General features: G+C 34.2%; 93 protein-coding genes, 4 tRNA genes, 1 pseudogene and 1 riboswitch (1 of these 99 running past the window's edge). Of the genes and pseudogenes, 74 read left to right on the top strand and 24 right to left on the bottom strand.

All coding sequences use genetic code 11. From position 1 onward, the window contains the following. Positions 1–289: 289 nt before the first annotated feature. From gyrA to dnaA, 6 genes are all read right to left on the bottom strand, one after another. A complete protein-coding gene (gyrA, locus tag COE53_RS01680) occupies positions 290–2,803 on the bottom strand; it encodes a DNA gyrase subunit A (protein WP_175403483.1) in 2,514 nt (837 codons plus the stop codon). A 67-nt stretch (positions 2,804–2,870) separates the two neighbouring features. Continuing rightward, entirely contained in the window at positions 2,871–4,790 is a 1,920-nt protein-coding gene (gene gyrB, locus COE53_RS01685; RefSeq protein ID WP_069033824.1) for a DNA topoisomerase (ATP-hydrolyzing) subunit B, read from the bottom strand. Between the two features lie 98 nt (positions 4,791–4,888). Next, complete coding sequence (gene recF / locus COE53_RS01690; protein ID WP_069033634.1) at positions 4,889–6,010, bottom strand: DNA replication/repair protein RecF; 1,122 nt, start codon at positions 6,008–6,010, stop codon at positions 4,889–4,891. A gap of 17 nt (positions 6,011–6,027) precedes the next feature. Next, entirely contained in the window at positions 6,028–6,246 is a 219-nt protein-coding gene (yaaA, locus tag COE53_RS01695; protein WP_069033635.1) for a S4 domain-containing protein YaaA, read from the bottom strand. Between the two features lie 218 nt (positions 6,247–6,464). Further along, on the bottom strand, positions 6,465–7,610 hold the full coding sequence (gene dnaN, locus COE53_RS01700) for a DNA polymerase III subunit beta (protein ID WP_069033636.1): 1,146 nt from the start codon (positions 7,608–7,610) through the stop codon (positions 6,465–6,467). 156 nt (positions 7,611–7,766) lie between these two features. Then, positions 7,767–9,113, bottom strand: a complete 1,347-nt coding sequence (gene dnaA, locus COE53_RS01705) for a chromosomal replication initiator protein DnaA (RefSeq protein ID WP_069033637.1) — start codon at positions 9,111–9,113, stop codon at positions 7,767–7,769. Positions 9,114–9,859: 746 nt separating this feature from the next. On the opposite strand from dnaA, the gene rpmH reads away from it, so the two are divergent. The 10 genes from rpmH to COE53_RS01755 all read left to right on the top strand — a co-directional run bounded on the left by rpmH (position 9,860) and on the right by COE53_RS01755 (position 18,811). Further along, positions 9,860–9,994, top strand: a complete 135-nt coding sequence (gene rpmH / locus COE53_RS01710; RefSeq protein ID WP_056467137.1) for a 50S ribosomal protein L34 — start codon at positions 9,860–9,862, stop codon at positions 9,992–9,994. Positions 9,995–10,135: 141 nt separating this feature from the next. Beyond that, positions 10,136–10,516 (top strand): ribonuclease P protein component, encoded by a 381-nt coding sequence (gene rnpA, locus COE53_RS01715; protein ID WP_069033638.1) that lies wholly within the window; start codon positions 10,136–10,138, stop codon positions 10,514–10,516. A 39-nt stretch (positions 10,517–10,555) separates the two neighbouring features. Continuing rightward, positions 10,556–11,341, top strand: coding sequence for a YidC family membrane integrase SpoIIIJ (gene spoIIIJ / locus COE53_RS01720; RefSeq protein WP_069033639.1), 786 nt, complete (start codon positions 10,556–10,558; stop codon positions 11,339–11,341). Beyond that, the gene (gene jag / locus COE53_RS01725) at positions 11,338–11,976 is read left to right on the top strand and encodes an RNA-binding cell elongation regulator Jag/EloR (protein WP_069033640.1); all 639 of its coding nucleotides are present in this window, start codon (positions 11,338–11,340) and stop codon (positions 11,974–11,976) included. Before spoIIIJ ends, jag begins: the two co-directional genes overlap by 4 nt. Positions 11,977–12,142: 166 nt before the next feature. Then, a complete protein-coding gene (gene mnmE, locus COE53_RS01730) occupies positions 12,143–13,519 on the top strand; it encodes a tRNA uridine-5-carboxymethylaminomethyl(34) synthesis GTPase MnmE (RefSeq protein ID WP_069033641.1) in 1,377 nt (458 codons plus the stop codon). Positions 13,520–13,537: 18 nt separating this feature from the next. Further along, complete coding sequence (mnmG, locus tag COE53_RS01735) at positions 13,538–15,424, top strand: tRNA uridine-5-carboxymethylaminomethyl(34) synthesis enzyme MnmG (protein WP_069033642.1); 1,887 nt, start codon at positions 13,538–13,540, stop codon at positions 15,422–15,424. Between the two features lie 21 nt (positions 15,425–15,445). After that, entirely contained in the window at positions 15,446–16,165 is a 720-nt protein-coding gene (gene rsmG, locus COE53_RS01740; RefSeq protein ID WP_069033643.1) for a 16S rRNA (guanine(527)-N(7))-methyltransferase RsmG, read from the top strand. Positions 16,166–16,250: 85 nt separating this feature from the next. After that, positions 16,251–17,093: a nucleoid occlusion protein gene (gene noc, locus COE53_RS01745; RefSeq protein WP_025568950.1), complete on the top strand. Its 843-nt coding sequence runs from the start codon at positions 16,251–16,253 to the stop codon at positions 17,091–17,093. A 127-nt stretch (positions 17,094–17,220) separates the two neighbouring features. Continuing rightward, positions 17,221–17,982 carry a ParA family protein gene (locus tag COE53_RS01750; protein ID WP_025568951.1) on the top strand — a complete coding sequence of 254 codons (762 nt, stop codon included), beginning with the start codon at positions 17,221–17,223 and terminating at the stop codon, positions 17,980–17,982. Further along, the gene (locus COE53_RS01755; RefSeq protein WP_025568953.1) at positions 17,975–18,811 is read left to right on the top strand and encodes a ParB/RepB/Spo0J family partition protein; all 837 of its coding nucleotides are present in this window, start codon (positions 17,975–17,977) and stop codon (positions 18,809–18,811) included. The genes COE53_RS01750 and COE53_RS01755 overlap by 8 nt, the downstream gene beginning before the upstream one ends. A gap of 103 nt (positions 18,812–18,914) precedes the next feature. On the opposite strand, the gene yyaC is transcribed toward COE53_RS01755, so the two are convergent. Further along, positions 18,915–19,502, bottom strand: coding sequence for a spore protease YyaC (gene yyaC, locus COE53_RS01760; RefSeq protein ID WP_049813552.1), 588 nt, complete (start codon positions 19,500–19,502; stop codon positions 18,915–18,917). Positions 19,503–19,696: 194 nt separating this feature from the next. On the opposite strand from yyaC, the gene COE53_RS01765 reads away from it, so the two are divergent. From COE53_RS01765 to rlmH, 22 genes are all read left to right on the top strand, one after another. After that, the gene (locus COE53_RS01765) at positions 19,697–20,593 is read left to right on the top strand and encodes a mechanosensitive ion channel family protein (protein WP_049813553.1); all 897 of its coding nucleotides are present in this window, start codon (positions 19,697–19,699) and stop codon (positions 20,591–20,593) included. A 37-nt stretch (positions 20,594–20,630) separates the two neighbouring features. Next, positions 20,631–20,828 (top strand): DUF951 domain-containing protein, encoded by a 198-nt coding sequence (locus COE53_RS01770; RefSeq protein WP_025568956.1) that lies wholly within the window; start codon positions 20,631–20,633, stop codon positions 20,826–20,828. Between the two features lie 163 nt (positions 20,829–20,991). Beyond that, complete coding sequence (gene ychF, locus COE53_RS01775) at positions 20,992–22,092, top strand: redox-regulated ATPase YchF (protein WP_025568957.1); 1,101 nt, start codon at positions 20,992–20,994, stop codon at positions 22,090–22,092. Positions 22,093–22,222: 130 nt separating this feature from the next. Continuing rightward, complete coding sequence (rpsF, locus tag COE53_RS01780) at positions 22,223–22,513, top strand: 30S ribosomal protein S6 (RefSeq protein ID WP_025568958.1); 291 nt, start codon at positions 22,223–22,225, stop codon at positions 22,511–22,513. A 34-nt stretch (positions 22,514–22,547) separates the two neighbouring features. Next, positions 22,548–23,033, top strand: coding sequence for a single-stranded DNA-binding protein (ssb, locus tag COE53_RS01785; RefSeq protein ID WP_025568959.1), 486 nt, complete (start codon positions 22,548–22,550; stop codon positions 23,031–23,033). Between the two features lie 80 nt (positions 23,034–23,113). After that, positions 23,114–23,347 carry a 30S ribosomal protein S18 gene (gene rpsR / locus COE53_RS01790; RefSeq protein WP_025568960.1) on the top strand — a complete coding sequence of 78 codons (234 nt, stop codon included), beginning with the start codon at positions 23,114–23,116 and terminating at the stop codon, positions 23,345–23,347. Between the two features lie 132 nt (positions 23,348–23,479). Next, a complete protein-coding gene (locus COE53_RS01795; RefSeq protein WP_069033644.1) occupies positions 23,480–24,406 on the top strand; it encodes a YybS family protein in 927 nt (308 codons plus the stop codon). Between the two features lie 91 nt (positions 24,407–24,497). Then, positions 24,498–26,474 carry a DHH family phosphoesterase gene (locus tag COE53_RS01800; RefSeq protein ID WP_025568962.1) on the top strand — a complete coding sequence of 659 codons (1,977 nt, stop codon included), beginning with the start codon at positions 24,498–24,500 and terminating at the stop codon, positions 26,472–26,474. Next, a complete protein-coding gene (gene rplI, locus COE53_RS01805) occupies positions 26,471–26,914 on the top strand; it encodes a 50S ribosomal protein L9 (protein WP_025568963.1) in 444 nt (147 codons plus the stop codon). Before COE53_RS01800 ends, rplI begins: the two co-directional genes overlap by 4 nt. 27 nt (positions 26,915–26,941) lie before the next feature. Then, positions 26,942–28,300 carry a replicative DNA helicase gene (dnaB, locus tag COE53_RS01810; RefSeq protein ID WP_025568964.1) on the top strand — a complete coding sequence of 453 codons (1,359 nt, stop codon included), beginning with the start codon at positions 26,942–26,944 and terminating at the stop codon, positions 28,298–28,300. A gap of 251 nt (positions 28,301–28,551) precedes the next feature. After that, positions 28,552–29,841 carry an adenylosuccinate synthase gene (locus COE53_RS01815; protein ID WP_069033645.1) on the top strand — a complete coding sequence of 430 codons (1,290 nt, stop codon included), beginning with the start codon at positions 28,552–28,554 and terminating at the stop codon, positions 29,839–29,841. A 151-nt stretch (positions 29,842–29,992) separates the two neighbouring features. Further along, positions 29,993–30,065 (top strand) — tRNA-Lys (locus COE53_RS01820). A 19-nt stretch (positions 30,066–30,084) separates the two neighbouring features. After that, positions 30,085–30,156: transfer RNA gene (locus tag COE53_RS01825), tRNA-Glu, on the top strand. A gap of 24 nt (positions 30,157–30,180) precedes the next feature. Continuing rightward, a tRNA-Asp gene (locus COE53_RS01830) sits at positions 30,181–30,256 on the top strand. A 6-nt stretch (positions 30,257–30,262) separates the two neighbouring features. Further along, positions 30,263–30,335: transfer RNA gene (locus tag COE53_RS01835), tRNA-Phe, on the top strand. Positions 30,336–30,672: 337 nt separating this feature from the next. Continuing rightward, a complete protein-coding gene (yycF, locus tag COE53_RS01840) occupies positions 30,673–31,377 on the top strand; it encodes a response regulator YycF (protein ID WP_025569158.1) in 705 nt (234 codons plus the stop codon). Beyond that, a complete protein-coding gene (walK, locus tag COE53_RS01845) occupies positions 31,377–33,212 on the top strand; it encodes a cell wall metabolism sensor histidine kinase WalK (RefSeq protein WP_029715380.1) in 1,836 nt (611 codons plus the stop codon). The genes yycF and walK overlap by 1 nt, the downstream gene beginning before the upstream one ends. Next, on the top strand, positions 33,209–34,561 hold the full coding sequence (locus tag COE53_RS01850) for a YycH family regulatory protein (protein WP_025569161.1): 1,353 nt from the start codon (positions 33,209–33,211) through the stop codon (positions 34,559–34,561). Before walK ends, COE53_RS01850 begins: the two co-directional genes overlap by 4 nt. Next, positions 34,548–35,345: a two-component system regulatory protein YycI gene (locus COE53_RS01855; protein WP_069033646.1), complete on the top strand. Its 798-nt coding sequence runs from the start codon at positions 34,548–34,550 to the stop codon at positions 35,343–35,345. Before COE53_RS01850 ends, COE53_RS01855 begins: the two co-directional genes overlap by 14 nt. A gap of 2 nt (positions 35,346–35,347) precedes the next feature. Continuing rightward, positions 35,348–36,142, top strand: coding sequence for an MBL fold metallo-hydrolase (locus COE53_RS01860; RefSeq protein ID WP_069033647.1), 795 nt, complete (start codon positions 35,348–35,350; stop codon positions 36,140–36,142). A 74-nt stretch (positions 36,143–36,216) separates the two neighbouring features. Then, on the top strand, positions 36,217–36,408 hold the full coding sequence (locus COE53_RS01865) for a CxxH/CxxC protein (RefSeq protein ID WP_387325021.1): 192 nt from the start codon (positions 36,217–36,219) through the stop codon (positions 36,406–36,408). A gap of 59 nt (positions 36,409–36,467) precedes the next feature. Beyond that, positions 36,468–36,947 (top strand): 23S rRNA (pseudouridine(1915)-N(3))-methyltransferase RlmH, encoded by a 480-nt coding sequence (gene rlmH / locus COE53_RS01870; protein ID WP_069033648.1) that lies wholly within the window; start codon positions 36,468–36,470, stop codon positions 36,945–36,947. A gap of 248 nt (positions 36,948–37,195) precedes the next feature. Here rlmH and COE53_RS01875 read toward each other — a convergent pair whose 3' ends face one another. Then, positions 37,196–38,683 carry a DNA/RNA non-specific endonuclease gene (locus COE53_RS01875; RefSeq protein ID WP_084006860.1) on the bottom strand — a complete coding sequence of 496 codons (1,488 nt, stop codon included), beginning with the start codon at positions 38,681–38,683 and terminating at the stop codon, positions 37,196–37,198. 757 nt (positions 38,684–39,440) lie between these two features. Here COE53_RS01875 and COE53_RS01880 point away from each other — a divergent pair. From COE53_RS01880 to COE53_RS01970, 19 genes are all read left to right on the top strand, one after another. Next, on the top strand, positions 39,441–40,127 hold the full coding sequence (locus COE53_RS01880; protein WP_069033649.1) for a response regulator transcription factor: 687 nt from the start codon (positions 39,441–39,443) through the stop codon (positions 40,125–40,127). Continuing rightward, positions 40,102–42,183 carry a HAMP domain-containing sensor histidine kinase gene (locus COE53_RS01885; protein WP_069033650.1) on the top strand — a complete coding sequence of 694 codons (2,082 nt, stop codon included), beginning with the start codon at positions 40,102–40,104 and terminating at the stop codon, positions 42,181–42,183. Before COE53_RS01880 ends, COE53_RS01885 begins: the two co-directional genes overlap by 26 nt. A 136-nt stretch (positions 42,184–42,319) precedes the next feature. Beyond that, positions 42,320–43,807 carry a WD40/YVTN/BNR-like repeat-containing protein gene (locus tag COE53_RS01890; RefSeq protein WP_069033651.1) on the top strand — a complete coding sequence of 496 codons (1,488 nt, stop codon included), beginning with the start codon at positions 42,320–42,322 and terminating at the stop codon, positions 43,805–43,807. Between the two features lie 444 nt (positions 43,808–44,251). Then, the gene (locus tag COE53_RS01895; protein WP_098947350.1) at positions 44,252–52,273 is read left to right on the top strand and encodes a S8 family serine peptidase; all 8,022 of its coding nucleotides are present in this window, start codon (positions 44,252–44,254) and stop codon (positions 52,271–52,273) included. 623 nt (positions 52,274–52,896) lie between these two features. Then, on the top strand, positions 52,897–54,396 hold the full coding sequence (locus tag COE53_RS01900; RefSeq protein WP_091024925.1) for a malate:quinone oxidoreductase: 1,500 nt from the start codon (positions 52,897–52,899) through the stop codon (positions 54,394–54,396). A 417-nt stretch (positions 54,397–54,813) separates the two neighbouring features. After that, positions 54,814–56,064, top strand: a complete 1,251-nt coding sequence (locus COE53_RS01905) for an ABC transporter substrate-binding protein (protein WP_091024927.1) — start codon at positions 54,814–54,816, stop codon at positions 56,062–56,064. Positions 56,065–56,148: 84 nt separating this feature from the next. Further along, the gene (locus COE53_RS01910; protein WP_069033827.1) at positions 56,149–57,087 is read left to right on the top strand and encodes a carbohydrate ABC transporter permease; all 939 of its coding nucleotides are present in this window, start codon (positions 56,149–56,151) and stop codon (positions 57,085–57,087) included. A gap of 89 nt (positions 57,088–57,176) precedes the next feature. After that, the gene (locus COE53_RS01915) at positions 57,177–57,935 is read left to right on the top strand and encodes a carbohydrate ABC transporter permease (protein ID WP_098231300.1); all 759 of its coding nucleotides are present in this window, start codon (positions 57,177–57,179) and stop codon (positions 57,933–57,935) included. Positions 57,936–57,962: 27 nt separating this feature from the next. Then, the gene (locus tag COE53_RS01920) at positions 57,963–59,228 is read left to right on the top strand and encodes a Gfo/Idh/MocA family protein (RefSeq protein ID WP_069033656.1); all 1,266 of its coding nucleotides are present in this window, start codon (positions 57,963–57,965) and stop codon (positions 59,226–59,228) included. Between the two features lie 100 nt (positions 59,229–59,328). Then, positions 59,329–60,048, top strand: coding sequence for a GntR family transcriptional regulator (locus tag COE53_RS01925; protein ID WP_025568632.1), 720 nt, complete (start codon positions 59,329–59,331; stop codon positions 60,046–60,048). Positions 60,049–60,199: 151 nt separating this feature from the next. Further along, the gene (locus tag COE53_RS01930) at positions 60,200–61,411 is read left to right on the top strand and encodes an SIS domain-containing protein (RefSeq protein WP_069033658.1); all 1,212 of its coding nucleotides are present in this window, start codon (positions 60,200–60,202) and stop codon (positions 61,409–61,411) included. Beyond that, positions 61,408–62,259, top strand: a complete 852-nt coding sequence (locus COE53_RS01935) for a tagatose-bisphosphate aldolase subunit GatY (protein ID WP_025568629.1) — start codon at positions 61,408–61,410, stop codon at positions 62,257–62,259. The genes COE53_RS01930 and COE53_RS01935 overlap by 4 nt, the downstream gene beginning before the upstream one ends. 4 nt (positions 62,260–62,263) lie before the next feature. Continuing rightward, entirely contained in the window at positions 62,264–63,223 is a 960-nt protein-coding gene (gene pfkB, locus COE53_RS01940; protein ID WP_091024931.1) for a 1-phosphofructokinase, read from the top strand. Next, complete coding sequence (locus COE53_RS01945; RefSeq protein ID WP_091024933.1) at positions 63,198–64,133, top strand: ROK family protein; 936 nt, start codon at positions 63,198–63,200, stop codon at positions 64,131–64,133. Before pfkB ends, COE53_RS01945 begins: the two co-directional genes overlap by 26 nt. A 90-nt stretch (positions 64,134–64,223) precedes the next feature. Then, a complete protein-coding gene (gene nagA / locus COE53_RS01950; RefSeq protein ID WP_098947352.1) occupies positions 64,224–65,375 on the top strand; it encodes an N-acetylglucosamine-6-phosphate deacetylase in 1,152 nt (383 codons plus the stop codon). Between the two features lie 339 nt (positions 65,376–65,714). Then, positions 65,715–68,066, top strand: coding sequence for an RNA polymerase recycling motor HelD (helD, locus tag COE53_RS01955; protein WP_025568625.1), 2,352 nt, complete (start codon positions 65,715–65,717; stop codon positions 68,064–68,066). A 161-nt stretch (positions 68,067–68,227) separates the two neighbouring features. Next, positions 68,228–69,259: a daunorubicin resistance protein DrrA family ABC transporter ATP-binding protein gene (locus tag COE53_RS01960; RefSeq protein ID WP_025568624.1), complete on the top strand. Its 1,032-nt coding sequence runs from the start codon at positions 68,228–68,230 to the stop codon at positions 69,257–69,259. Then, a complete protein-coding gene (locus tag COE53_RS01965; RefSeq protein WP_069033663.1) occupies positions 69,256–70,068 on the top strand; it encodes an ABC transporter permease in 813 nt (270 codons plus the stop codon). The genes COE53_RS01960 and COE53_RS01965 overlap by 4 nt, the downstream gene beginning before the upstream one ends. A gap of 92 nt (positions 70,069–70,160) precedes the next feature. Next, positions 70,161–70,264: riboswitch (purine riboswitch) on the top strand. 210 nt (positions 70,265–70,474) lie between these two features. Next, a complete protein-coding gene (locus tag COE53_RS01970) occupies positions 70,475–71,770 on the top strand; it encodes a nucleobase:cation symporter-2 family protein (RefSeq protein ID WP_069033664.1) in 1,296 nt (431 codons plus the stop codon). Positions 71,771–71,809: 39 nt separating this feature from the next. On the opposite strand, the gene COE53_RS01975 is transcribed toward COE53_RS01970, so the two are convergent. After that, positions 71,810–73,111, bottom strand: coding sequence for an O-antigen ligase family protein (locus tag COE53_RS01975; protein WP_069033665.1), 1,302 nt, complete (start codon positions 73,109–73,111; stop codon positions 71,810–71,812). A gap of 414 nt (positions 73,112–73,525) precedes the next feature. On the opposite strand from COE53_RS01975, the gene murQ reads away from it, so the two are divergent. Next, positions 73,526–74,416 carry an N-acetylmuramic acid 6-phosphate etherase gene (gene murQ, locus COE53_RS01980; RefSeq protein ID WP_069033666.1) on the top strand — a complete coding sequence of 297 codons (891 nt, stop codon included), beginning with the start codon at positions 73,526–73,528 and terminating at the stop codon, positions 74,414–74,416. Positions 74,417–74,437: 21 nt separating this feature from the next. Continuing rightward, positions 74,438–75,850, top strand: a complete 1,413-nt coding sequence (locus tag COE53_RS01985; RefSeq protein ID WP_025568619.1) for a PTS transporter subunit EIIC — start codon at positions 74,438–74,440, stop codon at positions 75,848–75,850. A gap of 57 nt (positions 75,851–75,907) precedes the next feature. Here COE53_RS01985 and COE53_RS01990 read toward each other — a convergent pair whose 3' ends face one another. Together COE53_RS01990 and COE53_RS24235 are read right to left on the bottom strand one after the other, a co-directional pair. After that, entirely contained in the window at positions 75,908–76,534 is a 627-nt protein-coding gene (locus tag COE53_RS01990) for a Gfo/Idh/MocA family oxidoreductase (protein ID WP_254664586.1), read from the bottom strand. After that, a pseudogene (locus COE53_RS24235) lies at positions 76,523–76,818 on the bottom strand (Gfo/Idh/MocA family protein); the annotation flags it as partial. The pseudogene COE53_RS24235 and the gene COE53_RS01990, both read right to left, overlap by 12 nt. Before the next feature lie 456 nt (positions 76,819–77,274). Here COE53_RS24235 and COE53_RS01995 point away from each other — a divergent pair. From COE53_RS01995 to COE53_RS02050, 12 genes are all read left to right on the top strand, one after another. Next, on the top strand, positions 77,275–78,957 hold the full coding sequence (locus COE53_RS01995) for a long-chain fatty acid--CoA ligase (RefSeq protein ID WP_098947354.1): 1,683 nt from the start codon (positions 77,275–77,277) through the stop codon (positions 78,955–78,957). A 284-nt stretch (positions 78,958–79,241) separates the two neighbouring features. Beyond that, positions 79,242–80,963, top strand: coding sequence for a cache domain-containing sensor histidine kinase (locus COE53_RS02000; protein ID WP_286162530.1), 1,722 nt, complete (start codon positions 79,242–79,244; stop codon positions 80,961–80,963). Between the two features lies 1 nt (position 80,964). Beyond that, a complete protein-coding gene (locus tag COE53_RS02005) occupies positions 80,965–81,759 on the top strand; it encodes a response regulator transcription factor (protein ID WP_025568614.1) in 795 nt (264 codons plus the stop codon). 93 nt (positions 81,760–81,852) lie between these two features. Continuing rightward, the gene (locus COE53_RS02010; protein WP_069033669.1) at positions 81,853–83,160 is read left to right on the top strand and encodes an extracellular solute-binding protein; all 1,308 of its coding nucleotides are present in this window, start codon (positions 81,853–81,855) and stop codon (positions 83,158–83,160) included. A gap of 85 nt (positions 83,161–83,245) precedes the next feature. Continuing rightward, positions 83,246–84,121, top strand: coding sequence for a carbohydrate ABC transporter permease (locus COE53_RS02015; protein ID WP_098947356.1), 876 nt, complete (start codon positions 83,246–83,248; stop codon positions 84,119–84,121). Between the two features lie 51 nt (positions 84,122–84,172). Further along, on the top strand, positions 84,173–85,039 hold the full coding sequence (locus COE53_RS02020; protein WP_091024682.1) for a carbohydrate ABC transporter permease: 867 nt from the start codon (positions 84,173–84,175) through the stop codon (positions 85,037–85,039). A gap of 46 nt (positions 85,040–85,085) precedes the next feature. Beyond that, entirely contained in the window at positions 85,086–85,721 is a 636-nt protein-coding gene (locus COE53_RS02025) for a YesL family protein (RefSeq protein WP_069033671.1), read from the top strand. Positions 85,722–85,753: 32 nt separating this feature from the next. Beyond that, on the top strand, positions 85,754–86,725 hold the full coding sequence (locus COE53_RS02030) for an aldose 1-epimerase (protein WP_098947358.1): 972 nt from the start codon (positions 85,754–85,756) through the stop codon (positions 86,723–86,725). A gap of 33 nt (positions 86,726–86,758) precedes the next feature. Beyond that, complete coding sequence (gene xylA / locus COE53_RS02035) at positions 86,759–88,093, top strand: xylose isomerase (protein ID WP_069033673.1); 1,335 nt, start codon at positions 86,759–86,761, stop codon at positions 88,091–88,093. A 96-nt stretch (positions 88,094–88,189) separates the two neighbouring features. Next, positions 88,190–89,689 (top strand): xylulokinase, encoded by a 1,500-nt coding sequence (xylB, locus tag COE53_RS02040; protein WP_098947360.1) that lies wholly within the window; start codon positions 88,190–88,192, stop codon positions 89,687–89,689. 40 nt (positions 89,690–89,729) lie between these two features. After that, complete coding sequence (locus tag COE53_RS02045; protein ID WP_069033675.1) at positions 89,730–90,713, top strand: aldo/keto reductase; 984 nt, start codon at positions 89,730–89,732, stop codon at positions 90,711–90,713. Between the two features lie 45 nt (positions 90,714–90,758). Then, positions 90,759–92,363 carry a glycoside hydrolase family 43 protein gene (locus COE53_RS02050; protein WP_069033676.1) on the top strand — a complete coding sequence of 535 codons (1,605 nt, stop codon included), beginning with the start codon at positions 90,759–90,761 and terminating at the stop codon, positions 92,361–92,363. A 52-nt stretch (positions 92,364–92,415) separates the two neighbouring features. Here the strand turns inward: COE53_RS02050 and COE53_RS02055 are convergent, their stop codons facing one another. Next, the gene (locus COE53_RS02055) at positions 92,416–93,951 is read right to left on the bottom strand and encodes a DHA2 family efflux MFS transporter permease subunit (RefSeq protein WP_069033677.1); all 1,536 of its coding nucleotides are present in this window, start codon (positions 93,949–93,951) and stop codon (positions 92,416–92,418) included. Positions 93,952–94,162: 211 nt separating this feature from the next. On the opposite strand from COE53_RS02055, the gene COE53_RS02060 reads away from it, so the two are divergent. The 3 genes from COE53_RS02060 to COE53_RS02070 all read left to right on the top strand — a co-directional run bounded on the left by COE53_RS02060 (position 94,163) and on the right by COE53_RS02070 (position 97,608). Beyond that, complete coding sequence (locus COE53_RS02060; RefSeq protein WP_069033678.1) at positions 94,163–95,053, top strand: TetR/AcrR family transcriptional regulator; 891 nt, start codon at positions 94,163–94,165, stop codon at positions 95,051–95,053. Positions 95,054–95,336: 283 nt separating this feature from the next. Continuing rightward, positions 95,337–97,415 carry a carbon starvation CstA family protein gene (locus tag COE53_RS02065; RefSeq protein WP_098947362.1) on the top strand — a complete coding sequence of 693 codons (2,079 nt, stop codon included), beginning with the start codon at positions 95,337–95,339 and terminating at the stop codon, positions 97,413–97,415. Further along, a complete protein-coding gene (locus tag COE53_RS02070) occupies positions 97,405–97,608 on the top strand; it encodes a YbdD/YjiX family protein (RefSeq protein WP_069033680.1) in 204 nt (67 codons plus the stop codon). The genes COE53_RS02065 and COE53_RS02070 overlap by 11 nt, the downstream gene beginning before the upstream one ends. 66 nt (positions 97,609–97,674) lie before the next feature. On the opposite strand, the gene COE53_RS02075 is transcribed toward COE53_RS02070, so the two are convergent. The 9 genes from COE53_RS02075 to queC all read right to left on the bottom strand — a co-directional run bounded on the left by COE53_RS02075 (position 97,675) and on the right by queC (position 105,497). Then, entirely contained in the window at positions 97,675–98,346 is a 672-nt protein-coding gene (locus COE53_RS02075) for a YdeI/OmpD-associated family protein (RefSeq protein WP_091024640.1), read from the bottom strand. Between the two features lie 111 nt (positions 98,347–98,457). Beyond that, positions 98,458–100,401 (bottom strand): FtsX-like permease family protein, encoded by a 1,944-nt coding sequence (locus COE53_RS02080; RefSeq protein ID WP_098947364.1) that lies wholly within the window; start codon positions 100,399–100,401, stop codon positions 98,458–98,460. Further along, positions 100,391–101,152 (bottom strand): ABC transporter ATP-binding protein, encoded by a 762-nt coding sequence (locus COE53_RS02085; RefSeq protein WP_025568323.1) that lies wholly within the window; start codon positions 101,150–101,152, stop codon positions 100,391–100,393. Before COE53_RS02085 ends, COE53_RS02080 begins: the two co-directional genes overlap by 11 nt. 104 nt (positions 101,153–101,256) lie before the next feature. Continuing rightward, positions 101,257–102,261, bottom strand: a complete 1,005-nt coding sequence (locus COE53_RS02090) for a sensor histidine kinase (RefSeq protein WP_025568324.1) — start codon at positions 102,259–102,261, stop codon at positions 101,257–101,259. Next, entirely contained in the window at positions 102,261–102,947 is a 687-nt protein-coding gene (locus tag COE53_RS02095) for a response regulator transcription factor (RefSeq protein ID WP_025568325.1), read from the bottom strand. Before COE53_RS02095 ends, COE53_RS02090 begins: the two co-directional genes overlap by 1 nt. A gap of 131 nt (positions 102,948–103,078) precedes the next feature. After that, a complete protein-coding gene (gene queF / locus COE53_RS02100; protein ID WP_025568326.1) occupies positions 103,079–103,576 on the bottom strand; it encodes a preQ(1) synthase in 498 nt (165 codons plus the stop codon). A 5-nt stretch (positions 103,577–103,581) separates the two neighbouring features. Further along, positions 103,582–104,298 carry a 7-carboxy-7-deazaguanine synthase QueE gene (queE, locus tag COE53_RS02105; RefSeq protein WP_025568327.1) on the bottom strand — a complete coding sequence of 239 codons (717 nt, stop codon included), beginning with the start codon at positions 104,296–104,298 and terminating at the stop codon, positions 103,582–103,584. Beyond that, positions 104,291–104,767, bottom strand: a complete 477-nt coding sequence (gene queD, locus COE53_RS02110; RefSeq protein WP_025568328.1) for a 6-carboxytetrahydropterin synthase QueD — start codon at positions 104,765–104,767, stop codon at positions 104,291–104,293. The genes queE and queD overlap by 8 nt, the downstream gene beginning before the upstream one ends. Further along, positions 104,760–105,497, bottom strand: coding sequence for a 7-cyano-7-deazaguanine synthase QueC (gene queC / locus COE53_RS02115; RefSeq protein ID WP_353615549.1), 738 nt, complete (start codon positions 105,495–105,497; stop codon positions 104,760–104,762). Before queC ends, queD begins: the two co-directional genes overlap by 8 nt. Before the next feature lie 289 nt (positions 105,498–105,786). On the opposite strand from queC, the gene pgaC reads away from it, so the two are divergent. The 4 genes from pgaC to COE53_RS02135 all read left to right on the top strand — a co-directional run bounded on the left by pgaC (position 105,787) and on the right by COE53_RS02135 (position 110,409). Further along, positions 105,787–107,022 carry a poly-beta-1,6-N-acetyl-D-glucosamine synthase gene (pgaC, locus tag COE53_RS02120; protein WP_098947366.1) on the top strand — a complete coding sequence of 412 codons (1,236 nt, stop codon included), beginning with the start codon at positions 105,787–105,789 and terminating at the stop codon, positions 107,020–107,022. Further along, positions 106,983–107,447 (top strand): hypothetical protein, encoded by a 465-nt coding sequence (locus COE53_RS02125; protein WP_098947368.1) that lies wholly within the window; start codon positions 106,983–106,985, stop codon positions 107,445–107,447. The genes pgaC and COE53_RS02125 overlap by 40 nt, the downstream gene beginning before the upstream one ends. Before the next feature lie 1,120 nt (positions 107,448–108,567). Next, positions 108,568–109,797 (top strand): ParM/StbA family protein, encoded by a 1,230-nt coding sequence (locus tag COE53_RS02130; protein ID WP_025568332.1) that lies wholly within the window; start codon positions 108,568–108,570, stop codon positions 109,795–109,797. A 9-nt stretch (positions 109,798–109,806) separates the two neighbouring features. Continuing rightward, positions 109,807–110,409, top strand: coding sequence for a hypothetical protein (locus tag COE53_RS02135; RefSeq protein WP_025568333.1), 603 nt, complete (start codon positions 109,807–109,809; stop codon positions 110,407–110,409). A gap of 49 nt (positions 110,410–110,458) precedes the next feature. Here the strand turns inward: COE53_RS02135 and COE53_RS02140 are convergent, their stop codons facing one another. From COE53_RS02140 to COE53_RS02150, 3 genes are all read right to left on the bottom strand, one after another. Beyond that, positions 110,459–110,872: a CBS domain-containing protein gene (locus tag COE53_RS02140; RefSeq protein WP_025568334.1), complete on the bottom strand. Its 414-nt coding sequence runs from the start codon at positions 110,870–110,872 to the stop codon at positions 110,459–110,461. A gap of 200 nt (positions 110,873–111,072) precedes the next feature. Next, positions 111,073–111,981, bottom strand: coding sequence for an EamA family transporter (locus tag COE53_RS02145; protein ID WP_025568335.1), 909 nt, complete (start codon positions 111,979–111,981; stop codon positions 111,073–111,075). Between the two features lie 149 nt (positions 111,982–112,130). Next, the gene (locus COE53_RS02150) at positions 112,131–112,949 is read right to left on the bottom strand and encodes a purine-nucleoside phosphorylase (protein ID WP_025568336.1); all 819 of its coding nucleotides are present in this window, start codon (positions 112,947–112,949) and stop codon (positions 112,131–112,133) included. A gap of 242 nt (positions 112,950–113,191) precedes the next feature. On the opposite strand from COE53_RS02150, the gene COE53_RS02155 reads away from it, so the two are divergent. Next, a complete protein-coding gene (locus COE53_RS02155; RefSeq protein WP_098947370.1) occupies positions 113,192–114,406 on the top strand; it encodes an ROK family transcriptional regulator in 1,215 nt (404 codons plus the stop codon). A gap of 291 nt (positions 114,407–114,697) precedes the next feature. After that, positions 114,698–115,343, top strand: the 5' end (the start) of a protein-coding gene (gene treP / locus COE53_RS02160) for a PTS system trehalose-specific EIIBC component (RefSeq protein ID WP_025568338.1). Its footprint extends 773 nt past the window's final position; 646 of the gene's 1,419 nt are visible here — the first part of the coding sequence; its start codon is at positions 114,698–114,700; its stop codon lies beyond the right edge, outside the window.

Below are 115,343 nucleotides of genomic sequence, written 5' to 3' on the forward strand. Positions count from 1 at the left end.
TTTCAAAGTTCACTTTGTCGTCCGTATCTCTTGGCGACTTCTATATAATAACAAATCTGATAACCTTGGTCAATAGTTTTTATAATATAATTTCAAAAAAAATACAAAACCTTATTCTTCATTAATATCCCCTTCATCTCAAGCATTTTAACCCTTGTCTAAAGTAGTACAAATAATAGAGATATACTAATCAAAATAGAACTAGTAAGTTCTTAATCAAAAATAGTTCACTAATATACAGTCAAAAAAAGAGAGAACCTAATTGTTCTCTCTACTAGTCACAGCTCAATTACTCTTCTGTTGTTTCAATCTCATCTTCGTTTTCAAGAGTCACTGCTTCATCAGCTTCATTTTCAGCTTCTTCATCAATTTCCTCTTCTTCTTTCGCAGCAATTGCTACAGTCGCAACATGACCTTCTTGATCAAGTTTAATTAATTTAACACCTTGAGTAACTCGACCTAAACGTGAAATTTGGTCAATTGGCATACGAATCATTACACCAGACTCAGTAATTAACATTAAATCCTCTTCGTCACTTACACATTTTAACGAAATCATTTTACCGTTTTTATCTGTAACATTAAGCGTTTTTAGACCTTTACCACCACGACTTTGAATTCGGTATTCTTCCTGTGCAGTTCGCTTACCATAACCTAGTTCCGTGACAACAAGAATATCTAAATGCTCTTCAACAACTTCCATTCCAACAACATAATCATCATCAGAAAGTGTAATTGCTTTAACACCTGTTGCCGTTCTTCCCATCGATCTAACATCATCTTCATTAAAACGGATCATCATACCTTTTGAAGTACCGACAACAATATCTTTTGTTCCGTCAGTTAAACGTACCGATATTACGTCATCATCTTCTTTTAAATTAATTGCAATTAACCCGTTAGTACGAATGTTTGCAAAGGCAGATAAAGGTACACGTTTTGCTATTCCTTGTTTTGTTGTAAAGAATAGGTACCAATTCTCTAAAAATTCACTTACTGGAATAATAGCGTTAATATTTTCATCGCGATCGATTTCAAGTAAGTTTACGATAGGTAATCCTTTAGCTGTACGGCTATACTCTGGAATCTCATAACCTTTTGAACGGTATACTTTTCCCTTATTCGTAAAGAATAAAATAGTATCATGTGTTGAAGTTGTTAGTAAGTGCTCTAAGAAGTCATCATTATTAGTACCCATTCCTTGAATACCACGTCCACCTCTACGTTGAGATCGGTAAGTAGAAACTGGAAGACGTTTAATATATCCATTATGAGTTAAACTTAAAATGATATTCTCCACTGGTATTAAGTCTTCATCTTCAATGATTTCTAATCCACCAGGAACTATTGCTGTTCTTCGTTTATCATTATACTGCTCTTTTAGCTGAGTTAATTCTTCTCGAATAATTTCAAGAACTCTTTCCTCATTTGCAAGAATTTCTCTTAATTCTGCAATTAACTTGATTAGCTCTTGATATTCTTCTTCAATTTTCTCGCGCTCTAAACCAGTTAAACGTTGTAACCTCATATCTAAGATTGCTTGAGCTTGCTTTTCAGATAAATTAAAAGTTTCCATTAAGCCATGTTTAGCGATTTCTCCTGTTTGAGAAGCTCTAATTAAGCTAATTACCGCATCTAAATGGTCTAAAGCAACTTTTAAACCTTCTAAAATATGTGCACGCGCTTCTGCTTTTTCCAACTCAAACTGTGTTCTACGTTTAATAACAACAATTTGATGGTCTAAATAGTGTTTTAAACAGCTCTTTAGAGATAGAACTTTTGGTTCACCATTAACAAGTGCTAATAAATTAATACCAAAACTTGTTTGAAGAGCAGTTTGTTTATAAAGATTATTTAAAAGTACATTTGCGTTCGCGTCTCTTCTAACTTCAATGACAATACGCATACCATTTCTGTCAGATTCATCACGTAAATCAGTAATACCTTCAATTTTCTTATCTCGAACTAGTTCAGCAATTCGTTCAACAAGCTTGGCTTTATTTACCTGATATGGTAATTCTGTAACAATAATCGTTTGTCTGCCATTTGCTTTTTCTTCAATTTCAACTTTCCCTCGAATGATGATCGAACCTTTACCAGTTTCATAGGCCTTACGGATTCCGCTTTTACCTAAAATCATACCTGATGTAGGAAAATCAGGACCTTGAATATATTCCATTAATTCTTGTGTAGTGATTTCGGGGTCTTTACTTAATGCAAGTACACCATCAATTACTTCACCTAATTGGTGAGGAGGAATATTCGTAGCCATACCAACCGCTATACCCGTTGCTCCGTTTACCAACAAGTTAGGGAATCGTGCAGGAAGAACGATTGGCTCTCTTTCTGAACCATCATAGTTATCTTGATAATCAATCGTGTTTTTATTAATATCACGAATCAATTCCATCGAAATTTTAGACATTCTAGCTTCTGTATAACGCATCGCCGCCGCCGCGTCTCCATCAACTGATCCAAAATTCCCATGGCCATCTACTAACATATATCTGAAGTTAAAGTCCTGAGCCATACGTACCATTGTTTCATATACAGCAGAATCACCATGCGGGTGATACTTACCAATTACTTCACCAACGATACGCGCTGACTTTTTATAGGCTTTATCAGCTGTCATACCTAAATCATTCATTGCATATAAAATTCTTCTATGCACAGGCTTAAGGCCGTCTCGTACATCTGGTAACGCTCGAGAAACAATTACACTCATTGCATAATCTAGGAAGGAATTACGCATTTCATGACTAATATTTATTTCTTTAATTTGTTGATTTTCACTCAACATCGGCACCTCCCTTTAGTTTCCGTATCTACCTGAGAAAAGGAGCATAAAAGCTCCTTACAAATACATATTAAATATCTAAATTCTTTACATACTTAGCGTTATCTTGAATAAAGTTACGTCTTGGCTCCACTTTTTCGCCCATTAACGTTTCAAACGTTTCATCCGCTTCGATAGCATCTTGAAGGTTAACTTGTAGTAACGTTCTAGTTTCTGGATTCATTGTAGTTTCCCATAACTGATCAGGGTTCATTTCACCTAGACCTTTATATCGTTGAATAACAGGTTTTGGTACTGCATTTAAAGTCGACATAATCTCATTCATTTGTCGATCATTATAAGCATATTGTATTTTTTTCCCTTGCTGGATCTTATATAAAGGTGGTTGAGCAATATAAATATAACCACTTTCAATGATTTGACGCATATAACGATATAAGAACGTTAACAATAAAGTACGGATGTGGGCACCATCTACATCAGCATCCGTCATCAATATAATTTTATGATATCGTGCTTTCTCGATATCGAAATCATCACCGATTCCGGTACCAAAAGCAGTAATCATTGAACGCACCTCGTTATTTGATAAAATTTTATCAAGTCGAGCTTTTTCTACATTAATAATTTTTCCACGTAAAGGAAGAATTGCTTGGAAGTGACGGTCTCGTCCTTGTTTTGCACTTCCACCCGCTGAATCACCCTCAACGATATAAATTTCGCTAATAGAAGAATCTTTTGAAGAACAATCTGCTAATTTCCCAGGTAAACTTGATACTTCTAAAGCACTTTTTCTTCTTGTTAACTCACGAGCCTTCTTAGCAGCAACACGCGCTCTAGCCGCCATTAAACCTTTTTCAACTATTTTTTTAGCTTCTGTTGGATTCTCTAATAAAAACTTTTCAAGTTTTTCTCCAAAAACTTGCTCAGTAATCGTACGAACTTCACTATTACCTAATTTAGTTTTTGTTTGTCCCTCAAACTGTGGATCTGGATGTTTAATAGAAACGATTGCTGTTAATCCTTCACGTACATCCTCACCAGATAAGTTGCTATCTTGATCCTTAATTAAACCATTCTTACGACCATAATCATTAATTACACGAGTTAAAGCTGTTTTAAACCCAACCTCGTGCGTACCACCTTCGTGTGTATTAATATTATTCGTGAATGAGTAAATATTACTTGTATAGCTTTCGTTATATTGAAGTGCAATTTCTACACTAATTCCATCTTTTTCACCAATAACAAAAATTGGTTCGTCATGTATTACTTCTTTAGAACGGTTTAAATGTTCAACGTAAGATTTAATTCCACCTTCATAATGGAATTCTTTCTTTTGTTTATTTTCTCTACGGTCTTCAATTGTTAAGCGAATACCTCTATTAAGGAATGCTAGTTCTCTTAAACGGTTTGCTAATGTATCAAAGTCATAAACTGTCGTTTCAGTGAAAATTTCTACATCAGGTTTAAAATGAGTAATCGTACCTGTAACATCAGTTTCACCAACGATACTCATATCTTCAACAGGTATACCTTTAGAAAATTGTTGATAATAAATAGTACCTTCACGATGAACGTGAACTTCTAGCAAAGTAGACAGTGCATTTACTACTGAAGCACCAACCCCGTGTAATCCACCAGATACTTTGTATCCACCACCGCCAAATTTTCCACCCGCATGAAGTACCGTCATAATTACTTCTAGTGCAGGTCTACCCATTTTTTCATGGATACCTACTGGAATCCCACGGCCATTATCTTTAACAGTAATACTATTATCTTCTTCAATCGTTAAATTAATCTCATCACAGTATCCAGCCAATGCCTCATCTATACTATTATCAACGATTTCCCATACTAAGTGATGTAATCCTTTTCCGCTCGTAGAACCGATATACATACCCGGTCTTTTACGTACGGCTTCTAAACCTTCAAGAACTTGTATCTGATTTTCATCATAATTATGTTCTTGCATCTTTTGATCCATTGTCATGAACACTCACCTACTTTTTTTATTTTACATAAAAGAATTAGTAAATTTCAGCTATGCTTTTTAGGCGGCGTAGTAGAAATTTCATAAATTATTTATCGAGAAGTACTTATAATTGTTCCATGTGAAACATTTATAATATTAGCTTGTTTTATCGTTTCGTGCTGAATCCCGTCGACACTTGTTGTTGTGACAAAAGTCTGTACTTTATTTTGAATTGCATTTAATAAGTGTGTTTGACGATAGTCATCTAGCTCTGAAAGGACATCATCTAATAAAAGTATGGGATATTCTCCAACTTCCTCTTTAATCAGTTCAATTTCTGCTAGTTTTAATGAAAGAGCTGTTGTCCGCTGCTGTCCTTGCGATCCAAAAGTTTGAACGTTTTTATCATTTACCATAAAAACCAAATCATCTCTATGCGGACCAAGCAATGTAGTACCTCTTGATACTTCACGCTCTTTTTCAGCTTCGAATAGTTTTATGTACTCATCTTCCATTTTCGTCAAATCTGTTAAATCTGATACATTAATGCTTGGTTTATATATAATTTCTAGCTTTTCGGTCTCTCTAGAAATTTGACTATGAATAGGCGATGCCCAATCCTGTAGTAATTTGATGAACGAAATTCGTTTTTCAATTATTTTTACGGCATGTTTTACAAGCTGAGATGTTAGGACTTCAAGCATTAAATAGTTCCGATCTCGGCTAGTTTGTAATGTTTTTAGTAGTGAATTTCGCTGTTGGAGGATTCTCTGGTACTGACTTAGTTCATGTAGGTAAACAGGCGAAACTTGTCCTAGTTCCATATCTAGGAATTTACGACGCACTTGCGGACTACCTTTTACTAAATGTAAATCTTCCGGTGCAAACATAACGACATTCATCACGCCTATATATTGACTTAACTTCATCTGCTCAAGATGGTTCAGCTTTGCTTTCTTACCTTTCTTTGAGAGGATTAGCTGTAGTGTTACTTGCTGATTTTTTTTCTGTAACGTACCCTTTATTGTACCATATTCTTCATCCCACCGTATCATTTCTTTGTCGTTGCTTGTTCGATGGGACTTTGTTAAAGCTAGCACATAAATGGATTCCATTAAATTTGTTTTACCTTGAGCATTCTCACCAATAATGACATTAACATTATTTTGAAAATTCAACTCAAGTTTTTCATAATTACGATATTGTTTTAGCTGTAAATCTTTAATATACAATGGGATTCCCCCAAAACTTATGAAGTTATAATATACGAACCTTTTCCAGTTATAGAAATTGTATCATTTAAAACTAATTTTTTTCCTCTTCTATTCTCAGGTTCATTGTTTACAAAGATTTCATGCTCCGATAGAAACCATTTAGCCATTCCACCTGTATCAATTACACCCGCAAGCTTTAAAAATTGGCCTAATGTAATATATTCTGTATTTATTTTAACTTTTTCTGTTTTCATTTTTTATCACCCTCATTTATCCATTCCTTAATTGTACTAAACTTCTATAAGAAAAAAAACACTTAACCCTTATTTTGTCTATTAAGTACAAAAAGACTGACCTAAATGTACTATGCACTCCCCAAACAAATTTGTAGAATAAATTCTTTATTTATTCTGCCCTTTGGAGATTGCTAGTACATTCTATTAGGCCAGCCCCTTTCGATAGAAATTACTAACTAGTATGTGCGAACTGGTAAAATTAATTGCAATGTTCTTGAATCATTTACAGTACGAATTAAAAATGGTCTCATTGCCCCCGTAAATTGAATATAAATTTCTGGGCTTTCTATTGCTTTTAATGCATCCATAACATACTTCGCACTAAAAGAGATTTTTAACTCTTCACCTTTAATATCCTCGCAAACAATTTCGTCTACTACTTTACCGATTTCAGGAGAATAAGAGGAAATATTGACCACTGAGCTGCCAACTGTTTCTAAGTGAACAACATTATTTCTACCTTCTCTTGCTAATAAAGAAGCACGATCAATTGCTTGTAAGAATTCTTTCGTCATTACAGTTAGTTCCGTTTTACTTTCACTTGGAATTAACTTTGATGTGTCAGGATAATTACCTTCTAATAGTCGAGTAAAGAACAATAGATGTTTTGTCTTAAATAAAGCTTGATGTTCTGTTAAGACGATTTCTACTTTTTCATTATTGTCATCTAGAATTTTACTTAATTCATTTAGACTTTTCCCAGGAATTACTACGCTAGCTTTAAATTCACTTGTTATAGAACTTCCGTCAATTTTAGCTTGTCTTAAAGCTAATCGATGGCTATCTGTCGCTATACACGTTAGATCACCATTTTCAATCTTCCAGTTTACACCAGTTAAAATTGGTCTAGTTTCTGAAGTTGATACTGCAAATACAGTTTGACGAATCATAAATTTTAATAAATCTGCAGAAATAGAAATTGTTTCATGTTCTTCAATCTGAGGAAGTAGTGGATATTCCTCAGAGTCAAAGCCATTTAAGCTAAATTCAGTTTTTCCGGCTCTTATTGTTGTTACATAATTATTATCAGACTCTAATTCGACAAAATCTGAAGGTAATTTTTTTACAATATCACTAAAATATCGAGCATTTAATACAATGCTTCCAGTTCGTTTTACATCAACTAGTTGCTGATCATCTAATACTATTGGTAAATAAGATTCTATAGATATATCTGAATCACTACCTGTGAAAGTTAGTCCTTCATTTGTAACGACTAATTTAATACCAGTTAAGATTGGAATAGTTGTTCTTGATGAAACAGCTCTCATAACTTCTTGTACAGCTTTAACAAGATGATCTTTTTGTACAGTAAATTTCATTGTTTGTACTCCTTATATAATTTATAAAATAATATAGTAATAGTAGTAGGGCCTGTGAATTTGTGGATAACTATAATTTATTAAAGAAAAATAAGTCTATCAACATGTGGATAGACTGTGTAAAAAAGAGAGAAAGTTATGCACAGGTAAATAACTCTACTGATTTAATTTTTCATTGATTTCTTTAATTTGAGATTGCAGCTGTGAGTCAGTTTCGACTAATTTTGAGATTTTTTCATGCGCATGAATAACAGTTGTATGATCTCGTCCTCCAAACTCTTCTCCTATTTTAGGTAAAGAATGGTCTGTCAGCTCTCTTGAAAGATACATTGCAATCTGTCTTGGGAAGGCTACGGATTTTGTACGTTTCTTTGCTTTAAAATCCTCTAATTTAATACTAAAAACTTCTCCAACTGTTCGTTGAATGTCATGTATTGATACTGTTTTAGGCCTCGTCGCTGTAATTAAATTCTTTAAGGCTTCAGCGGCCACGCTAGCATTTATATCCTTATTAATTAACGATGAATAAGCAACTACACGAATAAGTGCTCCTTCTAATTCACGGATATTTGTATCAATTTGATTTGCAATATATAACATTACCTCATTTGGAATATCTAACCCCTCAGCCTTAGCCTTTTTACGTAAAATCGCAATCCTAGTTTCTAAATCTGGTGGTGTGATATCTGTAATAAGGCCCCATTCAAATCGTGAGCGAAGTCGATCTTCTAATGTAGGAATTTCTTTAGGTGGTCGGTCACTTGAGATAATGATTTGTTTACTTTCTTCATGAAGTGTATTAAAAGTATGGAAAAATTCTTCCTGTGTTTGTTCTTTTCCAGCTAAGAACTGAATATCGTCTATAAGTAACACGTCTACATTACGGTACTTATTTCTAAATTCAATTGCTTTATTATCACGAATTGAATTAATGAACTCATTTGTAAATTTTTCTGATGATAAATAAACGACTTTGGCATTTGGATTATGCTCGAGTACATAATGTCCAATTGCGTGCATTAAGTGGGTTTTCCCTAACCCAACGCCCCCATATATAAATAATGGGTTATAGGCTTTTGCAGGTGCCTCGGCAACCGCTAATGATGCTGCGTGGGCAAAACGGTTACCTGAACCAATTACGAAAGTATCAAAAGTATATTTAGGGTTCAACATACTTTGGTTGAACTCTACTGGTTCTTCAAATTTTACTTTGGCTTTAACGGCCGGTATATTCATCTCTATTTCTTCTACATGATTTTGAGGAAGGATAAATTTGATTTCTAATTCCGCTCCAGTTATTTCTAAAACTGTATCCATTATTAAAGATGAATACTTAGACTCAAGCCAATCACGAGCGAATTCATTTGGGGCAATAATTGTTAAAGTATCATTCTTTAAAGAAAATGCCTTTGTTGATTTTAGCCATGTTTCAAAGCTTGGTTTACTTATTTTTTTTTCTATTTCTGCTAGAACCCTGGACCACAGATCCCCTATATTTTCCAAACAGTAATCCCTCCTTACAAAGCTTGTTCAACTTTTGTACAAGCACATAAATTAAGTATTTATTTTTATTCATGTCTTTGAATATGCGTTATTTTATAAAACTGCAAAAATCCACTTTATTTGACAGTATTCACCCATGTGGATAACTTAAAAATGGTACAAGTGTAAAACCTGTCCACAAGTTATTAACATCTGTGGACAAATAAAAATAAAAAACAACTTGTCCAAAGTGGAAAACAAATTAATAATATCAAAAATCTTTAGCTATTTCAATGAGTAGTTAATGTTATCCACATGCTAATCCACTTGTTTAAAAAAATTGTCCACAGAAAACGGACTTGTGTAAAAGTTGTCAGTAACTGCTGTGGGTAAAAAATGTGTAGAAAAATATTATCCACAGAGCACTTAACAATTTTAAGAAAAGGGAAAGAAGTAGTTTTATGTAGATTTTTTTATTCACTGAAAAGTGCGTTTCAAAAAATCTTTCGACACCATATTTTTCTGCTCTGATTAATCGTTTATAAATTTATTGGAGGGAAATGATAGGAGTAAATCGCATTTCTTTTATAAAATAAGTGACTTTTTTTTATTTTTTTCTTATTAAAACTCACTGGATCAACCATTCTTCACAAATTGGAAATAATTATTAATCATGATTTAACATCTTACATTGACATTAATAGTAGTTATTCTTTATAATTTATAGGACTGTCTATTACAGTAATTCCTCAGGGAGGTGTCATATAATGAAAAGAACATTTCAACCAAACAAACGTAAACGCAGCAAAGTACATGGTTTCCGTAGCCGTATGAGCACTGCAAATGGACGTAAAGTTCTAGCAGCTCGTCGTCGTAAAGGAAGAAAAGTATTATCTGCGTAGGCCACTGTCAACAGTGGTCTTTTTCACTAATAAGAAGGCCTTTTTTGCTTTTATGTCACAATTTGTAAGTAAAAAGGGCCTCATTTTTTATAAAAAAATTGTTATGATAATTGAAGGAATCATTTGAGGTGTCAGTAGAACATGAACAAGAAAAACAGAATAAAAAAGAATGCAGATTTTAGTCGCGTTTTTCAAAAGGGATCGTCAACTGCAAATCGACAATTTGTAATCTATACATTAAAAAAGGAAGATCAAAAGCAATTTCGTATAGGATTATCTGTTAGTAAGAAGTTAGGTAATGCTGTAGAAAGAAATCATATTAAGCGGTATATAAGACAAGCTCTTACTGAATTAAGTGATGATCTTCGTGTAAATATGGATTATGTTGTAATCGCAAGAAAGCCCTGTACTGAACTACCTTTTAATGAATTTAAAAAAAGTTTAATTCATGTGTTGAAAAGGGCGGAAGCGCTTAAAATACGTGATTCAAAACATAAATTAGATAAAAATCAAATTAAGTAATTACATATTTAAATGTAACTTCTTAAAGGAGGAACTAGTTTGAAGACTAAGAAGTACCAATTGCTAGTTACAGTTCTTTTATTAGTAGTCGTGTTAGCTGGGTGTTCGCAAACAAACCAACCGATTACGTCTGAAAGTACGGGGATTTGGAATGAGTATTTCGTTTATCCACTATCATGGTTAATCACAGCTGTATCTAAAATTTTTGGTGGAAGTTATGGAATGTCGATTATCGTCGTAACACTTTTAATCCGTTTAGCATTACTACCGTTAATGATTAAACAAATTAAAAGTACAAAAGCGATGCAATCAATCCAGCCTGAAATGGCCAAACTTAAAGAAAAATATTCTTCAAAGGACCAAAAAACTGTCCAAAAATTAAATGAAGAAACAATGAAGTTGTATCAACAACATGGTGTAAATCCGCTATCTGGTTGTTTACCTATTTTTATTCAAATGCCAATCTTAATTGCTTTCTATCATGCAATTATGAGAACAATGGAAATTAAAGCGCATGACTTCTTATGGTTCCAATTAGGACATCCGGATCCAATTTATGCTTTACCAATCATCGCTGGTATTACAACTTTCATTCAACAAAAAGTATCAATGAGTACTGGTTCAATGACAGGACCTGCTGCTCAACAAATGAAAATCATGCTTTATGTTATGCCAATCATGATTTTAATATTTGCTGTTAGACTACCATCTGCTTTAGCTTTATATTGGGTAGTTGGTAACACATTTATGATTCTTCAAACATTATTTGTTAATAGAGGTAACACTACCGTTAAAAATAACAATGTAGGAGGGGCTAGTAAGTGAGAGAAGTAACTGCTACTGGTCAAACAATCGAACAAGCAGTTCAATTAGCACTTCAGCAACTTAGTTCAACAGAAGAAGACGTAGAAATTACAGTAATCGAAGACGGCAAAAAAGGATTTTTAGGATTTGGTGCTAAACCTGCTAAAGTATTAGTTGTTAAAAAGAAGACTTTAATCGAAAAAGCATATGACTACCTTTTAAATATTGTTAAGAGTCTTGATGAAACTGCAGATGTAAATTTCGAATTGCAAGGTACTAAAGAACAAACCTTCTTATTTACAGTAAAGGGTGATAAGGTTGCCCTTATTATTGGAAAAAGAGGTAATACTTTAAATGCTCTTCAATTCTTAGTTCAAACATTTGTTAATCGTCATTCAAAACAATTGATTCATGTTGTCGTTGATGCAGAAAATTATCGATTAAAACGTAAGGAATCGCTAGAAATTCTTGCAAAAAAGACTGCTCAAACAGTTTTAAAAACAAGAAAAGCGATCTCTTTAGAGCCAATGCCTTCTTTCGAAAGAAAAATTATACATCATATACTAACAGATATGCCGAATATCTCTACAAAGTCTGTAGGACAAGATCCACATCGTCAATTAATTATAGATTTAAAGAAACCAATTAAGGGCTAAGCCTTAATTGGTTTTTTAATATTGTTCATTCAAGTCATTTAAGTTTACTTGTACTTTGGTACGGTTATAATATAAAAACATTCAATTATAAAATTCTTTATGCTATGCTATAGATTTAGAAGTAACATGTTAACTTTTGTTTAACATGCTCCGAGGTGATTTTTTGATGGAATTCGATACAATTACAGCCATATCGACACCAAAAGGCGAAGGTGCAATTGCCATCGTTCGATTAAGTGGCGATGAAGCTGTTCAAATAGCGAATAAATTATTTAAAGAAAAAGATTTAAATAGAGTAGATTCACACACAATCCATTACGGACATTTAGTCGATCCAAGTTCGGGTAATACTGTTGAGGAAGTTATGGTCTCGATTTTAAGGGCACCGAAAACGTTTACACGTGAAGATGTTGTCGAAATAAATTGTCATGGTGGAATTTTTTCGGTTAACAAAGTACTTGAATTAGTACTATCACAAGGTGCTAGATTAGCGGAGCCTGGTGAATTTACAAAAAGAGCATTTCTTAATGGACGAATCGACCTATCTCAGGCAGAAGCAGTAATGGATTTAATTCGTTCAAAGACTGACAGGGCAATGGCGATCGCAATGAATCAAGTGGAAGGTCGATTGTCAAAGTTAGTTAATGGCTTAAGACAAACATTACTTGAAATTTTAGCTCATATTGAAGTAAATATTGACTACCCTGAATATGATGATGTTGAAGAAATGACCAATACTGTTTTAATTGAAAAAGCGAAAACAGTTCGTGTTGAAATACAAAAACTGCTAGAAACATCAAAACAAGGTAAAATTTTACGTGAAGGACTATCTACTGTCATTATTGGTAGACCTAATGTTGGGAAATCGTCTCTTTTAAATACACTTGTCCAGGAAAGCAAAGCAATTGTTACTGATATTCCAGGTACAACACGTGATGTAATTGAAGAATACGTTAATGTAAAAGGTGTGCCATTACGCCTAATTGATACAGCCGGTATTCGTGAAACTAAGGATGTTGTAGAAGCAATTGGTGTAGAAAGATCTAAAAAAGTATTGAACTTAGCTGATTTAGTTTTATTTGTTTTAAATAATAATGAGCAATTAAGTGAAGAAGATCGTAAATTGTTTGTCGAAATGAGCGGTAAAGACGTAATTGTGATCATTAACAAAACAGATTTGCCACAAAAGCTCGATCTGAATGAAGTAAAGGCGTTAGTTGGTAATGCTAAAGTTGTTACAACTTCCTTAAAAGAAGAAAAAGGAATTGATGATTTAGAAAAAGCAATAGCCGACTTATATTTTGAAGGGCAAATTGAGGCACAAGATTTAACTTATTTATCTAATGCTAGACATATTGCGCTATTAAAGCAATCAGAACAGACAATCAATGACGCGATTGAGGCCATGAAAAATGGTATGCCGATTGACTTAGTACAGATTGACTTAACAAGAGCATGGGAATTGTTAGGTGAAATCGTTGGAGATACAGTTCAGGAAAGTTTAATCAACCAGCTATTTTCTCAATTCTGTTTAGGGAAATAATGGTTAGGAGGAGAAAAGATGAGTTTTGAAGCAGGCAATTATGATGTAATCGTTATTGGAGCTGGTCATGCTGGATGTGAAGCCGGTTTGTCATCTGCTCGAATGGGTGCAAAAACACTAATGCTGACAATAAATCTTGATATGGTCGCATTTATGCCTTGTAACCCGTCAGTAGGTGGTCCTGCCAAGGGGATTGTTGTACGTGAAATTGATGCACTTGGCGGTGAAATGGGTCGAAATATCGATAAAACACATATTCAAATGAGAATGTTAAATACGGGTAAAGGTCCGGCAGTACGCGCATTGCGTGCTCAAGCGGATAAATTTGCTTATCAACACGAATTAAAGAAAACCATTGAAAATACGGAGAATCTAACACTAAAGCAAGGATTAGTAGAAAGATTAATTGTAGAAGATGGACAATGTACAGGTGTAATTACACAAACTGGTGCTATTTATCGTTCAAAAACAGTTGTCATTACAACAGGTACTTTTTTACGCGGAGAAATTATTGTAGGAGAATTAAAATACTCAAGTGGTCCTAATAACCAACAGCCAGCAATTAAGCTTTCTGAGCACTTAGAGGAATTAGGGATTGAACTTGTTCGTTTTAAAACAGGTACGCCTCCTCGTGTAAATAGTCATAGTATTGATTATTCAAAAACAGAAATACAACCTGGCGATGATGTACCTCGTGCATTTTCATTTGAAACAGAACCAGTTGAAACAGAACAAATTCCTTGTTGGTTAACTTATACAAGTGAAACTACACATCAAATCATCGACGATAACTTACACCGTTCGCCGATGTACTCTGGTATGATTAAAGGTACTGGGCCACGTTATTGTCCTTCTATTGAGGATAAAGTTGTCCGATTTAATGATAAACCGAGACATCAAATTTTCTTAGAGCCAGAAGGAAGAAATACTCAAGAAGTTTATGTGCAAGGATTATCAACTAGTTTACCTGAAGATGTACAGGAAAAGATGCTGCGTTCAATTGCAGGTCTTGAAAATGTTCAAATGATGAGAACTGGATATGCAATTGAATATGACGCGATAGTACCTACTCAATTATGGCCAACATTGGAACTTAAGCAAATTAAGAATCTGTATACTGCTGGTCAAATTAACGGAACTTCGGGTTATGAAGAAGCAGCCGGTCAAGGTTTAATCGCAGGAATTAACGCTGCATGTCGTTCACTAGATAAAGAAGAGTTAATTTTAGATCGCTCTGAAGCTTACATTGGTGTTTTAATAGATGATCTAGTAACGAAAGGGACAAATGAACCATACCGTCTTCTTACTTCTAGAGCAGAATATCGATTATTATTACGTCACGATAATGCCGATTTACGTTTAACTAAAATCGGTCAAAGACTTGGTTTAATAAACGATGAAAGATATGCAGAGTTTGAACAAAAGAAAATGTTAATTGAAGAAGAAATAGAGCGCTTAAAAACAACACAATTAAGACCAACAAAAGAAGTACAGGAATTAATCGCAAAAAATGGTGGTAGTGAACTGAAAGATGGCATTCGTGCAGCAGATCTTTTACGTCGTCCTGAAATGCTTTATGAGCATATCCATCTTCTTTCTCCATCTGAAAAAGACTTACATTCGGATGTTAAAGAGCAAGTTGAAATACAAATTAAGTATGAAGGTTATATTGAAAAATCATTAAATCAAGTAGAACGTATGAAAAGAATGGATTTAAAGAAAATCCCTGAAAATATCGATTATCAAGCTATTCATGGCCTTGCTACTGAGGCAAGACAAAAGCTTGAGCAAGTGCGTCCTCTATCAGTAGGTCAAGCTTCTCGTATATCTGGTGTTAATCCAGCAGATATTTCAATTCTACTTGTTTATTTAGAACAAGGAAAAATTGCAAGAATATCGAACTAATAATAGATAGGGGTATTACTAGTGAATAAAGAACAATTTATCGCTGCTCTTAAAGATAAAGGAATCCATTTGTCTGATTTTCAATTAAAACAATTTGATATATATTTCCACACATTAGTTGAGTGGAATAATAAAATGAACTTAACTGCTATTACAGAAGAAGAAGAAGTATATTTAAAGCATTTTTATGATTCAATTAGCGCTGCCTTTTATTTTGACTTCGCTGATGAAATTACTTTATGTGATATTGGTGCAGGAGCGGGCTTCCCTTCTATCCCAATTAAAATATGTTTCCCATCTATCAAATTAACGATCGTAGACTCCCTTCAAAAAAGGATTACATTTCTAAACCATTTAGCGAAGGAATTACAATTAGAGAATGTATCATTTATTCATGATCGAGCAGAAACTTTTGCTAAAAGAACTGGTATGAGAGAATCTTTCGATGTTGTAACTGCTAGAGCAGTTGCTAGAATGTCTGTGTTAACTGAATTATGCTTACCACTTGTTAGACCGAATGGCCATTTTGTTGCACTTAAAGGCGCAGCTGGTCAAGAAGAGTTGGATAAAGCAAATTATGCTATAAAAACACTTGGTGGAGAAGTTAAATCAATTAATCACTTTACTCTCCCAAGCGAAGACAGTGATCGAAATATTGTTATAGTAGAAAAGAAACGCAAAACGCCAACTAAGTACCCTCGCAAACCGGGTACCCCTGGTAAAGAACCATTAGAGGTTTAATATGATAAACTAACAAATGTTTCACGTGAAACATTTGTTATGTTTATTCTATTGTGAACGAAATTCTAAAAGGGTGGGAATCACATTGAAAAGCACATTATCTAGGTTATTTGGCTTATCAGAAAAAGAAATTAATGAAAATTCGGTTTCGAGTAATGAAGTTATTCGCCAAATTCCAGTATCGGACATTGTACCGAATCAGTATCAGCCTAGAACATTCTTTGATGATGAAAAAATTAAAGAACTAGCGCTAACGATTCGAACTCATGGTATTATTCAACCAATTGTTGTTAGGGAAATTAGACCAAACTTTTATGAAATAATTGCCGGGGAAAGAAGATTCAGAGCCGTTTCATCTTTAGGTTGGGATACAATTCCTGCAATAGTGAAAACATTTAACGATACAGAGACTGCCTCCGTCGCTCTGATTGAAAACTTACAACGTGAAGAACTATCTCCTTTTGAAGAAGCCGTAGCTTACCAAAAACTAATTGATTTACATAACTTAACTCAAGAGGCTTTAGCTCAGCGATTAGGTAAAGGTCAATCGACTGTTGCAAATAAACTGAGATTGTTGAAACTTCCAGGAGAAATACAACAAGCATTATTGGATAAGTCGATTACGGAACGTCATGCAAGAGCACTTATTCCATTAAAGTTGCCTCAACTACAAATTACTCTTCTTCAAGAAATAATTGAAAAACAGTTAAATGTTAAACAAACTGAAGAACGAGTCGTTACATTACTTACTGAGAAAAAGCCAAAAGCTAAACGTAAATTTAAGGCCATTAGTAAAGACATTAGAATTGCGATGAATACGATCCGTGAATCTTTACAAATGGTTACTAAAACAGGCATGAATATTGATAGTCAAGAAGAAGAACATGATGACTATTATCAAATTACAATTAAAATACCAAAAAAATAAACATTAAATTCACCTCTTTTAAGTGGTGAATTTTTTTATTCATTTTTAAATCTAGACACAACGATGAATCTATTCATGGTAAAATAGAAAATAAGAATTGTTTGTTGTGGAAGGAGTAGATTACATAGTGGTTAAAGTAATCTCTATAGCTAATCAAAAAGGTGGTGTTGGTAAGACTACAACATCAGTAAATTTAAGTGCTTGTTTAGCTCACTTAGGAAAAAAAGTATTACTAGTCGATATAGATCCCCAAGGTAATGCAACTAGTGGTATTGGAATTGAAAAAGCTGATGTAAATCAGTGTGTTTACAATGTATTAGTTGATGACGTTGAGGCGAAAAATGTCATTTTAAACACTGCTATTCCAAATTTTGATATTATTCCAGCAACAATTCAACTTGCTGGAGCAGAAATTGAATTAGTACCTACTATTTCTAGAGAAGTACGATTAAAGCGTGCTTTAGATACTGTAAAAGGTAACTATGATTATATTTTAATAGATTGTCCTCCATCACTAGGGTTATTAACTTTAAACTCACTAACTGCATCTGATTCAATTATTATTCCAGTTCAGTGTGAGTATTACGCACTTGAAGGTTTAAGTCAGTTATTAAGTACTGTACGTTTAGTACAAAAACATTTAAATAAAAATTTAGCAATTGAAGGCGTTTTGCTAACAATGCTAGATGCTCGTACAAATTTAGGGCTCCAAGTTATAGAAGAAGTAAAAAAATATTTCCAAGATCGCGTCTATAAATCAATTATTCCAAGAAATGTACGCTTAAGTGAAGCACCAAGTCATGGTAAACCGATCATTACTTATGATCCAAAGTCAAGAGGTGCAGAAGTATATCTCGATCTAGCAAAGGAAGTGATTGATAATGGCTAAAGGTTTAGGTAAAGGTATTGGAGCATTTTTTCAAGATATAAACCAGCAAGAAGAGTTAGTTCAGGAAATTGATTTAAAAGAACTTAGACCTAACCCATACCAACCTCGCAAAGTATTTGATGAAACTGCAATGTTAGAATTAACTCAGTCAGTGATTGAACATGGTATTCTTCAACCAATCATTGCTAGAAAAAGCATAAAGGGCTTCCAAATCGTTGCTGGAGAAAGACGATATCGCGCTGCAAAAAATGCGGGTTTAAATACAGTACCAGTTATTGTAAGAGACCTTACTGAAGAGCAAATGATGGAGCTAGCTGTATTAGAAAATTTACAGCGAGATGATTTAAATCCTCTTGAAGAGGCTGAAGCATATCAAACTTTAATTGAACAATTACACTTAACACAAGAACAATTAGCAAAGAAACTTGGAAAAAGTCGTCCACATATTGCTAACTATTTAAGAATTTTAACCTTACCTAACTCTGTTCAAAAAATGGTTGAAGAAGGCACGCTCTCAATGGGTCATGGAAGAGCACTTTTAGGATTAAAACGAAAAGGATTAATTGAAGGTACCGCACTAAAAGTAATTGAAAAAAACCTAAGTGTTCGTGAGGTTGAAACGTTAGTCAATGAGCTAAATGAAAATGTTTCACGTGAAACATCAAAGAAAACCCCGACTAAAAACATATTTTTTAGTGAATATGAGGATCTTTTACAGGAAAAGTTCGGAACGTCAGTTAAAATTAAATCGGCTAAAGATAAAGGGAAAATAGAAATCCAATTCTTTAACAAAGAGGATTTGGAGAGAATTCTTTCAATTATAAAATGAGTTATTCATAGGGAATATTAAATGTGTTGGCTTCCAATGCAGTTAATACTCCCTTTTTGTTTTTATCTGACCTTTTTTAATTGAAAGTTAGGAAACTATTATGTTAAAAATCTAATTGACAGGTAAATTTTCTTTCAGTTTCTTTAATTGAATTCGCAATAAACTTAGCCATTTTCATTACAAGGCTTAATCTAGTATTTTGTAGAACGTAGAATTCCATAAATCCACTAACATTTACAACTCCGGTTAAATTAATTTCGCCAACTAAAGGTAATTCTTTTTTCATTGCTGCACCAGGTTTTAACGGACCATTGGATAAACGTACGCTACCAATACTTTTTACTCTGCCTAAACATGCATCTACAGCAATGATAAATGGATTGTTATACTTGCCTTTAATTCTTTCAAGTTGTTCTGAAAGATTTAACGCATGAATTGGCTCATCAAGAGTACCATAATAATGAAACCTACTTAAGTTTAATTCTCCTAACATGGTTCCAACTAAAGGACCTAAAGAGTCTCCCGTAGAACGGTCAGTTCCAATACATACAAAAACGATTTCTTTAGTGTGTACACTTGGAAGCGACTTACATAAACGATCTGCAAATCTGTTAATAGCGTTTTCGTCATCTAGAAATACAGAATAATCATCCTTGAATAGGTTACGCAAAGGATTTGCTGAAAATTGCATAATATCGCCTACTTTTCATTTAAGAGAGTAGTATTAGTTTATGCAAAATTTAAACAATTTATACTTTCGTCAAGCAATGTTCGATATTAAATTAAACTATTATTACATTTGTTCATATTTGTAGTTTTAAGGTGTTAATTCGTTTAGTATTACGTTTAAAGTCATTTGAAAATAGATAGGGGGAAAAATACAGTATGAATAATGCAGCTGATAAAATAGAAAATGCTGAGAAAGTAATAAAAAAAAGCATGCTAACTCCAGAACAATGGGACACAATTTTAAATTCATCAATAAAAATAGCTTTAATTATTATCGTTTCAGTCTTGGCTGTAAAACTTGGAAGAAAGTTAATCCGTAATCTTTTAAAGGTTAATGCTAGAGGACCGTTACAAGTATCAGAAAGAAGATCAGTAACGCTTATTAAACTGATGGAAAATGTACTTGCATATGTAATATTCTTTATTGCTGCTTTGACGATTCTCCCGATATTTGGTGTGGAAATAAAAGGACTTTTAGTTGGAGCAGGAATAGGTGGCGTAGCAATTGGTTTTGGTGCACAAAGCTTAGTAAAAGATATCATTTCTGGATTTTTTATTTTGTTTGAAGATCAATTTTCAGTTGGTGACTACATTAGAGTTCAAACTTTCGAAGGAACAGTATTATCAATCGGTTTAAAAACAACTAAAATTAGAAGTGGAACTGGTGAGCTTCATATTATCCAGAACGGAATGATTACTGAAGTAACCAATTTTTCATTACATAATGCTGTGGCAATGGTAGATGTTAGTATTTCATATGAGGGTGACATTGAACATGCACAAAATGTAATTGAACAGCATTTAGAAACTATGCCAGCTAGATATGAAGAAATGGTAAAACCTCCAGAGTTTCTTGGAATCCAAAACTTAGGACCTTCTGAAGTAACATTGAGAATCTCTTCGGAAGTTAGAGCGATGACACAGTTTAAAATTTCTAGAGCAATTCGAAAAGAAATTAAGGAAGTACTTGAAAGAAATAACATAGAAATTTCGTATCCAAAGATGGTATTATATAAACAACCAGAAACTAAAAATGAAAATGCGAATGTATAGTTTGTATGCTACTATTTTAAGGAAGTGAAGTTTTTACATGGAAGAAAAAGAATTTAACCTAAATGATGTAGTAGAAATGAAAAAACCTCATCCTTGTGGAGTAAACAGATGGAAAATTATTCGAATGGGTATGGACATTCGATTAAAATGTGAGGGATGTGAGCATAGCGTATTAATTCCACGCAGAGAGTTCACACGAAAATTAAAAAAGGTTTTAGTTCGATCTGAAGAGTAGAACGATTGTTAAATCAATGGGTATCTAGTAGAGCAATTTGAAGGATCGCTCGTATTAGATACCTTTCGTATGTTTAGAATTAATATTCAGATTTTCTTGTTATTTTTTTTTGAAATCAATATAATTGTGAAAGATTAACTAAGTTCGTATAGGAGTGGAAAATATGCCATTAACAGCAGGAATCGTAGGATTACCAAACGTAGGAAAGTCGACATTATTTAATGCAATTACACAAGCAGGTGCTGAATCAGCAAACTATCCGTTTTGTACAATTGATCCAAACGTAGGTGTGGTAGAAGTACCAGATTACCGTTTAGTAAAATTAACTGAATTAGTTCAACCTAAAAAAACTGTTCCAACAACTTTTGAATTTACTGATATCGCAGGGATCGTTAAAGGTGCAAGTAAAGGTGAAGGTTTAGGAAATAAGTTTTTATCTCATATTCGTGAAGTAGACGCAATTTGCCAAGTAGTACGTTGCTTTGTAGATGATAATATTACTCACGTATCTGGAAAAGTAGATCCAATAGCAGATATTGAAACAATTAACTTAGAACTAATTCTTGCAGACTTAGAATCTGTTGAAAAACGTATTGATCGTGTAGCTAAATTAGCGAAGCAAAAAGATAAAGATGCATCTTATGAACATGAAATTTTAGTGAAATTAAGAGATGCATTTGAAAATGATAAGCCGGCTCGTTCAGTAGAGTTTACGGAAGAGCAAATGAAAGTAGTAAAAGGTTTACACTTATTAACGACTAAGCCAATGCTTTATATCACTAATGTTGGCGAGGATGAAATCGCAGATGCTTCATCAAACGAATACGTTGAAAAGGTAAGAGAATTTGCAGCTAAAGAAGGTTCTCAAGTAATTGTAATTAGTGCAAAAATTGAAGAAGAAATAGCTGAGCTAGATGATGAAGAGAAACGTACATTCCTTCAAGAACTTGGAATAGAAGAATCAGGTTTAGATCAATTAATTCGTGCAGCTTATTCTTTATTAGGATTGGCAACTTATTTCACTGCAGGTGTACAAGAAGTAAGAGCTTGGACATTTAAAAAAGGTATGAAAGCACCACAATGTGCTGGCGTAATTCATAGCGACTTCGAACGTGGCTTTATCCGCGCAGAAACAGTTTCTTTTGAAGATTTAGCGACTTATGGTAACATGACAGCATCAAAAGAAGCAGGTAAAGTACGTCTTGAAGGGAAAGAGTATATCGTACAAGATGGAGATGTAATGCATTTCAGATTTAATGTTTAATGAAAATAGCAAGTCAATTAATGATTTGCTATCTTAAAAAAACTATGCTATAATTCTAACTCGTGAGTGATTAATTAAATTGCTCCTTGCCCTTAGTTGGGCCGTTAGACCAAAAGGAGGTGACATTGTGATGAATAAATACGAAATCATGTACATCGTTCGTCCAAACATGGAAGACGAAGCACAAAAAGCATTAGTTGAGCGTTTCAACGGCGTTTTAACTGAACAAGGTGCTGAAATCACAAACGTTAAAGAGTGGGGTAAACGTCGTTTAGCTTATGAAATTAACGATTTCCGTGATGGACACTACATGCTTGTAAACGTTTCTGCTAAACCAGAAGCAGTACAAGAATTCGATCGTTTAGCGAAAATCAGCGAAGATATCATCCGCCACATCGTTATCCGTGAAGAAGAAAAATAATATTTTTTAAATGCTTTAGGGAGGTAGGAATCAGATGATCAATCGTGTAGTACTTGTAGGTCGCTTAACAAAGGATCCGGACTTACGTTATACGCCAAGTGGGGTTGCCGTTGCAACATTTACTCTAGCAGTGAATCGTACCTACTCAAATCAGCAAGGTGAAAGAGAAGCAGATTTTATTAACTGCGTTATCTGGAGAAAGCCCGCTGAAAACGTAGCAAACTTCTTGAAAAAAGGAAGCTTAGCTGGCGTTGAGGGACGTATTCAAACTAGAAGTTTTGATGGTCAAGATGGTAAGAGAGTATATGTAACTGAAGTTGTAGCCGACTCTGTTCAATTCTTAGAACCAAGAAATGCATCAGGTAACCAAGGTGGTTCATTCGGTATGAACCAACAAAATCAAGGTTTTAACGCTGGAAATCCTTTCGAAGCACCATCTCAGAAGCCTAGCTTTAATGATGATCCATTTGGTGGGACAAGCAAAACGATTGATATTACTGATGACGATCTTCCTTTCTAATAATAAAAACAGTGTAATGCTGAACGGTTAGCATTACTAAAAAATTAATTTTTAAGTAGAGGAGGGAAATAACAATGGCAATGGGTGGACGCAAAGGTGGACGTGCTAAACGTCGTAAAGTTTGTTACTTTACTTCAAACGGCATCACTACAATCGACTTCAAAGATACTGAGTTATTAAAACGTTTCGTTTCTGAGCGTGGTAAAATTTTACCTCGTCGTGTAACTGGTACTTCTGCAAAATACCAACGTAAATTAACGATCGCAATCAAACGCGCTCGTCAAATGGCGTTATTACCATACGTAGCTGAATAAGCTAAGTAATAAAAAGTACAGCATTCTAGTGCTGTACTTTTTTTGTATTTATGAAAAAATAAGTTTTATGGTAAAATAAGAAATAGTATGCTTATCGTGAAATAAGTAGGGGTAGTTGAAAGGAGCTTTATTTTGAAATCGACTCGATTTATTACCGAGGGTGCAGTACTATTAGCTATTTACTCAGTACTACTGTTAATATTTAGATTTGTACCGTTTCTCTCAATTTTTATGGCATTCCTTATGCCACTGCCGTTTATTATTCTAAGTATTAAATACTCAATTAAAGAATCACTTTTACTTTGCTGTGTGGCACTAGGATTAACAATTGTGATTACCTCATTTAATTTACTTCCAGTTACTTTAATGTACTCAACAGTTGGTATAGCATTTGGGTATCTATTGAAAAATGAGCGAAGTAAAGGAGAGATATTACTTACTAGTACTTTCTTATATTTAATACATACAGTACTATCGTACATACTATTCAAAGCTGTTTTTCATATTGATTTCGTTAAAGAGAATATAAACTTGGCAACGGAAGCTATCGAAAAAAGTAAGGAACTTAGTGCCAGTCTTGGTACTAACGCCAATGAAAAAGCATTAGATAGTCTTACAAATGCTATTAAATTAATCCCTACATTAATTCCTTCAATACTGTTAATGGTTAGTTTTATACTTGCTTTTTTAACTCAACTTGTAACTTTTCCATTAATAAGAAGATTAGGTTATAAAACTCCGAAATTTAAGCCATTTAGAGAGTTTAGACTCCCAGTAGGATTCATGTGGTTCTTTTTAATTGTAATGATTTTTTCATTCTTCAATTTGAAACAAAGTAGTTTCCTCAGTACAGCAGTGATTAATTTAACATATGTACTTCAAATTTTACTGCTCGTTCAAGGTTACGCTTCAATATTTTATTTTAGTTATTTAAAACATTTTTCTAAAGCGGTACCAATTATTATATTGATCGCAAGTTTTATCATTCAACCATTAATTTATATTGTTTTACTAATTGGAATTGTCTCAATTGGAATATTTAATAGAAGAAAAATTTAAACTTAAAACATATTTGTTACTAATTTGTTGTGAGAAAGTGAATAAACTTTAATATGTAAGTTAGATTTTATTTGGCTTAGGGGTTGAACATATGCAAGATTTTCATAAGAAACAGATGTTTCTTATACCCGTCTATCTTTTAACTGCTCTTTCAGTGTTTCTGATCGGAACTGTAGTCTATATTCAACCTAAAATAGGGATAATTTTTATCGTTATCTTTTTATGCGTTATTTTTCTAGTTGTAAAGTTAGAAATTAAGTACCGCTACGTTTTAGATATGTATATAGAATCAGTTATGTCGAGAGTGAAAAATTTAAGTAACGAAGCAATTACAGAAATGCCAATTGGAGTATTACTTTATGATAGAGAGTACCATATTGAATGGGGCAATCAATATATTTTAAATATTTTAGATGATCGTTCATTAATTGGTAAACACATATATGATCTATCTGAAGGATTAATGGCTTTAATTTCGAAAAAAGAGAAAAAAGAAGATGTATTGAATATAAGTAAAAGAACATATCGGGTAGTTATTAAAAGGGAAGAGCGATATATTTACTTATTTGATGTGACAGAACAAGCACAACTAGAGAAGTTATACGAAGATCAAAGAACAGTAATCGGAATTATTTTACTAGATAATTACGATGAAATGACACAGGGCTTAGATGATCAGGAGCGTTCTAGTGTAAATGGTGCAGTAACAACAATGTTAAATAGTTGGGCTAATAGCAATGGTATGTTCTTGAAACGTGTTTCATCCGATCGATATAGTGTAGTTTTAAACGAAGGTATTCTAGCAGCATTAGAAAATAATAAATTCTCTATATTAGACCAAGTAAGGGAAGAAACGACAAAGCGTAATTTACCTCTTACTCTAAGCGTCGGTGTAGGAGTAGGTAGCTTGAATTTAACCGAACTTGGCCAACTAGCTCAATCTGGTTTAGATTTAGCACTAGGGCGCGGGGGAGATCAAGTAACTGTAAAAAATATTAACGGTAAAGTAAAGTTTTTTGGTGGGAAAACTAACCCTGTAGAAAAGAGAACGAGGGTTAGAGCGAGGGTAATCTCGCATGCATTAAGAGATTTAATGAAGAGTAGCACCAATGTTATGATAATGGGTCATAAGTTACCTGACATGGATGCTCTTGGTTCAGCAGTTGGGATCTTAAAAATGGTAATGCATAATGAAGTGGATGGTTATGTAGTAATTGATAAAGATGAAGTAGATAAAAGTGTTAATCGTTTGATGAGGGAAATGTCTAAAAATGAACAATTTATGTCTTGTTTTATTTCACCCGAAAAAGCAAAAGAACTTATTTCTGAAGATACATTAATAATCGTAGTAGATACTCATAGACCGACAATGGTTGAAGAAGAATCACTTTTAAATGAGACAGATAAAATTGTTGTTATAGACCATCATCGAAGAGGAGAGGACTTCATTAAGGATGCAATTCTAGTTTATATGGAGCCGTACGCTTCCTCTACTGCAGAATTAGTAACTGAGTTGTTGGAGTACCAGCCTAAGAAAATAAAATTAAGCATGCTTGAGGCAACAGCCTTGCTTGCAGGTATTATTGTTGATACAAAGAGTTTTACTTTCCGAACAGGGGCACGAACTTTTGATGCAGCGTCTTACTTACGTTCGAATGGGGCGGATACGATCCTCGTTCAAAATTTACTAAAACAAGATATGAATGAATATATTCGCAAAGCAGAATTGATAGAGGAAGCCTATATGTACAAAGAGGGCTTTGCGATTAGTTTTGGAAAAGACAAAGTAAACTATGATCAAGTATTAATCGCTAAGGCTGCAGATACATTATTAACGATGACTGATGTCATTGCATCTTTTGTTATTGCGAAAAGGTCAGATAATGTTGTTAGCATCAGCAGTCGATCATTAGGGAATATAAATGTTCAATTAATAATGGAAGAGCTTGGCGGTGGCGGTCACTTAACAAATGCTGCTGCACAAATTGAATCTTCTTCAATCAGAGAAGTTGAACAACGTTTATTGAGAATAATCGATGAATATATTGAAGGGAGAACAAACAAATGAAAGTAATTTTCTTAAAAGATGTAAAAGGAAAAGGTAAAAAAGGAGAAACTAAAAATATCGCAGATGGCTATGCAAGCTTCTTAATCAAAAATGGAGATGCTATTGAAGCTACTGCAGGTAATATGAAAACTCTTGAAGCGAAAAAGAATAAAGAATTAAAAGATGCACAAGCCGAATTAGAAAATTGTAAGAAGCTAAAAGAAACAATTGAAACTTTAACAGTAGAACTAAAAGCTAAATCAGGTGAGGGTGGCCGTCTTTTCGGATCAATCACAAGTAAGCAAATTGCAGATGAGCTTAATAAAGTACATGGTATTAAACTAGATAAGCGTAAATTCGAAATGAATGACGCGATTAGAGGACTAGGTGTAACAAATATTAAAGTAAAATTACATCCTGAAGTAAGTGCAACTTTAAAAGTACACGTTAAAGAACAATAAGAAAAACAAGCATCTGGAGGACTAGAAATGAGTGATTTGCTAAATGATCGTACTCCACCACAGAATATAGAAGCTGAACAGGCTGTATTAGGGGCCATACTGTTAGACTCAGAGGCGCTAATATCAACTTCAGAACGGCTTTTACCAGATGACTTTTATCGAGCTGCCCATCAAAAAATATTTGAAGCGATGCTTAAGATTGCTTCAAGGAATGAGCCTCTAGATGTTATCACGCTAACTTCTGAACTAGCTAATCAAGGAGTATTAGAAGAAGTAGGAGGAGTATCATATTTAAATGATTTGCTGGCTTCAGTACCAACGGCATCTAACGTTGAATACTATGCAAAAAGCGTTGAAGAAAAATCTACTTTAAGAAGATTAATAAGAACCGCTACAAATATTGTAACGGAAAGCTATGCGCCAGATATTCCAGTGGATGTTGTACTAAACGAGGCTGAAAAAAGTATTTTAAAAGTAGCTCAGCGCACAAATGTTTCTGGTTTCCAAAGTATCAAAGATGTAGTATTTACTACATTTAGTAAAATTGAGACTTTATTTAATCAACGTGGCGAAATCACCGGTGTACCGACAGGGTTTACTGATTTAGATCGTATGACAGCGGGATTTCAACCGAATGACTTAATTATAGTAGCTGCCCGTCCTTCTGTAGGTAAAACAGCTTTTGCATTGAATATCGCTCAAAACGTAGCGACTAAAACAGATGAAAACGTAGCAATTTTCAGTCTCGAGATGGGAGCGGATCAGCTTGTAATGCGTATGCTTTGTGCGGAAGGGAATATTAATGCACAGGCATTGCGTACAGGTAATCTTGAACAAGAGGACTGGAATAAGCTTACTATGGCTGCTAGTAGCCTAGCTGGTACGGGTATATATATCGATGACACACCTGGTATTAGGGTAAATGACATACGTGCTAAGTGTAGAAGACTGAAGCAAGAGCATGGCTTAGGAATGATCCTAATAGATTATCTTCAGCTTATTCAAGGTAACGGTAAAAGTGGAGAGAATCGTCAGCAAGAGGTATCTGAAATTTCACGATCTCTTAAAGGACTGGCGAGGGAATTAAAAGTACCTCTAATAGCCTTATCTCAGCTATCACGAAGCGTTGAGTCAAGACAGGATAAACGTCCAATGATGTCCGATATCCGTGAATCAGGAAGTATTGAGCAAGATGCGGATATTGTTGCGTTCCTATACCGAGACGATTACTATGATAAAGAATCAGAGAATAAAAATATCATTGAAATCATTATTGCTAAACAAAGGAATGGTCCAGTAGGTACTGTTTCGTTAGCATTCGTAAAAGAATATAACAAGTTCGTAAACTTAGAACGAAGGTTTGATGAGCAAGCACCAGGTGCCTAAAAAATATTGTCATCTATCTGATTTCTACTACTTCGAATCTTATCTAAAAAATAATCACATAGTGAATCTATGTGATTATTTTTTTTTGTTAGGGCAAACTATTTTTATCAAATTCTTTAGTTTGTATTTACGAACAAATAAAACTTAGAACAGAATTATTCAAAGAGATTTATTGACAAATTCCGTAAGTTTGATATACTAGTTTTGGTTTTAGTTCGGAAATAGCGTATTTTAATCGGAGGTGCAGTACATTGTCATCAGTAGTAGTAGTTGGTTCTCAATGGGGAGACGAAGGAAAAGGAAAAATTACTGACTTTTTATCACAACAGGCAGAAGTAGTTGCTAGATATCAAGGTGGTAACAATGCAGGTCATACAATCGTATTTAATGGTGAAAAGTACAAACTTCATTTAATTCCATCAGGTATTTTCTTCTCAGATAAAATTTGTGTTATTGGAAATGGTATGGTTGTAGATCCTAAAGCTTTAGTTCAAGAGCTAGCATACCTACATGATAAAGGTGTTTCAACTGACAACTTACGTATTAGTAACCGTGCTCATGTTATCTTACCTTATCATTTAAAACAAGATGAGTTAGAAGAAGAGCGTAAAGGCGATAATAAAATTGGTACTACTAAAAAAGGTATTGGACCAGCTTATATGGACAAAGCTGCTCGTGTGGGAATCCGTATGGCAGACCTTTTAGATAAAGAAGAGTTTTACGAAAAATTAAAACGTAATCTTGAAGAGAAAAATAATTTATTTGAAAAAATGTATGATTCAAATGCATTAAATATCGATGATATTTTTGAAGAATATTATGAGTTCGGACAACAAATTAAAAAATATGTGTGTGATACTTCTGTTGTATTAAATGATGCAATTGATGGTGGAAAGCGCGTATTATTTGAAGGCGCACAAGGTGTAATGTTAGATATCGACCAAGGTACATACCCATTCGTTACTTCTTCTAACCCAGTTGCAGGTGGAGTAACAATTGGATCTGGCGTTGGTCCGACAAAAATTAATCACGTTGTTGGTGTTTGTAAAGCTTACACTACTCGTGTTGGTGAAGGTGCATTCCCAACTGAACTATTTGACGAAATTGGAAATACAATTCGTGAAGTAGGTCGTGAGTACGGTACAACTACTGGAAGACCAAGACGTGTAGGTTGGTTTGATAGTGTAGTAGTTCGCCACGCTCGTCGCGTTAGTGGTATTACTGATTTATCACTTAACTCAATTGACGTATTAACAGGTCTAGAGACTGTAAAAATTTGCGTTGCTTATAAATTCCGTGGAGAAACAATTACTGAGTTCCCTGCTAGCTTAAAACAACTTGCAGAGTGTGAGCCGGTTTATGAAGAACTTCCAGGTTGGACAGAAGATATTACTGGAGTAAAAACTCTTAATGAATTACCAGTTAATGCAAGACATTATGTAGAACGTGTGTCTCAATTAGTAGGTATTCCATTATCTGTATTCTCAGTTGGTCCTGACCGTAACCAAACAAATATCGTACGTAACGTTTACGGAGCTTAATATAATACAAAGCCCTTAAATAAAAATTTAGGGGCTTTTATTATTTTTTTAAAAAAACTATTGCAAATTTATTAGAAAGTATGATAAGATAAATCTTGTCGTCATAACTAGTACTTAGTTTATGAAGTTAAAGTAATATATTTTAAATTGTGAGCCATTAGCTCAGTAGGTAGAGCATCTGACTTTTAATCAGAGGGTCGAAGGTTCGAATCCTTCATGGCTCATCTTTTCTTAAATGAATGTGGCCCGTTGGTCAAGCGGTTAAGACACCGCCCTTTCACGGCGGTAACACGGGTTCGAGTCCCGTACGGGTCATCCTTTTTTAAATAAAATTATCTTGGTCCCGTGGTGTAGCGGTTAACATGCCTGCCTGTCACGCAGGAGATCGCCGGTTCGATCCCGGTCGGGACCGCCATATAATGGCTCGGTAGCTCAGTCGGTAGAGCAGAGGACTGAAAATCCTCGTGTCGGCGGTTCGATTCCGTCCCGAGCCATCATAAAAACTACTGTATATACAGTAGTTTTTTATTTTATATCGACCTTATGAAAATAGAATAAATCAGTTCGATTTTACAAAAAAACCTACTTAATTTAAAATAGAAGTACGTGGAGTAGACCTCTAGCAACAAGCTAGAGGTTTTTTTCGAAAATCTAGTGTTTATATACAAAAAGAATAACACGTAAGATGGTAGTCGTATTATATTTAGAGAGATAGTCCACAAAACGAAATTGCTATGATAAGTTTATTTGTTGCCTAATTTAATATTAAATTGCAAAAGATATGTATAGAATTGATGGTAGCAAAAACTGACTAGAAAAGGAGTGCGGGGAATGAATAAAAAAATATTAATAGTCGATGATGAAAAACCAATTGCTGATATATTGAAGTTTAATTTAGAAAAAGAAGGTTTTGAAATTGTTTGCGCGTATGATGGAGAGGAAGCATTACAAAAAGTAGATGAGTTTCTTCCTGACCTAGTTTTATTAGATATTATGTTACCAATTAGAGATGGTTTAGAAGTTTGTAGAGAAATAAGAAAGAACCATGAAATGCCGATCATTATGATTACAGCAAAGGACTCAGAATTAGATAAAGTACTAGGTTTAGAAATGGGAGCAGATGACTACGTAACAAAACCATTTAGCACACGCGAGTTGCTTGCCAGAGTAAAAGCAAATTTACGTAGACACCAAACAGGAGCTCCATCTGAAAAAGAGGAGTCAGTTGAAGTTATTATTGGCTCGCTTGTTATCAATCCAAATGCTTATATCGTAACTAAACGTGGCGAGAAGATTGAATTAACTCACCGCGAATTTGAATTACTATATTACTTAGCGAAGCATATTGGACAGGTTATGACGAGAGAACATTTACTTCAAACTGTTTGGGGTTATGATTATTTTGGAGATGTACGAACTGTCGATGTAACAATTCGAAGACTTCGTGAAAAAATTGAGGACAATCCAAGTTATCCACTTTTCATTGTAACTAGAAGAGGAGTAGGATATTACCTGCGTGATCCGGAGCAAGATTAATGGCAGCTTATAATAAAGTTGGTTTATTTAAATCAATTGTATTTAAATTTGTACTTGTTTATATTTTACTCATCTTAGTAGCTATGCAAATTATTAGCGTTTATTTTTCAAGAGAGCTTGAAAAGCAACTCGTAAACAGTTTTACAGTTGCGATAAACGAACGTGCTAAGCTACTGGCTTATAATATAAAAATAGAGTATGAAAAAAAGAAAACTCTTGATGACCCAGAAGTAAAAGCTAATATCCAAAAAATAGTTTCCGACTTTGGAAAGAATATCGGAATATCAGACGTAAGAGTTATTAACCAAAATAGTGAAGTCATTGCAACTTCAGATTCTAGTAATCGGTCTATTGTTGGTAAAAGGACTACTGATATTTTAGTAAAGAGAGCTCTATTAGTAGGCACTAGAACTGAGAAAGTATTAATTGATCCTAAAAATGGTCATCGAATGAAAACAATTGTTACCCCAGTAATGGAAGGTGACGAAATTGTTTCAGCCATTTACACGAGTGCTTCGATGGAAAGTACTTATGAAAGAATGGAATTAATTAACCGTATTTTTTCAACTGGTACACTTATAGCAGTAGCGATTACATCCATATTAGGGATACTATTGGCTAAAGCAATTACAAAGCCAATCTCTGAAATAAGAAGACAGGCCCAAGAAATGGCGAAAGGAAACTTCTCTCGCAAATTAAAGGCCTATAGTGAAGATGAGATTGGTGAATTAACGATATCATTTAATAATCTATCTCGTAATTTACAGCAAGCCAGAGCTTCGACGGATGGAGAAAGAAGAAAGCTTCAATCAGTACTAGAGCATATGTCAGATGGGGTTATCGCAACTGATCGTAGAGGGAAAATTATTCTCTTAAACGATCCAGCTGAAACGATGCTTAATGTTTCACGTGAAACAGTATTAAATAAATCAATCTTAGAAGTATTGGGAATCGAAAAGATTAATACTTTAGATGATTTATACGATGAGCCAGATTCAATCATGTTAGATTATAGTAATAATAAGAGACCAATGATTATCCGAGCGAGTCTTTCAACTATTCAAAAAGAATCCGGTAAAGTTAATGGTCTAATCGCTGTACTTTATGATGTAACTGAACAAGAAAAAATAGAGCAAGAACGAAGAGATTTTGTTTCCAATGTGTCACATGAATTAAGAACACCGTTAACAACGATGAGAAGCTATTTAGAAGCATTGTCAGATGGAGCTTGGGAGAATAAAGAAATTGCACCTAAGTTTTTACAAGTAACTCAAGATGAAACAGAACGAATGATTCGATTAGTAAATGACTTATTACAATTATCTAAGTTAGATAGTACTGAATATCGTTTAATGAAAGATTGGGTTAACTTCACGGAATTATTTAATCGGATAATTGATCGACATGAAATGAGTAAGTCTCAAGAAGTATCGTTCAAACGTGAGTTTATAAGTAAGACAAGATTTGTATTTATAGATGAAGATAGAATTACACAAGTGTTAGATAATATTATTTCAAATGCATTAAAGTATTCACCAGAAGGTGGGACTGTAACTTATCGTATTAAAGAGTCTAGAGATCAAATATTAGTTAGTATAACTGACGAAGGTATGGGAATTCCAAAAGAAAATCTATCAAAGATATTTGATCGTTTCTATCGAGTAGATAAAGCTAGATCGAGACAAGTTGGGGGCTCTGGACTAGGGCTTGCTTTGGCAAAAGAAATGATTTATGCGCACGATGGTCATATATGGGCTAAAAGTGAAGAAGGAAAGGGTACAACAGTCTATTTCACACTTCCAGTGGCTGATGACCAAGAGGATGAGTGGGAATGAGAAGAGAACATATAAAATCAGTTGTATTAACTACTCTTGTTATCGTAAGCTTAGTTCTTTCATATAGCTTATGGTCATATCAACCAACATACGATGTACTTCAAAATCAAGACTATGTCCAAAAAGTTTCGATTGGTGCAAAAAGAGACTTTAAGGACATAGTAATTCCGAATTTATTAGTTGTTCATGAATCAAATAAGAATTATGAAACAACTAAACAGGGGAATATATCACCAATTTATAGATCATTGCAGAAATCCGAAATCACGAATTTTGAAAACCTGACAAATAAAACATCTGAAGTTGCCTACCAGTCAATTACAAAAGGAAAAAATAAATTAGAAATTATTTTTCCAACTGTAGTGCCAGTAGAGACATTAGGTAAAGTTCTTAATCTAGATGCAAAACGATTACAAAATGTTTTATTTGACCGAATCATCATCAATTTATCTACTAAACAGGATTCTTCAGCAAGGATTTATTTTTCAAATGAAGCACAAAGTATTCTCTATGGAGCAACCTTTGATAACTCTTCAATTATTGCTTCTGTTGAAAAGATTCGAGACAATTACGAAAGCTTTACTGAAAGCTTAAGATATAAGTTAGATTCAGGTAAAATAATTTATTTACCTAAAAAACCAATCAAACTAACTACGATGGAGTATCTTACAACGGATATTGATGTTGATAAATTAAAAGATGCTATATTTAGTGATCCATCAAATGTCCGAAAAGAAAGTACCGATTCAGGAGATACATTCACAGATGGTACTAGACTAATGTCAGTTTCACCATTAAATCGAGCGATTTCATTTGTTAACCCGACAACACCTGAAAACAATAATAATCAAAGTCCTAATTTATTAGTCCAAAGAAGTGTTGATTTTATTAATGCTCATGGTGGCTGGACTGATGGATATATTTTGTCTGGTGTTAAACCTGAGAATAATGAAGTTTCATTTAGACTTTTTGTAAATAATTTACCTGTGTATAATAATTCAACAATTACGACGAGTTGGGGAGTAGACGATATAGAAACCTTTAAGCGTCCATTGTATAAATTTAGAATCCAGGTGGACAAGAAGGATAGTGAAATGGAGTTAATGTCAGGTTCACAAATTATGGACATCATATCTAATAATAAGTCTATTAATAAATCCCTTATAAAGGATATTAGCTTAGGGTACGAGACGATATTTGATGAAGATAAATCAACAATCAATCAACCGTACTATAACAGAGCAATCCTGTTAAAACCTGTTTGGATCATAAATTATGATGATACCTATAAGAAGATTGATCAAGATATGCTAAGTAGAACTGGGGTGAATATTGTTGGATTGGAGTAGAATCAAAACAATATTTATTTTAACTTTCTTAGTATTAGATTTATTTTTAGCGATTCAATATTATCAAAAGCGAAGTAGTGATCAGTTTGATACGATGGCGGAATCGAGTATTGAGGACCAATTAAAGGAAAATGATATCACATATGTGACATTACCTAAAAATTCTTTAAAGGAATCTTATATATCAGGTAATAGTAAGGATTTCTCGAAGAAAAATTTTGCTGATCGAAAAGGACAGAATATACAAATCTATAAAGATGTATTACAAAGTCAATTAAAAAAACCAGTTCCAATTGCAGAGACAAATAAAATACTCTTCTTAGAGAACTTCGTGAAGGAGTATGTTTGGAATGGTGGTAACTATCATTATTGTCAAATAGATCCAACGTCAAAAACGATATACTTCTGTCAAACCTATAAAGATCGCGTAATTTATAATATCGAAAGCTCAGTAGTTGAAATAAAGTATAACGATAATAATGAGATTTATGGGTATCGCCAAAGATATTTAGAAAACTTAAAAGAAATGATCGATAAAAAGAATGTCCAAGAAGCTTTACCAGCAATTAAAGCCATTGAAAATTTATTCGTTAAAGATGAATTAAAACCGAGTGATCGAATTACAAAAGTTGATTTTGGCTATTATACAGTAATCCCGTTATCGAATGGAGTTAAATTCATAGCACCAGCATGGCATATCGTTGTCAATGAAAAGCAGGATTACTTTGTAAATGCTATTGAGGGACAAATAATTAAGATAGATAAAGAACAATGGAGTGAATAGCGATGAGTCTGCATTTTAGTGTACTTGCAAGTGGAAGTACCGGAAATGCGTTATACGTTGGGACGGAGAAAACTAAGCTTTTAGTTGATACAGGACTAAGCGGTAAAGCGATGGAGTCTTTATTTAAAGAAATCAACAGGGATATAAAAGAAGTTTCCGGCATTCTAGTCACGCATGAGCATAGTGATCATATTAAAGGACTTGGAGTTCTTGCCAGAAGATATCAAATCCCAATTTACGCGAACGAAAAAACATGGAAAGCAATGAACCATTTAATTGGAGACATTCCAACAGAGCAAAAGTTCATTTTTAACATGGAAACAACGATTCAGTTTGGGGATATTGAAGTTGAATCATTTGGTGTATCACATGATGCTGCTGAACCAATGTTTTACGTATTTCATCATAATGAGAAAAAATTTGTTACAATTACGGATACAGGCTATGTAAGTGACCGAATGAAAGGGATCATTTCTAACGCAGATATGTATATTTTTGAAAGTAACCATGATGTCGAAATGTTACGCATGGGTAGATATCCATGGAGCATTAAGCGCCGTATTTTAAGCGATGTTGGTCACGTATCAAATGAGGATGCTGCACTAGCAATGTCAGATGTAATTGGGGACAAAACAAAACGTATTTATCTTGCTCATTTAAGCCAAGATAATAATATGAAAGAGCTTGCCAGAATGTCTGTTACTCAAACATTAGAGGGAAAAGGGTTTGAAGTTGGGATGCAATTTGAAATTCATGATACGGACCCTCAAAAACCAACAGATATAGTGTATGTATAAAACAAAGCGCATACTTAAGGGGAGAGTTTACTTTCTCCTCTTTTTTTTGTGCTAAAAAAAGGAGCTGTGTATAAGTGGAAAAAATAATTTTAAGCTGTGATGAGCACATAGAATGGGCTCTTGACGATTTTGTGGATAAGTATAGTGAAACACCCCTGTTGAATAAAGTCGAAAAAACGCATAATATATCCACAACCTGTGAATATTGTCAAAATGATGCCATATATATTGTATCGAACATAGATTCCCCCACTAAATGTGGATAGAAATTGTGGGTATGTGGATAACTTTTGTGTATAACTTGTTCGTAAAGTGAGGATATAGTGTGAATATCTCAATTATCAGTGTTGGAAAGTTAAAAGAGAAGTATTTAAAGATGGGGATCGATGAATACATAAAACGATTATCTAGTTACGCAAAAATGGATATTATCGAAGTCCCAGATGAGAAGGCACCAGAGAATTTAAGTGATGCAGACATGCTAATCGTAAAGGAAAAAGAAGGCGAAAGAATTTTAAGTAAAATAGCAGAAGATGCTTATGTAATTGCACTAGCTATTAAGGGGAAGGAACATACATCTGAATCACTAGCAAAAAAAATAGATCAACTTGCCACATATGGAAACAGCAAAGTAGCATTTGTGATTGGTGGGTCATTAGGTCTAAGTGATGCGGTGATGAAAAGAGCGGATGATACATTGTCATTTTCAAAAATGACTTTTCCACATCAATTAATGAAGTTGGTTTTAGTTGAGCAAATTTATCGTTCATTTAGAATTAATAGGAATGAGCCGTATCATAAATAATAAGGAAATTATTAAAATTAATCTTCTGTAAAAAGACGCAAGAATGTTGTTAAATCAACATTTGATCTTGTCATATTTAAATGATGAGATGTCAAGGATGCAAGATAAAATTAATAAATCTCAACGTTATTTAACGGTATAAGCAGTAAAATAGAAAAGGGAATGTGCCACAAAAAGTTGGATCACATTCCCTTTTCTATGTATATAGGCTAATTTCCTATCAGAGGTGAAGAAACGATTCTCTAGACTTAATTTGTAGGACCATTGTCAACGCTAGCTTCAATGGCACTTTGAACGTTTGCAGGCACTGAAGATAGGAAATCATAACCAGTCAAAGACTCAATAGAATCTACACTTACCCTATAGTAACTCCAAGGATGGCTAGAAGTGGTTTGATCATTTGGTAGGACTACAGCAATTACTCTCGTAGAAGCTGTAACTCGACTTAAATCATTATTTCCATTAGGTAATACAACGATCACTTTCCATGTTTTTGCTGGTACCACAACGCCATTCCCAACAGTAGTCTTATATCCATTAGACCCAGTGCCTCCTGATCCATAGCCACCAGATACTACATATAATTCATTTCCAGCAGTTACAAGTGAACGACTATACTCTTCTAAATTTGCCCAAGTAACTTCGTTGTTGTTTGGAGCTTGTGGAATCATATTGCTCATTAGAAAAGTTGCTGAATTGTTAGCAACAGTAGATGTTCGGTCAGCTGATGGACACATATGACCTCGATCAAATCCGCTTCCTGAAAATTCACTAGCAGTAACTTGATACCAGCCTGATGGCAATGTTGTATCAGCACGGAAATCATCCTGACGAGCGGCACTTCCAAGATCAGATGAACCTACATGCCAGCTAACCCAGTTAGGCTCGTGTTTGCTATTGTTGTAAGATAGATCATACTGAGATTTAACCATTAGATAATTATTAGAATTAGATGTATTACTTGTTGCGCCACTTGGGTTTCCTAATCCAATATGATCATTATCAGTGCCCGTTTGTGTTTCTGTTGAAGGTTCTGCTGTGGAAGACGAATTTTGAGGAACTATACTGCTCGTATTCACAAAGTCATTAGCATTATTATTCGTGTCCCAACCATTCCCTTGGCCTTGGGCAGTTCCACCATTGTTGTCCTTACGTTCTACACTTGTTGTAGCAGAAAGAGTACCTACTGGTGTAGTTTCTGAATCATTTGCAGAGCCGAAACCAACAAAATCCACGACATTTGAATCAGCTGAACCTGATACCGCAGTCGTAGCTTTAGCTAATGCAACTTTTCCGCTGCTTGCGCTTAAGTTGATTGTACCTGTAACATCCGCAGTTGGAAGGTCAATCGTTCCGCCACCGCCGCTTGCTTCTTTAATTAATATATATTGATGTGCTCCAATGCTTCCTGATAAATTTGTAATGTTACTGAATGCACCAGTAGAAGAGGCATATTGAATAGACCATCCAGATAAGCTAACACTTGAATTTGTCGGATTATAAAGTTCAATATAATCATTTTTATAGGAAGAACCGCTATTACCTCCACCACCATAAATTTCGCTGATCACAACATGGGTTCCCACAGCAGCCTGTGCGGGTTTATTAAATAAATTCCCAAACGTACCACCTAAAAAGACTAAACTAGTACAAACAAGAAGCGCTGTATTTCTCTTAAGATTTCCTTTAATTTTTTTAGATAATCTAATCTTTTGTTCAGATCGACTTTCTAACATATAACAAAAACCTCCTAATAAGTTTTAAAATTGATTTATTGAATGAATGGAGTAGTAAGAGCATTAATTGCCCATGGTTAAAGAGAAGTAAAAAACAAATTATTCGTTGGTTCAAATGATGAGATTCTGGTTGAAGATTCTTTGTGTACCCTAGTTTCTGCAATGCAATATGTACAATACAAAAGGTGAAAAAATAACGACCTTTTTGAAATTAAGCAAAAAAAAATACTGTTTAAAGTTGGATTTACGTAAATTATCTTGCTACCGGTCTATGTAATCCTAAATAGCCTTTTAAGCACCTCCTTAAGTGTTTTTTGTAGTTTTGCTTTTTTTTACAAACGAAAATATGATATGGGCAAAAAATCATAAGATCAACTTCTTATCTATTCACAAAACATAGACCGTATGACTTAGATCTATAATCTGTAATCATTTAATTTGCCTATTTCCACAATAGCATAATTAAATTTGGAATAGTTTTAATTTTTTGTAAAAAGATAAAAATCTTTTATTATAACTCTAACAATGTGGTTACCATAAATTAGTTAAAATAATGAGTGAAAAATGCGTACCTCTTATGGAAAATAAGAGGATTTTAATTGATTTTATATATGAGAGCCATTATTGATTTTTTATAATCATAAGAAAATCTTAAGATTTACATAGAGAGGTTATTAAGATTTTACTGATATCATCTTCTTACATGAAAAATAAAGAGGTGATAAAATTTTGAAAAAGGGAAATAGGAGAGAAATACATGAACATATTAGTTTGCGATGATGATCAGTCAATTGTAGAGGCTATTTGTATTTATTTAGAAAATGAAGGTTACAGCATGTTCAAAGCCTTTAATGGAGTAGAGGCTCTGGAAATCATCGAAAATCAGGAAATCCATCTCATTATTATGGATATTATGATGCCTAAGCTAGATGGGATTCGGACTACGATGAAGATCAGAGAAAGTTATGGAGTACCTGTCATTATGCTGTCTGCGAAGTCCGAGGATTCTGATAAAATTTTAGGCTTAAATTTAGGAGCAGATGATTACATAACAAAGCCATTCAATCCTTTAGAGCTCATCGCACGAGTTAAATCACAACTGCGGAGATATACAAGCTTAGGTAGTCTTGAAACAAAGAATAGTTTATATCGTAGTGGAGGGCTAGCAGTCGATGATGAAAGTAAAATCATTACAATTGATGGGGAAGTTGTTCATCTTACTCCAGTTCAGTATAAAATTGTAAAGCTCTTGACTGAAAATGCTGGTAGGGTATTTTCAATTGAAGAAATTTATGAAAGAGTATGGAACGAAACGGCTTTTAATCCCGAAAATACTGTATCAGTCCATATACGAAAAATTAGAGAGAAAATCGAAATAAATCCTAAAGAACCAAAATATTTGAAGGTGGTGTGGGGAGTTGGATATAAGGTCGAGAAAATATAGTCATTCGTTAACTACAAAAATAATTGTATTTACGCTTGTTGTTCTTTTCTTTTCAGGTATATTAAAATCGATTGCAAATATAGAGGCTTTAACCGACGATGATTTTGGAATAGTCTTTGAAGATAATTACTTTCTCAGCAAATCCTATATGCAAGAAGTTAAACCAATTATTACTAGCCTGACTCAGTTAGTAGTTGAGTATAAAAGTGAAGAGAATATTTCAAAGGGTGGAGCAATTAGCACAGAGGATATGAGATCAATTGAAGAATCTTTATATCCCGACTTTACGGAGAGGTCAAAAATATATAATCCAAGTTTAAGTGAAGAAGAAAACTTTGAAAACTTTAAAAAGGCTTATACAAAAGAAATTAATCAAGCAAAGAATCAGATGGTAACGGATGATTTAAAAAGATATCAAGGTTTAATGCAAATTTTAGGAGAAAAGAAAGATCTATTATATTATGCCACTGATGGAGTTAATGAGTTTACAAATAACACTTTAAAAGGCCAATTCAAAGGGAACCCTTCCTATGTAATTTATAAAAATTATAAAACAGAAATTTATCCAGCAACAATTGAAAAGAATAAGCGTTTTAATTGGATTACCGGAAATTTACATCAGTTAAATGAAAAAAATATGGAAGTTTCTATAGCGTTCACGCAAGATGCTTTGAATCAAAAAATAAAAGAATGGAAAGAAGATAAGTCAATTGCGACGAAAGCATTTATTCTGTTTATAGGATGTACAGTCGGATTCTTATCATCTTTTGTGTACTTAGCACTTATTATAGGTAGAAAAGCATTTAATGATCGAGAACTTCATTTAAACACAATTGATAAATTATTTAATGATGTTAATGTTGTATTGATAATGGCTCTAATTTCCTCTTGGGTAGCATTAGTAGACATGCTAACAATAGAGGTCATTAATAAGTTAGTATTTTTCCTTACAATTCCGTTTCTGATCGTGGCACTAGTGCTAATTTTATCAATCATAAAACAGATTAAAAACGGAACACTGTTAAAACATACATTAATCTATCTTTCATTAAGTAAGTTTTTTACTTTTATTAAAAATGTCTATAATAGTGGCAGTACTGGTGTTAAAACGGTTTTACTTGTAGTTGGCTATCCAATCTTAATTGCGTTAACATTTTTTATATTCCCAATCACGATCGGCTTTGCTGCGTGGTTTGCATATAAACAAGTAAAAAAATTCAATGCAATTAAAGAAGGCATCGAGCAAATAAAAGCAGGCGATTTCAATCACCATATAGAGGTAGATGGGAAAGGTGAGTTTGCAAGTCTTGCTAATAATATAAATACCATTACAGATGGTTTGAAAACAGCCGTTAATCGTGAACTAAAGAGTGAGAGGATGAAAACTGAGCTTATCACGAATGTATCACATGATATTAGAACACCATTGACGTCAATTATTACGTATGTTGACTTATTAAAAAAGGAAAAGGACCCTATTAAAATACAAGAATATGTAGGAGTTTTGGATCAAAAATCGCAAAGATTAAAGCTATTAACTGATGATTTATTTGAAGCAGCCAAAGCGTCTAGTGGAACAATTCCTGTTCATCTTGAGCGTATAGATATTTTATCGTTATTAACCCAAGGCTTGGGTGAAGTTAATGCAAAAGTAGAAGCTCTAGATTTAACATTTAAAATAAATCATCCCAAAAATAAACTCTTTGTTACAGCGGATGGAAAACTATTATGGAGATCTATAGAGAATCTATTATCTAATATATTTAAATATGCACTCAGAGGATCAAGAGTATATATTGATATAGAAGATATGGGGAATGATATACTTCTAACTTTCAAAAACATTTCTGCTTATGAATTAAATATTTCGGCTGATGAACTAATGGAACGATTCAAAAGAGGCGATGAATCGAGAAATAGCCAAGGTAGCGGTTTAGGTCTTTCAATAGCGAAAAGTCTAATTGAAATTCAAAAAGGGCAGTTTTCAATTCAAGTTGACGGTGATTTATTTAAGGCGATGATTCGAATACCTAAACAAAATAGTTTAATTTCTTAAGATCAAATAATTAAGATCTAGCACTCCTGTTCAAATAGGGGTGCTTTTTTATTGAAGGAGACAAGGAGGTAAATCACGAGTCATGCAGAAATCCAGGAAAACAAAGTATACTTAGAATGGATGAATAGAACGACAAATTCAATTAGGGGGGATTTATAGATTGAGGGGAAAAGTAAAAAGAACACTTATAACATTATTAACAAATCCGATTTTCTTAATTGGATACTGGGTTTTTGGACTAAAGTTAGCTTCAATATGCAAGTATGGAAGTATTGATAAAAATCTACCTATTTTATTAGTAAGCATAGCCCTATTAATATTGGTCATTTTATTTACCATAATAAGAGTTATAAAAGGCAGCGAGCGTAAACCGAATAAACTATCAGACTTAAAAGTATGGAAATTTATTTCTATTGTCTTGTTTGTTGCTATTACATTATTTTACGGAGCGAACATATATAAAAGTGCGACTAATTTTGGCGGTAAACTTGCGTGGTATATAGAACGACTAAAAAATCAAAGATCAATTAAATTTGAGCATAACAATATCTATCAATATGGCGTAGAAGGTATTTTTGAAGATATTAATAATAAACATACATTACCCAAGAAATTATATATGGAAAATAATTTTTCCCTTAAATTTAATTCAGATGGATTAATTACATCCTTTGATACATTTGTTTATGGGAAGAATGACAATGGAAAAGAAGAAAGCTTTCTAATAACTTATGATAAAAATAAGTCAGAAAATATTACCGTATATTTACACGGTTATGCCGCTCCTAATTATAATGATGACAAACTGTTAGATCCTTTAATTGAAACCGCTAATGTGATTCCAATTAAAAAAGCAGTTAGCAAATGGAATGAAAGTCAGTATGGATTGATCTATTACGGTAAAAGAAATTGGGGATACAATACAAATGGAATCATCAATATCGATAAGGATGGAAAAGAATATAGTCCGGAAACAGCAAGTAATGAAATCATTGGCTATACAGTATCCTTATTTATCCCTGGGATGGAAAAAGAGATTACACCTGCTAGGTATAACTTAATAGGTAATCCAAAATGGAGCAAACCATCTACTACCCCAAAACAACCTACTTCAGATGAGAAGAAAGACGAGCAAACTAATACAAAGGAACAGTTTTTTCTATCGAAAGAAGTTGGTTATAAACTAAATGTTGCAGATAAAGCATTAGGAAGCACATTTTATTCATTAAGCAAAACCACTGATGGTGGAAATGTATGGACTATTATTAATAATGACCCATACAGCGGAACAGTTGGTGGCGCTTCGGGCATCGTTTTTTTGGATGACAAACTCGGATTTTTAGGAGCAGTTAATCCATCCGGTAATGAAGGAACCTTATACCGCACAGACGATGGGGGCAAAACTTTCAAAAAAGTAAACTATACATCTCATGAAGTAAAGTTGAACAATGGACAGGCTATAAAACCTTTTGACACACCAAGTATGCCATTTATGATGGGCGGAGTTTTAAGCATGTTGGTTGGTCAAGGTTCAGATGGGGATTATAACGGGAATAGTAGCGAACTTTATCAATCAAAGAATAAAGGGCAAACTTGGAAATTTGTCCAGGAAATTAAAAAATAGATCGGATTAGAATGTAGAAAGATCTCTCAAAAAATTGAGAGATCTTTTTTTATGTTCTTAACTTGCGAGTAGAGATAGAATCGCAAGAGAAAAAGCTGAAAAGGATTACTAATTTAATCCAAAAAATGTAAATCTATAAAATTTGTAGAATGACAATTCACAAATTCCCCCAAATCCATTCATATAAAATACTTATGTAAAACAATAACAACAGGAAGATTACTCCAAATTATTAACAAAATCTGACAAAGTTCTTTCTTCACTTTATGCTAAATTTCCCCAATTTACTGTCTATAATACCCCAATTATAATGAAGAATGGCAATTAATTTGTCATAAAATTTTAAAAACTATTAAAATTCAGTCATCAAAGGGGGAGAAATGGTTAAGGGGGAATAGAGCTTTTGCTCTATCTATTAAAGTAAAGAAGGGAAATGAGAAAGGTATGAGTCATCGAAAAATGAAAAAGATGGTCATGTCAACGTTTCTTGCAACTTCCACACTGCTAGGATACACAGTTCCGGCGTTTGCCATGACAGGTGGAACAACTGCAAATGATAGTAAAGCTGTCCAATCTGACAGTAATAGCAAACTTGACTTGACTCAAACGCAACAATTGCAAAATTTATATTTAGAGAAGCTTCAATTTGATCCACAGCTATTAAATTCTTCGGATCAATTAGATTTAATTATTCAATTTAATGTTGATCCAGCCCCAATTCAAATGCAAAATCAACAGAAGAATGCAATTTCTGGAAAACTTTCTGTTAATCAAGAAAGCACGCCGGCTGTTACGTTAGAAAGTGCTCAAACAGAAGTAAATCAAACACACAGTGACTTTAAGAGTTTCGTTAGCAATGAGTCTAAAAAATTGAAAGCAGCAGGCGAATCTAGCTCTATTCATATAGGAAGAGAGTATACTCAAGTATTTAACGGGTTAGCTGTCAAAATTCCTAAAAGTTCACTTAATGATATATTGGCATTACCTTACGTAAAGAGTGTCTATCAAAATGTTAAATATGCGCCAATTCCAGCTTCTCAATTAATCGATGTTCCAGCGAGCGTAACAGGTGACGGAAAGGTTTCTGATCAAAAAACAAATCCAAATGTATTACCTGCTATTCGTTCAAATCGATCTAACATACAATCAGCAAGTAGTACTTCAGATAGCTCTTCCGTATCAGAAAAAGCAGTTAATACGCAGTCTGGAACAGTTCCACCTCCGGGTCCAGAAGGCCCACAATCTGGTGAAACAGCAGTTCTCGATTGGTTAAAAATACATGATTTACAAAATGAAAACATCACAGGGAAAGGCGTAAAGGTCGGCGTTATTGACACAGGTCTTGACTATAATCATCCAGATATTGCTGGAGAATATCAAGGCGGTAAGGATTTTGTAGACAATGACAATGACCCGATGGAAACGGTATATTCTGACTGGTTAACTGCAAAGAATGCCAATGATTCACTTCCATCTGATCAACAAGACCCGAATTTTCCAACAGATTACCATAATTATATTACTTCTCACGGAACCCACGTAGCTGGAACAATTGCAGGTCAATCAAGAAGTAGTTCTCCTTATGCAGTTAGAGGAGTTGCTCCTGAAGTTCAGTTATATGCTTACCGTGTATTAGGTCCTCACGGTGGTACAGATGAGGCAGTTATCGCAGGGATTGAGCAATCATATAAGGATGGGTGTAAGGTAATTAACTTATCACTTGGTGCAGCTTATAATGATTCATTGTCACCTAATGCTGTTGCAATTAACAATATTTCTGACCTTGGAGTAACTGCAGTTATTGCTGCTGGTAATTCTGGGCCAGGTGCTGGAACAGTAGGAACTCCGGGTGCAGCAGCTAAGGCAATAACTGTCGGCGCAATTGCTACACCTACTCAAGTTCCAACGTTTGACATCCATTCGTATGGAGCATCAGGGGAAGATTCATTTGCGATTACAAATACGCGTTTAATCGGAAAGGATTTTTCGGAATCGAATTCAAAGCTTAGTGGATCGACTCAGTATGATATCGTAGATGCTGGATACGGCACACCTGCTTGGTATGATGATCTTCGTAATAAAAATATTGATGTTAAAGATAAAGTTGTTCTTGTCAAGCGCGGTGGTTCATCTATGGACCAACTAATGAAGTACGCGACTAATGAACATGTTAAGGCAATGATTTTGTGGAATCCATCGGACAATTCTAATCTTCTATTTGATGATCAGGGGTTTTATCCATTTTATTTTGGTTCTATGGGTAGTACGGTTTACACTTTGCAAATAGGCAATAAAGATGGAACAAAATTCTATAATGCTTTTAAGGCCGGTACGATTAAGAAAATATCTGTATCGAATGCTGGAAATTTCACAATGCCAGGGAATTCACTTGCTAGTTTTAGTTCAACCGGTCCAGTTACAGGTTCATTAGCAATTAAACCTGATGTTGTTGCACCAGGTGTAGATATTTTCTCAACAGCTCCTTATGATATCTGGGAACCAAATAGCAAAGATTATTCGTATAATTACCAAACAATGTCAGGTACATCAATGGCTACTCCTCATGTTGCTGGTATGGCAGCATTGATTTTATCAGCTCATCCAAACTATAAGCCTGAGGATGTCAAAGTAGCATTGATGCAAACGGCTGATCCTATAGACTCACAAAAAAGTTTATTCCAAATCGGCTCTGGTAAAGCCGATCCATATCAAGCGGTGCATTCTGATATGCAATTTAAGGTAAAGGATTTTATTCAATCACGCTCATCAACTGATGATTCATCAAGTTCAAATATTATTAACATAGCAAATACAACAGGTTCATTTTCGTTTGGCTATACTGCTCGCTCAGTAGATGGTTCTGTTACGAAAACAGGCGATTTGTATATTACTAATAACGGAAATGCTGCTAAGACCTTCAACGGATCGAGCGCTTTCTTTAAGGATGCGTTCATGACAGATGGACAAGATGGTGTAGAGCAAGGTGCTAAAATTAGCATAAGTAATGCAACATCACCTGAGACTGAAATAAAGTCAATTACAGTTCCAGCAGGAGGAACTATTCATCTTACAGTAAAATTTACTGCTCCTACTTCAGCTGCAAGTGGATATTACGAGGCATATATTAACTTTGTTAATCAAGCTAATCCTGATGAAACTTACCGCATGCCTCTTGCAATTAATGTTCAAAGTAGAGGACTAGATTTTAGAATCCAAAGAAAAGCTTTTACGTTAAGTGGCGATAAAAATTTTAATCCTAATACATTTGCTGTTGTTCCTCAATCTTGGGCAGAGGTTCGAGTAAAAAGTCCACTAGATCCTTCATTTGGTTTTAGGCTTTATATTATGGATATAACAGGAAGTAAATATATCGGATATATTGCTACATTTAATCTATCTGCTTTTACTCTTGGTAATTTGGTTTATGCACCGTTATTACTTAATGGTAATTATTACCCTTATAAAGATCCTATTTCTAAGGATGATCCTAATTTATCAGTTAAACTTACACAACAACAATCAACTCAAAAGCAAGTTGGAGAAGGTGGTTATACAATACAAGCTCGTGCTTTAGACGCTACTACTGGTCAGTTATATGAAAAAAACAGCACAGTTTATGTTGATAACACCGCCCCAACGGTACAAATGGATAAAGGTAGTGAACCGGGCATTTATGAAATTGACCCCAATGGTCCTATGACAGATGGGGCGTTAAAGTGGTTCTCAGGAAAAGCTTACGATTCAAATGTTGATTATATGAAAAACGTTGGACATGAAACGCAAGTCCCAGCACCACCTAACTATGATACTGATACAAATGTAAGTCAGTCTTTAGGTAGAATTGACGGAATGGTTGGTGATTCAAACTCAGCACCGTACGTCAACTATTTCCTTTCCCCTAGTGGTGATGGACAATTTAAATTTGGTATTAGTAAAGAAGACCTTGTGAATACTTCTGATGACCCATTAAAAGAAAATTACGGTGTACAGTTCAGAATTTATCCTGAAGATTATTCATTTGCAGGTAATCTTGAAACGCAAGGACAATTTTATTATTTTGTTAAAAAAGGTAATGAGTATGTAGTTAATCGATTTGCGCGACTAGATTCGCCGGGTTCAACTACATTAAATGGAGTCGATCCTAACTTCCTTGTTGATAAAACATTAGTCTCAAAAGGAGATAACTTTAAATCAACATTATCTATTAAATATCCTAAAAATCTTGTTGGAGCGAAGTTCTATATTGATAGCCTTCCTTTTGCGGATATAAATGATATTGATTTTAGTCCGGAATACAAAGCCTTTTTAGCAACAAAGGGTCTTACAGCTGATAAGACTTGGATTCAAAAAGACACGGATGTAAATGGAGATTTTATATTCAGTTTCAATCTTCCGAAAGATGTACAAGCTCAAGGTGTATTAAATACAACGGACACAATGAGTGGTGGTGTTGCTAAAGAAATGCCTCTTCTTGACATTAAATACAAAGTATCAAACGATGCGGGATACGATACTTTATGGCTTGTTGGTTCTGCAAATATACCGGAAATCACAACGTATGACGGTGGGAAAAATGGAATGGATCGAGTCCCTACATTCCTAGATAAAAAACTTTACATTAAAGGCTCAGCGTATATTAGTGGAAGTATTAGACCGGAAGGTTTCCAAAACTATCCGACTTCTAATTCATTCGGTAGATCAACGCCAATAACAGCTGATGGTTCGGGGGTTGAGGTTAAGTTTGAAGATCCTAATGCAGGTGGTATTACGTCTAAATTGTCAATAGCTCAGGATACTACAGCCAGCGCTTCAAGTGCAAATCCAGGAATTATTCAGACTGGTTTATTCACAACTGACCTTCCTATGCAAGCAGGAGACAAACCATACAACTTTACAATGAAAATGCCAGGTCATTTAACGTTCTATGGAACATTAGCTGTTAATACTGCAGGGCAATATAATTACGCAGCGGGAGGAAGTTATTCTGTTCCGAATGCAATCATGCTAGCAGGTGATGTAAATGGTGACGATGTAATTGATATGAAAGACATTGAGAATGAAAGTGCAGCTTACAATAGCTTTGTTGGTACACCATCAACTTACACAAGAAATGCTGATTTTAACTTCGACGGTACAATTGACTATAGCGACTTTGAATACATCATCAAAAACTTTGGAAAATACAATACGACTGCACCAAATGTATCAACTTTAGAAGGAAAAATCGTTTTAACTACAAGTAAAACAACAACAATCACTGGATTTGGCACTTTACCAAGCGGTTCAGATCTTACTGCTTTTAACACTATTGTAAAACCAGTGCCATATATTAAAACAAGTGATAGCACCGCTTTTGTATATTATGGAAAAATAAATCCGTTTCAATTATTTTCTGTAGGCTATAAAACACCAGACCCTGTAAACGGCGCTACTACTCTTACACAAATTGAAGATACAGCTTGGAGAACTGCTGTAGACGGAGCTGGTGGACAAATTCTGATTGATGGAGTCGACCGAAAAGCAGCTACGAATTCATATAATGGCGTTTCAACAAATTCGATTATTGAAAAAGTAGTATCTAACAAAGGACAATATGAATTTGATCCATCATTGTTCAAAAAAGCAGGAGTCCACACAATCGTGTTCAAGGCTCCAGGTTATATGGATCGTTCTTTAAAATTCAAAATGCTAGATGGTATAGGAAACAGCTTTTCACTTTTATCACCAAACAACGTTGCAACAATCGGAAAAGCGTTGACATACACTCGATCAGATACAACAGGCTCAACAGCTGCGCACTATCGTGATATTTGGCAGCCAAATATTAATTCAATAACAATAACTGACCCTAACAATAATGTTGTTAAAAACTATACCGGAGCTGAATTAGCAGGACTCTTTAACCAATTGACGCCAGCAAACGCAACAACATTTAACTTTACTATCCCAGCAGGTATTTTCACGACGCCATCGTCGAGTAGTGCGGATTGGAAGATTACAATCTCAGCTGACAATTACACTTCGTATTCATTCACACAAAGAATTAATGCGTTCTCTTCTCCAACGTTGACTGCTGAAGCAAATCGTTATTTTAATGATAGCAATTCAAATCCAATCTCAATTGGAGTTGGAGCTACAAACGATACACAAGCGTGGAGAGATGCGATTACAGCCATTCAAATTAGCGGTACTACAATTAATAGAGCGGATTTTGAAGCTAATAAAATCACAGTAGGTGCTCCTGGAACACCAATTAAGATTGATGAAGCGCTAATCACTGCTCCAGGTAGTATAAAAATTAATATAATCGCATCAAATTACCAAACTACGTCTGTTGATCAACCTCTCTACAAACAAGGGGTAACACTTACAAGTCCGGCAGGTACGATTTATGCTGGAAAAGACCTTGTAATGACATTTAATCCAGGTGCAGCTGCATCTGATTGGATATCTGTTATGAAGGCTGGCGGTGATATTAAATTTGGCGGCAATTCAATCAAAACTAGAGCTGTGATTGATGAAGCATCAGGAACGTTAAAGATTCCATATGATTTAGTAAGAACAAATGGTGGAGCTGCAGTTTCAAGGAGTTTAGTTGTTTCAGCTCCGGGTTATGCTGACGTTAATGTAAATGCAACTGTTACACCACAAACTGCACCTGTAATTGCACCTTCGTCAACTGCAGGAACACCTCAGTTTGGTGATACCATTACTTACTATATTAATGGGGATGATAATCCGTTATGGAGAAGTTCAATTTTACTTGCACCGACGTCAGATCAATCGATAGATAACGGTGATATCACACTTCAATTATCATCGATTACATCAGTAAAACCTTATGTCACAACATCCGTAAAAAACGGTACAGGATCAGTAACTATTGATGGAAATGCAACACAATCTACTACTGCTGCTGGTAATAAGAACGTTAAGTTCATATCACCTTACTTTACGCCAATCACAATCGCTCAACCATTTGTTCAAAGAACGGCACCAACACCGAGTTTGACGCCAAGTGGAGTTAATAAACCAGTAATTATTACAGTACCTAATAATACTGAAAATATGAGATGGGCAAATGCTACAAAGGCAGTTACAGGAGATATTACAGTAGATGGAGTGTCAACTAAATCGGATACAACAATCTCATCAGATGAGAGCAATATTACAATTACTCTACCAGGTACTGCTTTCTCAACAACAGGTAATAAAGAGATTATGTTTACAGCTTATTGCTACCCGGATACAAAGGTAACTCAAGTAATTAAGAGCAATCCACCAGTGTTTGCTTCTAAAATTGCTTATATTCAAGAAGACACACCAATCACTATTAACTACAATCAAGATTCAGATTGGCTTGCAGCGTCACCTGTTGTTTCACTTAATGGCAAAGTAGTTGATTCTAGCAAGTACACTCTAACAGCTAAGGAACTAACATTTGTTGATCGCTCTTTATTTAAAGACCTAGGTGATTATAATTTTACAATTTCTGCACCTGGTTATATCGATACTTCATTTACGATTATCATAAGTGATGATTTATCACATTTGATTTCGGCAACAGCGGACAGCAACGGTAAAATTGATCCGGATGGCTTTACTTCAGTGAAACATGGATCAAATCAAACGTTCAAAATCACACCGAATACAGGTTTTGAGATTGGAAGCGTTAAAGTTGATGGACAAGAAGTAACAGTAACAAACGGCGAGTACATTTTCACAAACGTAACAAAAAATCATTCGATCAATGTAACATTCAAACAAATCGTTCACATCATCACGGCTTCAGCTGGAAGCAATGGAACGATTAGTCCGAACGGTAGAATTGCTACGAATTATGGAACGAACCAAACATTTAATATCACGCCTTACGAGGGTTATGAAGTTTCAACGTTTAAAGTAGACGGTGAGGATACAAAGTTAACAAACAACTCATACACGTTTACGAACGTAACAAAAGATCATACGATTAATGTAACATTTAAACAAATCGTACACACAATCACAGCAGCAGCTGGAAGCAATGGAACAATCAGTCCAAACGGTAATGTTTCTGTAAATCATGGAAATGATCAAACATTTACGATTACACCGAATAAAGGGTATGAGGTTGCTACATTTACTGTTGATGGTGTAAATACAAATCTTACTGGTAATTCGTATACGTTTACAAATGTATCGAAGGATCACATGATTAACGTTACGTTCAAGAAGATCATTTACACAATCGTAGCATCAGCTGAAGGCAATGGAACGATTAGCCCAAGTGGTATACTTTCAGTAGATGAAGGAGCAAATCAAACATACAAAATTACGCCTGATAAGGGTAATTATGAGGTTGAATCGTTTAAAGTAGACGGAGTAGAAACTAAGCTAACAAATAATACGTACACGTTTACGAATATAACAAAGAATCATACAATCAGTGTTACGTTTAAACACAAAGGTAACAGCGGAAAGTAATGAATCAGCAGAATTGACAGAGAAAGTAAGACGTTCAAAAAATAGGTTTGTTATATAAATAGAAAATATATTTTTTCGAACGAGAAATTAAAGGCTCATTTTGAGTCGCACTAGGCTGTCGGGATCTTCTCGACAGTCTCTTTTTTGTATTAAATCATTTAAGTCAGAGTAAATTTAGACCATAATTTGGTTCAATTAAATAATTTTAAAATAATAAGCAAATCTTTCCTTCGGTTATTTTATATTGTACAGGAGACAAACTTAAAATAAGCGCTTACTATATAGAGGTAGGGTTTACTAACTAATCGTGAGTCAAAATTTTATTTTTCTAAAATAAGGACCTTAATGATAGATTTTTAACTTTTTTACATTGTTTAAATAGTTTATAATTATCAGATAAAGAAAAAAATTTTTTTAGGGCAGTTAATAATAGAAATATACTATTAATTGGATATAATTAAATAGTGATATACTATTATTAAAATGTAGTTTAAATGTGTTATACTATTAATAAGATATAATTGAGACAGAAAAGGTGTGTTCCTAGGTGGTGCCTTGCTTTTTGTGACACCTAAGCAGGAAAACCTACTTTTTTGCAAATAAAGGGGAAAAGGAAGGTTATTATGAGCAACAGACAAACTAGAACAGACATTATCTTAATTGGTGCCGGAGTCATGAGTGCGACTTTGGGGTCATTACTAAAAGAGTTAGCACCGGAAATGGAAATTAAAGTATTTGAGAAATTAGAAAAAGCAGGAGAAGAAAGCTCTAATGAGTGGAATAATGCAGGTACGGGACATGCTGCGTTATGTGAGCTTAACTATACATCAGAAAAAGCTGATGGAACGATTGATATTAGCAAGGCGATAAAAATTAACGAACAGTTTCAACTTTCAAGACAATTTTGGTCATATCTTGTAAACAATAACTTGATTGGTAATCCACAAGACTTTATCATGCCGATTCCTCATATGAGTTTAGTGCAAGGTAAAGAAAATGTGGAATTTTTGAGTAAACGATTTGAAGCGCTTTCTAAAAATCCTCTATTCAAAGGGATGGAATACTCAGAAGACGCTCAAAAGTTGAAGGAATGGATCCCGCTAATCATGGAGGGACGCACATCTAATGAACCAATAGCGGCAACAAAAATAGACTCAGGAACGGACGTAAACTTTGGTGCTTTAACGCGTATGATGTTTGAGCACTTAGAGAGTAAGAATGTAGAGATAAACTATAGACATGCTGTAGAAGATATTAAGCGCACTAGTGACGGCTCATGGGAAGTAAAAGTGTATAATATGAGCACAGGTAATATCGATTCCCATATTGCAAAATTCGTATTTATCGGTAGTGGAGGAGCTAGTCTACCTTTACTGCAAAAAACTGGTATCCCTGAGTCAAAACATATTGGAGGGTTCCCTGTAAGTGGACTATTCTTAGTATGTAAAAATCCAGAGGTTGCCAAGCAACACCATGCAAAAGTATACGGAAAAGCTAAAGTTGGTGCACCACCAATGTCTGTTCCACATCTTGATACAAGATATATCGATAACCAAAAGTCGTTATTATTTGGACCATTTGCAGGCTTTTCACCAAAGTTCTTAAAAACAGGTTCAAATATGGATCTGATTAGCTCTGTTAAACCAAATAACGTTATGACGATGTTAGCGGCAGGTGTAAAAGAGATGTCATTAACTAAATATTTAATTCAACAAGTCTTATTATCGAATGAAAAACGTATGGAAGAATTACGTGAATTTATTCCAAATGCTAAGAGTGAGGATTGGGATATCGTAGTTGCTGGTCAACGTGTACAAGTTATTAAAGACACTCCAGCTGGAAAAGGGACACTACAATTCGGTACAGAAGTAGTTAGTGCGGCTGATGGTTCGATTGCGGCATTACTTGGAGCATCTCCAGGTGCTTCGACTGCTGTTCACGTAATGCTTGAAGTATTAGAAAAATGCTTCCCTGGGCATATGATGGAATGGGCTCCAAAAATTAGAGAAATGATCCCATCATTTGGATTATCTCTAGAAGATCATCCAGAACTTTTAGATGAAATCCAATCTTCCACTTCAAAAACGCTTGGATTAAACGAAAAAGAGCTAGCTTATAATTAATTTTTTTCAAATTAAATAGCATAATTAAGTTAAGTTAAGAACCTTCAATTAAAAGTGATTGGAGGTTCTTTTTGTTGTGATAGGCTATGGGAGAATAGGGCTAAATGACGAAGATAATGATGAATCCTGTCGATTTTAATTTTTTGAAAAATTGAAAAAAAGTGTTCATGATTTAAAAAAGAGGTGTTATACTACATACAACTGGTAATGACATCATTACTAAAGTGAATTTATGAAAGTTATAACAGGGGGTGAATGTTCTATTAGAAATTAAACATTTTTTGTAAGCCTTTTCAAATCAACTGGTAATAACATCATGACAACGTATTCATGGAGCACAATATTCCAAATCATGTCTTTTAGAGCAACTACTAGATTAAAAGGCTTTAAACTTTTAAGAGAAAGAAGGGGAATAGGATGAAAAAGTGGCTTGTTTTGCTACTAACTTTGGCTTTAGGCTTACTAGGATTAGCTGGTTGTGGTAGCAGTGACACATCGGGGGATGCAAAAGATGGAAAGGTTGAAATTACTTACGGTTTTTGGGATAAGAAGCAAGTTCCCGCAGTTGATGAAATTATAAAATTATTTAATCAAAAGTACCCTAATATTAAAGTGAAAACTGAGCTTACTCCATATGCACAGTATTTCCAAAAGCTAGAAACTGCTGCAACAGGGGGAGCATTACCGGACGTTTTATGGATGAATGGTCCACATATAGTCCAATATGCGGAAGGCAAAGTAATTGTCCCACTTAGTGACTTAGCATCAAAGGACAACTACAGTCTAGACAATTATCCTAAGTCATTAGTCGATCTTTATACAGTAGATGGAAAGCTTTATGGTATTCCAAAAGACTTTGATACAACTGGACTTTGGTATAACAAAAAGATTTTTGATGAAGCAGGTATACCATACCCAGATAATACTTGGGATTGGAATAAGTTAAAAGAGGTTGCTAAGAAGCTTACAAATAAAGATAAGGGAGTATACGGCTTTGCAGCTTTAATGGGTAACCAAGGCGGATATTATGATTTCATTTGGCAAAATGGTGGTCATATTATTTCCGATGATGGCAAATCAGTCGGATTTGATCAACCTGAGGCAATTGAAGCACTTAAATATAACATTAGTTTTATAAAAGAGGGTCTGTCTCCAACACAAGCTCAAATGACGGAAACAGCACCATCAGAGTTATTCTCTTCTGGAAAAATTGCAATGATGTTTGATGGACCTTGGATGGTTCCGGAATATAAGAAAAATCCAGATTTAAATGTAGCTGTCGTACCTAAAGGAAAACAGCGTGCAGTTGCCATTCATGGATTAGCAAACGTTATTGCGGCAAACACAAAACATAAAGATGCTGCTTGGAAGTTTGTTCAATTCCTAGGTTCTAAAGAAGCAGCAGAAGTATATGCGAAAACTGGTACAGTAATCCCTGCTTATAATGGTACACAAGATGCTTGGCTAAAAGCTGTTCCAAATTTAAATCTTCAAGCCTTTATTGATGGAGTTGACTATTCAGTTCCGTTACCAAGTGTAAAAAATACGGGCGAAATCTGGCAGTATGAAACTGATATCTTGAAAAAGGCATGGAGCAATGAAGAAAGTGTTGAAGATGCTGCAAAAGAATTAACGAAAAAGGCAGACGAGGCACTAGCTAAGAACTAAAAAAATGAAGAGAAGAAGATTTATAAAGCCTAAAATTACTTCTTCTCTTTATTTCCCTTAAAAGGAGTGAATACAGTGAAAGAAATGCCCCTACAAGTTGAAGTGAAATCAAAAAGTAAACTAAAAATACCAAGCTTATCAAAGACGAAAAAACGATCAGATTATTTTTGGGCGTATTGTATGATTGCTCCAACAATGATTGGTTTAACGATTTTCTATTTGTGGCCAATCATTCAAACGATTTACTTCAGTTTTACAGAATGGGGAGCATTTGGGCAATATGAATGGACAGGATTAGACAATTATAGACGAATGTTAGAAGACTCTAACCTACTACAGTCGTTTAAAAACACAGGCATTTATATCGTTTTTACGGTTCCGATTGGTATATTTTTATCAATTCTTATAGCAGTACTTTTAAACCAAAAAATTAAGGGTAAATCTGTTTATCGAACCTTATATTTTTTACCTGTTATTACCATGCCAGCAGCAATCGCTATGGTTTGGAGATGGTTATATAATTCTGATTATGGGCTCCTAAATTATCTTTTATCCATCTTTGGCATAAAAGGTCCACAATGGGTAAGTGATCCAAAAATTGCACTGTATTCAATTATAGTAGTAGCAATTTGGAGTGGACTTGGTTACAACATGGTTATTTTTCTTTCAGGACTACAAGGGATTCCAAGATCATATTACGAAGCAGCGGAGATAGATGGTGCAGGGCCAGTCAAGGTCTTCTTTAAAATAACACTACCGTTACTTTCCCCGGTTATATTCTTCGTAACAATCATGTCCTTTATTGGGGCGTTCCAAGTGTTTGATTTAATTTTTATGATGATTGGGAAAAGCAGTACAGCACTCGAAAATACTCAATCAATTGTGTACTTATTTTATCAGCATGCATTCGTGTTAAACGATAAAGGTTATGCTGCTGCAATTGCCGTTTTACTATTAATCATTATTTTGATCATTACAGCGATTCAAATGGTTTTACAAAAGAAATGGGTTCATTATGATTGAAGGAGGAGTAACCATTGGAGAAAGCAAGATACCAGATTACAAGTAAAACAATCTTAATTCATTTAATCCTAATTGTCGGCGCCTTAGCGATGGTCTTCCCTTTTATATGGATGTTACTAACTTCATTAAAAACTTATGCTGAGTCGATTCATGTTCCACCTGTTATTGTTCCAAAGCATTTCCAGTGGGTGAATTATAAAGATGTTTTTGATTTACTACCATTCTTTAAATTCATGTTTAATACGCTAATCATTACAGTAATTCGCACAATCGGACAATTATTACTATGTTCTTTAGCTGCGTACGCTTTTGCAAGAATTGAATTTCCAGGAAGAAACATTCTTTTTTTAATCGCATTATCTGTTTTAATGGTACCTGGGCAAGTCTTTTTATTGCCACAATATATGATCATGGTGAAATTAGGCTGGTTAAACACTTTACAAGCGGTAGTCGTTCCAGGTTTATTTAGCGCATTTGGTACATTCCTATTAAGACAATTTTTTATGGGGTTACCAAAGGAATTAGAAGAAGCTGCTAGATTAGATGGCTGTAATCATTTCCAAATTTATTGGAAAATCATGCTTCCATTAGCTAAGCCAGGTTTAGTTGCTTTAGGTATATTTACAACGCTATGGAGCTGGAATGAATTAATGTGGCCAATGATTGTTAACAGCTCACCAGAATCAATGACGTTATCTGTAGGTTTGTCTTCACTACAAGGACAATACTTAACCAATTATCCAGTTTTAATGGCAGGGTCATTTTTAGCCATTTTACCAATGCTTATTTTATTTATGATTTTACAAAAACAATTTATTGAAGGAATTGCAGTTACGGGAAGTAAATAAAAATCTTACAAAGCTTGGAGGAAACTAATTATGAAAGCAGCATTAATAGGAGCGGGAAGTAGAGGATTTTACGCATACGGTTCATATGCTTTACAGTATCCACATGAAATACAATTCATTGCTGTAGCTGAGCCAAATAAAGAAAAAAGAGAAAAGTTTGCGGAAGCTCACAATATCCCTGAAAATATGAGATTTGAAGACTGGACTGAGTTATTAGAAAAAGAACAGCTATGTGAGGCATTATTAATTTGTAGTCCAGATCGTAATCACTATAAGCCAGTTATGAAGGCAATTGAAAAAGGATATAGTATTTTATTAGAAAAACCGATGTCACCGGAACCAATTGAGACGTTAGAAATAGCTGAAGCGGCAGAAAGGCATAATACATTATTAACAGTTTGTCATGTTATGAGATATGCGCCATTTTATCAAGCACTAAAAGAAGTTGTTGATCGAAAAGTAATTGGCGATATCATATCAATCCAGTGGAATGAGAATGTAGGTTACTTTCATCAAGCTCATAGTTTTGTACGTGGTAACTGGCGTAATTCGTCTGAATCTAGCTCAATGCTCTTACAAAAAAGTTGCCACGATATGGATATGCTTGCATGGCTGGTTGGTACAGAATGCAAGAGTGTATCTTCATATGGGAGTTTAACTTACTTTAAAAAAGAAAACGCACCAGAAGGCTCAACTCATCGCTGTTTGGATGGTTGTAAGGTAGAAAAGGAATGTCCTTATTCAGCAGCTAAATGGTATTTACATGACCGTGATGTTTGGCCAGCAAATGTTATTTCAGCAAGTTCAAGTCTTGATAGTAGACTTAAGGCAATTCAAGAGGGACCATATGGACGTTGCGTATATCACTGTGACAATGATGTTGTTGACCATCAAGTAGTTAATTTATTATTTGAAAATGACGTAACAGTTGCATTTACTATGACGGCATTTACAAATGAAACATTCCGTAACTTTAAAATTATGGGAACAAAAGGCGAAATAATAGGAAATGATGCTAAAAACGAAATTGAAGTTAATTATTTTTCAGGTAAGAAGGAATTAATTAAGCCATCAACTGTAGATGGTGGCCATATGGGAGCCGATACAAGTATTATGGCTGATTTCATTCAACGTGTTACTAAGAAGGACAAAGGCAGCTTAACATCAGCTATCGTATCAGCTAAAAGTCATATGATCGCTTATGCTGCAGAAGAATCAAGAGTGTCAGGAACGATGGTTTCACTAGATGACTATGAAAAAAAATTAAGAATGACAGAAGAGAGAGTTTTGTAGAAATTTCTATTGCGACATAGTGTGGTATCTTTTTCAATATTATGTATAATAGATGTATATTTAACTGGTTATGACAAAGATACCACTAAAGGAGCTAATCATGGTAGAAAAGGATTCCCGACTTCCTCTTTATTATCAATTAATGGATATTTTATTAGAAAAAATTGAATCAGGCGAACTAGCTGAAAACGATCAGCTACCATCTGAACGAGAATTATGTGATACGTATCAAGTTAGCCGAACAACGGTAAGGCAGACGATGCAAGAACTTGAAAAACAAGGCTATATTTATAAAGTTCATGGCAAGGGGACATACGTTTCAGAAAGAACGTATAACCAAAGTCTTGTAAAATTTTATAGTTTTACAGAAGAAATGAAAAAAGCAGGGAAAATCCCAACGACTACAGTCGTTTCTTTTGAAAAAATAAATTGTGACAGTAAAGTAGCAAAGGTCATGGATCTATCGGTAGAAGAAGAGGTATTTAAGATTGTTCGGTTAAGACTTGCAGATCAAGAACCGATGTTATATGAAACCTCTTATGTACCTGTAAAGGATTTTAAAAATCTTTCAAGTGAAGAATTGCAACATACACCAATGTATGAAATCTTCAGAACTCAATATAATGTGAATATTTCTAGAGCTTTAGAAAGTTTTATGGCTGTTAGTGCAAATAAAGTGGAGTCAGAAATGCTAAACATTATCGAAGGTGCACCATGTCTAATGCTTAAACGAGTAACTTATGATCAGAGCAAAGTAATTGAGTATACAATTTCTATTGCAAGAGGGGATAAATTTACTTATACAGTAGAGTTGAAGTAGACACTTCAGACTGGCCATCACCGCTCGCTTGCAATCAGTCTGAAAACCAGCTTTTAATGGATTTTTCTACACACTAAAAATAGATACAGAAGTATCTATTTAACCTAACTGGTAATGATGACACTAACAGTTAAAATAGGAGGAAGTAAATATGGAGCTATTAAAATCGAGTGAATATGAAAGAATGAATGTTGGCGCGAGCCATACAGCAAAAGAAATAGCCCAGCAACCTAGATTATGGAACGAAACGAAGGATATTCTTTTATTTAGTAGAGACCGAATTCTTACATTTTTAAATAGCATTGAAAACAAACACGATCAGTTACGAATTATTTTAACTGGTGCAGGTACCTCTGCATTTGTTGGTGACACAGTCCTTCCTTATCTAAAACAAATCGTTAACAACAAAAAAATTGTAGTAGAGAGTATTGCTACGACAAATATTGTGTCAAATCCATATTCTTATTTAAGCAAGGACATTCCAACAATCATGATTTCATTTGCTCGTTCAGGAAATAGTCCAGAGAGTTTGGCTGCTATTCAATTAGGAGAACAAGTGATAGATGATTTTTATGGAATCGTTTTTACATGTAACCAAGATGGACTACTGGCTCAAAAGAAGAAAAATGATCATAATCATTTGGTCATCTATATGCCAGAAGAAGCAAACGACCAAGGATTTGCAATGACGAGTAGTTTTACGACGATGCTTTTCTCAGCTTTACTGCTTTTCAATATTGATCAGATTCATACGTGGGAGAAGAAAGTTGATGAACTTATGCATGCTGGTCAATCAATTATTAGCAGTAGCGAGCAAAGTATTAAACAGCTGGCGAATTCATCTTTTCAAAAAGTCGTTTATTTAGGCTCAGGAGTTTTTGAAGGATTGGCAAGAGAAGCATCTTTAAAATTGTTGGAGTTAACAGGCGGGACAATTCCGTCTACTTTTGATACTTCATTAGGTTTTAGACATGGCCCTAAGTCCATTTTAGATAAGGATACTGTTGTATTTGTATTTTTATCTTGTAACCATTATACAAGACAGTACGATCTCGATATTTTAGAAGAGATTTACAAAGAAACCAATCGAGGAAAAGTAGTAGCAATTTCATCTTTAAAGGATCAGGTTGCCAAAGAATATAGTGATCTTTTCTATCATGTGGATCTTCCTAAAATTAGTGAAGATATTTTTCTAACTTTCCCTTTTATCTTATACGCACAAACCTTTGCCATGTATAAATCTATTAATCTCGGCTTTTCTCCAGATAACCCTTCCCCATTAGGAGTTGTTAACAGAGTTGTTAAAGGAGTTACGATTCACCCTTTTACTAATGAGATGAAGAATGGAGGAGATTTATTTTGATTACTTCAAGAAGTACGATTCTTTTAGAGGCACAATCTAAAGGCTACGCAGTTCCGGCATTTAATATTCATAACTTAGAAACAATGAAAACAGTTTTAGAAACAGCTCAAGAGCTACGTTCACCGGTCTTGATCGCAGCTACTCCAAGTACAGTAAGTTATATGGGAGAAGAGTTTCTAATTAGTATGATGGAGGCCGCAAAAAAAAGATATGATATTCCAATTTGTTTTCATTTAGATCACCATGAAAAAATTAATGATATAAAAGCTTTAATTGATAGTGGAATTCACTCAGTCATGATTGATGCTTCTCATCATGACTTTGAAGAAAATATTCGAATCGTTCGTGAAGTAGTTGATTATGCTTCTTCATTTGGAGTTGCTGTGGAGGCGGAGCTTGGCCGACTAAGCGGGGTAGAAGATGATCTTGAAGTGGATGAAAAGGATCAAATTTATACAAATCCGGCACAAGCGAAAGAGTTTGTTTCAAGAACAGGAATCGACTCGTTAGCTGTTGCCATTGGAACAGCTCATGGTCTTTATAAAGGAGAACCAAAATTAGATATTGAACGATTAAGTGCAATCCAAAGAGAAGTTGATATTCCACTAGTTCTTCATGGAGCTTCGGGCTTACCTGATGAATTAGTACAACAGACGATAAAAAACGGCATATGTAAAGTAAATATTGCTACTGAATTAAAAATAGCTTTTGCTAATGGATTGCGTGGTTATTTGAATGAACATCCAGATGCCAATGACCCTAGATATTATTTTAAAGATGCAGTAAGAGAAATGAAGTTAGTCGTTGCTGATAAGATTAAAATGTGCGGTAGTATGAATCGGGGTTAGAAAAATGATTGCTACAATTACATTAAACCCAGCTATTGATATTCGGTACAATCTTCCCGTCTTACACTTAGATGACGTTAATCGTGTTACAGCTGTAGATAAAACAGCTGGTGGAAAAGGACTTAACGTTTCACGTGTATTATCTCAGCTGGGAGTTAAAGTTACTTGTACCGGATTTTTAGGTGGAAAAAGTGGCGAGTGGATAGCTGGTCAGCTCCAAAATTACAATTTAATTAATCATTTTGTAGAAATAAGAGGAGAGACGAGATTTTGTTTAGCAATTGAATCTAAAGAAGGTCATACAGAAATTCTTGAACAAGGACCTGAGATATCGGAGAATGAAAGAGAAGAATTTTTGAAAAATTTCGATACCATTCTAGAATCAAATAACTATATTGTAGGTTCTGGCAGCTTGCCTTATGGAATCGGTTCTGATTTTTATAGAGACCTAATAGAAAAAACAAAACAAAAAGGGAAATATTTTCTTTTAGATTCAAGTGGAGAATCTCTAGCCCAAGGTGTAAAGGGAAAGCCCTTTTTAATTAAGCCGAACAGAGAAGAGTTTTGCAAGTTAATCGGGTTAAACCAATTATCAATAGAAGATATGATTTTGCACGCTAGGGAAATATGCCAAAAGGGTACCCAATACGTTTTACTTTCTTTAGGAAAAGAAGGTGCTATTTTAATTAGCGAGAACGTCACACTGCAGGCAATCATTCCAATTTTGACAGATGTGCACCAAGTTGGATCAGGAGATAGCATGCTTGCAGGCTTTGTCTTTGCTCATTCGAAAGGCTATTCAATTGAAGATATTTTAAAGTGGTCATGTGCCTGCGGGATATCTAATGCTGCCTCAGAGCGGACTGGATCAGTTGAATTAACAAAAGTTCAACATTACTTTAATCTCATTAAGGTGAAGGAGTTAACAGGGGGCGATTATGGTGGAAAATATAGTTTGTTTTGATATCGGGGGTACATTTATCAAATTTGGACTAATAAATCGTGATGGGCATTTAGTATACAAAGATAAGGTACCAACACCTAAAAGTAATATACAAAAGCTGCTTCCTGAACTTTTAGCTGAGAAAATAAAAAAGCTCCAAAATGATTTTTTAATAGCAGGAATCGGAATCTCCTCGTGTGGTCTTGTAAATCATGAAACAGGCGAAATTTTATTTTCCAACAATATACCAGACTATTCAGGAATGAAGCTTGGAGAAATACTTTTCAATTTATTTAAATTACCCGTTAGTGTAGAAAATGATGTGAAAAGTGCTTGCATCGGTGAAATGTGGAAAGGCGCAATTCAAGGAAAGAAAGATGTAGTTTTTCTAACATTAGGAACAGGTATTGGAAGCACCATTATCATAGATGGGAAGATTGTAAGCGGATCTCGTTATTTAGCTGGTGAACTAGGTCATACCGTTATCATTAATAACGGACGTTCTTGCGGTTGTGGACGGAGAGGATGCTTTGAAAGATATGCTTCTACCTCAGCTTTAGTAAGTGATTTTATTGATGAAAAGAACAAGAATAGTGAAGTTATAAAGAAAATCTCTGGAGAAGAAATCTTGGCTCTAGTAGAAGAAGGAGATTCAATTGCTACTGCCGTATATAAAAGTTTTATCAATTATATAAGCATAGGTCTCTCAAATATAGTTCATCTCCTGAACCCTGAGGCAATTATTATTGGAGGAGGAATTGCTGAGCAGGGAGACCGATTTATACAAGACATCAACTCTGAAATTAAAAAGGAAACCATGCCGATTTATCATCAAGAAACTCTCGTATTTCCTTCGATTCTTGGGAATGATGCCGGGCTGTATGGAGCATGTTATTTAACTTTAAAAAAATTAAACTACTTACACGTATAAGATTCAAGCAAACAGGCAGCATCCTATTTTGGTGTTGCCTATTGTCCTTTAGGAAAAAGTATTCCTGCAAACAATAGAGGAGGAAGTGTTATGAAAGCAATTAAGGTAGAAAAAGTTTATACACCCGATAAAGTAATTGAAGCTGGCTATATTCTGATTAACAACGGAAAAATAAATGGCGTAACAACGAATAAACCTACCTGTGAAATTTTAGATTATTCTAGTTTTGTAGCCATTCCGGGCATGATTGATTTACATATTCATGGAATTGCTGGAAATGACACGATGGATGGTAGTATTCATTCATTACAAGAAATGTCTATGTCACTTGCACGCCATGGAGTTACGGGATTTCTACCAACTACACTGACTCATGATTTCGATAAAATTAAAAAAGCTGTAAAGATCGTAAGTGAAGCGATGGGACAGACAGAAGGAGCGGAAATCATTGGATCGTATGTAGAAGGCCCGTATATTACAACTGAGCATCGTGGTGCTCATCCGGTCAAGTATATTCGTGAACTAAATATTGATGAATTAATTGAGCTCATAAAAATTTCCAATAATACGGTTAAAGTGATCACAATAGCTCCAGAAAAAGAGCTAGCAGAGGAAGCTATTAAATTGATAACAAATAAAGGAATTCACGTGTCTATGGGTCATACAAATGCTGACTATGATACAACGATTAAAGCAATTGAACATGGGGCAAAAATTTCTGTTCACACTTTTAACGGCATGAGGGGATTTAATCATCGTGATCCTGGGTGTCTTGGTGCCGTTCTAACAAATGATCAGTGTTATTGTGAATGTATAGCAGATTTACAGCATGTCCACCCGGGAGCAATTAAGCTTTTATACAAAGCAAAAGGAACAGAACAGATAATTTTAATAAGTGATTCAATGGCAGCTGCTGATTTACCAGATGGATCCTATACGCTTGGTACATTAGATGTTAAAGTGGAAAATAAAATTGCTCGAACAGTAGAAACAGGCTCATTAGCTGGAAGCACGACTAATTTAATGGAATGTTTAAAAAATGTGAAAGATGTTTTAGGGGTGCCTTTAGAATCTATTTTACCGATGGTCAGTCTTAACCAAGCAAAATTACTTAATATTGATCATAAAGTTGGAAGCATAGAGTGTGGGAAAAAAGCAAATATCGTCTTAATTGATCGTAAGTTTAATGTTCAAGCTACTATTGTGAATGGAGAATTTGTATTTAGGAAAGATGATAAATAATATGAGGTATTTTAATAAAGAAGTAAAATTTGATAAAAGGTAATTAATTGTAGTATGTACAGAAGAAATTAATAAATAATAAGGATGACCTTACTATAAGTGATTAAATGATCATTTTTGGGTAGGTCTTTTTGCTTTTTGAATGTACGAAAATTAGTAATTGAGATGAAATAAGGATGATTTTAAACGAGGACTATTGCCTAAAAGATAAAAACGTGGTAGATTAATACAGTATATATATTACAAATTATATAGAGGACATATTTTCCCTACTTTAATTTTACTATACAAATCCTCTTGAGTCAACCCCCATTTTTATCTTTTAAAGGAGTGCATGAAATGAACAACGAACTTCAAAAAGAACAAGTAAGAGTAAATACTGTATTAGATCTAATTACGGACAAAATTAGTAAATTAACAGACGAAACAGCCCAACGTAGAAACGAAGTAATCAATGTTCGTAAAAACTTTTGGGATGAGGTTAAAGTTAATACAGATAGCTTTGATGACTATTTAGAGACGGTTATTAGTTTAAGACAACAATCTCAACTTTTGGCGATCGGCCAAATTAATCATAAGCAATCTTCAAACCGATTATCAGCACTTCGTCGAATGAAAGAGGTTCCTTATTTTGGTCGCATTAACTTTACAGAAGAAGGTTTGTCTGAAACGGAGCGTATTTATATTGGTGTTTCAACACTAATGGATGAAACTGGAGAGAATATTTTGGTTTATGATTGGAGGGCCCCAGTTTCAAGTGTTTACTATGATTATCCACCAGGTCCTGCAGAGTATGATACACCTGGGGGGAAAGTGAATGGCGTATTAGACCAAAAATGGCAATACATTATACGAAACGGTGTAATTGAATCAATGTTCGATACAAGTCTTACTATAGGTGATGAGATATTGCAGCATGTGCTAGGCAAAGGTACAAATAAGCACATGAGAAGCATAGTAGCCAGCATTCAAAAAGAACAAAATCAGATTATTCGTTATGACAAAGGTAGATTACTGATTGTTCAAGGGGCGGCTGGTAGCGGAAAGACATCTGCAGCTTTACAAAGGATTGCATATTTGCTCTACAAATATAGAAACTGGATAAAAGCAGATCAAATTATCTTATTTTCACCTAACGCAATGTTTAATAACTACGTATCGAGAGTTTTACCCGAATTAGGCGAAGAAAATATGCAACAAGTTACATTCCAAGAATATTTAGTTCATAGACTAAGTGATGCGTTCCAAGTTGAGGATAATTATGAGCAATTAGAATATGTGCTAACTGCAATAGATGATCCTACCTATAAGACTAGAACTTCAAGTATACGCTTTAAAGCTTCAACTCGTTTCTTTGAGACGATTAAGGCATACAGACAATCATTGGAGTTATCCGGAATGGTCTTTAGGGGATTTAAATTTAGGGGCAAACCAGTGGTTACAGCTAAACAAATATATGAAAGATTTTATAGCACAGACACTTCTTTAAAATTTAACAACCGATTAGAGAAGCTGACGGAATGGTTAAACAAACAAATCAATGAAATGGAAAAGCAAGAGCTGAAAAAAACATGGGTACAGGATGAAATCGAGTTACTCAGTAAAGATGATTATCAAAAAGCATATAAGTACTTACAGAAAAAACAAGCTAAAGAGGATTCATTCGATGATTACGAACAAGAAACTAAGGTATTAGGTCGAATGGTCGTACGTAAAAAACTAAAGCCATTACGCGAGTGGGTTCGTGGATTGCGTTTCATTGACATAAAGGGTGTCTATAAACAGTTATTTTCCAATCCAACTCAAATTGAACAATGGATTGAAGGGGATACTCCTGAGAATTGGGAGGACATCTGTCAGTTAACTTTAAATATGTTAGATGAAGGCAAATTGTTTTACGAGGATGCTACACCGTATTTACTTTTAAAAGAGTTGGTTCAAGGATTCCAATCAAATGTTACAATTAAATTTGTACTTGTAGATGAAGCTCAAGATTATTCTCCTTTCCAATTTGAATTTTTGAAGAGATTATTTCCTTCTGCAAAGATGACCGTTTTAGGTGACTTTAATCAGGCTATCTTTGCGCATGCCAGTGAAATGGGAGATTTTAATGTCCTTAAAGGTTTATATGGGCCAAATGAAACAAAAGTAATCAATCTGACTCGTAGTTACAGATCAACAAAACCAATTGTAGAGTTCACACGTAGACTCATACCTGGTGGCAATTTAATTACACCTTTTGAACGAGTTGGGGATAAGCCCGTGTTAACACAGTTATCTAACCGAGAAGATTTGCACAGCCATATTGCATCTAAAATCGAGGACTTAAAGAAAAGTGAATTTAATACAATTGCTGTCATTTGTAAATCTGCTGAAGAAAGCTCTGAGGCATATGAAGCATTAAAAGATGTAGAAGGAATCAAACATGTGAAGAGAAACTCAGTTGAATATGAACAAGGTGTAGTCATTATTCCTGCATATTTGGCAAAAGGAATTGAATTCGATGCAGTGATTATTTATGATGCATCAGCTCAAGTTTATGGAGATGAGCACCTCCGAAGACTATTTTATACTGCATGTACACGAGCAATGCATCAGTTACATCTATATAGTTTAGGTGAAGTGACTCCTTTTTTACATGATATAGATTCAGAGTTCTTACTACTAAATCAGACTATAGTACATGACTAAATTTAAACTTCCCTTAATTTAGATAAGGGAAGTTTTTTTATTGGACATTGTATCCCCTAGGTTGTAACTATTCGTAAAGAAAATTTTTATTTAAAGTTCATACTTAATTCATAATTAGTCGATATATTCATCTTGTAATAAGTCGTAAAGGAGGAAGTAAATTGGAATATTTAAATAAAAAAATAATTACCCCAAATAATGGAGATTTGGCCGTAGAAGCGAGTGGTTTAGTTAAAATATTTGGTGAAAATCGTGCGGTTGATGGAGTAGATTTAAACGTTCGTGCTGGAAGTATTTACGGTGTACTTGGTCCAAATGGTGCAGGGAAAACAACCACAATTCGAATGCTGGCTACGCTACTTAGACAAGACGCAGGTACTGCACGCATATTCGGGCATGATGTTTTAAAAGAGGCTCAAATTGTGCGTCAATTAATTGGAGTTACTGGTCAATATGCCTCAGTAGATGAGTCACTAAGTGCTACAGAGAATCTTATTATCTTCTCAAGATTACTAGGTCTAGGTAGAGCGGAATCGCGAAAGAAAGCAGCTGATTTATTAGAGGAATTTGGCTTAACGGAAGCAGCAAAACGCCCATTGAAAAACTTCTCAGGTGGAATGCGTCGTAGATTAGATTTAGCAGCAAGTTTAATTGCACAGCCACCACTTATCTTCTTAGATGAGCCGACAACTGGTTTAGACCCTCGTACAAGAAATCAAATGTGGGATACTATTCGTCGTTTAGTAAAAGAAGGTTCTACAGTTTTATTAACAACACAATATCTTCAAGAGGCGGATGAACTAGCAGATCGAATCGCAGTAATAGATCGTGGTCATGTAGTTGCGGAAGGTACTGTTGATGAATTGAAAGCTTCAGTTGGTAGTTCATCATTACAATTAAAAATTCAAGATATAAAAGATGTTCAAAAGGCGCGTCAAACAGTAGAACGAGTGCTAAAAGTAAAATCCAATATCACATTAGTAGAAGGAAAAATTACTGCACCTATGGCGGATGCTGACCGAGTAACCGACCTACTAATCGCCTTACGTGATGAAGGTATCCATTTAACTGAAATGAGTGTGCAAAAGCCAACACTTGATGAAGTATTCCTTACGATTACTGGTAACAGCGTAGATGATGATGGATCAAAGGAGTCAGGTAAAACAAAAGAAATGGAGGGAGTAAGGGTATGAACACTTCAATAAAACCAGCTGCTTATCGTGAATTAAAAAATAAAACCAGCTTTAGTCAATCAGTAAAAAATTCTTTTACGATGGCTTATCGTGGTCTATTAAAAATAAAACGTACACCAGAACAATTATTTGATGTTACATTACAACCTATTATTTTTACACTTATGTTTACTTATATCTTTGGTGGAGCAATCTCTGGGGATGTTAAGAGTTATTTGCCGGTAATCATACCAGGAATCTTAGTACAGACTGTCATTACTACTTCGATTGTTACAGGTGTACAATTGCGTGAAGATATGGATAAAGGTGTATTCGATCGATTCAAATCGCTACCGATTGCACGTATTGCACCACTGGCAGGAGCTTTATTGGCGGATACGATACGTTATACAATCGCTACTGTCCTTACTTTCACAATGGGGTATATAATGGGATATCGCCCTGAAGGTGGCTTAGGCTATGTCGTTTTAGCTGGACTACTTGTAATTGTATGTTCATGGGCGATTAGCTGGATTTTTGCCTTTTTTGGAGTAATTGCACGTACAGCGTCAAGTGTACAAGGGATTTCTATGCTAGCACTATTTCCATTAACATTCCTTTCAAATGCCTTTGTACCAGTCGATACAATGCCAAATTGGCTTCAATGGTTTGTAAAAATAAACCCAATCTCTCATCTGATCACTGCTGTAAGGAATCTAACGAACACAGGAACTGCAGGTTCAGATTTAATCATTTCGCTTATTGGAGCTGCTGTAATTGTAGCAATTTTTGCACCACTAACTGTAAAAGCTTATATGCGTAGAACATAATAGAAGGTGTTCCATTAGTTTTTTTCTAATGGAGCACCTTTTCTTTGCATTTTCTACTTGAAAATATTGAATAGCATGTGTAACATAATCAAGGTACAAATATATAAATAACTCATATAATCATGGGGATATGGCCCATAAGTTTCTACCGGACGACCAATATAATCGACCGACTATGAGTGAAAGCACATCTAGGGTTCCGCATTATTGTATAAGTAAAATGGCTGGTCCGAGCGATGTGGGCACTACACGTGCTACACCATTAGGGATAAAAACCCAGAAGGACAGGTTTCACTTGAGAGAAACATACTCAAGTGGAACCTGTCCTTTTTTGTATTATAAAGAGTACTAACTGTATGCCAATCAATATAGATAAATTAAAGCAATGACAAGGGAGAGAATCAAATTGTTAACTAAACAAAAAGCATTTACATTAGGTTTTCAACACGTCATGGCTATGTATGCAGGTGCAGTTGTTGTGCCTCTTATAATAGGTGGCGCGCTTAAACTTACGCCAACTCAGATCGCTTATCTAATAGCAGCAGATTTATTTACTTGCGGTATCGCAACAATCCTTCAAAGCATGGGGACTAAATACATTGGTAGCAGATTGCCAGTCGTTTTAGGATGTACTTTTACGGCGGTAGGTCCGATTATTGCAATTGCATCCTCTTCAAACTTACCGACAGCTTATGGTGCAATCATTATTTCTGGGATCTTTGTTGTATTAGCTGCTCCTTTTTATGGCAAGTTATTAAAATTTTTCCCTACAATTGTAACGGGGTCAGTCGTAACGATCATTGGACTTTCTCTAATTCCAGTAGCTATGAATAATGCAGCAGGTGGACAAGGGAGTCCAGACTTCGGTCAAATACACAATTTATTACTAGCACTTCTTACACTTATCGTAATTTTAGTCATTAACAGATGGGCTAAAGGGTTTTTACGAACAATTTCCGTACTTGTTGGTTTGGTTGTAGGAACAATTGCCGGCTATGCAATGGGAATCGTTCACTTTTCAAGCGTATCGGAAGCATCGTGGTTTAGTATCGCTCAACCATTCTATTTCGGAGCACCAAAAATCAGTATTACAGCTATTATCACGATGATTATCGTTTGTATCGTTAGTATGGTTGAATCAACTGGAGTCTATTTCGCAGTAGGAAAAGCGACCAACCAAAAGGTAAAACAGGATCAAATCGTAAATGGGTTGCGTTCAGAAGGTCTTGCAATTATGCTTGGTGGTATTTTTAATGCATTTCCGTACACAGCATTTTCACAAAATGTTGGTTTAATCTCACTTACAAAAGTTAAATCTAGGGAAGTTATTTATGCTGCTGGAAGTATCATGGTTGTTCTTGGATTACTACCTAAACTTGCAGCTTTAACGACCGTTATTCCAAATGCCGTTCTTGGAGGCGCAATGATTGTTATGTTCGGATCTGTTGCAGCTGCCGGAATATCAATTCTTTCAGAAGTCGATTTAGGTAAAGGTGAAAACCTATTAATCGCGGCTTGTAGTATAGCAGTAGGGTTAGGTTCAGCAACCCTTCCACAAATGTTCGACCAACTACCTGACTTTTTAAAAATGTTAATGCAAAATGGAATTGTGACGGGTTCATTAACTGCAATTATTTTAAATTTATTCTTAACAAAACAAAATGTGGCAGTGGAAGTACAAATTACGAAAAAAATATCATAAATGAACAAAAGAGACCCCTATCTAGTTGTAGGGGTCTTTTTAGTACTTGTTACTAATAAACTTCGATTTTAAATAATGCAAAATCATGTATGAACTTACAACTAACCTTGCCGTGCTCCCATAAACGCTAATAAATTTTCCTTGAATTACTGAAATCTCGATATTGAATTGCATACGTTTCGAATATCGATCCCAACACCCAAGCAGTATGACTGTAAGGAAACCGATTTGTGGAGAAAACACCGGCTCATCAAATACCCCTGTAAACAAAATAATTGGTAGGCCGAGTAAAAAACTGTTAAAAAAACATTTTTTACTGCGCTCAAATAAGAATAGGTGAATGCATTTTACAATATTTATACTAATTAATGTTATAAAAGCCAATCCTCCTAATGTTCCGTATTCCGCAAACATACCTAGCAGTAAATTATGTGCATGGGGGATGAAGTGACCATATTGTATGACATATTCTTGACCGAATCCGATCGGTGTCACACCAAAGAAAGGGTGATTTTTCCATATGGTATATGCGTTTTTCCAAATGTCCAACCTTTTGTGCCCTGCTTGAATAACTGAATCGGCCCTTGGCATTATATAGAGCAACCATTTCGAAAAGAATAGTCCGAAGATTGTACAAACAAAGAAAAAGATTCGATTAAGTCGGAAGATAAAAAGTAAATAAATCAGAATCATCGTCGCAAAGCCAGCTCTTGAACCTGTAAGATAAATTCCATAACTAAGTAATAGTTGGATCGGAAGCTGCCACGCTAAGCTAATATAATGTTTCCTTTCTAGACTAGAAAGTAGACTGGCAAAGAGAAAAGAAATAGCGATTAATAAAATAAAAACAGTAAAATTGGGATTATATGCACAACCAATTAGACGGTTAAAATTCTTAGGCTCCACTTCTCCGTAAAGCACTGTCCCTAATAAATAACCTACAATTTTAGGAATAAAGAACCATTTGGATATCCATCCAATCACACAACTATATACGCCTCCAAAAATGATGATCATGCGAAATCTCTGAAATAATTGACCTTTCTCAGTTACTAAAATCCTACAATATATTCCCCAGTAACCAAGAATCATGATACTGACCAATAAAAACAATATATTTCTAAATAATAGAGCAGCACCAATAGTAGATATAAGTAGGCATAAGAAAAAGTACGAACTAAACGAATAAATAAACCGTTTATTAGTAAACCATTGAGTATAGAGTGTACGAAGCCCGATGATCAATAGCAAAGAAATACCTACTGGAGGTAAGAGAAAGCAGAGAAGTGCGCTTTTCTCCACTAACGAGAAATTTTTATAAAACTGCATAAGCTTTTTCATTGTATACCCCTAGTTAAGTGACATAAATATCCTTAATCATATGGAGGATGTTGTCTTTTCATTTGTAAAATCAATTGTATTTTAGTTAAGTTGTCATCAGATTTAACAAACATATTTTAAATACATAGGTTTAAAATACCACAATAGTTTAGTAATTATGTTTTGAAATTGTAAATTGAGCTTAAACTTTTTTGCCAGACAAATTAATGTATAAATTATAGATTTATGCATCTTTTAAAAGAAAAATTGTTAGTAGCCGTTTTAAGAATGTGATATTTATTTGAACAAAAATACGAAATAATAATATGAAATTTTTTCCTTATGAATTTTAATGTTGAAATTTTATTTCAAAAATAGTTATAATATGTATGAAATTAAATTTAGTCATAAAAAATTACTTGAGGTGAAGCAAACATGCTTGAGAATTTAACAACCGAAACAAGAAATGAAAAAACAATGAATCTAGATGAAATGTCTATAGAAGAATTTTTAACCGTAATGAACGAAGAGGATGCTAAAGTTTCCGCTGCCGTTCGAAATGAGATTCCTAATATTTCTAAAGCTGTTGAAAAAATTGTAACTGCTTTCAAAAGTGGGGGTCGCTTGATTTATATTGGTGCAGGTACAAGTGGCCGCATAGGACTTTTAGACGCAGTTGAATGTCCTCCTACATTTGGAACAAGCCCAGAAGAGGTAGTAGGGTTAATAGCGGGTGGAGAAAAAGCTTTTATAAAAGCAGTTGAAGGTGCTGAGGATAGCGAAGAACTTGCAACCCACGATTTAAAGGAAATTAAGTTAAATAAAAATGATATTGTAGTCGGAATTGCAGCAAGTGGTCGTACTCCTTATGTTATTGGTGGTTTAAAATATGCCAAAGAAATTGGTGCTTCGACTGTAGCGGTTAGTTGTAACAAGGGCTCAAAAATTGGTCAAGAGGCAGAAATAGCAATTGAAGTTGTTAATGGACCTGAAGTGTTAACTGGTTCAACTAGATTAAAGGCAGGTACTTCTCAAAAGTTAGTATGCAATATGTTATCTACAGCATCAATGGTTGGTATTGGAAAAGTATACGGTAACCTAATGGTTGATGTTCAATCAACAAATGTAAAACTAGTTGAGCGTTCAAAGCGTATTGTAATGGAAGCAACTTCTTGTACGTATGAAATTGCAGAAGAGTATTTAACAAATTCAAATCAAAGTCCAAAAGTAGCAATCGTTATGATTCTTACTGGATTTAGTTATGAGCAAGCAATTGAACAATTGAAAAAATCAGAAGGATTTGTTCGAAAAGCAATACAAAAATAAAAATTGTTGGGGGAGTAGAAGATGGATAAATATCAAAGATTAGCTTCTGAAATCGCTGATGCAATCGGCGGTACTGATAATGTAGTGTCATTTACAAACTGTATGACTAGACTTCGTGTTAATGTTGCTGATCGTAATTTAATCAATGAAGATCAAGTTAAAAAAATTAACGGGGTTTTGGGAACTGTTGATGATGAGACTTACCAAATCATTTTAGGTCCTGGTACAGTAACTAAAGTTGCAGAACAATTTGGTCATCTGAAAAACAGCTCATCAGGAAAACAAGGAACTTCATCAGCTGCTTTAAAAGAAAAGGGCTCAGATCTTAAAGCTGAATTAAAAAAGAAAAATAACACACCTTTTAAAAATTTCTTACGAAAAGTCGGTAATATCTTTATTCCATTAATTCCAGCATTCGTTGGTGCAGGTTTAATTGCTGGTATTGCTTCGATTTTATCAAATAATATTACTGCTCAAAACCTTGATGCAGCAACTTGGTCACAATATGTTACAGTTTTAAATGTAATTAAAAACGCAATTTTTGCTTATTTAGCGATTTATGTTGGTATTAACGCAGCGAAGGAATTCGGGGCGACACCATCCCTTGGTGGAGTAATTGGTGGGGTAACACTTTTAACAGGTATGCTTCCTGATCAACCAATTAAAAATATCTTTAATGGTGATCCATTAGCTCCAGGTCAAGGTGGTATTATTGGTGTACTACTTGCAGTCTATTTATTATCAGTTTTAGAAAAACAATTACGTAAAGTTATTCCAGATTCTTTAGATATTATTATTACACCAATGATCGCTTTATTAGTAGTAGGTTTGCTTACAATTTTCTTCATCATGCCTTTCGCAGGATTTATTTCTGATAATTTAATTGGCTCAATTAACTGGATTATTGCAAAAGGCGGTATTTTTGCAGGATTTATATTAGGTCTGGGATTCTTACCATTAGTAATGTTAGGTTTACATCAAGTATTAACACCAATTCATATCGAGTTAATTAATACAACTGGTGCTACAGAATTATTACCAATTCTTGCAATGGCAGGTGCTGGACAAGTTGGAGCAGCATTAGCATTATGGTTACGTTGCAAAAAGAATAAATCATTATCAAATATGATTAAAGGTGCTCTTCCAGTAGGTATTTTAGGTATTGGTGAACCATTAATTTATGGTGTTACATTACCTCTTGGTCGTCCGTTTATCACTGCATGTATCGGTGGTGGTATTGGAGGTGCAGTAATTGGAATGTTTGGTAATGTTGGAGCAATTGCAATTGGTCCTTCAGGCTTAGCGTTAGTTCCACTAATTGCACACGGAATGTGGCTAAAATATGTGATCGGATTACTTGCTGGTTATGCTGGTGGTTTCGTTCTAACATATTTATTCGGTACTCCAAAGGATGCAATGGCTGAACAAGAATAAATAATTAATAAAACCCGAATAATTAGACCTCTCAAGTCTACTATTCGGGTTTTTTATTTAATCTACATTAGAATCTATATACTGAACGATTCTTTCGCAAATTTCATGAGTGATTAAGGAATCATTTATTGAAGGGTCTGGCGTTTTATGCTGTTCTATACAGTCAAGAAAGTGATCAACAATTTGGTAAAACCCACGTTTATATAAGGTTGGTTCCCAATCACCAAACTTTGTAATATTGATTTCTTTATTATGATAATGAGTGGTTTCAACTAAACTACTCACTACATATTTATTTTGTGGTGTCATATATTCAATCATTTCTTCCGTAACACCATTGTTTCTGTTCATTATTCCAATTGCCGTGCATCCCTCACCTATAAGATGAATGACTAGGTGTTCGAGTATATTATCTTTTTTTAAGAAATTGACTTTTAAATCAACTACATTAGTGGACATTAAATACCTCAGTGTATCCACCACATGGATAAAATCCTCTACAACAAATCTTCTAGTATATTCAGGAAAGTTAAATCTATTTTTTTGCATGATTATTAAGCTAGCCTTTCCATGCATAGTAAGCTCTTTTACTCTAGGGATAAATCGTCTATTAAATCCAACCATTGCTATTTTTCCTTGCTCTCTGGCTAGATTTACAATTTGTTCAGTTTCTTTGAAATTCATCGAAATAGGTTTATCAATATAAACGTTTATACCTTTAATAATAACTTTTTCGTTATCATAAAATGAGCCTCAGTAGCTGTACTAACAAATGCTGCATCAATATTCTTTTCTAACAATTCATCTACAGTATTAACCGTTTCACTGATTCGATATTTATTTGATAAATGGTCTAGTGTCTCATTACTTCTTGTACATAGCACTAAATCGATCTTTTCTTTTTCAGAAAGGACCGGTAGGTAGGCCTTCGTAGCTATATCTCCTAAACCGATAATTCCAATTCTCATATGCTAACACCTCACTTGTTATTAATTGAAACATAGATAAGTGGTACAGTAAGTAATTGTATGTAATTTTACTTAAAAAATTTTAGATACTCAAATTAAATATCTCGGTTAAATCAAATAGCTTTTTTAATTTTCAAAAAACTATTTATTCATTTAAGCTTTTCCATTATAATAAGGTCTAAAGTTGATTATGATAATGACTTCCCATTCCATTTTTCTTTCCACACTAAACTTAGCAATTGCCTCTTTTTGCAAACTTACTTTCAAATAATTTCAAAGTTAGTATTTATATTGAATGAATTATAAGCGTTTGAGCGTTATTCATTAATTAGGCATCCTATTTGAATACTTGCCCTAAATTTTCTTTGTTAATGACTAAAATATCATGCATACAAGAAAGAGCTGTAAGTATTAAAACTTAATATAAAAAAAGATACATAAGCGGAGGGAAAAATTATGAGTACTTCACATTTTGCGTATTGGCCAAAAAGGGTATCTAAATCTTTAACTTTACCTGAGACAACACTTTATGATAATTTAGTCGTTTCGGCAAAAAGATATCCAAATAAAACCGCAATAGAGTATTATGGTGCTTCAAAAACGTATAAGCAGCTTCTTGAAGAGGTTGATTATCTAGCAGGGTATCTTGAGCATAGGTTAGAAATATCCCCTGGTGAACGTGTAATGCTTTATATGCAAAACTCACCTCAATATGTCATCGCCTTTTATGCAATATTAAGAGTAAGAGGAATTGTAGTACCAATTAACCCAATGAACACCACAGATGAACTTGAATTCTACATAAATGATTGTGAAATTAAAACCGCGATCATTGGCCAAGAACTATCCCCTCAAATTGAACCTTTACAAGCTACAACTGGATTAGAGAATTTAGTAGTTGCAGTTTACTCTGAATATTTACCAACCATTCCTTTAGTTTCCGATTTAACGGCTGAAATAACTGAATCAAAGAAAATCTATCAAAACGAAAATCTATTTTATTGGGAGGATGCAATACAAACACAGCTTACCCCGTCATTATATGAAGGCAATTCAGAAGATGTTGCAGTTCTTCCATATACTTCAGGAACAACAGGTTTACCTAAAGGTTGTATACATACACATAAAACGGTACAAGCAAATGTAGTAGGATCTGCCGTTTGGATGAATATTTCTGCAAATGCCGTTAGTTTTTCAACTTTACCTCTATTCCATGTAACAGGAATGGTTCATGGAATGCATACACCGATTCTTACTGGTTCAAGTATGGTATTGCTAACAAGATGGAATCGATACCATGCGTGTAAACTAATTGAAAACTATCAATGTACCCACTGGGTAAATATTAGTACAATGCTGATTGACTTTTTAGCAAATCCAAATTTAAATACAGAAGATATCAAGTCCCTTGTAAATATTGCAGGTGGTGGAGCTCCACTTCCAGAAGCAGTAGGTGAGCAGCTATTCAAATTAACAGGTTTAAAGTTCGTAGAAGGGTATGGTTTATCAGAAACAATTGCTCAGACACATTTTAATCCGCCAGATCGACCAAAACTTCAATGTCTAGGAATTCCATCATTTGACGTAGACGCCAGAATTATCGAGCCGGTAACAATGAAACAGTTAGGTGTCGGTGAGGTTGGTGAGATTGTTGTTAATGGACCACAAGTATTTAAAGGCTACTTTAACCGACCAGAAGAAACAAAAGACGCCTTTATTGAAATAGACGGTAAACTATTTTTCCGTACAGGAGATATCGGTCGGTTTGATGATGAAGGTTACTATTTTATCGTTGACCGTGTTAAAAGGATGATTAACGCTTCAGGCTTTAAAGTTTGGCCAACCGAAGTGGAGAACTTGCTATATAAACATCCGGCCATTCAACAAGCTTGTGTTGTTAGTAAGCCTGATGAAAAAAGGGGCGAAACAGTGAAGGCATACGTGATCCTCAATCCTATTTATTCAGGAAAAGTAAGTGAGGATGACATTATCGATTGGTCTAAAGAGCATATGGCTAACTATAAATACCCAAGATATGTCGAGTTTATTGAAAAATTACCAACTACCGCAAGCGGGAAAATTTTATGGAGGACTCTTCAGGAAGCAGAATGGAGTAAAGTGGAACAAGTTAATGAGTGAGAAAAGTCAAAAGCACAGGGAAGGGATAAATAGTAACTAAATGAAAAGGGGAGCCTCAACATCAAATGTATAGGTTCCTCTTTTTCGTGTTGATTTTTTGATTGAACGATTTACCATTATCCAAATAGTGCACTTAAACTATCTGGTAGTTATTACTAGATAGGTGTTTTTAATATTCAGACTAATAATAAATATAGTATGATAATTTTTAAAGAAAGCCCTTACACCAACTTACTACTGAAAAGGTGATTACAATCGTCAAAATAAGATTACGGTTAAGAAAATTGAACACTTTACGAAATCAAATATTGGCTGTCTTCTTGATTGTTATGGTGATTGTTTTATCCATTGTATCTATTATGGTATATAACCAAGTTGGAACTTTAATGAAAGATACAACAGAGAAGCAAATCCAACAAACGGCTGTTGAAGCAAATGGAAGAATGGAAACTTTGTATAAACAAATTGACACTTTATCAAATCAATTAATGACCAATGAAACAGTTCAACAAATATTACTCGGATTGAAAAACGGGGAAAGTGTTGATTTTGCAAAAAGACAATCGCTAATTAGGGTCATAAATAACTCTTTAGCTTATTCGAATGGAATCTCTTCTTTTGAACTATATTCTTCGGAAGGTAATCGCATTTTTCCATTCGGTGAAAAAAATTTATCTAGTGTAATCGATGAGAAATGGGTAAAGGAAGCAGAAACCGAGAAAGGAAGATTAGTGTGGGTAGGAAAAGATCCTAATAATAGTAACTATTCTTATGCAATAAGAAGGGTAAGTTTAATGGATCGATGGTTTTCAAATGGAGGATATTTAGTCGTAAGAATTCTTAATAGTTACTTTCAGGTTGAAGAAAGTAATTTATCTCCTGGAGAGAAGGATTATATGATGCTTCTGGATAGGGATTTAGCTCCGATAACGGATAATTACGGTATTGATATCCAAAAGTTTTTATTAGAAGGATATGAATCGATAAAAGTAAATAAAAAGCAATATATGATTGTTACGCAACCATCTGCAAAAACAGGTTGGACCCTTGTTATTTTAAAACCTACAAGCTTTTTAAATGAACGGGTAACACCGGTAAGAAAAGCAACCCTTTTATCTGGTGCGATTGGACTTATCATTTTTGTCATTTCATCAATTATTCTAGCAACAATGATCACAAGACCGATAAAGAAACTTACAAATACAATGAAGAATGCGAAAATGGACGAGTTGAAAATTAACAAGGAAAGCGCAGCTTCATTAGAAATTATTGAATTAAATAGAACGTATAACCAGATGGTAGAAAATACGAATCATTTAATACAGGTCGTTTATGAAAAGGAATTACTTCGTAGTCAAACTGAGTTGAAGGCACTACAAGCCCAAATTGATCCGCACTTCCTTTATAATACGCTAAATGCACTTTACTGGTCTTTAGATGATAGAGGTGAGGAGGATTTAGCAGAAATAGTGATTGCAATGTCGGGATTATTTCGTTATACAATTGGCAATGCAAACAGTAGTGAATGGGTAACTATACAAGCTGCTCTCGACCAAATTGAACGTTATTTACAAATTATGAAAATGAGATTAGGAGAACGGTTGTTATGGGAGATATCCGTTGAGCCAAATCTATTATCTATTAAAATACCTAAACTGCTAATCCAACCCTTAGTTGAGAACGCTATTATGCATGGTATTGAAAGTAGTCGAGAACAAGGGTGTGTTTTAGTGAAGATTAAACGGATTAATGACTCATCTAATTTATTAGTGACTGTTAAGGACAATGGACCGGGGATTAATAGAGAAGCTCTTAATGCCCTTAATTTAGCAATTAAAAATGATAATTTATCGTCCTTTAAGGGGATGGGTATGGCGCTAACTAATGTAAATAAAAGAATCAAATTATATTACGAAGGATATGACTTAAGTGGCCTTCGTTTAGAAAGTGAGATCGGTAAAGGCACAACTGTATTATTCGAAGTTCCAGACAAAGGAGGAGAATAATTTGGATACAAAAGTGATTCTAATTGTTGATGATGAACAAGCGACTAGACAAGGATTAAAAAAAACATTAGAGAAATGGTCAAATGGTAAATTTGAAATTCTTAGTGCTGCAAATGGCCAAGAAACATTTGAGCAGTTGAGCAGAACAAAAATCCATCTATTAGTAACTGATATTTGTATGCCTGAAATGAATGGTTTAGAGCTTTTAAAAAAACTAAAGGATAAAGGACATAAATTTGTTTCAATTATTATCTCTGGACACCCTGATTTTGAATATGCCCAAGAGGCTATTCGCCTAGGAGTTGTAAATTACTTATTAAAACCAGTAAGTAAGCAAAAATTAATAGAGGCTATTGAGCAAGCACTAGAAAAGGAAGCAAATATTGAACGGATTGAGTATATGGAAAAAGTAACTGATCAGAAATTATTAAAGCTAGATCAAGTTAATAACCGCTCTAATTCAATTAAGGCAGCTAAGACATTTATTAATGAAAATATAAGCAATCAAATTTCATTAAAGGATGTAGCAGATGCGGTTCATCTAAATGCGAGCTATTTTAGTGTGTTATTTAAAGAGCAAGTGGGATTAACATTTAGTGAGTATTTAACTAGAAAGAGAATACAAATTGCAAAAAATCGTTTACTGACAACAGATTTACAAATTGAAGAAATTGCCCTAGAAGTAGGCTATCAGACAGCTAAATATTTCATTAAGATCTTTAAGGATTACGAGGGTATTACCCCTAGTAAATTTAGAAAAGTGTCGGAACTTGATGATTCACTAATCCAAAAATAGTGGAATTTTATCCAATCGTGGTTACCTTACCGCGTTTTTTTTTTAGTGCTAGAATTTACTTGTAACGAAAAATTCAAAAAATGGGGGTTAGACATGTTTAAGAAAGCGTCTTCATTAATGTTAGCACTAGTTCTTATTCTAATGGTTGCTTTAACTGGCTGTGGTAAATCTAATAACGCGTCAACTGAAAGCGGTTCCAAAAAAGTGATCAAGTTTATGCATCTTTGGCCAGCTGGTAGTTCTAAGCAACAAAACTTAATTGTATCTGACATTATTAAGCAATATGAGGCTGAACATAAGGATGTAAAAATCGAAGTAGAAGTTCTTGAAAATGAACAATACAAGAATAAGATTAAAGTTCTTTCTTCTTCTAATGAACTTCCTGATGTTGGGTTTACATGGGCAGCAGGATATATGAAACCATTTGTAAAAGGTGGCCTTTTCGCTGATTTAGATGATGTGTTAAATAACGGATTAAAAGATTCTTTTGTAAGTGGAACAACAGAAGCATATGCAATCGATGGAAAAACATATGGATTACCTCTAGAACTAAACATCGCTCCAATTTATTACAATAAAGCAATTTTTGAAAAATATAACCTTCAAGTACCACAAACTTACAGCGAATTCCAAAACGTTGTTAAAACACTTGCTAAAAATGGAGTTGCTCCAATCGCTTTAGGTAATAAAGATCGTTGGACAGGTTCACTTTGGTATATGTATTTAGCGGACAGAATTGGTGGAGCTGATGTACTTAATAAAGCAATTAACCGTACAGGAACATTCGAAGATCCTGCACTTGTATCAGCGGCAACAGAGGTTCAAAACCTAGTTAAAGAAAATGCATTTAATAAAGGTTTTAATGGGTTATCAAATGATGAAGGTAAATCTGAATTCTTAAATGGAAATGCAGCTATGTACTTAATGGGAACATGGGAGCTTCCAAACTTTACGACAAATGAAGAAATTCCAAAAGATTTCCGTGACAATGTAGGCTTCTTTAAATTCCCTACTTATGAAGGCGGAAAAGGAAATATTAACAGCTGGGTTGGTGGCCCTGGAGTAGGTTTATTCGTAGCAGAGCATTCAAAAGTTAAAGCTGAAGCTAAAGACTTTGTTAAATTCTTTGTAGAGAAGTGGGGAGAGCAATCTGTAGAAAAAGCGGGTGTAATCCCAGCAACTAAGGTTGATACTTCAAAAGTAAATTTACCACCATTATATATTGATGTGTTAAATGAGTTAAATAAAGCTAGTAACTTAACACTATTTGCTGACGTTCAAATGAGTGCTTCTGTAGCAGAAACTCACTTAAACTTAATCCAATCTTTATTTGGAAATGAAGTAAAACCAAAAGACTTTGCTAAACAACATGAAGAAGCATTAAAGGCAGAAGATAAATAATTTCTGATGTACTAAAGAAAAGGGCATATGGATTCATTGTAGTATGCCCTTGATTTTTAAATATAGGGGAAGGAGTTGAATCGAAGTGAATAAAGCTATGTCAAATAAAAAAATAATCGCCTTGTATATTACACCAGCTCTTTTTCTGATCCTTGCTTTGATTTACGTTCCAATCGTACAAACTGGATACTTTGGCTTAATGAAATGGAATGGAATTGGGGAAAAGGAGTTCATAGGTTTAAAGAATTACTCCCACTTATTACATGATCCTCTATTTTGGAAAAGTGCTTTCCACTCCTTTTTATTGGCAGTATTTTCAGCCGTTAGTTTAATTGGCTACTTGTCCATCTCATTTATACTTGCTGGAAAAATTAAAGGTGCAGACCTTCTAAGAAAAATATATCTTATTCCGATGCTGCTTGCATCTGTTGCAATTGCTCAGCTTTGGCTTAAAATTTATCATCCTACTAACGGTATTTTAAATAGCTTACTTGTTTCTCTAGGCGTTCATAATCCACCTGCCTGGTTAGCAGAAACAAACTTAGCATTGTATGCGATTATTATTCCAATTATTTGGCAGTACGCAGGTTTTTATATTCTGATTTACTATGCAGCTCTTAAAAATATTCCGGACTCTCTAATCGAGGCCGCAAGAATTGACGGGGCAACACCACTTCAAATCGCATTAAAAATAAAATTACCATTAATCATGAATGTTGTGAAAGTGACGATTGTTCTTGCCGTCGTTGGATCACTTAAATATTTTGATTTAATTTATGTTATGACAGGTGGAGGCCCTAATGGTGCAAGTGAAGTAATGGCTTCCTATATGTATCAAAAAGCATTCAAAGGCTTTGACTTTGGATATGCAAGTGCAATTGGATTTTTCTTATTAGTTATTTGTTTAGTAGTTACTTGGGTTATTCGTAAGTTTACTGAATCAAATAATGACATTTACTAAAAGAAAGGGGGATTTTAAGTGGATACGGTAAGAGCTACAGGATCTCAAGCCATTGTAACTGAAAAGAAAACTGACCGTAGCAAAAATAGTGTTTTTAGTAAAGTTGCTTACGGTTTTATGTATCTTTTCCTTATAATCGTAGCGATTTTTCAAATATTTCCGATCATATGGCTATTTCTTTTTTCATTAAAAAATAACCAAGAAGTTTTCAATATGTCACCTTTTTCTTTACCTGAAAGCCCAAAGTGGGAGAATTATACGAAAGTTTGGACTGAGGGAAATATTAGTCAGTATTTCTTTAACAGTGTGACTTACACAATCGCTGCCGTTATTTTAACGGTTGTATTAGCAAGTATGGTAACCTTCGCGATTACAAGAATGAATTGGAAAGCAAGTAAATGGGTTTTGGGATTATTTATGGTAGGTTTAATGATTCCAGTCCATTCTACACTGATTCCTTTATTTAATACTTTTACAAAAATAAATTTAATTGATAATCCACTCTCGGTAATCCTTACGTACACAGCCTTTAACTTACCAATTACGATTATGATTTTAATTGGTTTTTACGAAGCTCTCCCTAGAGAGGTAGAAGAAGCAGCGATTATGGATGGGGCATCAATTAACCATATATTTTTTAAGATTACTTTACCAATGACTTCACCAGTTATTGCTACAGCAGCAATTATTAATATGATTTACAACTGGAATGAGTTTGTCTTTGTTAATACATTTATAAGTTCAGATCAATTTAAAACACTCACGGTTGGTATTCAAAACTTTATTGGGCAGTATACGACTGATTGGGGAGCAATTGGAGCTACGTTAGTTATTAGTATACTACCAATCCTAATTGCCTTCCTTATATTAAGTAATCGAATTGTAGAAGGAATTGCTTCTGGATCAGTAAAAGGTTAACTGCATTAGATAAAGCTAAGATGAATTTGTAAAGGAGGGTGATTAAATGATACTCGGAAAAACAATGGGGAAATTGTTTACGCTATGTGAGTGGGTTATGAAATTAGCATATGTCAATCTGCTATGGTTCCTCTTTACAATTGCAGGACTAGTCATATTTGGTTTTTTCCCTGCTACAGTAGCCCTATTTACAATTGTTCGTAAATGGATCATAAAAGAAACGGATCTTCCGATTTGGAGAACTTTCTTAACTGTCTTCCTAAATGAATTTAAAAGTTCCAATAAACTTGGTTTGGTATTCATTTGTAGTGGCATCTTCCTAGCGTTTGATGTATTTTACATTCGAACGATTGAAGGGATGCTCCAGTTTATCTTAATCATCCCTTTATTAATCATAGTGGCAGTTTATTTAATGGTTTTCCTTTATATTTTCCCACTATATGTACATTACGAATTTAAACTTAAAGACTATTTAAAAAATGCATTCTTTTTAAGTGTTTTTCATTTTCACATTACTTTACTAATGCTAGTTAGTCTAATCGCTATACTATTTTTGTTGCTGTACCAACCAGGGCTAATTCCATTCTTTAGTGTCATATCAATTGCTTGGATTTTCATGTTCTGTGGTATGTATAGCTTTAATCGAATAGACCAAAGACAAGGTAAGATTAGTAAAGTCTAAGTGTAGAAATTATCTTAGAACGGGGAATCTAGATGAATACTTATGTTGAGGAAATCTCTTTTTTAAATGAACCAGCGATTAAAGCAGGTAATAGTGAATTGGAGATCATCATTATTCCCGGATGGGGATCAAACTTAATTTCCATGGTTCATAAAAAATCAAATACTGAGCTTTTAAGGGTCCCTAACTCAACCGAGGAGTATTTGAATAACCCAGTTCTTTACGGTACTCCAATCCTGTTTCCTCCAAATCGAATCGATCAAGGAAAGTTTCGATTTGGCAAAAGAACATATCAATTTGAAATCAATGAAATGGACAAGCAAAATCACATTCATGGTTTCGTTCACACAAGGGAGTGGAATATCTCGAGTGTAGAGGTTAATGATCAAACAGTAAAAATTATTACTGAGTTTGATTCAAGTAAGCATGAAGATGTAATGGCTCAATTCCCGCATCATTTTGTGATAAGGATGAGCTTTATTTTAAATGATAATTTATTCGCTAAAAAAGCAGAAATTATTAATAAAAGTAGTGAAGTTTTACCGTTTGGCTTTGGATATCATACTAGCTTTGTATTCCCTGAAGAAACTTCAATCTTCAAGCTTCCAGTGGATAAACGTTGGAAACTAAATGATCGATTTTTACCAACGGGGGAATTAGAAGATATTGAGTACAAATATGAGTTGAATGAAGGAATGAGCCTGTACGGGCTAGAGTTAGATGATGTTTTTCTATCTAACCCTAATAACAGTGGCCTACAAACGGCACAAATAACAAACAAATCAACAGGAATTGAGATTAATTATACCGTTGACCAAAGTTTTAAACATTGGGTTGTTTATAACAAAGATGCGAGAAGCGGCTTTTTATGCCCTGAGCCCTACACATGGGTAACTAACGCTCCTAATCTTGAAGTAAATGGAGAATTGACGGGATTACAAGGAATTGAGCCAAAAGACATGAAAGTATTGCGCGCATGGATTGTCGTTTCACATAAGTCATAAAATACAAAACTACTATTTTAGGAGGAATTAAACATGAGTTACTTTACTAATATTAACAAAATTAAATTCGAAGGTCCTAAATCAAAAAATCCATTTTCATTTAAATATTATGATCCTCAAAGAATAATTAACGGTCAAAAAATGGAGGATTTACTTCGTTTTTCAGTTGCCTACTGGCATACATTTACTGCAGATGGTTCAGATCCATTTGGAGCAGGTACAATGCAACGTCCTTGGAATCATTTAACGGGAATGGATCTAGCTAAGGCACGTGTAGAAGCATCATTTGAGTTCTATGAAAAGTTAGATGTTCCTTTCTTCTGCTTTCATGATTCAGATGTTGCGCCTGAAGGAAATACATTAGGTGAAACTTATAAAAACTTAGATGTCATTGTAGAAATGATAAAAGAATATATGAAAACAAGTAAAACAAAATTGCTTTGGAATACGGCAAATATGTTTACTCATCCTCGCTATGTAAATGGAGCCGCTACATCTAATAACGCGGACGTATTTGCATATTCAGCTGCAAAAGTGAAAAAAGGATTAGAAATTGCAAAAGAGCTTGGTGCAATTAACTATGTATTCTGGGGTGGGCGTGAAGGTTATGACACGCTTATGAATACTGATATGAAGCTTGAGCAAGACAACCTTGCGCGTTTCTTCCATATGGCTGTAGATTATGCAAAAGAAATTGGATTCGATGGTCAGTTCTTAATTGAACCAAAACCAAAAGAACCAACAAAGCATCAATATGACTTTGATGTGGCAACTGGACTAGCGTTTTTACAAGCTAATGGTTTAGAGAAACAGTTTAAATTCAATATTGAAGCAAATCATGCAACACTTGCTGGTCATACATTTGAGCATGAATTACGTGTTGCTCGAATTAACGGAATGCTTGGTTCAGTTGATGCAAACCAAGGTGATAAGTTAATTGGTTGGGATACAGATGAGTTCCCTACAGATCTATACTCTACTACATTAGCAATGTATGAAATCTTAAAAAATGGTGGCTTAGGAAAAGGCGGCCTGAACTTTGATGCAAAAGTAAGAAGAGGATCATTTGATGTAGAAGATTTATTCCATGCACATATAGCTGGAATGGATAGCTTTGCAATTGGCACATTAGTAGCTAATAAACTAATTGAAGATAAAGTATTTGAAAGCTTTATTGAAGATCGTTATAGCAGCTTCACTTATGGTATTGGTAAAGAAATCGTAGAAAATAAAGCAAGTTTCCATACACTTGAAGCATATGCATTAAATTTAGGTGATATCCAAAATAAATCTGGTCGTGAAGAACGTCTTAAATCAGTGCTAAACCAATATTTATTAGAAGCGATTTCTGAATTCGCAACAGTTTAAAAACCTTTTGATCATAAAATGTGCTGGGAAACTCATTATTTCCAGCACATTTTTCTCATACGATACGCTAAAGAAAACAATAAAAGGATGATTGTTATGAAATATGTAGTAGGTATTGATTTAGGTACAAGTGCCGTAAAAATTTTACTTGTTAATCAGTCCGGAGAAGTATGCCAAGAAGTATCTCGTGCCTATCCATTAATACAAGAAAAATCCGGATATAGTGAACAAAGACCAGAAGAATGGGTTGAAAAAACAATCGATGGACTTGCCGAACTAGTTAGAGACTTTAAAGGTCATCCGAATGATATACAAGGGATTAGCTTCTCAGGTCAAATGCATGGTCTAGTGTTATTGAATAAAGAAAATGAAATCCTTCGTAATGCAATTTTATGGAATGACACAAGAACGACTAAGCAATGTGAAAAGATCAATGAAATAGTTGGCAAAGAACGTTTACTTGAAATAACGAAAAATCCAGCACTTGAAGGATTTACTTTACCAAAACTTTTATGGGTAAAGGAATTTGAACCAGAGATCTATAATCAGGCAGCAGTATTTTTATTGCCTAAAGACTATCTTCGTTATCGTCTGACTGGAGAAATTCATACTGAATACTCAGATGCTGCCGGAACATTACTTTTAAACGTGAAAGAAAAGCAGTGGAGTGAAGAATTATGTACTAAATTCGATATTCCTTTACATCTTTGCCCACCAATTGTCGAGTCTCATGATTGTGTTGGAACAATTACAGAAGAAGTTTCTATTTTGACAGGACTTAGCCGTGAAGTGAAAGTATTTGCAGGCGGAGCCGATAATGCTTGTGGCGCAATTGGCTCAGGTATTTTAAAAGAAGGCAATACGCTATGTAGTATTGGTACTTCAGGAGTTGTTCTTTCTTATGAAGAGCATGGAGAACAAGACTTCAAAGGTAAGGTTCATTATTTTAACCATAGTAAAGAAGATGCTTTCTATTCAATGGGTGTAACGCTTGCCGCAGGATATTCATTAAGTTGGTTTAAAGATACTTTTGCTGAAGGTGTGAATTTCGAACAACTATTAGAGGATGTTGACCTTGTTTCAATTGGCTCAAATGGTTTAATGTTTACTCCGTATTTGGTTGGTGAAAGAACACCACATGCGGATTCAATTATTAGAGGGTGTTTTATCGGTATGGATGCAGCACATAAGAGAAGTGACTTTACGAGGGCCGTCATGGAAGGTATTACTTTTTCATTGAACGAGTCAATTGAAATTTTCCGAAATAACGGTAAAAGGATTGATTCAATTATTTCAATTGGTGGCGGTGCAAAAAATCCTATTTGGCTTCAAATGCAAGCAGATATTTTTAATGCGACAATTATTAAACTTTCAAGCGAGCAAGGTCCTGGGATGGGTGCGGCGATGCTTGCTGCTTATGGATGTAATTGGTTTGAATCATTAGAGGCTTGTGCAGAAGAGTTCATAAAGCCAATCACTTCATATAAACCAGTAAGTGAAAATGTTAAACAATATGAGAAGCTTTATTCTATTTATAAGCAAATTTATTCCAGCACAAAGGAACTAAATAGAATGTTATCTGAATTTAGAAACTAGTATAAGACGCTAAAAATTAGCACTAGAGGGGGAGTTTTACTTGAATTATCGAGAACTTGGTAATACAGGTTTAATGATTAGTGAGGTAAGTTTTGGAACTTGGGCAATTGGTGGAGCATGGGGCAAAACAGATAATACTGAAGCTTTAAAATCATTACGACACGCAATCGACCAAGGTGTAAATTTTTTTGATACTGCAGATGTATATGGTGATGGTCATAGCGAAGAACTATTGGCTAAAGCCACAAAAGGACTTGAAGATAAAATTTATATAGGAACAAAATTTTGTCGAAAAGGTGATATCTTTTCACCGGAAAATTACTCATATGAAGCGGTTAAGTCTTATTGCGAGGATAGTCTAAAACGATTAAATCGAGATGTGATTGATTTATATCAAGTGCATTGTCCAGCAACTGAAATTTTAAAGGATGGACAAGTATTTGATGTACTTGACCGTTTAAAAAGCGAAGGGAAAATTCGCCATTACGGGGTTAGCGTTGAAACGGTTGAAGAAGGAATGATTTGCTTAGAAAACCCAAATGTGAAAAGCTTACAGGTTATCTTTAATATTTTTAGACAAAAGCCATTAGAAGAATTACTTCCCGAGGCTTATAAGCGTGGAGTTGGTGTTCTTGTAAGATTACCACTAGCCAGTGGACTCTTATCTGGAAAGTATAAGGCTGATCATATTTTTGAGGAAGATGATCACCGAAACTTTAATGAAAATGGAGCGGCCTTTAATATCGGAGAAACATTTGCAGGCTTGGGCTTTAAAAAAGGAGTAGAATTGGCAAATCGAATTAACTGGATTGCTGAAGGAAGGTCTTCGATGGCAGGTGCAGCACTTAGATGGATTTTAGATCAAAAGGAAATTACATGTGTAATTCCTGGATTTAGAAACCAACGCCAAGTGGATGGCAACTTAGAAGCAATGAATATACAATCTTTTTCGAAAGCGGAATTAGATCAATTAGAGCTTTTCTATCAAAAAAATGTTTCTGACTTTATCAAAGGTGCTTACTAAAAAGTAATGTATTGAACTATATAGATGCATATGGAGGAGTATAAAATGGCTAAAATCAGTAATCCAATTTTACAGGGATTTAATCCCGATCCAAGTATTTGCCGAGTTGGGGAAGATTATTATATTGCAGTTTCAACATTTGAATGGTTTCCAGGAGTTGGAATTTATCATTCAAAGGATTTAAAGAACTGGCGATTAGCATCAAGACCTTTGAAACGTTTAAGTCAATTAAATATGACAGGTAATCCAGATTCGGGTGGTATTTGGGCTCCTGCATTATCTTATCGTGATGGACAATTCTGGTTAATTTACACTGATGTAAAGGTAGTTGAAGGTCAATGGAAAGATTGTCACAACTATCTCGCAACATGTGAAACGATTGACGGAGAATGGTCAGACCCAGTTTACTTAAATAGTACTGGATTTGATCCTTCATTATTTCACGATGAGGATGGAAAAAAATATTTAGTTAATATGGTTTGGGATCATCGTGTAGGAAATCATCATTTTTATGGCATTTCATTACAAGAATACAGTGTAGAAGAAAAGAAACTAATCGGAAAAGCAGAGGTTATCTTTAAAGGAACCGATATTAAACTAACGGAAGCACCACATTTATATAGAATAAATGATTACTATTACTTATTAACGGCAGAAGGTGGTACGAAATATGATCACCAAGCTACAATTGCTAGGTCAAAACAGTTAATGGGGCCATATGAAGTACACCCGGAAAACCCGTTAATTTCGTCATTCCATGCGCCAAGAATTCCCCTTCAAAAAGCAGGACATGCATCAATTGTTCAAACACATACAGATGAATGGTTCCTTGTGCATTTAACAGGAAGACCATTACCAAGAGAAGGTCAACCGTTGTTAGACCCAAGAGGTTTCTGTCCATTAGGAAGAGAAACTGCTATTCAAAGGCTTGAGTGGAAAAATGATTGGCCGTATGTCGTAGGAGGGAATAGTCCATCACTTGAAATAGAAGGGCCAAAAATAGATGAAGTAAAATGGGAAAGTGATTACCCTGAGATGGATGACTTTAACTCAGATGTCTTAAATCCTCACTTTCAAAACTTAAGAATTCCATTAGGAGAGAATATTGTATCCTTAAAAGACAATCCAGGGCATCTACGTCTTTACGGAAGAGAATCCCTAACATCTAAATTTACTCAGTCATTTATAGCAAGACGCTGGCAACATTTTAACTTTACTGCAGAAACAAAAGTAGCATTTAATCCAAATACATTCCATCAATCAGCTGGTTTAGTAAATTATTACAACACTCAAAACTGGACTTCATGTCAAATCACTTGGAATGAAGGAAAGGGTCGAATTCTTGAATTAGTAACATGTGATAATTTTAAGTTCGATCAGCCTCTTCAAGGAAACGAAATTATCATTCCAGAACATGTTGAATATGTATATCTTCGAGTAGATGTGAAAACGAATGTTTACGAATACTCCTATTCATTTGATGGAGAGGATTGGATAGCAATACCTGTAAAACTTTATTCATTTAAACTGTCTGATGATTATATTCAGGGTGGTGGATTCTTTACAGGTGCATTCGTTGGAATGCAATGTCAGGATACGACTGGGCAAGGGCTACACGCGGATTTCGATTATTTTATTTATAAGAACTAATAAAAAAGTTCAACCAATTTGGTTGAACTTTTTTAGTCTAAAACTTACTGTATTAATTCTCTGCTAACTTTTTCTTAAAGTTAGTACTAGTATTAGTATTTTCTTTCACTACAGGTTCCTCTGCAGCTGTTGAACGTTTAATAAAGAATGCAAGAACTAGTGCAACTGCGGCAACGAATACCGTCACATAAAATGAGAAGTTAATTCCCTCTAACATTGCCTTCATTGTGATCTCTTGCTTAATTTGAGCAAGCATTTCAGGTGTAGGTTTACTAGTCACATGCTTCATCGCTTCAGCAGCAAGCTCTTTCGCTTTAGATTCTGTACGATTCGACATTACTGTTACGAGTAAAGCAGTACCAATTGCCCCAGATACTTGCTGTAAAGTATTATTCATGGCAGTACCATGTGGATAGAATCGTTTTGGTAATTGATTTAAACCATTTGTTGATACTGGCATCATTACCATCGACATACCGAACATACGTAATGAGTATAAAATAATAATATGTGTATATGTTGTATCCATTGTTAATTTACTTAAGAAATAAGTAGTAACAGTCATAATTGCTAAACCAGTTACTGCAAGTATTCTTCCGCCGATTTTATCAAATAATTTACCCGTAATTGGGGACATAATTGCCATTAATAATGCACCTGGTAACAGCATTAAGCCTGCATCAAATGGTTTAATGCCGCGAAGCGTTTGAGTGTAAATCGGTAAAAGCATCATTGCTGAGAACATAGCCATTGTCACTACAATTGAAATCGCTGATGATAAAGCAAACATAGGGTAGCGATAAATTCTGAAGTTTAACATTGGCGTATCAAGTTTTAATTGACGTAAGATAAATAGTATTAATGAAATAACCCCTACAATTAAAGTAACGTAAGCTTCTGGACTATCCCATCCTTTTGTTCCTGCAGTACTAAAACCGTACAATAATCCACCAAAACCTATACTTGATAAAAGAACAGAGAAAAGGTCGATCGTACTATTTGATTTCTCTTTTTTATCTTTAAGTAAGAAAAAGCCAATAATTAAAATCGTTAATGCAATCGGTGAAACAACATGGAAAAGCATTCTCCAGTCATAATGTTCAATAATCCAACCAGATAATGTCGGGCCAATTGCTGGTGCACCCATCATAACTAAACCAAAGAAGCCCATTGCAGTTCCTCGTTTTTCAACAGGGAAGCTAGTTAGCATAACATTCATTAATAATGGCATTAAAATAGCCGAACCAGAAGCTTGAATCATACGACCCGCTAATAATAAAGGAAATACATGTGCAAATCCTGCAGTTAAAGTACCGATATTAAATAAAAGTAGTGCAGTTAAAAATAAATGTCTAACAGAATATTTTTGGATCAAAAAAGCAGTAGTCGGAATTAAAATACCATTAACTAACATATACCCTGTAGAAAGCCATTGAACAGTCGAAGGCTCAACGTCCAAATCCTTCATAATAGAAGGTAAAGCAATATTAAGTAAAGTATTGTTTAAGAACGCAATAAAAGCCCCAATCATTAGGATTGTAATAATCCCATATGGTGGGCGAACCGATTTATTCATGGAATGATCCATGATTTCCCCTCCTTTGTACATCTAGTTCAATTTTTTGAACTGTGTTTCCATCTTCTATATAAGATAATATGATATACCATTCATTCATTAGATGCAATTATAATACCCATTAGAAATCTTTAATAATCTAATCAGATATTTACTAGTTAAAAATGTTAAAATAATGTACTATGTTTTTTAAGCAGTAATTAACTAGAACCAAGGTGATTATATGAATGATCGTAAACAGCATGTTGTAAAAATAGCTCATGAATTGTTTATTGAAAAAGGATTTCAAGCAACATCTATTCAAGACATATTAGACTATAGCGGTATTTCTAAAGGTACATTTTATAATTATTTTTCGTCTAAAAGTGATTTAGTAGTCGCATTATTTAATATGATTTATAAAAAACTTGAACATGAAAGAAATGAGTTGTTGATCGGACAGAGCCCTTCAAATATTGAAATTTTTATTAAACAAATAACATTATTAATGGAGGCAAATAGAGATAATAAATTGATTTCTCTATTTGAAGAAGTAATTTATATAAATGACTTAGATATTAAACAGTTCATAAGAGAAGGTAATTTTAAGACATTAAATTGGGTGTATACTCGATTCTTAGACATTTTTGGTAGTGAGAAAAAAGATTTTTTATTAGATAGTGCCATTATGTTTTTAGGAATTATACATCATAATGTTAGATACTATGACCTTGCCAAAGATGTGAATATTAGTATGGATCAAGTCGTCCGATATAGTGTAAAACGTATGATTAAAATTGTTGAGGATGTTGAGGAATCTGGTGAGCAATTATTCAATTTGGAACTATTAGATAGATGGTTACCAGTAAGAAAGACCGAAGAAAATCTTCAACAAAAGCTTTGTAGTATAATTTGTACAATGAAAAAATCAGCATTAAATAGTAATGAACAACAGAAGTACAATGAGTTACTAGATTTTTTACAAAACGAATTGTTGCAGTCAAAAACACCTAGAAAATATTTAATTGAGAGTGCTTTAGTATCCTTAAACGAAGGGAAAACGTTACTAGGAGATAAAGAACTACAAAAGCTTAATGAGTTGATCGATATTAATTTTATACAACACGTTAAATAACCCATTTAATGAAAGAGAACCATCCTTTAGCAATTAAGCTTAGGATGGTTTTCTTTTTGTTTATAATGATTAGTTCAAATTTCACTATAGCTAAAGTTGTTTTTTTCCCTTGAAATTTTTCGATTAGATAAGTTCAATACAACTTTCGTCTACTTTTAAGACGAAAAACCAACTGAAAATCAGTAAAAATGTCGTTATTATACTTTTTTTACCATTAATTGACAAAAAATTCTGAATTGGTGATATACTTTCTTTTATAAATGAAAAAGGAGGTATCTTTGTTGTGAAATCTTTAAAATCAATAGTAGTTTGGGGATTAATTTCAATACTTGGAGCTTTCTGTTTTTCTGTACTAGCTTTAAAAAGAGGGGAAACAATAAATGCAATTTGGCTCCTCACTGCGGCAGTTAGTACATATGCAGTGGCTTATCGTTTTTACAGTAAGTTTATTGCAGAAAAAGTATTTAAACTTGACGAAGATCGTAAAACACCTGCCGAAATTAATAATGATGGTAAAGACTTTGTACCAACGAATAAGTGGGTACTATTTGGTCATCATTTTGCAGCGATAGCAGGGGCTGGACCACTGGTTGGACCAATTTTAGCTGCGCAAATGGGTTATTTACCCGGAACGATTTGGATTATCGTAGGAGTTGTATTTGCAGGGGCAGTACAGGATTTTGTCATATTAGCTGCTTCGACACGTAGAAATGGTAAATCGCTTGGAGAAATGATTAAAGAAGAGATTGGTCCTATAACTGGGGTCATTGCGTTAATAGGTATATTAGGAATTATGGTTATTTTATTAGCTGTATTAGCACTTGTTGTAGTTAAAGCGCTCGCAGGAAGTCCTTGGGGAATGTTTACGATTGCAGCAACTATTCCAATCGCAATTTTCATGGGTATTTATATGCGATACATACGTCCTGGCCGAGTAGGAGAAGGGTCTTTTATTGGTGTTATTTTATTACTACTTTCATTATTTGCAGGACAATATGTAGCAGAAAGTCCAACATTAGCAGCAATGTTTACGTTTAAAGGAGAAACGATTGCGCTTATGTTAATTGGTTATGGGTTTATAGCATCAGTACTTCCAGTTTGGCTATTATTAGCTCCACGTGATTATTTAAGCACATTTTTAAAGGTTGGAACGATTTTAGCTTTAGCAATTGGCATTATTATTGTAGCACCAGACTTACAAATGCCGGCCGTTACAAAATTTATTGACGGAACAGGACCAGTATTTGCTGGAAATCTATTTCCGTTTTTATTTATAACAATTGCTTGTGGATCTGTATCTGGATTCCACTCATTAGTTGCTTCAGGAACTACACCAAAAATGATTGAACGTGAAACGCATGCACGTGCCATTGGTTATGGTGCTATGTTAACGGAGTCTTTTGTAGCAGTAATGGCTATGATTGCGGCATGTTTATTAACTCCAGGAGCATATTTTGCTATAAATAGCCCACCTGCCATAATTGGAACTGACGTAAATCAGGTGGCTCAAGTAGTTTCAAGCTGGGGCTTTACAATAGCTCCAAATGATTTGACTACACTAGCAAAGGATGTAGGGGAACAAACGATTCTTTCTCGTACTGGTGGGGCACCAACTTTAGCAATCGGCATGGCGGCACTCTTCTCTAAAGTAATCGGTGGTAAAACACTAATGGCTTTTTGGTATCATTTTGCTATTTTATTTGAAGCATTATTTATTTTAACAACAATTGATGCTGGAACTAGGATTGGACGTTATATGACGCAGGATATACTAGGCAATGTGTATAAGCCATTTGGAAAGACAGATTCACTTCCTGCAAATTTAATTGCGACAGCTATTTGCGTTTTCGGCTGGGGTTATTTCCTTTATCAAGGTGTTATTGATCCACTTGGAGGCATTAATACTTTATGGCCGTTATTCGGTATTGCAAATCAAATGCTTGCAGCGATTGCATTATTGCTAGGCACAACGATCTTGCTGAAAATGGGGAAAAAGGCATATGCATGGATTACATTAGTGCCAACAATTTGGATATTAATCGTCACAATGACAGCTGGTTGGCAAAAGCTGTTTCATGCATTACCAAAAATAGGGTTTTTAGCGCATGCTAAAGTATTTAAAGATGGTTTAGCTGCTGGCAAAATCCTTGCACCAGCAGCTAGTAAAGCACAAATGAATCAAATAATTTTAAATGACTATATTGACGCAACAATTTGCGGATTATTTATGGTGATTGTGCTTTTAGTTCTAATTGCTTCGATTCGAAATTGGATAAATATATTGTCTAATAAACCGATAAAATTACATGAAACTCCATACATTAAACGCGAAGAAAGTGAACCGAAAAATTATGCACTATAAAGTGGAGGAGTTCAAAAAATATTATAAACAGTTTATTAGTTTATTAGTAGGAGTACCAAGCTATGAGAAATATGTTGAACATATGAAAACACAACACCCTGATCAACCAATTCAATCTAGAAAAGAGTTCTTTATCGAAGCGCAAGAGTCACGTTTTAATTCTAAAGGTGGTAAAGTTACTCGTTGTTGTTAAAGCAGATATATATAATCTAATAAGTAAACAAAATCCACAAGAAATAATCTTGTGGATTTTTTGCTTCTACTTTTTATCTCTACGATATAGATCCAGCGTTTTATATCCAGCACTTAAGACCATTTTCATTTCTTCACGTCTTTTTGCTTTCGTGGCTTCTTGCTTAGCGCTATAGACGTGTCTTGCCCAATCTTTACGATACCCAGGAGTTAGAGACTTATAGATCGTAAGTAATTCAGGAGAATCTTCTAAATCCTTTTCAACATTTGGAATCATATCAATATAATCATCTACACATTGACTTGCTTTCGATGAATTCGCAGCTTTTGTTTTTGATTCATCTTTTAATCCAACAACTGTAAAGACGTCATCTAATCCAACCATACGAGCAAATTTAATTGTACTTGAACCAATATAGCCGCTCTCATCCGCACCTAATCCTTCGAATAAATCATCACGATGAATATAAGTCGAATATACTTTGTTTCCTTTTTTAGGATAGGCAATAAAAAGATACCCATTTTTATCTAAATAATGATTCTGGATAATCTTTGTGACTAGTTCTTTTAGCGAATCCATATCAAGTACAAAAGCAAATATCAGATCGTAAGGATGGTTTTGTAGATCCGTATCAAAATGTGGTAAATCCTCAAAATAATTTGCATCACTTGGTTGATTTAAAACTGTAGCTTTTTTATATTTTTTTAAGTTTAGCTTTTCAACAATGGTTTTAGTCATCCCGATCCACCTTTAAAGTAGTAAGTATAAGGCTATTATAAATCAAAATAAGTAAAAAAATAATAGAAGCCCAGTTTCGAGCTTCTATTATTTATTAGGTAGATTGTTAGTCTAAAGAGCTTCTTTAATTACTTTTTTATAATAAAGAACAGATAAAAGACCAAAGACCGAGTATAAAACAGCATATAAAACCATGACGATGATCATTGGTGTCCAGACTTCAGTACCGAATAAGAACCACCCAGATTGGACAGCAAAATAGCTATGAACTAGTCCGACTACTAATGGGATACCGAAATTAAATAATTGCTTAGAACGTATACCTCTTAATAGGTCTCTACGGGAGAAACCTAGTTTACGTAAAATAGTATAATTTGGCTTTTCATCAACACTTTCATCCATTTGTTTAAAGTATAAAATACATCCAGATGTCATTAAGAACGTTAATCCTAAAAATCCGACGATGAACATAATAAGTCCCATATTTGCTTTCTGACTTTTAACGATTTCAAGTCGAGAAGCATTAGGATAATTCTTATCAAATTGATGATCCATATAAATCGTATTTGCTTTTTCAATTTGTTTTTCATCACTTATATTAATTCCATTGTAAACAGTGGATTCTTTTTGAATGGATGAATCAAGATTCTGTTTTAATGTTTTATATACTTGATCATCTACAATGACAGTAGGAAATCCTCCATTTGTGAAGTAGGAAGGTATAATCTTTTCACGTTTTAAACCTAAATAGTTTAGATTAAATTTTTTCTTGCTGTTAGTTAATTCAATATGCCCTGAATCCTTTAAGGTCATAAATTTTTGAAGCATATCATCGTATCCAGTAAATAAGGCGTCATTTGAATCAAGGTTTACTTTAACTGATTTTTCGCTTACTACCGCTAGTGGGAATTTGTTAGCATCCTTCATCATGCCTTTTAATTCTGTATCTAGTATATTCTTTATATTTGCATTAACTTGAATAACCTCAATCTGTTTTTCGTTATATTTAATACCATTTTCATTTAGAGCAGATGTGAAAGTTTGTAAATCCTTATTATTATTTAAGAAAAAGTTAGCAGGGACATGGCTCTCTGCAGTTTTTTCTGCAGAATAATAAGATATATAGCTTAAAGATAATAAGCCAATCGCTAGTGCTGAAACAGTTGTAATAATAGTTAATAATAAAGCATTAGACTTCATTCTAAACATAATTGAAGATAAAGAGAGAACATCATTAATATTTAAGTAGCCATTTTTCTTTTTACGAACGATATTTAAAATAAAACGAACCGAACTTTTATACACTAAATAAGTTCCAATAATGACTGACGCTAAAATATAGATCATGACCGAAAATAGTTCAGTCATAGTAGTAAAATCGCCATCAAATAATTTTGATGATAGAAAATAACCTGAGATTATTAATAAAATACCTAAAATTCCAATAGAAATCTCGAATATAGACATTTTTTTAAGCTTTCCTTCAGTCGATGAGACGACTCGGAATAAAGATAAAATAGTTTGTCGTTTAATAAAAGCATAATTCATTAACATAATGAACGCGTAAATTACGACAAAAACAATTAATGTCTGCACTAATGCTTGTGAAGAAAAATGTAAAGTAGCAATCGCTTTTACTCCGACGATTTTATATAAAATCATAATGATTAGCCTTGAAATCGAAAAACCTACTAAAATCCCAAGAACCAATGAACTAAAATATAGAATACAATTTTCAACTGTTAAAATACCGAAAATCCTGTTTTTAGTCATTCCAATTAATTGAAACAAACCAATTTCTTTACTTCTTCTTTTTATAAAAATCATGTTTGCATATAAAAGGAAAATCGAAACGATTGCGACAAGTAAAATCGACGCTGAGCGAATTGCTGCTGCTCCTTTGATCGAACCCTTTGTTGCTTCCATTGATGGGTCATACTGCAATGTAACAAATGAGAAGTATAAGGCAGCACTAAAAATTAATGCAAAAACATATAGATAATAGTTTTTTAAATTCTTTTTTAAATTTCGGAATATCAAATGATTAATGCTCATGGTGAACACCACCTAATACACCTTGGGTTTTCATAATATCTTTAAAGAAATTCTGTCTCGTTTCATCGCCTTTGTGTAGTTGTGAATAGATTTGTCCATCTTTAATAAAGACAACGCGATTGCAGAAGCTTGCCGCTACTGGATCATGTGTAACCATTACAATTGTCGCGTTTCTTTTCTCATTTAGTTCACTTAGTTTATTTAATAAATCTGAAGCAGATTTTGAATCCAAAGCGCCTGTAGGTTCATCTGCGAAAATAATACTCGGTTCATGAATAAATGCTCTAGCGGCTGAAGTACGCTGTTTTTGTCCTCCAGAGATTTCGTTAGGATACTTATCTTTTAATTCATAAATACCAAGCTCTTTAGCAATAACATCAAATTTTTGATTGGCTTCACTTGGTGACGTTTTAGTTATTGATAAAGGTAGAAGTATATTTTCCTTTACTGTTAATGTGTCTAGTAAGTTGTATTCCTGGAAAATAAAGCCCAAATAGTATTTACGAAATTCTGCTAATTGTTTTTCTTTCATATCCGTTATATCTTTACCCTCAATTGCAATCGTTCCACTATTAATTTTATCGATCGAGGAAAGAACGTTTAGTAAAGTTGTTTTACCAGATCCAGACGGACCCATAATACTAACAAATTCACCTTTTTCGATGTTTATATTAATGCCACTTAACACTTCTTGTTTATTAAATTTATTTCCGTAACTTTTATGAATTTTATTTGCCTCTAAAATATTCAATTTGTACACTCCTTTATTTTCATTCGATAAGGTTAGTATAAATGGTTACCAAGACCGTTTCCTTTGATTAACCGAACAATAAACAAAAGCATGTGACAATTTTGTCACATGCCTGTTATTTTTACAAATTCATTTCGTTTAGGGAAGGTTAGCGTGAAAATTGAACCTTTATCTAACTCAGACTTTACTTGGAAAGTAATATGTAGTGACTGGGCAGCTTTCTTTGCTAAATATAATCCCATCCCTGTAGAGGCATTGTCTTGATGCTGAATCGTAGAAGTAAATCCTTTTTCGAAAATCCGTGGCAAATCTTTTGAATGAATACCACGACCAAAGTCTTCGATTTCAAGAATAACTTGTTCATTTTTTTGCTTACTTATAATCCGAATGTCTGAAGATGGACTATATTTCACGGCATTTGTTAATAGCTGTCGTATTATATAAGATAGCCATTTAGCATCACTGAATACTTCTAGCTCCTCTAATTCAATATCAAATCCAATCCCTTTATGTATACACCATGATTGCAAAGTTTTAATCTCTGGATAAATGACATCTTCAAGCTGAATTTTTTCGATATAAAGATCATTTTCAATAAAAGGTATTCTTTTTTGGTGTAGCTGTTGATCTAGTAATAGGTGAATACGTAGCCATTCATATGTTAAATTTGATTTCAACTTTTCATCATTCATACGATCAATCATTAAGTGCATTGCTGTTAAAGGTGTTTTTACTTCATGGATCCATGATAGGAGTTCATCTTTTTCTTGCTCTAAATAAGTTTGATTTTGAATAGCTATTTTTTTTAATAAGCTTGTTTGATTTGTTAAACTGTTTTCAACAATTTCTTCAAATGGACTATTAGATTCTTCAATTCCCGTCAAATCAAGGTTATCCTCACGTTCAACAAGACTTTTATAAAATTTTATTTCTTTAGGATATCGAATGACTAAAAAAATGATAAACAATAATAGTGATAGAAAGACAATATAAAGTAATGATTTTAAAGGAATTGACGAATCAATAAATGAAACAAATACAATGAGTACTTGTGTTAGTAGAAAAAAAAGAATCCAACTTAATCGCTCAATTAGAAATGTTTTTATCATTAAACGACCTCTTCTAATGCAATATAACCTTGGCCAACCTTTGTTTCAATAAATTGTCCTAATCCTATTTCATCTAGTCTTTTACGCAATCGATTCACGTTTACTGTTAAAGTGTTATCACTAATAAATCGTTTATCGTCCCAAAGTGCATTTATTAATTCCTCACGACTTACGATTTTATTTTTTTGTTCAATTAGCAGTTTTAAAATATAGATCTCATTCTTTGTAAGTTCAATTGCACCAGTTTTATTCGATACGGTATTTTTTTCATAGTCGACGGTTGCACCACACCACGTTTTAAGAGCAATTTTTTCGGTATTGTAATTATATACGCGTCTAAGAGTAGCCTGGATTTTCGCAATTAGTACATCAAAATGGAATGGCTTTTGTATAAAATCATCTGCTCCAAGTTGCATCGACATGACCATATCCGAGGGGTGATCTCTTGAAGAGAGAAAGATAATAGGGACATTTGAATGGGAACGAATCATACGACACCAATGGAAACCATCGTATTTTGGTAGTTGTATATCAATGATGACTAAATCTGGTTTTATCTCTGTAAACTCTTGAATTACCTTACTAAAATCTGTTATTCCAAATACCTCGTAAGACCATCCAGATAAGCGATCTTTAATCTCAGTGAATAAAGAAGAATCATCTTCAATGAGTAATAGTTTAAACAAATGGTTTCACCACACTTTTTATTTACTTTCCATTAATTGTAAAATAAAAACAAATTAAGTGCTATAAACGAATATAGTATTTACCTGAATAAAAAAAGTACACTGTATTTTATACAGTGCACCTTTAGTTCTTATCGATTATCTATTTTCTCAGGGTATAAATCATGGTTCATCATACGGTGTTCAGCCATTTTTTCGTATTTTGTGCCTGGTCGACCATAGTTACAATATGGGTCAATTGAAATTCCGCCACGTGGAGTGAATTTCCCCCAGACCTCAATATAACGAGGATCCATTAATTTGATTAGATCATCCATAATAATATTCATGCAATCCTCATGGAAGTCACCATGATTACGGAAGCTAAAGAAGTATAATTTTAATGATTTACTTTCAACCATTTTTTGTTCAGGTATATAGCTGATATAAATTGTCGCAAAATCAGGTTGACCAGTTTTTGGACAAAGTGAAGTAAATTCTGGGAAATTAAATTTTACGAAATAATCACGATCTGGATGAGTATTATCAAATGTTTCTAATATTCCTGGATCATATTCAAATAAATATTTTGTGTTGTTGCTGCCAAGTAATGATACTTCTTCTAGTGAACCTTTTGATCTTCCTACCATTTTGGTTAAACTCCTCTCTTATTTCCCCAAACAAATGCATGTAATTGAGGTAAAACTTTTACATTTTTAAATACGTTTGATTTCATTGCTTCATCTATAAGCCATTCGTAACGTTTTAACATGTATTGTAATAAGGTGCTATCATCTGCATTTAGCCAACTATTTCCGACTTGTAAAAAGAACGGAACATGTGGGAATTTTTGATGAACAGTTTCTGCATAAGCTAAATCTTTTTCATCAAAAATAACAACTTTTAAGCAAAACTTTGGATGATTTTCTAAATTTTGAATAATGCTTCCTAGCATATCAAAATCAGTATTCATGCCACTGCTAGGCGGTTTAGGTGATAAAGTAACTTCATCAATAGAAGGTAACCATGGTTGCCACTTACTACCTTGAGTTTCAAGAGCTAAAGTCATATTCTTTTCCTTTAAAAACTCAACTACAGGGCCTAAAGATGGAAGTAAGGCAGGGTTTCCACCAGAAATTGTAATATGAGAGAATGTATCGCCGCCTATGTTGGTTAAATTCTTCCAAACTTCTTCCGCGGTCATCCATTTTATATTTTCTTTTTCACTACCATCCCAAGTGAACGAAGAATCGCACCAACTACAGGAGTAATCACAACCCGCAGTACGAATAAACATCGTTTTTTGACCGATTGCCATCCCTTCACCTTGTACAGTAGGTCCGAATATTTCAAGTACCGGAATTTTACTCATTGATCATCCACTCCCTACGAGCTTCTGCGTAGCAAGTAGGCGTTTCAAATAAACGAACAAACTCTACTCGAATATCTTGTGCAGGATTTGTATGATCCTTAAGTGCATTTTCCATTTGCTCATAAATCCAAACAACCATATTTTCGGCTGTGGTATTCATCGGAGGTAGCATCTCATTTAAATAACGGTGATCTAAATAGATTTCAATTTTTTCCTTCCAAATCTGTTTAATATCACCAAAATCGATCACTAAGCCAATTTCATCAACAAAACCACTAATTCCAAAAATAACTTTATATGTGTGTCCGTGTAAATTCTTACATTTACCTTCGTAGCAATGTAAGTGATGTGCAGCATCAAAGGTAAACTCTTTATTAACGAGAACTCGTCTATTGTGATATTTTAAGTCTTCTTTTTTTATATGTTCATCAATTTTATGAAGTCTTTCTACGATACGAAAATCAAACATTCTTTGCTGCTCCCTTCGATTGTAGGTAACGATCTAAACCAGCCTGACGAAGCTCACATGCCGGACATTCTCCACAACCATCAGAAATAATGCCGTTATAGCAAGTTAATGTTTTATTTTTTACATATTCAAATGCACCTAAATCATCAGCTAGTTTCCATGTGTCAGCCTTATCGATCCACATAAGTGGAGTATGAATAACAAATGGATAATCCATTGATAGATTAAGAGTTACGTTTAATGATTTAACAAAGATATCTCGGCAGTCAGGGTATCCGCTAAAGTCAGTCTCACAAACACCTGTAATAATGTGCTTTGCTCCTTTTTGTTTAGCAAGTACTGCTGCAAAAGAAAGGAATAATAAGTTACGTCCATCGACGAATGTAGAAGGAAGCTCTCCTTCTTCGTGAGTTATATCAATATCTGATCTTGTTAAAGCATTTGGTGCAAGCTGATTTAACAAGGACATATCAAGGATATGGTGAGGAATATTTAATTCCTTACAAATATCTGCAGCTACATCTAATTCTAGTTTATGGCGCTGATTGTAGTTAAACGTAACCGCCTCAACTTCGCCAAAGTTTTGCATAGCCCAGAATAAACAAGTAGTACTGTCTTGGCCACCGCTAAATACAACGATTGCTTTTTCATTTTTCATATTTCTTCTCTCCTTTGCATGATTAAAAAGAAGAGGGCATCCCGAATAACAAAAATAAAAACAATACGACAAATATTGTTTTTCGCCTTATTTTTTTGTAGAGGGGAGTTTGCGACCTCTACCATAAGCAATAAAACTTATGGATTTTTCTATTAAATTTTCTATCTATTAAATTGTACTAGAGAAGTACAATCATAATTCCCATTATAATCGTTTCATGTTAAAAGAACAAAAACTTTTGTAAGAAAGTAAAAAATTACATATATGGGTTAGAAATATACTGTTAATTTATGTGTAATTGCTGATACTAGTCTTTATATATGAGTTGCATGATTGAATTTAGTAAATTAGGTGATTAAAATTGAACAAATTCATAAGCCTTTTGTCGGAGTTTGTATTTTGGTATCCATTGGTTATGTCTTTATTTTGGGTGGCTGGATCCAGTCTATTTTTCCGATACCGAGAAAAAGGAAAAGATGTAAATTTTGAAGGGATTGATTGGCCGTTAATTAGCATCTTAATACCTTGTTATAACGAAGAGGAAACAATTGAGGAGACGATTCAATATTTAGTGGAACTCGATTATCCATTAAAAGAAATCATTGCTGTAAACGATGGCAGTAAGGATTCAACCTTTAAAATTTTAGAAAAAATGGCAAATAAACATCGAGAGGTCAAAGCAATTGATTGTAGAGAAAATAGGGGGAAAGCAAATGCGCTACATATTGCTTGCCATGCATCAAAAGGGGAGTTTTTAGTTTGTATAGATTCGGATGCCATTTTAGCGCCTAAAGCTGCACAGTATCTTATTTATCATTTTCTACATAGTGGGGAAAGATTAGGTGCCGTAACAGGAAATCCAAGAATTCGAAATCGCGATACCCTACTGAGTAGATTACAAATAGTAGAATATTCTTCTATCATTGGGGCCATAAAAAGAACCCAAAGAATGCTCGGTAAAATTATGACGGTATCAGGGGTAGTCGTTGCATTTCGAAAAAAAGCACTTGTAGATGTAGGATTATGGGACCGCGACATGATTACAGAAGATATCGCAGTATCCTGGAAGCTACAAGAAAGATTTTGGGATATTCGCTATGAACCTCGTGCACTTTGCTGGATGTTAGTTCCAGAAACTTTAAAAGGAATTTGGAACCAAAGAATTCGTTGGGCACAGGGTGGACAAGAGGTAATTATGCGGTATTGGCATTTATTATTGGACTTTCGGCATAGAAGGATCTGGCCGATCTACCTTGAACAATGGGTTAGTTTAATCTGGTCATTTTCTTGGGTATTCGTGACTATTTACTATTTAATAACTGCTAACAGTGTACAAGAACTAATCATATGGATGACTTTTTCTTCTTTCTCACTTGTTTTCATGAGTCTTATTCAGCTTTGGATGTCGATAAGATTAGATTCAACATACGATAACATAAAAAAATATTACTTGTGGGCCGCATGGTATCCAGTTATTTATTGGGTTTTAAATGCAATGATTGTAATGTTTGCATTACCTAAAGCAGTTAAATCAAGAATAAAAGGTGGTTATGCAACATGGACAAGCCCAGACAGGGGAAAAAGGAAACTGGAGTAATCGTTCATTCAAAGAAAAATTGGCTGAGTGAAGTAATGATTACAATTACAACATTGGTAGTTTGGATCTATTGCATAATTGTAATTGCTTTTTTCATTAGTTCGCTAACAAATTACAATAATCGATATATAAATATAATAAAGTCCTATTTTAAAATGACAAATCATGACATACGTTTTTTTATTTTATTTACAATCCTTTTGTGGATCGTTTTTTATTTTGGTCTTTTAAGTTGGAAATTTTATAATCTAAAAAGATTTGGATCATTACGAAGAAGGTCATATCCAAAATTTACAACAAAGGAGGACTTATTAAATTTAAAGCTTATGTCCGAAGAGGATTACAATAAATTACAGAATTCAAAAATTATCATCTTTGAGAAAAATCCTATTCAAGGGTTAGTTAATCAGAATAAAAATAAGTAATCCACATGTGGATATTTTTAATCAAGGGACTTATCCACAAACTGACAGGTAGAAGTAATCTGCCTGTTTTTTAATTTTTAGAGGAAAACCGTTTATAGAGAGTTGTACACAAATTTGTACACAAGAATCATTTTGTAAACAATTGTATACGATTAAGTATACTTGTCCACAAAGTTGTACACTTTTATTTCTTAAAAAATCTCAGAAGTAGGAAACACGCATTTTAAAAATAATTCTAGAGAAAACGAAATGTAGACATAACTGTACTCATGTACACATTTATGTAAACAGTTGTACACAAAAAAGTAAACTTTACATTCTGTCGAAAAAAGGATACCTATCTAATATTTCTTCATTATTTTTTATATAAAGGATGAGTGTCTTCTGTGGGGGGAGACTTGAGCCTTACCGTCACATTAACCAGAGACTGAAATGGATCTCAACTTTACCGCATTCCCTAAAGGATTCGAGTACTCTTGGCTGAGCATGAACTTCTTCATAAAAAAATTTAATTTAAAAAAACATCTAAAATAATTATAACTATGAAGAATTGCCTTTTAATAAACGAAGCACACTTAATATTCGATCTCGAGTTACACATCACACATCTATACAAGCATAGTAAACAAGTTAATATTTTGAGGCTCTGGAAAAGGCGCTGGCAGTTATGTTTGCATTTAGTTTGAGAATTTAATTTCAGTATGTTGTTCAAAAAAATATTACCAACAAAAATCACTACTTTATCAAAGAAGTTCTCTTAGTGTTCTTACCTTCAATATTTGCTCTAATATAGCTCATCTTATTGGTTTAAAATATCTAATTTTTATAGTTCTCAGAGGTAGAAAACAATCGTCCTAAAATAAGTTTAGAAAAGAGAGAGTTGTATACATTTTTGTATACAAGTACACGTTTTTGTACACAAATGTATACAGATTTGTAAACATGTATACATTTGTGTAAACGAATAATGTGTTTACGATTTTGTATACAAGATGACAATTCGTTTACATTTATATAATACTTACAAATGATGATTGACCGGTTATCTAAAGTTAGATACGATTTTAGTAGAACTACAAGTAAGACTATAAATCTATTAATAATGAAAGGGATGATTTATATGGTAAATGCTCGTATAGCTGCTATTGATGTTGGAAACGATTCACTCAAAGGAATTTTTGGGAAGATGGAAGCTGAGATTAATATTCCTAATATTATTGCTAGGGATACAGAAGATCGTCCAATCATTGGTATAGAGGAACTAGACAACCAAGATCCAGTTGATGGAATACATATTCGCGTTCACTCTCCTACGTTAAAAGAGAATAATACTGTTTACCGAGTAGGTAACTTAGCAACAAAAAGTAGTAATGCAACTGAATTAGATCCTGGAAGTAATAAGTCTGAAGAAGATCAAACACTTATTATGTTATTTGCAGCGTTAGCATTAGATGCAGCAAGAGAAGAAAATAAACAAGTAGTAAAGAACTCTAACAATGTAATTGAGGTAACATACGTACTAGGAACTGGCCTTCCACTTAGAGAAGTAAAGGAAGGGAAGGATGTCGGTTATCGATCGCGTTTACTAGGTTCAGTTCACCAAGTAGAGTTTTTAGTAACGCCTAGATATCAAGGATTAAAAGTTAATATTAAATTTGAAGATGTTAAAGTTTACCCTGAAGGATTTGCCGCTTTTATCAATCTAGTTATGGATAATCATTTAAACATAATTAACAAAGATCTTATTGATAAAAAAATCCTTATTCAAGACATCGGTGGATTATCAACTGATATCGCTGTCATTAGAAATAGGAAGGTAGATGACGATAAAGCTCAAGGCTTTAATCTTGGAGTAGCAGAATCACTAGAAGCAATTCGTGAAGAGATTCGTTCTAGACATGGCGTTGAACTCGATAGCCGTAGAGATGTAGTAGAAATTATTACTAAGAAAAGTGACCGAAATCATATTTATGTTAAAGGTAGTCGGACAAGCGTTCATGATATTGTAGACCGAATTTTATTGGAATTAGCAAAAAAACAGTATCGTCATTTAAGAAATATTTGGCAGAAAAACTCTCAAACTGAAATATGCTATTTCATCGGTGGAGGTTCCCTAATCTTAAAGGATTATCTTAAGACACTAAATAACAACTTAGATGGTTATAATATTGATTTCTTTGAAGATGAGAAGGAAAGTATCTGGATGATGGCGAATGCTTATTATAAACTAATTGCCGATTTTGAAATAAAAAGAATAAGAGAATCCCGTAGAGAAGCAAATCAAAATCAAAATCAAAGGGAAGCACAACAAACTCAAAAAGAAGAACAAAAAATGTCTAAAGTAAAATAAGGTGATTCCATGAAGGAAAAAGAATTGACGAGGGGACAACCTATTACATTTCGTATCCCTTCCGATACGCCTGATCAGATCATAAAACATTTGCAACAGCTTAAGCAAAGCGAAAGGCGAAACTTTTCAAGTAAGATTGCTGAGTACGTAATAAGCGGAATTAATGAATCGTTATCAAAGCAAAGGCAAACAATAACGATTCCACTTCCTAAAAGCCTAGATAAAGCTCAAAGAGATTGGTTAAAACATGAACATTCTGAGGCATTATTAGGAAGTATTGTGTACCAACTATTATCCAATCCAATTCGAACTGCTTCTCTTATTACATCGCTAAATAGTAATAGTCTAGCGATTGAAGAAGCTCTATATCTTCAAGAAGAAATAAATGAGCTAGAGCCAGAATTGGAACCCGTTCAGACAGAAATACGTACAAGCGAACGGAATGCAACAAAATTAGGTAATATTGGAAGAAAAGCCGATCGTGATGATGATTTAGATAACTTTAATTGGGAAGTTGCAAGCAAAAATGAAATCTCTGCAGCTGAAGAAGAAATAGAAGAGGAAGATATGGATAGTCTCCTCGGAGATTTTCTTTCACAAATGAATAAATAAGAAATCATAAAAGGGACCGAGTAGATACGGTCCCTTTGTTCATTTTTAATTATTTAATATCGTTCTGAGAGATTTGTGATAATGCTTCGCCAGCACTTTCGTCTGATTGTTCTTGTACAGCTAAATCTCCAAGTGAAAGCATTCCAACAAGGTTGCCGTTTTCTACGACTGGCAATCTTCTAATTTGATGCTGTGCCATTAAACTCGACGCTTCTTGAAGACTGGCATTACAATCAATCGTCACAATGTCATTGGACATTACTTGAGAAGCATTTGCGTTGCCATTTTGACCAATTCCACGTAAAGCTAAGTCACGATCTGTAATCATTCCAACTACTTGTCCATTTTCAACAACTGGAATTGCTCCAACATTTAAGCTTTCCATTTTACTTGCTACTGATTGTAAAGAATCTTGATTTGAACAACATTCAACATTACTTGACATTACGTCTCTTACTTTCATAAAAACACCTCCATAAAAATAACAAAGATATTACTGTGAATATCTTTGTTTGTAGACAAATCCAAAAAATCGATTTTCAATTGCAAGCGATTTGCGAGCCATCTGAAATATTATTTGAAATATCCATTTAATTATTCGGAGCATTAGCAGATATATGTTGCATAATGTATTTTTACGAGTTTAATGTAAGAATAATTTTTTTATGCTGATTGAAGTGACTTTCTTTTAAGGAATTCAGGTAAAACGATACCGATTAAAATTAAAATGATGCCAAAATATTGTGGAGCTCCAACCGTTTCCTTTAATACAATCGCTGACATTAATGTAGCTGTCGGTAACTCTGCTGCCCCTAAGATAGAGGCAAGACCAGAACCAGTTAAAGGAACGCCTTTTGAAAACATTAAAGTAGAGAAAAATGGACCTAGAAAGCCAAGGATCAGTCCGTACTTTAATGAAAGTTCTGCAAATAAGTGCCAATTTGTGAAAAATGTAGGTGGGAGGAAGATAGCACAAATTATAAACCCGCCAGTAATCATTAATGCTGTTTTTGTTATTGGGTTTGCTTTTAAAGCGATTCTACCGCTAAGTAATATAAAAGTACTGTACGAAACCGCGGACAACGCCCCAAATAAAACTCCTAACCAATTCAATGAACCAATACCATCGGTTAAAACATTTGTCGCAAAGATCGTGCCGATAACGAGAGGAATCAATGAGAGCAATTTACTTTTTTCAGGAAGTTTTCGATTGACTACTGATTCTAATAAAACGCCAATCCAAGTGAATTGGAACAACAGCACGATTGCTAATGATGCAGTAATATATTGTAAAGCCAAATAATAAAACATCCCTGTTAAACCAGTAGTAGACCCTAATACAACAAGTAATAAAACATCCTTCTTTGTAGGCTTTAAATATTGTTCATTGTTTGATTTAGCGGATCTACTTTTATTAAAAAGTACGATGGACCATAACAATATAGCTCCAACAAACATTTGCATACCAACTACATCATTTACAATAAAACCATCACCATAAGCCAATTTTACAAAGGTAGACAAAACGCCATAACAAACAGAACCGATAATAATATAGAGTATGCCTTTCAAAATAACACCTCTTCCTAATAAAAAGAAGTAAAGAGGAAAGACCTCTTTACTCATATCTAATTTCATATTTTGCACGGACTAGTTTGGTGAGATATTTCTCCGGTAATAACTCCCCCCAGAGCTACTCACACGTTACTCCGTATTTCAAATTACATTTCTTCTAAAATGCCCTTAACTAAGTTAACGAATTTCGTTCTAACCATGCTTGCTACTTCGATTACTTCTTCGTGGTTTAATGGTTGGTCTAGGATGCCACAGGCCATGTTTGTTAGGCAAGAGATTCCTAAAACTTTCATACTTCCGTGAACAGCTACGATTGCTTCCGGAACTGTTGACATCCCAACAGAATCAGCACCAAGTGTACGGATCATACGGATTTCAGCAGGTGTTTCGTATGAAGGGCCACTCCACCAAGCATATACACCTTGTTGTAATTTTAGATCTTGTTTCGCAGCAACATTTAATGCAAGGCTACGTAATTCTTTGTTATATACTTCAGAAACATCAGGGAAGCGAGTTCCTAATTCTGGGTTATTTGGTCCAATTAAAGGATTTGTTCCAACTAAATTAATATGATCTGTAATTAACATTAAATCGCCTGGATTAAAGCTAGTGTTAACAGCGCCACAAGCGTTTGTTACGATTAATTTTTCTACTCCAAGTGCTTTCATTACACGGACAGGGAACGTTACCTCATCTAAAGTAAAGCCTTCATAATAATGGAAACGGCCTTTCATTGCTACCACAGCTTGGCCTTTTAATTCACCGATTACTAATTCATTTGCGTGTCCAACTGCTTCAGACTTTGCAAAATGAGGAATTTCACTGTAAGGAATTACAACAGAGTTTTCGATTTCATCTGCAAGAGTACCTAAGCCAGAACCTAATATTAATCCAACCGTTGGACGGTAGTTTGTTTTACTTAATATAAAATCTCTTGTTTCTAAAATATGTTCAGTTTTATGCATTTATTTTTCCTCCTAAAATGAGCGATAGGGATTGTGATAAGAATTCTAATTAATAATAGTGCTTTCACCATAAGTCTAAAGGATAGATCCTTACTTGTAAACAGACTAAAAATCATTTTGGTAAAAAGTTTGTTCTTTTTTATAAAAAAGCTATAAGTATAGTGTATAAATCGCTATACTTAATTCATAAAATATAAAAAGTTAAGTGGAAGTAAAATATGATTAGGGTTTTGGAGGAGTCAATGATCAGGCAATTTATAGGCTATCAGTCGCCTAAAATCAAAAGTTTAAAGCTTTTATATAGCTTAGTACGAAAATTAGGACCAATTAAAGTTAGTACATTAACTGAAATGACAGGGTATAAGCATACTACTTGTGTTCGGTTATTAGATGAATTAGTACAGGAAGGACTTATATACGACAGTGGATTAGGGGTCTCTAGCGGTGGAAGGAGACCAGCAATGTATGTAATTAACCCAACTGCATTCTATTTAATCGGTGTCGAAATCACGAATTTATTTACAACAGTACTACTGCTTGATTTAAATCTAACAATTGTGGAATCAAAAAAATTAAAAATGAGCAACGTAAGTACTGGAGAATATACTTTAAATTTTGTAACCAAAAGTGTAAGAGAATTATTAGATCAAAATAAGATTAATAAAGACCAATTATTAGGCATAGGAATTGGAGTGTTAGACCCAATTGATCAAGAAAAGGGCGTAATGATTAAATCGGGATCATTTTTAGCAGATGGATGGGACGATTTAAATATTGTTAGGCACTTACAAAAGGCCAATCATTGCCCAGTATTCCTAAATAACGGCACAAATTTAGCCGCCCTAGCAGAGTACAGACTAAATTTCAGTAAAGAAAACGAAAATATTGTTTTTGTTTCGAGTGATATGGGAATACGTTGTGGAATTATTCAACAAGGTAAATTAATAAGTAACAAGAACGAAATGGACGATGCATTTGGACATATGATCATTGATATTCATGGAAAACTTTGTTCATGTGGTTCATATGGTTGTCTACAAGCGTACAGTAGTTTACCTGCGATTCGAGAAGAGGTGATCAAACGTGTTAAGCGCGGCGAGATTACTTCTTTGATGGGTGAATTAAACGATGTCGAAAATATTAGCTATCATCAAATTCTTGAAGCTTTAGAGAAGGAAGATCCACTTTGTTTAGAGGTCATAAAAGAGGCGGCTAATTACTTTGGAATGGGACTGACAAATCTAATTTATATCGTACGCCCTGATATTGTAATTTGTGGAGGTACATTAGTTCCAAAGCCATTATTCTTTGATGTAGCATGCGAAACTGCACAAGGAAGATTGAAAAATTACCCAAACAGTCCTGTTCAAATCATTAAATCATCAACAGCGTATAATATCGTTGCACAAGGAGCTGGATGTATTGTATTTGATCACTTTACAGAGGAAACTATGTAATAAAAGCTAAAAACCGTTAATGCTCTACCTGGGAACAGATAGAGGTTAACGGTTTTTTTATCAACTTTTATATTTTTATATAAATGAAATTTTAATCCGTATGTGTTAGCAATCATACCGTTTTCATTAAACTAGTAAACTGATTTGCGATTTCCATGGAAATTATTAAGATTTGAGAACGTTTACAAAAAACGCTTGCAATCCTGTACGTACAAGAATATACTAATCTTGTACGTACAGGATGAATTTAAAATTTATAAATAAATAATAGATGCTCGAGGAGGGGATAGCATGAGCCGATTTAGTGATGAAGCAAAACAATTACTTCAGTACATTGGTGGTAAAGAAAATATCGCTACAGTAACTCATTGTGCAACACGAATGCGTTTTGTGCTGAAAGACGTTAAAAAAGCTGATGAAAAAATGATTCAAGAAATTAAAATAGTTAAAGGTACTTTTACGCAAGCCGGGCAATTTCAAGTAATTATCGGTAATGAAGTATCTATTTTTTATAATGAATTTGTAAAATTAGCTGGGGTAGAGGAAACTTCAAAAGATGAAGCTAAAATAGCTGCTAGGCAAAATATGACATGGATTCAAAGACTACTTGCTCACTTAGCGGAAATCTTTTCACCATTAATTCCAGCCATTGTTGTAGGGGGTCTAATCTTAGGATTCCGTAACATAATTGGCGATATTAAACTACTAGATCATGGTACAAAAACACTTGTTGAAACCTCTCAATTTTGGGCAGGTACACATTCTTTTTTATGGTTGATCGGTGAAGCCATTTTTCATTTCTTACCAGTTGGTATTACATGGTCAATTACAAAGAAAATGGGTACTACTCAAATTCTGGGGATTGTTTTAGGTATTACACTTGTTTCACCACAGCTACTAAATGCATACGCAGTAGCAGGTGGTGCTGTACCACCAG

Source organism: Bacillus sp. AFS029533 (assembly GCF_002585125.1).
GTDB lineage: Bacteria > Bacillota > Bacilli > Bacillales > Bacillaceae_G > Gottfriedia > Gottfriedia luciferensis_B.

Bases quoted from the DNA above. Each gene is read 5' to 3' on its own strand.
- COE53_RS01965 (WP_069033663.1), top strand. From the start codon at position 69,256: ATGAACACTTCAATAAAACCAGCTGCTTATCGTGAATTAAAAAATAAA.
- ychF (WP_025568957.1), top strand. From the start codon at position 20,992: ATGCCATTAACAGCAGGAATCGTAGGATTACCAAACGTAGGAAAGTCG.
- gyrA (WP_175403483.1), bottom strand. From the start codon at position 2,803: ATGTTGAGTGAAAATCAACAAATTAAAGAAATAAATATTAGTCATGAA.
- COE53_RS01875 (WP_084006860.1), bottom strand. From the start codon at position 38,683: ATGTTAGAAAGTCGATCTGAACAAAAGATTAGATTATCTAAAAAAATT.
- rpmH (WP_056467137.1), top strand. From the start codon at position 9,860: ATGAAAAGAACATTTCAACCAAACAAACGTAAACGCAGCAAAGTACAT.
- COE53_RS02150 (WP_025568336.1), bottom strand. From the start codon at position 112,949: ATGCATAAAACTGAACATATTTTAGAAACAAGAGATTTTATATTAAGT.
- COE53_RS01850 (WP_025569161.1), top strand. From the start codon at position 33,209: ATGAGAAGAGAACATATAAAATCAGTTGTATTAACTACTCTTGTTATC.
- COE53_RS02060 (WP_069033678.1), top strand. From the start codon at position 94,163: ATGAATGATCGTAAACAGCATGTTGTAAAAATAGCTCATGAATTGTTT.
- COE53_RS02080 (WP_098947364.1), bottom strand. From the start codon at position 100,401: ATGAGCATTAATCATTTGATATTCCGAAATTTAAAAAAGAATTTAAAA.
- COE53_RS01930 (WP_069033658.1), top strand. From the start codon at position 60,200: ATGGAGCTATTAAAATCGAGTGAATATGAAAGAATGAATGTTGGCGCG.
- murQ (WP_069033666.1), top strand. From the start codon at position 73,526: ATGCTTGAGAATTTAACAACCGAAACAAGAAATGAAAAAACAATGAAT.
- dnaB (WP_025568964.1), top strand. From the start codon at position 26,942: ATGAGTGATTTGCTAAATGATCGTACTCCACCACAGAATATAGAAGCT.
- COE53_RS01985 (WP_025568619.1), top strand. From the start codon at position 74,438: ATGGATAAATATCAAAGATTAGCTTCTGAAATCGCTGATGCAATCGGC.
- COE53_RS02130 (WP_025568332.1), top strand. From the start codon at position 108,568: ATGGTAAATGCTCGTATAGCTGCTATTGATGTTGGAAACGATTCACTC.
- COE53_RS02025 (WP_069033671.1), top strand. From the start codon at position 85,086: ATGATACTCGGAAAAACAATGGGGAAATTGTTTACGCTATGTGAGTGG.
- queD (WP_025568328.1), bottom strand. From the start codon at position 104,767: ATGTTTGATTTTCGTATCGTAGAAAGACTTCATAAAATTGATGAACAT.
- COE53_RS01900 (WP_091024925.1), top strand. From the start codon at position 52,897: ATGAGCAACAGACAAACTAGAACAGACATTATCTTAATTGGTGCCGGA.
- mnmE (WP_069033641.1), top strand. From the start codon at position 12,143: ATGGAATTCGATACAATTACAGCCATATCGACACCAAAAGGCGAAGGT.
- walK (WP_029715380.1), top strand. From the start codon at position 31,377: ATGGCAGCTTATAATAAAGTTGGTTTATTTAAATCAATTGTATTTAAA.
- COE53_RS01880 (WP_069033649.1), top strand. From the start codon at position 39,441: ATGAACATATTAGTTTGCGATGATGATCAGTCAATTGTAGAGGCTATT.
- rpsF (WP_025568958.1), top strand. From the start codon at position 22,223: ATGAATAAATACGAAATCATGTACATCGTTCGTCCAAACATGGAAGAC.
- yaaA (WP_069033635.1), bottom strand. From the start codon at position 6,246: ATGAAAACAGAAAAAGTTAAAATAAATACAGAATATATTACATTAGGC.
- yyaC (WP_049813552.1), bottom strand. From the start codon at position 19,502: ATGCAATTTTCAGCAAATCCTTTGCGTAACCTATTCAAGGATGATTAT.
- COE53_RS01800 (WP_025568962.1), top strand. From the start codon at position 24,498: ATGCAAGATTTTCATAAGAAACAGATGTTTCTTATACCCGTCTATCTT.
- COE53_RS02135 (WP_025568333.1), top strand. From the start codon at position 109,807: ATGAAGGAAAAAGAATTGACGAGGGGACAACCTATTACATTTCGTATC.
- queF (WP_025568326.1), bottom strand. From the start codon at position 103,576: ATGGTAGGAAGATCAAAAGGTTCACTAGAAGAAGTATCATTACTTGGC.
- COE53_RS01945 (WP_091024933.1), top strand. From the start codon at position 63,198: ATGGTGGAAAATATAGTTTGTTTTGATATCGGGGGTACATTTATCAAA.
- COE53_RS02050 (WP_069033676.1), top strand. From the start codon at position 90,759: ATGGCTAAAATCAGTAATCCAATTTTACAGGGATTTAATCCCGATCCA.
- COE53_RS01925 (WP_025568632.1), top strand. From the start codon at position 59,329: ATGGTAGAAAAGGATTCCCGACTTCCTCTTTATTATCAATTAATGGAT.
- dnaN (WP_069033636.1), bottom strand. From the start codon at position 7,610: ATGAAATTTACTGTACAAAAAGATCATCTTGTTAAAGCTGTACAAGAA.
- COE53_RS01975 (WP_069033665.1), bottom strand. From the start codon at position 73,111: ATGAAAAAGCTTATGCAGTTTTATAAAAATTTCTCGTTAGTGGAGAAA.
- rplI (WP_025568963.1), top strand. From the start codon at position 26,471: ATGAAAGTAATTTTCTTAAAAGATGTAAAAGGAAAAGGTAAAAAAGGA.
- ssb (WP_025568959.1), top strand. From the start codon at position 22,548: ATGATCAATCGTGTAGTACTTGTAGGTCGCTTAACAAAGGATCCGGAC.
- COE53_RS01995 (WP_098947354.1), top strand. From the start codon at position 77,275: ATGAGTACTTCACATTTTGCGTATTGGCCAAAAAGGGTATCTAAATCT.
- rpsR (WP_025568960.1), top strand. From the start codon at position 23,114: ATGGGTGGACGCAAAGGTGGACGTGCTAAACGTCGTAAAGTTTGTTAC.
- helD (WP_025568625.1), top strand. From the start codon at position 65,715: ATGAACAACGAACTTCAAAAAGAACAAGTAAGAGTAAATACTGTATTA.
- pfkB (WP_091024931.1), top strand. From the start codon at position 62,264: ATGATTGCTACAATTACATTAAACCCAGCTATTGATATTCGGTACAAT.
- COE53_RS02090 (WP_025568324.1), bottom strand. From the start codon at position 102,261: ATGATAAAAACATTTCTAATTGAGCGATTAAGTTGGATTCTTTTTTTT.
- COE53_RS01990 (WP_254664586.1), bottom strand. From the start codon at position 76,534: ATGAATTTCAAAGAAACTGAACAAATTGTAAATCTAGCCAGAGAGCAA.
- COE53_RS01860 (WP_069033647.1), top strand. From the start codon at position 35,348: ATGAGTCTGCATTTTAGTGTACTTGCAAGTGGAAGTACCGGAAATGCG.
- COE53_RS02125 (WP_098947368.1), top strand. From the start codon at position 106,983: ATGGACAAGCCCAGACAGGGGAAAAAGGAAACTGGAGTAATCGTTCAT.
- queE (WP_025568327.1), bottom strand. From the start codon at position 104,298: ATGAGTAAAATTCCGGTACTTGAAATATTCGGACCTACTGTACAAGGT.
- yycF (WP_025569158.1), top strand. From the start codon at position 30,673: ATGAATAAAAAAATATTAATAGTCGATGATGAAAAACCAATTGCTGAT.
- gyrB (WP_069033824.1), bottom strand. From the start codon at position 4,790: ATGGATCAAAAGATGCAAGAACATAATTATGATGAAAATCAGATACAA.
- COE53_RS02030 (WP_098947358.1), top strand. From the start codon at position 85,754: ATGAATACTTATGTTGAGGAAATCTCTTTTTTAAATGAACCAGCGATT.
- COE53_RS01905 (WP_091024927.1), top strand. From the start codon at position 54,814: ATGAAAAAGTGGCTTGTTTTGCTACTAACTTTGGCTTTAGGCTTACTA.
- xylB (WP_098947360.1), top strand. From the start codon at position 88,190: ATGAAATATGTAGTAGGTATTGATTTAGGTACAAGTGCCGTAAAAATT.
- COE53_RS01895 (WP_098947350.1), top strand. From the start codon at position 44,252: ATGAGTCATCGAAAAATGAAAAAGATGGTCATGTCAACGTTTCTTGCA.
- COE53_RS02075 (WP_091024640.1), bottom strand. From the start codon at position 98,346: ATGACTAAAACCATTGTTGAAAAGCTAAACTTAAAAAAATATAAAAAA.
- COE53_RS02055 (WP_069033677.1), bottom strand. From the start codon at position 93,951: ATGGATCATTCCATGAATAAATCGGTTCGCCCACCATATGGGATTATT.
- COE53_RS01910 (WP_069033827.1), top strand. From the start codon at position 56,149: ATGCCCCTACAAGTTGAAGTGAAATCAAAAAGTAAACTAAAAATACCA.
- COE53_RS01765 (WP_049813553.1), top strand. From the start codon at position 19,697: ATGAATAATGCAGCTGATAAAATAGAAAATGCTGAGAAAGTAATAAAA.
- COE53_RS02140 (WP_025568334.1), bottom strand. From the start codon at position 110,872: ATGAAAGTAAGAGACGTAATGTCAAGTAATGTTGAATGTTGTTCAAAT.
- rnpA (WP_069033638.1), top strand. From the start codon at position 10,136: ATGAACAAGAAAAACAGAATAAAAAAGAATGCAGATTTTAGTCGCGTT.
- COE53_RS01755 (WP_025568953.1), top strand. From the start codon at position 17,975: ATGGCTAAAGGTTTAGGTAAAGGTATTGGAGCATTTTTTCAAGATATA.
- nagA (WP_098947352.1), top strand. From the start codon at position 64,224: ATGAAAGCAATTAAGGTAGAAAAAGTTTATACACCCGATAAAGTAATT.
- COE53_RS01770 (WP_025568956.1), top strand. From the start codon at position 20,631: ATGGAAGAAAAAGAATTTAACCTAAATGATGTAGTAGAAATGAAAAAA.
- COE53_RS02070 (WP_069033680.1), top strand. From the start codon at position 97,405: ATGCACTATAAAGTGGAGGAGTTCAAAAAATATTATAAACAGTTTATT.
- COE53_RS02155 (WP_098947370.1), top strand. From the start codon at position 113,192: ATGATCAGGCAATTTATAGGCTATCAGTCGCCTAAAATCAAAAGTTTA.
- COE53_RS01915 (WP_098231300.1), top strand. From the start codon at position 57,177: ATGGTCTTCCCTTTTATATGGATGTTACTAACTTCATTAAAAACTTAT.
- COE53_RS02010 (WP_069033669.1), top strand. From the start codon at position 81,853: ATGTTTAAGAAAGCGTCTTCATTAATGTTAGCACTAGTTCTTATTCTA.
- mnmG (WP_069033642.1), top strand. From the start codon at position 13,538: ATGAGTTTTGAAGCAGGCAATTATGATGTAATCGTTATTGGAGCTGGT.
- xylA (WP_069033673.1), top strand. From the start codon at position 86,759: ATGAGTTACTTTACTAATATTAACAAAATTAAATTCGAAGGTCCTAAA.